Source organism: Pseudomonas sp. JH-2, from assembly GCF_036231725.1.
In the GTDB taxonomy this organism is placed as follows: Bacteria; Pseudomonadota; Gammaproteobacteria; order Pseudomonadales; family Pseudomonadaceae; genus Pseudomonas; species Pseudomonas delhiensis.
This window is the reverse complement of record NZ_JAZAQP010000020.1, coordinates 1-110,512: the sequence shown is the minus strand read 5'-3', so window position 1 is coordinate 110,512 and position 110,512 is coordinate 1. Positions and strand designations below refer to the sequence as shown.

Below are 110,512 nucleotides of genomic sequence, written 5' to 3'. Positions count from 1 at the left end.
GCCCAGGAATCGGCGCAGATCAGCCAGTCGCTGAACGACCTGGCCAACCACCAGCAGGGGTTGATGGGGCAGTTCCGCGTGTAACCGTGGAAGGCGCTTCCCTGTAGGAGCGAGCTTGCTCGCGAACGGGTTCCGCAGCGGGGCTGGTTCGCGAGCAAGCTCGCTCCTACGAAGAGCCCGATTCACAGTGGCCCGCGCCACCGGCGTGGCCGATGATAATCGCGGACGGAGTCCGCTCCTACGATCGTGCTTCCCTGGAGCTGTAGGAGCGGACTCTGTCCGCGATCAGCCCTTGCTCACACTGGCGGCGGTCTGCCCGAAGAGGATCTTCTTGCTTTCCTCGGTCACCGACGGCCGCGAGGAGAACGGCTGGCCTTTCTCATACGCGCGCAGGGTCGCCGGGCGGGCGGCTATGCCTTCGAACCAGCGCTTGAGGTGCGGGAACTCGTCCAGGTCCTGCTGCTGGCGCTGCCACGGCACCACCCAGGGGTAGCTGGCCATGTCGGCGATGCTGTATTCCTCGCCGCCCAGGTAGGGCACCTTCGCCAGGCGCTTGTCCATCACGCCGTACAGGCGGTTGGTCTCGTTGATGTAGCGCTGCATGGCGTAGGGCAGCTTTTCCGGCGCGTACTGCACGAAGTGGTGGTTCTGCCCGGCCATCGGGCCCAGGCCGCCGACCTGCCAGAACAGCCATTCCAGCACCGTCTTGCGCCCGCGCACGTCGCCGGGCATGAAGCGGCCGGTCTTCTCGGCGAGGTAGACGAGGATGGCCCCGGACTCGAACACGCTGATCGGCTCGCCGCCGTCCGCCGGGGCGGTGTCGATGATGGCGGGCATGCGGTTGTTCGGCGAGAAGGCGAGGAACTCCGGCTTGAACTGGTCGCCGGCGCTGATATCGACGGGGTGGATGCGGTAGTCGAGCCCCGTTTCTTCGAGGAACAGGGTGATCTTGTGGCCGTTGGGAGTGGGCCAGTAGTACAGCTCGATCATGGGACCTCCTGAAGTGGGACGCCCCGGCACGGTGCCGGGGCGTACAACGCCCGCGCCCAGGAGAGCGGCGCGGGCCAAAGGCCAAGACTATAGCTTTACTTGCGGTCGATCCAGACGGTCTGCGGGTTGAGGAACTCGCGCAGGCCGAAGTGCGACAGCTCACGGCCGAAACCGCTCTTCTTCACGCCGCCGATCGGCACGCGCGGGTCGGAGGCGGAGAAGCCGTTGATGAACACGCCGCCGCTGACCAGGCGCCGGGCCATCTGCTGGGCCTTGGCCTTGTCGGCGCTCCAGATGGCGCCGGACAGGCCGAACTCGCTGTCGTTGGCCAGTTCCAGGGCGTGCTCGGCATCGCGGGCGACTATCACCGAGGCCACCGGGCCGAAGATTTCCTTGACGAAGGCGGTGTTGCCCGGCTTCACGTCGGCCAGCACGGTGGGCGCGTAGTAGTTGCCTTCGCCTTCCAGCTTGTGGCCGCCCAGCAGCAGGGTGGCGCCGTCGGCGATGGCCTGCTGCACCTGGCCGTCCAGTTCGTCGCGCAGGTCGAAGCGGGCCATGGGGCCGACGAAGGTGTCGTCCGCCAGCGGGTCGCCGATCTTCAGCGCCTTGACCGCGGCCAGCAGCTTCTCGGTGAAGGCCGGGGCGACGGATTCCTCGACGATCATGCGCTTGGCGGCGATGCACACCTGGCCGCAGTTGCCGAAGCGGCTGGCCACGGCGGCCTTCACCGCGGCGTCCAGGTCGGCGTCGGCCAGCACGATGAAGGCGTCGGAACCGCCCAGCTCCAGCACGCACTTCTTCAGCGCGGCGCCGGCCTGGGAGGCGATGGCCGCGCCGGCGCCGACGCTGCCGGTCACGGCGATGGAGGCGATACGCTCGTCGGCGATGGCCTTGGAGACCAGCGGCGGCTCGACGTTCAGCACCTCGAACACGCCTTCCGGCAGGCCGGCGTCACGCCAGGCCTTCTGCAGCTGGTAGGCGCAGCCCATGACGTTCGGCGCGTGCTTGAGCACGTAGGTGTTGCCGCCGAGGATGATGCTCACCGCGCCACGCATGACCTGCCAAGTGGGGAAGTTCCACGGCATCACGGCCAGCACCGGGCCCAGCGGCAGGTAGGAGATGTACGCGCCCTCGATGCTGGTCTTCTCGTCTTCCAGCATGGCCGGGCCGTGTTCGGCGTACCAGTCGCAGAGGTTGGCGCACTTGTTGATCTCGCCGCGCGCCTGGGTGACCGGCATGCCCATTTCCTGGGCTTCCACGCGGGCCATGGGCTCCACGTTGGCGCGCAGCACCTCGGCCATCCTGCGCAGCACGGCGACGCGCTCGGCCACCGGAGTATCGCGCCACTGGCGGAAGGCGGCGTCGGTGCGGGCCAGCGCGGTTTCCAGCTGGGCGGCGTCCTCGAAGGGGTAGCGGGCCAGTTCCTGGCCGGTGGCGGGGCTGCGTGAGATGGCAGCGGGGATGGCAGCGATCTGGTTCATGGAAGGTCCTTGCACGGCAGGTGAGGCTTGCCGCCGTTGGTCGGCGGCGTGGGTCGTTGGGCCGGCGCCACTGGCGCCGGCATGGCGGAGAAATTAAGGTGGCGTACCTTTCATGACAAATGAATAATTCAGAAAGAACCATTCTTTCGGAGAGAAACATGGACCTGACCCAGCTGGAGTTCTTCCGCGCCGTCGCCCAGGACGGCAGCATCACCGCCGCCGCGGGCCGCCTGCACCGCGTGCCGTCGAACCTGACCACGCGCATCAAGCAGCTGGAAAGCGAGCTGGGCGCCGAACTGTTCATCCGCGAGAAGTCGCGCCTGCGCCTGTCGCCCACCGGGCGCAGCTTCCTCGACTACGCCGAGCGCATCCTCGACCTGGTGGAAGAAGCCCGCCAGGTGGCCAGCGGCGCCGAGCCCCACGGCAGCTTCTCCCTGGGCTCCATGGAAAGCACCGCGGCGGTGCGCATCCCCGAGCTGCTGGCGCGCTACCACCAGCGCTACCCCAAGGTGCAGCTGGACCTTTCCACCGGCCCTTCGGGGGAGATGATCGACGGCGTGCTGGCCGGCCGCTTCATCGCCGCCTTCGCCGACGGCCCGGCCAACCACCCGCAGCTGGACGGCCGCCCGGTGTTCCAGGAGGAGCTGGTGCTGATGAGCGCCCAGGGCCACCCGCCGGTGCGCGACGCCCGCGACGTGGCGGGGGAGACGGTGTTCGCCTTCCGCGACAGCTGCTCCTACCGCAAGCGCCTGGAAGGCTGGTTCGCCGAGCAGCGGGTGGTGCCGGGCAAGATCATGGAGATGGAGTCCTACCACGGCATGCTCGCCTGCATAGCCGCGGGGGGCGGGGTGGCGATCATCCCCTGGGCGATGTTCGACAGCCTGGCGGGTGGGCGCAACGTGACCATCCACCGCCTGGCCCCCGGCCACGCCGAAGCCACCACCTGGCTGTTCTGGCGCCGCGGCACCGACACCCCGGCACTGCGGGCCTTCATCGGCTTGCTGGAGCCGGAAAGGCGGGATGCGGCGTAGGGGTATAACCCAGAAAACAACGTAGGAGCAACTGTCTTACAGGCTCTACCGAAGTGCTCTTCGTAGGAGCGAGCTTGCTCGCGAACCGCATGGCACCGCGTTTGTTCGCGAGCAAGCTCGCTCCTACGAGAAGCCATGCTCGCCTGCAACGTAGGAGGACCTTGTCCGCGATAGCCGGAACCACCGGCGCGATTCGCGGATGAGATCCGCTCCTACGCCGCCCCACCCACGCCATTCCCCTGTAGGAGCGCGCCCTGCGCGCGAAATCGCATGCAGGGCCTGCTCCTACAGGAGGTTGCCGATGGGCACGGCATATATCCCGTAGGAGTGGATTTCATCCGCGATAGGCGTAAAACGCCAGCCCCCTAATGAAAACGGCCCCTCGCGGGGCCGTTCTGGCCGTCAGTGGGCCACAGCCTTCACGCTCCTTGGCGGCGCGTGCTCGGCGTGTTCGTTCTCCTCGTCGATCACCGGCACCTCGTTGCCGTCCTTGTCGAACAGCTTGCCGTCGAGGAAGTAGTCGCCCTCGTTCAGCGCCGCGATGTCGCGGTAGCGCAGGGTGCGTTCCTCGGCGGCGACGAACACCGACTGCTGGTCGGAGTTGCCGGTCTTGAAGTGGTTGAACAGCAGGTTCAGCGCGATGGCCATGATGGCCGAGGAGCTGATGCCGGAGTGGAAGATGGTTTCCACCCAGCCCGGGAAGTTGTGGTAGAAGTTCGGCGCCGCGATCGGCAGCATGCCGAAGCCCAGGGCGGTGGCGACTATCACCAGGTTCATGTTGTTGTGGTAGTCCACCTTCGACAGGGTGCGGATGCCGCTGGCCGCCACGGTGCCGAACAGCACCAGGCCGGCGCCGCCGAGCACCGCCGGGGGCACCGCGGCCACCACCCGGCCGACCACCGGCAGCAGGCCGAGGGTCACCAGGATCAGCCCGCCGGTGGCCACCACGTAGCGGCTCTTCACGCCGGTCACCGCCACCAGGCCGACGTTCTGGGCGAAGGCGCTCTGGGTGAAGGAGCCGAAGATCGGTGCCAGGATGCTCGACAGCATGTCGGCGCGCAGGCCGTTGCCCAGGCGCTTGGAGTCCACCCTGGTGCCGATGATCTCGCCCACGGCGAGGATGTCCGCCGAGGTTTCCACCAGGGTCACCAGGATCACGATGCACATGGAGATGATCGCCGCCACGTGGAAGGTCGGCATGCCGAAGTGGAAGATTTCCGGCATGGCCAGCATCGGGCCTTCGGCCACCTTGGAGAAGTCGGTCATGCCCGCGGCGTAGGCGATGCCGGTGCCGATCACCATGGCCAGCAGGATCGACAGGCGCGAGATGGCGGCGCTGCCCAGCTTGCTCAGCAGCAGCACTATCACCAGGGTCACGGCGGCCAGGCCGATGTTGGCGGTGCTGCCGAACTCGGCGGCCTTGGGGTTGCCGCCCATGGCCCAGCGCGCGGCCACCGGCATCAGCGTCAGGCCGATGGTGGTGATGACCACGCCGGTGACCAGCGGCGGGAAGAACTTGGTGATGCGCGAGAACACCGGGGTGATCAGCAGGCCGATGGCCGAGGCCGCCATCACCGCCCCCAGCACGGCCGGGATGCCGCCGCCCTCGTAGCCGGTGGTGAGGATGGCGAGCATGGTCGCCACCCCGGCGAAGGACACCCCCTGCACCAGCGGCAGCTGGCTGCCGAAGAAGGGCAGGCCGAGGGTCTGCAGCAAGGTGGCCAGGCCACCGGCGAACAGCGACGCGGCGATCAGGGTGCCGATCTCGGCGGGCGACAGGCCGGCGGCCTGGCCGAGGATCAGCGGCACGGCGACGATGCCGCCATACATGGTCAGAACGTGTTGCAGGCCGTACGCCAGGTTGGCGCCGACACCGAGGTTCTCGTCTTCCGGGCGGGTGCTGGAAGACGCTACAGCTGAACGGTCATTCATGGCTGGAGGACTCGCTTGTTTTTGTTGTGCCGAGCAATGTAGACACGGTTGTGTGTGTTTGGCTACTACCTTGTATACAAAATCTTGCTAGGCGCTCTTAACTATTTGATTCGAAAGAAAAAATAATCTTCCGTGAAATGCGCAGGCGGCTGCCTGCACGCCGCCCGGAGCGAAGCAAGAACCTGGCCAAGTCGTCAGGAATTTTGGATACAAGGGTGTCGCTGGTCGGCACGGCCCGCGTGGCGCGAGGGCCCGACCATCGGGGCGGCCATGGAGCGAGGTGGCCAGAGGGAAGAAGTGCACGGAAGTCGGGCGCCGCGGCCTCAAGATGGTGCTGTCCAGCGGGCGCCCGAATGAAAAACGCCGCGACGGGGAACCGTTCGCGGCGTTTTCGCAGTGGCCGGGGGAGGGGCTTCAGATCATGAAGCGCAGGATGTCCGCCCGGTTCATCTCGGTGCGGCCTTCCTCGTACCAGCGCGGGATGACGTCCTTCAGACCTTCCTTGGTGTCGTCCAGGTTGAACGGCGCCGGGTAGCGCTTCTTGCGGTAGGAATAGATGTAGTAGGTGCCGTCGCGGTAGAGGATGCGGTCGAAGGTGTAGAAGGCGATGTGCGAGCCGTTGCAGCGCGCGGTCAGCACCACGTCGCCTTCCTCGTAGGGCAGGGCGCCCTCGGCGCATTCGTAGGTGAAGAACTCGCGTACGTCGTCCCAGTCCACGCCGCTGCTGGCGCGCAGGAAGCCCTCGGCGGTGGTCTCGGAGTCCTCGGAGTGGTCGCTGTACCAGATGAACAGCGGGATGCTCTGGTTGGACTCCTCGCCCAGCCAGCTCTCGCCGTCCAGGTACTGCGCGGTGCGCGCCAGGCCCGCCTGCATACGGCGGTGGTTCCAGCGGTAGGTTTCCAGGGCCTCGTCGAAGGCCTCGCTGTCGCTGGCCGGCAGCACGCCCTCGGTGGCCTTCAGCGCCTCGACGCGGGCCAGGTGCCCGGCGTAGAGCGCGGCGTCCTGGATGACCACGGCATTGTCGCGGGACAGGCCGACGCCCAGTTCGGTGAAGTTGGCGCTGCCGAGGATGACGATGTCCGGCTCGACCAGGTAGAGCTTCCAGTGGATGCTCTTCTGGTAGCGGAAGTCGACGGACAGCGCCAGGTCGTCGCCGCCCTCGCCGATGCAGTACTCGATGAAGTCCGGGGAGGTGAAGGAGTTGATGGTCCCGACCACTATGTCCAGACGGTTGCCGTTGGCGCGCAGGCTTTCCACCAGGGGTTCGGTGCCGGCGGCGAAGGCGGTGACGACCGTGATCTTCTTGTCGCGCTGTTGGCCGAGGTAGCCCGCGAGGTCGTTCTGATTATCGAGGATCTGCATAGGTTCTCCAGCAGCATGGGTTCCGCAAATGTAGGCATTGTCGCACGCCGGTGGGGGAGGTTTCACGCTTGGCGCGAAAAGGCTTGCGGTAGAGCAGGGGGCTTGGTTTTTTGTAGGAGCGAGCTTGCTCGCGAACCGTGCTCGCCGGCGGCCATGGTGTTTCCGGTTGACTCCGAACCTTCTCCCCAGCCCTCGGCTGCGCGCCCCGCCCTGAAGGGAGAGGGGGCTTGTCCGTGCCGAGAGAAGGAATGGTTTCAGCCGGAAACCTGCGGCGTTGCCGGCTAACTCCAAAATACCCGAGCACGCCGAACGGTCCCCTCTCCCTTCAGGGAGAGGGTTAGGGAGAGGGTGCTCTCAACCTCAGCCCCGCAACTCCCAGTGAACTCTGTTCGCGAGCAAGCTCGCTCCTACGAAAAACCAACCAAAAAAAGCCCGCCATACGGCGGGCCGAAGCGGAACCAAAGGCGTCTTTCAGTCGCCCATGCCGTCGTCGATGGCGATGCCCTGCTTGCGCATCGCGGCGATCAGCTGGGCGCGGGTTCCCGGGAGGTTGAGCATGGTTTCGTGGCGAATCCCCGCTACTTCCTCCGCGGTGTACGGCTCGTAGTCCGCCGGCATGCTCTTGCCGGCCATGCCGTCCTCGCGCAGCAGCCAGTTGAGCATGTCCGCCAGTTGCGCATCGCTCAGCGCCGACATGGACATGCCCGGCACCCGCACCAGGAACTGGCGGCCGCCGTCCACCTTGAGGAAGTTGCCGACGAAGCCGAGCATCCTCGGCACGTCGTTGGACTTCGAGCCGGCGCCGTCGGACAGGTGGCAGCCGGCGCACTGCAACTGGTAGTTGGTGGCGTTGCTGTAGCCGGCCTGGGCGATCGGCGTCTGCTCCGCCTCGTTGCCCGGCGCGTGCTTCTGGTGCGGGTCGGGAATGCTGCGTGCCTGGGCCATGGGCATGGCCAGCAGGCACGACAGCCCGAGGGTCAGCAGCGAGCGTTTCATGGCTGACCCCGCGCCCTACACGGCCACGCCGCGGATGACCGAGACGGTGCAGTGGTAGATGTGCGACTTGGCCGCCAGGCACCAGTTCACGTCGTTGTTGTTGAACGGACGGTAGGCCGGCTCCTCGCTGTCGTTGCGGGTGCAGGCGCACTGGTTGCAGCTGTGCTTACCGCAGCAGTCGTTATAGGAAATGATGTAGTTCTTGCCGTCGGCCGGGTTGTGGCAGGTGCCGACCCAGGCCACCTGGGACACCTCGGTGCCCGGCGGGCAACTGGACACAGTGCCGCCGCAGCAGGAGCAGAGGAAGCCGTCGATGGAGCAGTAGCGCCAGTAGTCGCAGCTGTTGGGGTCGCCCGGGTCGCCGGCCATCGGCTTGTCGGCGGCCAGGGCCTTGCCGGTGCGGTCGATGGGCAGCAGCACCGGCAGCGCGGCGCCGGCCACCAGCAGCGAACCCATGCGCGAGAGCAGCTTGCGCCGCGAGGTGGTGTCGGCGATGCGGCGGGAGGAGCGCTCGAAGAGCTGGTCGAGGAATTTCATCGGTTATCCCTTTTTATTGTCAGTGGGCGCTGTGCGAGTGCGCGTGGCCAGGCTCGTGGCTGTGAACCTGAGGCTGCTGCGCCTGCAGGTACTGCTGCAGGGTGGCGCTGCCCAGGTGCTCGGCCTCGAACAGGCTGTCCAGGTGCTCGCGGGAGTTGACCAGGCCCTTGGCGCGCAGGATGCCGGCCTTGTCGATCAGCGCCGCGTAGGGCAGCTTGCCGATCTGGTAGGTCATGCCCACTTCCGGGCCGACCACGTAGGTGGCGCCTTCGAGCTTGTGCTCGGCGATCAGCGCCTGCTGCGCGGCGGGCTCGCCGTCGCTGACGAAGACCACGTCCAGGCGGTGCGCCTGTTCCTTGGCGATGGACTTGATCGCCGGCAGCAGCGACTTGCAGATCGGGCAGGTGGGCGAGAGGAAGAACAGCAGCTGGGCCTTCTCGCCGGCGTAGCCGAAGTTCACCGGGCGGCCGTGGCGGTCGGCGGCGGTGACCTGCGGGGCCGGTTCATTGACCGATACGCCCTTGTCGACCATCAGCGCTCCGGCCGGGGCGATGCGCCCGTGCAGCACGCCGATCTGGCGCACCAGGCCCATGACGACGAAGGCCAGTGCCAGCAGCAGGCACCAGAGCAGGATGTTGGAAACGATCATGGCTTCCATGGTTCACCTTCCAATGAGTTTGAGCAGACGGGGGCCGTTGGCCAGCAGGCCGTCGGCGGCGACGTAGAGGAGCAGGGCGACGGCGCTGGCGGCCAGCGTCACGAAGCCGTCGAACAGGCCCAGGTCGCGGGCCTGCGGGTGCAGGCTGGCGAGCAGGGCCAGGGCGATGAGCACGGCGTTGCGCGCCAGCAGCACCGGGCGCAGCGGCTGGGCCTGGTCGGGCCCGGCGCAGCCGCAGTCGATGTCGCGGCGGCCGCGCCACAGGTTGATGCCGATGGCCGCGGCGTACAGGGCCAGCAGCGTGGCGGCGGCCAGGGCCGCCAGCGAACGGCTGGCCGGCACCAGCAGGGCGAAGGCGACGCCGCCCTCGACCAGCGGCAGCACGCGGGCGGCCGGCTTGAGCAGGGCCTGCGGCAGCAGCTGGTAGTCCTCCAGCTGGCGCACGAAGCGCCCCGGCGCGCGCCACTTGTGGCTGGCGGCACTGGCCAGGATCACCGCCACCGAGACGGCGGCGGCGATCACGTAGATGGGATCGGGTTGCATGGTCATGCCTCTATATCAGTGGGTCAGGACCTGGGTGGCGGTCTTGGCGATCTTCTCCACGGTGCCGGTGTGCTTGCCGGCCTTCAGGTCGAAGATCTCCAGGCCGCCCTCGACGTTGGCGCCATACAGCAGCGGGGCGTCGTCGCTGGTGGCGGTCATGCTCCAGACCGGGGCGGGGGCGCTGAGGGTACCGATCTTCTTCTGCGTCTTCAGATCGTAGACCCAGATGTCGGTGCTCGGGTCTTCCCACTTCATCGGCTCGTGCTTGTCGTGCATCAGCACGTACAGGCGGTTCAGCTTCGGCGCCAGGGCCAGTTCCTGCCAGCCGCCGGGAGCCCAGCCGGCCTTGCGCTCGGCGTCGCTGACCAGCGACCAGGTCGGCAGCACCTTGGGCTGCTTGCCCGAGAAGTCGATGGCGTGGATCACGCCTTCGGTGGTGGTGAAGTAGTAGGTCTCGCCATCGTTGATGGCGCGCTCCACCAGCTTCTCCTTGTTCGGGTCGAAGAACGGGGTGCGGCTGCGCGCGGTTTCCTTGCCGTCCTCGCCGAGGGTCACCAGCTGCACGCTGCCGTCGCCGCACAGCGAGGCGAAGGCGCGCTTGCCCACCGGGTAGTTGAGCACGCAGCCGGGGATGGCGATCTCGGCGGTCACCGCCTTGGCCTGGGTGTCGACCACGGTCACCGAGGTGGACGGGGTGAAGTTGTAGACGTAGGCGAAGCGGTCGTCGCCGCTGACCGCCAGGCCGTAGCGCTGGGTCAGGGATTCGGAGCGCTTGCTGGGGATCACCACTTCCCAGGTGGGGGCCAGGGTGGAGGTGTCCCAGGCGGTCAGCACGTCGGTGCGGGTGCCGCGGGTGCCGCGCGAGTAGTACAGGTCGGCGGTGTACAGGGTGCGCTGGTCGTGGCTGAGGGTCGAAGGCGCGGCGAAGCCGGTGCTGACCATGCCGAGCATCTTCTTCTGCGCCGGGTCCACCACGGTCACGCGGCCGGTCACGAAGCTGTCGAATTCCACGTCGACGACGTAGGCGCGGTGCGGATCCGGCGGGAACGGCAGGGTCGTCTGGCCGACGGTCTCCGGCGGCAGGTCGGCGAATGCGCCGCCGACGGCGGCCAGCGAGACGCCTAGCGCCAGCGTGGTACGAGCAAGGATCCTGGTTATTCGCATGGGGGGTGGCTCCCTCGATTTTATTGGATGGTCGGCCCGCGGATCGGTGTGGGCAGAAGACTGCAGCCCTAGTCTGCCCCGCGTTGCCCGGTGCTGCCTTGTTCTGCGTGCCAAGCCCTTGTGTGTCCCTGACAGGGCTTGCGCCGGCGTGCCAGGGCAAGGATCGACGCGGCTCGGGCGCCGCGCCTCACCGTTGGTCGGCGGGCGCGGCCAGTGGCAGCGAGACGCAGAACATGGCCCCGCTGGGCTCGACGTTCTGCGCCCAGATGTCGCCGCGGTGGCGCGAGACGATGTTCCTGCACAGCGCCAGGCCAATGCCGTTGCCGCTGACCTTGGAACTGAAGAAACCGTCGAACAGCCGCTCCCGGGCGCCGGCGTCGATGCCGCGGCCGCGGTCCTCGACGCAGAGCAGGGCGCTGCCGCCCTGGCGCCGGGTGTGGATGCGCAGCACGCGGCGCTCGGCGGGCAGCTCGGCCATCTCCTCGATGGCGTTGAAGGCCAGGTTGAGGATCACCTGGCCGATCAGCACCTTCTCGCAGCTCACCGGCAGCGTCTCGGCGCAGGGCGCCAGTTCCAGGCGCACGCCGGCCGGCTGGCCCTTGAGGTCGATGAAGTAGCGGGCGTCGGCCAGCAGCTCGTTGAGGTCGACGCACTGCTCGGCCTGCTCCAGGCGCACCACGTACTCGCGCACGCTCTTGATGATCTCCGAGGCGTGCTCGATCTGCCGCACCGCGCTGTCCAGGCCCCAGGCCACGTTCGGCTCGACCTCGCCCCGCTGGCCCAGGCGGATCACCGAGCCCTCGATGAAGTTGCGCGTGGCGGCCAGCGGCTGGCTCAGCTCGTGGGCGATGGCCACGGCCATCTCGCCCATGGCGTTGTAGCGCGCCAGGTACTCCAGCTTCTGCTCGCTCTGCCGCCGGGCTTCCTCGGCGCGCACCTGTTCGGTGACGTCGCGGAACAGCAGCAGGTGGCCGCAGAGGTCGTCCTCGATCTCGATGTAGCGGCAGGTGGCGTGGTGCCAGCGCCAGTCGCCGTCGCCGCGGCGCAGGTGGTAGGCGACGCTGTAGGGCTCGCGGCTGGGCGGCGTGCGGCCCAGGTGCTGGAGCAGGCGCTGGCGGGACTTCTCGTCGCAGGCGTCGAGGAAGTTGCGCGCCAGGCTCCGGCGGTCCGCGGCGCCGAGCAGGGCCAGGGCGGAATCGCTGATGAAGCGGATGTCGCCGTCGGGGCCGAGCACCGCCACGCCTTCGGCCAGGTCCTGCATGAAGGCCTTGAGGCGGCTCTCGGTGCGCTTGAGGTCGCGCCTGACCTTCTCCTCCTTGGAGATGTCGCGGAACTGCACCATCAGCACGTCGCGCTCTGCCAGGTGGACCAGGGTGGCGGTCGCCTCGGAAAGGATGTCCACGCCCTGCTTGGAGCGGTAGCACCACTCGATGGCGCGCTGCCCGGTGCGCGCCGCGCCTTCCAGCCAGCGCAGGCCGATGGCGCGGCGGTACTTGGGCGCCGGGTTGGTCATGTCCGGGGCCTTCAGCGGCACCAGTTCCTCCAGGCTGAAGCCCAGGGCCTGCAGCGCGGCGCTGTTGGCCCAGAGGATCTCCTTGGTCTGGGCGTCGTGCAGCAGGATGCACAGCGGCATGGCCTCGATGAGGGCGTGGAAGTCGGTTTCGGCGGGCTGGAACATGGCGGCGGCTCTTCAGGGGCGCGTCCCCGAACGCGGGGTACGGCTTTTTATAGCGCGCAGCCTAGCGCGTCGGCGCTAGGAAACAACCCGGCGGGCACTAGGGGATTCCTTTAGTTCGCGGGCGGCACGCCCCAATAGAGGCCCGCTCGGCGCGCTCCCTACACTGGGCCCCATCGACGGCCGCCGGCTCCCACCGGACGGCCGGCCCACAAGAACACAGGGAGACGCCCATGCCGCGTTCAGCCGCCGCCGCCACAGATTCGCCCCTCGCCAGCCGTGCCGACCTGTTCGAGCAGGTGCTTGACGAGGTCCGCCAGCGCCGCGACGAGTTCGATGCCCGTTCCCACGTGCCGCGCGACATGATCGAGCGCTTCATCGAGGCCGGCATCTACCGCTCCGCCACCCCGCGCTGCTTCGGCGGCGATGCCCTGCCGCCGGCCGACTTCCTGCGCCTGATCGAACGCATCGCCGAGGCCGACGGCTCCGCCGGCTGGGTGGCCAGCTTCGGCAGCGCCAGCACCTATCTCACCGCCTTGCCCCGCGAGACCCTCGCCGAGCTGTACGCCGACGGCCCGGACCTGGTGTTCGCCGGCGGCCTGTTCCCCATCCAGCCGGCCGAGCAGGTGGCGGGCGGCTGGCGCGTCAGCGGCACCTGGAAGTTCGCCAGCGGCTGCAAGGGCGCCGACGTGCTCGGCGTCGGCATCGGCCTCGGCGGCCCCGGCGGCAAGCCGCGCACCGCGCTGCTGCGGGCCCGCGACGTGGAGATCGTGGAGAACTGGGAAGTCGTCGGCCTGAAGGGCACCGGTAGCCACGACCTGCGCCTGGACAAGGTCTTCGTGCCCGATGCCTGGACCTTCATCCGCGGCGGCCAGAGCAGCATCGACGAGCCGCTGTACCGCTACCCGACCATCGCCTACGCCGCCCAGGTGCTGGCAGTGGTCAACCTGGGCCTGGCCCGCGCCGCCCTCGACGAGATCGCCCGCATGGCCTCCGGCAGCGGCGTGACCGGCGCGCCGAAACTGGCCGACCGCGCCTACGTGCGCATCGAGCTGGGCAAGGCCGAGGCGCAGTTGCACGCCGCGCGGGGCTTCTTCTACGACGCCACCGGGCAGGTGTGGGAGTCCATCCTCGCCGGCAACCCGGTGACCCCGGAGCAGGTCAGCCTGCTGCGGCTGTCCGCCGTGCACGTCTCGCGGGCCGGCGCCGAGGTGGTGCAGCGCGCCTACGGCCTGGCCGGGACCACCGCCATCTACCTGCGCCACCCGCTGCAGCGCTACCTGCGCGACGCCATGGTGGTGACCCAGCACGCCTTCCTCAGCGACGGCATGTACGACGGCGCAGGTTCCGTGCTGCTCGATGTGCCGCCGTTCCCCGGCTACCTCTGATCGACCACAAGGACAAGAAACCATGACCCGACCCACCGCCGAACCCATGCGCGTGCTGTTCTGCATCGGCATCACGCAGAATTTCTTCGACCTGCCCACCGGCGAAGGCATCAGTGTCTGGAAGGGCTTCAGCCAGATGCTGGGCGAACTGGGCGCGCTGCCGGGGATGAACGTCCTCGGCGTGCTCGACGACGACCGCCTGATGGTCGGCGCCTCCAACACCGCGCCCTGGACCGTGTACATCATGGCCGACGTCGACTGCCACCAGACCGTGGTCGACGCCTGCAACCTGTTCCGCACCGTGCAGGTCGGCCAGTACAGCCTGTGGAAGTACGCCCGGATCGAGGCCCGCGTCGGCCGCCCGCTGACCATTCCCGAAGCGGCGCGGAGCTGAGCCATGGGCCAGGCCCTGGAGCAGTTGCAGGCGCGCCTGGCGCGCCTGGAGGGCGAGGCCGCGGTGCGTCGCCTGATGGCCCGCTACATGGACCTCTGCGACGTCCCGCGCGACAGCCTGGCGCTGCAGGCCGAGCTGGCCGGGCTGTTCGCCGAGGACGCCGTCTGGGAAGGCCTGGGCGCGCGCGCCGAGCAGAGCTTCGGCCGCCATGAGGGCCGCGCGGCGGTGGCGGCGTTCGTCGCCGGCTACCTGCCGCCGGCCGAGCACTTCGCGCTCAACCTGCACTTCCTCGGCAGCGAGTCGATCGAGGTCGGGGAGGGCGGCGAGACCGCGCGCGGCCAGTGGCTGATGCAGCAGCTGTCGACCTACGTCGACGGCCGCAGCGAGCTGTTCGGCACCCGCCTGAACCTGGACTTCCGCCGTGTCGGCGACACCTGGCAGATCACCCATTTCCGTACCCGGCGGCTGCTGGCCATGCCGCTGGGCGCGCTCGCGGAGGGCGAGGCATGAGCATCTTCGTCAGCGAATTCGTCATTGAATTAGAACTCGGCGGCGCCGGCAAGCGCGTCGCCATCAAGGACACCATCGACATCGCCGGCTACCCGACGCGTTGCGGCAGCCGGGCGCTGGCCGACAGCGCACCCGCGCAGCGCCACGCCGAAGTGGTGCAGCGGGTGCTGGACGCCGGCTGGCGCATCGTCGGCAAGACCAACCTGCACGAGCTGGCCTTCGGCGTCACCGGGATCAACGACTGGAGCGGCACGCCGCTCAACCCGCAGGCGCCGGACCGCGTGCCCGGCGGCTCGTCCAGTGGCTCGGCCGCCGCCGTCGGCGCGGGGCTGGCGGACATCGCCCTGGGTACCGACACCGGCGGCTCGGTGCGGGTGCCGGCGGCCTGCTGCGGCGTGGCCGGGCTCAAGCCCAGCTTCGGCCGCGTCAGCCGCGCGGGTGTACACCCGGAATACAGCAGCCTGGATTGCGTCGGCCCGTTCGCCGCGAACATGGCCGACCTGGTCGCCGCCATGCAGGTGATCTGCCCAGGCTTCGGCGCAGTGAACCCGCCGGGCGCCAACGCCCGCGTGGCCTTCCTCGAAGTGCCCGCCGACCCGCACATCCAGGCCTGCCTGGGCGCCGCCGCCGACCGCGCCGGCTGGCGCCGGGCGAGCCTGTACCTGGGCGAGTTCGAGGCGGCCTTCGAGGCAGGCCTTGCGGTCATCAACCACGAGAACTGGGCCGCTCTCGGCCAGCTCACCGGCAAGGGCCTGCTGGGCACCGACGTCGAGCAGCGCCTGCTCGCCGCCGGGCGCACCAGCGCCGCGCAACTGGCCGAGGCCGAAGGCGTGCGTACGAGTTTCACGCGCGCCATCGACGCCGCCCTGGACGACTACGAAGTCCTGCTGCTGCCGACCCTGGCCAGCCTGCCGCCGTTGCTCAGCGATGCGCGCAGCGGCAGGAGCGTGGCCGCGCTGACCGCCCTGGTCCGCCCGTTCAACCTCAGCGGCCACCCGGCGCTGAGCGTGCCGGTGGAGCTGGAGCACGGCGGGTTCAAGGTCGGCTTGCAGGTCATCGGCCGCAAGGGCGACGACGAACGCGTCTGCGCCTTCGGCGCGCAGCTGGAACAGGCATTGGCCGCCGAGCGGCCGACGAACAAGAAAATGGCATGAGGAGACACCCATGAGCGCCCCCGAATACCGGCTGATCGCCAAGACGGGCAGCCCCGAGCAACTGGTCCAGAGCGACCGCGTCGACGTATCGCTGTACCACGACCCGGCGCTGTTCGAGGCCGAGCTGGAAAAGATCTTCTACCGCACCTGGGTGTGGGTCGCCCACGTCAGCGAAGTGCGCAACCCCGGCGACTTCAAGACCACCATGATCGGCCGCCGGCCGGTGATCGTGGTGCGCGACAAGAAGGGCGCGATCAACGTCCTGGAGAACCGCTGCCGCCACCGCGGCGCCACTGTCTGCGAGAAGCACAAGGGCAACGCCACCGGCTTCACCTGCCCGTACCACAGCTGGTCCTACGGCCTGGACGGCAAGCTGCGTGCGCTGCCGTACCCGGATGGCTACGAGGACATTCTCGACAAGGCCGAGCTGCCGCTGACCAGCCTGCGGGTGGAAAGCTACGCCGGCATGATCTTCGCCAGCTACGACGCCGACATCGAGCCGCTGGAAGACTTCCTCGGCGGGGCGAAGCACTGGATGGACCTGTTCATGAAGCAGGGCGCGGGCTTCCCGATCAAGGTCCAGGGCGAACACAGGTTCACCTTCAAGGGCAACTGGAAGATCCAGCTGGAGAACACCACCGACGGCTACCACTTCCCCATCGTGCACAAGTCGTGGATGTCCTCGGTGGACGACGAGACCAGCGAGATGCTCTCGTTCATGACCGACCCGCAGGCGGTGACCCACGCACTGGGCAACGGCCACAGCGTGATGGTGATGGTGCCCGAGCACGTCGACCTCGACCACGACGACGGCACCGAGCAGCTGCAGGAACGCTTCGCCCACGTCACCGAGGAGCTGTCCAGGACCATGGAGCCTGCACAGGTGCGCCGCATCGTCCGCTCGCTGCACGGCGCCGGCTTCAACCTCAACCTGTTCCCCAACGTGGCCATGTCCATGTCGTTCTTCCGCGTGCTGCGCCCGGTCTCGGTCACCGAGACGGAAATCCGCCACGTCGCCCTGGGCATGGACGGCGGCCCGGAGATCGCCAACCGCGAGCGCCTGCGCATCCACGAGCACTTCCAGGGCCCGTTCGGCTTCGGCAGCCCGGACGACGCGGAAGCCTGGGACCGCGTGCAGCGCGGCTCCTACGCCGGCCCCGAGGCGCCGATCCTGGTCAACCGCGGGCTCAACCGCGAAGTCGTGGCCGAGAACGGCGACAAGGTTTCCCACGCCACCGACGAAGGCGGCATGCGCGAGGCCTACCAAATGTGGAAGAGGATGATGAGCCAATGAGCAACGACACCCTGAACGGCTTCTCCGGCCCGCTGGCCAAGGCCATCGAATTCATCTGGCGCGAGGCCGAGCTGCTAGACCGCAAGGACTACGCGCAGTGGAGCGCGCTGTGGAGCGAGGAGGGCATCTACGTGGTGCCCATCGACGCCGAGGGCGACGACTTCTCCGCCAGCCTCAACTACGCCTTCGACGACGCGCGCATGCGCGCCCTGCGCATCGAGCGCCTGAGCGCCGGCTTCTCGCCCTCGGCGGTGGATTCGGCCAAGACCGTGCGCACGGTGTCGCGCTTCCGCCTGGTGGAAGCGGCCGGCGACCTCGTCGAAGTGCATTCGGCGCAGATCCTCTACGCCTACAAGCGCGGCGTGCACACGCCCTTCGTCGCCGACCTGGAGCACCGCATCCGCTTCGCCGCCGAAGGCCCGCGCCTGGAGCGCAAGGTGGTGCGCCTGATCAACGCCCAGGACGCCCTGGGCGCCATTGGCTTCCTGCTCTGAGGGCCCGTCCATGACCCGTACCGCACTCGTCACCGGGGCCTCCCGCGGCCTCGGCGAATGCATCGCCCGGCGCCTGCACGGCGCCGGCTACCGCGTGGCCCTGGCCGACGTGCGCCTGGGCGACGCCCAGCGCCTGGCCGACCAGCTCGACCCCAGTGGCGCAAGCGCTCTGGCGGTGGAGCTGGACGTGCGCGAGAAGGCCGACTTCGAACGCGCCCGCGACCTGCTGCAGGCCCGGTGGGGCGGCTGCGACATCCTGGTGAACAACGCCGGGGTGTCCAGGGTCGCCGCGCTGATGGACATCACCCCGGAGGAGTTCGACGCCTCCCTGGCGGTGAACCTGCGCGGCACCTTCGTCGCCTGCCAGGTGTTCGGCGCGCACTTCGCCGGCCGCGGCTTCGGCCGCATCGTCAACATCGCCTCGCTGGCCGGGCAGAACGGCGGCACCGCCACCGGCGGCCACTACGCCGCGGCCAAGGGCGGGGTGGCGACCCTGACCAAGGTCTTCGCCCGCGAACTGGCGCCGGCCGGCGTCACCGTCAACAGCATCTCCCCGGGCCCGCTGGACCTGCCGGTGGTGCGCGAGACGGTGGCCCCGGAGCGCCTGGCGCAGATCCTCAAGACCATCCCGGTGGGCCGCCTGGGCGACCCGGGCTACGTGGCCGACAGCGTGCTGCTGCTGGTAGCCGACAACGCCGCCTCGGTGACCGGCGCCTGCTGGGACATCAACGGCGGCCTGTTCATGCGTTGAGAAAGACGGCGGATAACGCGGAGCGTTATTCGCCCTACGCAGGAGTTCCAACACACACCGTACAACCCCCTCTCCCTTCAGGGAGAGGGCTGGGGAGAGGGTTGCAGCGCTCGACCGGGCACCGTCGCCTATCCCTGAAAACCACGCCTTGCAGGTAACAACAATGATGAAGGTAAGAATCGAAAGGATCGTCGACGAAGCCCTGGACATCCGTTCCTTCCGCCTCGTGCGCAGCGACGGTCAGCCGTTCGATGCCTACGAGCCGGGCGCCCACGTCGACGTCACCGGCCCCACCGGGGTGACCCGCCAGTATTCCCTGTGCAGCCCGCCGGAAGACCGCGCCGCCTACCTGGTGGCGGTGAAGAGGGAAGCCGCCTCCCGCGGCGGCTCCGCGGCATTCCACGAGCAGGTGGAAGAGGGCATGGAGCTGGAGATGGGCGCCCCGCGCAACCTGTTCCGCCTGGCCCCCGAAGCCCGCGAGCACGTGATGTTCGCCGCCGGCATCGGCGTGACGCCGCTGCTGAGCATGGCCTACAAGCTCAACGCCAGGGGCGAACCCTACGTGCTGCACTATTTCGCCCGCTCGCCGGAGCATGCCGCCTTCGTCGAGCTGCTGTCCGGCCCGGTGTTCGCCGGCAAGGTGGCGTTTCACTACGGCGTGGAGCCGGCCGACCTCGAAGCCGAACTGGCCGCCTGCCTGGCACGCGCGCCGGCAGCGGCCCACGTCTACACCTGCGGCCCGGCGCCGTTCATGAACAAGGTGGTGGAGATCGCCAGGCGCGGCCGTAGCGAAGACGCCATCCATCTGGAGCACTTCCAGGCCGACCCGGCCGCCAACGCGGCCCCGGCCGGCAGCTTCGAGGTGGAGCTGGCCAGCAGCGGCGTGGTCCTGCAGGTGCCGGCCGACGCCAGCCTGGTGGACGTGCTCCAGGCCCACGGCTGCGACATCGACACCGAATGTCGCGAAGGTATCTGTGGCACCTGCATCGTGGAAGTGCTGGAAGGCGAACCGGAACACCGCGACAACTGCCTGTCGAGCAAGGAGAAGGCCTCGAACAGGCAGATTTGCGCCTGCGTCTCGCGGGCCAGGTCGGCGCGGTTGGTGCTGGACCTCTGACACCTGCTCTTCGTAGGAGCGAGCTTGTTCGCGAATGGAGCCTCAACCGGGCTATGGTGTTTGTCCCGAAGAGCGCCCTCTCCCTAACCCTCTCCCTGAAGGGAGAGGGGACCGTTGGGCAGGGTTTGATGTTATGGCGTTAGCCGGCGACCTCGGCGGTTTCCGGCGGAAACCATCACCTTTCTCGGCACGGACAAGCCCCCTCTCCCTTCAGGGAGAGGGCTGGGGAGAGGGGGCGGAGTCAATCCAAAGCACCAATGCCACCGGGAAACTCCATTCGCGAGCAAGCTCGCTCCTACGAAAAGCCCCCTACGGCACCCCCAGATCCAACACCTCCCGCACCAGCAGCGCAATGCTGGAAACCCCCATCTTCTCCTTGATCTTGGTGCGGTGCACATCCACCGTCTTCACGCTGATGTTCAGCTCGCGGGCGATCACCTTGCTGGCCTTGCCGTCGATCACCATGCCCAGCACCTCGCGCTCGCGACCGGTGAGCAGGTCCAGGCGCTGCTGCAGCTGGCGCTTCTGCTCGGCGCCGGCGTGCACCTGCACCGCGGCTTTCAGCGCGGCCTGGATGCGCTCCAGCATCTGCTGCGGGTTGTAGGGTTTCTCGACGAAGTCCAGGGCGCCGTTCTTCATGGCCTGCACCGACATGGGGATGTCGCCGTGGGCCGAAACGAAGATGATCGGCAAGGCCGCGCCGCGCTCGTTTAGCATGCTCTGCAGCTGGAAGCCGCTGGTTTCCGGCATGCGCACGTCGAGCACGAGGCAGGCGGGGGTGGTGGCGTCGTAGTGGGCGAGGAATTCCTCGGCGCCGGCGAAGCACTGCGCCTGGATGCTGACCGACTCCAGGAGCCAGGCCAGCGAGGTGCGCAGGTCCTTGTCGTCGTCGACGATGTACACAACGGGTTTGCGGGTATCCATCAGGGCACTGCCACGGTTCTTCTTATTAGGTCTGGCTCGCAGTCTTCGCTGCGGCACGCACGGGCGGGCGCGGGGGCGCCCAGGGGCCAGCATACCCAGGCGGGGCGGCGCTGGCGATAAAGAAACCCCCTAGTCGACTAAAGGCCAGCCACCGCCGCCATGGGATTCGCCTGGATACCGCGCCTGGCCGCGCGGCCGTAGATTGGCAAACATCGACAACCGGCCACAAGGGCGCGCCATGAACAACCTGAGCCAGACCCAGATCGACTTCCGCAACGCCATGGCGCGGCTGCCCGCCGCGGTGAACATCATCACCAGCGACGGCCCCGGCGGGCGCTGCGGCATCACCGCCAGCGCGGTCTGCTCGGTCACCGACTCGCCGCCCACGCTGCTGGTGTGCATCAACCGCGGCAGCGCCAGCCACGAACCCTTCCGCGCCAACGGCCACCTGTGCGTCAACGTGCTGCGCGGCGAGCAGGAAGAGCTGGCCCGGCACTTCGCCGGCATGACCCGGGTGCCCATGGAGGAACGCTTCGCCTCGGCCCTCTGGGAGGACGGCGTGGCCGGCGTGCCGGTGCTGCGCGACGCCCTGGTCACCCTGGAAGGGCGCATCAGCGAGTGCAAGGAAGTCGGCTCGCACTCGGTATTGTTCGTCGAGCTGGAACGCGCCGCGGTGCGCGAGCAGGGCGACAGCCTGGTGTACTTCAACCGCCTGTTCCACCGCCTGGACGGCGTCTCGGCGGCGGCCTGAGGGCCGGGGCGGGGCGCCCCCATCACTGCGCGGCATGAGTACTATCGACGCCGACGCGTGGTCATGCGCCGGGCATGCCGTTAGAGTCCGGCTCAAAGCCACGCCCGCACGGCAGCCGTGCGGGCCCAGACTGGAGCCTCCATGAAGTCCCTGTCCGAAACCGCCTTCTCCATGCTCGACCTGGTCCCCATCCGCGACCAGGGCACCGTCGCCGAGGCGCTGAACAACGCCGTCGAGGTGGCCCGCCACGTCGAGCGCCTCGGCTTCACCCGCTACTGGCTGGCCGAGCACCACAACATGGACGGCATCGCCAGCTCGGCCACCGCCGTGCTGATCGGCCACATCGCCGGCAAGACCGCGCGCATCCGCGTCGGCTCCGGCGGAGTGATGCTGCCCAACCACCCGCCGCTGGTGATCGCCGAGCAGTTCGGCACCCTCGCCAGCCTCTACCCGGGGCGCATCGACCTGGGCCTGGGCCGCGCCCCCGGCGCCGACCAGGCGACCCTGCGCGCCCTGCGCCGCGATCGCCTGCTGGGCGACGGCGAGGACTTCCCGGAACAGGTCGCCGAGCTGGAAATGCTCCTCGGCCCGCGCCGCCCGCAGCAGAACCTGCTGGCGATCCCGGGGGAGGGCACGCGGGTGCCGATCTGGCTGCTCGGCTCCAGCCTGTTCAGCGCCCGCCTGGCGGCGGAGAAGGGCCTGCCCTACGCCTTCGCCTCGCACTTCGCGCCGCGCTACCTGCACGACGCCCTGCGCATCTACCGGCAGAACTTCAGGCCCTCGGCCATCCTCGAGCAGCCCTACGCCATGATCGGCGTGCCGCTGATCGCCGCGCCCACCGACGAGGAAGCCGAATACCTGGCCACCACCGCCTTCCAGCGCGTGCTGGCGCTGATCCGCGGCGAAAGCCTGAAGCAGAAGCCGCCGGTGGAGCGCATGGCCGGCCTGTGGCTGCCCCACGAGCAGGAAGCGGTGGGCAACTTCTTCGGCCTGGCGGTGATCGGCGGCCCGGAGAAGGTGCGCAGCCGCCTGGAGATCCTTGTCGAGCAGACCGGCGCCGACGAGATCATCTTCACCAGCGATATCTACGACCACGCCCTGCGCCTGCGTTCGCTGGAGATCGTCGCCGGGTTGCGCTGAGCGCCACCAGCTCTTCGTAGGAGCGAGCTTGCTCGCTCCTACAGATTCCGCTTCCCCGCTCCTGCCGTTTGACCTTCGCCGCCGGCCGCTCGGAAACGAGCCTTGGGGCTCTGGCATGTTCCCGGGCTCGGCCATGGAGGTGTCGGGAAGCGAGGTGTATCGGCGTATAACCGCGAACGGTTATACGCCCTACGCGGCGGTCGGGCTCGGCGTAGGGCGAATAACGCTCCGCGTTATCCGCCGTTTGGCCGTGATCCCGGGCGACGCCGAGGTTGACCTTGGCGTTATCCGCCGTTTTGGCTGTCCAATCCGCTCAGCCAGAACGGTCCCTTTCGACATTGCCGCAGCAACCGGCCGGCGCGAACATCCCGGTACTCCCTACAAGAACAAGCCAGGAGTTCCGCGATGCGCCCTTATGCTGCCGCCGTTGCCGAGTTCGATTACGCGGCCACCGCCCGAGACACCCTTGCCGGTAGCCTCGATGCCCTCAACGCCTGTGTCGAATGCTGCGACCGCCACGCCCAGGCCGGTGGCGTCGCCCTGTACTGGGAGGGCCGCAACGGCGAACGCGCCGAGTACAGCTTCGCCCAGCTGCAGGCGCTGTCCGCGCGGTTCGCCAACCTGCTGCACGACCTGGGCGTGCGCCCCGGCGACCGGGTTTCCGGCATGCTGCCGCGCACCCCCGAGCTGCTGGTCACCATCCTCGGCACCTGGCGCCTGGGCGCGGTCTACCAGCCGCTGTTCACCGCCTTCGGGCCCAAGGCCATCGAGCACCGCCTGGGCATCGCCGGCAGCCGCGTGCTGGTCACCGACGCCGGCAACCGCGCCAAGCTGGACGAGGTGCCCAACGCCCCGCAGGTGATCACCGTCAGCGGCGGCCAGGCGATCCCGGCCGGCGACCTGGATTTCTGGGGCGCCCTGGAAGGCCGCTCCGAGCAGTTCGAACCGGTCATGCGCAGCGGCGAAGATCCGTTCATGCTGATGTTCACCTCCGGCACCACCGGCCTGGCCAAGCCCCTGGCGGTGCCGCTCAAGGCCATCCTGGCGTTCACCGGCTACCTGCGCCACGCGGTGGACCTGCGCCCCGAGGACCGCTTCTGGAACCTGGCCGACCCGGGCTGGGCCTACGGCCTCTACTACGCCGTCACCGGCCCGCTGGCCCTGGGCCACGCCACCACCTTCTACGAAGGCGCCTTCAGCGTCGAAAGCACCTGCCGGATCATCCGCCAGTTCGGCATCACCAACCTGGCCGGCTCGCCCACCGCCTACCGCATGCTCAAGGCCTCCGGCGAGGAAGTGGCACGCGAGATCAAGGGCTGCCTGCGCGCGGTGAGCAGCGCCGGCGAGGCGCTGACCCCGGAGGTGATCCGCTGGTTCGCCGAGGGCCTCGGGGTGACCATCCACGACCACTACGGGCAGACCGAACTGGGCATGGTCCTGGCCAACCATCACGCGCTGCAGCACCCGGTGCACCTGGGCGCGGCCGGCTACTCCATCCCCGGCCACCGGGTGGTGGTGCTGGGCGAGAACGGTGAGGAGCTGCCCGCCGGCCAGCCCGGCATCCTGGCCATGGACCGCACGCGCTCGCCGCTGATGTGGTTCGCCGGCTACCAGGGCATGGAGACCAAGGCCTTCGTCGGCGACTACTATCTCAGTGGCGACACCGTGGAGCTGAACGCCGACGGCAGCATCAGCTTCGTCGGCCGCTCGGACGATCTCATCACCACCTCCGGCTACCGCGTCGGCCCCTTCGACGTGGAAAGCGCGCTGATCGAGCACCCGGCGGTGATGGAGGCGGCGGTGATCGGCAAGCCCGACCCCGAGCGCACCGAGGTGGTCAAGGCCTACGTGGTGCTGTGCCCGCACCACCAGCCCAGCCCAGAACTGGCCGAGGAACTGCAGCAGTACGTGCGCAAGCGTCTTTCGGCCCACAGCTACCCGCGGGAGGTGGACTTCATCGCCGAACTGCCCAAGACCCCCAGCGGCAAGATCCAGCGCTTCCTCCTGCGCAACCAGGAGATCGCCCGGCAACGCGAGGCGGCCGAACGCGCGGCCGCGCAGAACTGATTCGGAGAGATTCCATGCACATCCAGGACAAGGTATTCCTCATCACCGGCGGCGGCTCCGGGCTCGGCGCGGCCACCGCGAAGACCCTGGTGGAGTCCGGCGGCCGCGTGCTGCTGGCCGACGTCAACGCCGATGCCGCGGCCGCGCGCGTCGAGGAGCTGGGCTCGGCCAACGCGCGCTTCATCCGCACCGACGTGACCAGCGAGGCCGACGGCCGCGCCGCCGTGGAGGCCGCCCTGGCCAACTTCGGCGCGCTGCACGGGCTGGCCAACTGCGCCGGCATCGCGCCCGCCGAGAAAGTCCTCGGGCGCAACGGCCCGCACGGCCTGGACAGCTTCGCCCGTGCCGTCAACATCAACCTGGTCGGCAGCTTCAACATGCTGCGCCTGGCCGCCGAGGCCATGGCCCGCAATGAACCTGATGCCGGCGGCGAGCGCGGCGTCATCATCAACACCGCCTCGGTGGCGGCCTTCGACGGGCAGATCGGCCAGGCCGCCTACGCGGCGTCCAAGGCCGGGGTGGTCGGCATGACCCTGCCGGTGGCCCGCGAACTGGCGCGCCACGGCATCCGCGTGATGACCATCGCCCCCGGCATCTTCGAGACGCCGATGATGGCCGGCATGCCCCAGGAAGTCCGCGATTCCCTCGGCGCCAGCGTGCCGTTCCCGCCACGCCTGGGCCGCCCCGACGAGTTCGCCGCGCTGGTGCGGCACATCGTCGAGAACAGCATGCTCAACGGCGAAGTGATCCGCCTCGACGGCGCCATCCGCATGGCCGCCAAGTGACAGGAGTACAGAAATGAACGATCCCATCGTCATCGTCAGCGCCGTCCGCACCCCCATGGGCGGCTTCCTCGGCGACTTCAAGGACACCAGCGCCGCCACCCTCGGCGCCGCCGCCGTGCGCGCCGCCATCGAGCGCGCGAAGCTGGGCGCCGACCAGGTCGACGAGGCCATCCTCGGCTGCGTGCTCTCCGCCGGCCAGGGCCAGGCCCCGGCGCGCCAGGCGGTGCTGGGCGCCGGCCTGGACCGCGGCACGCCGTGCACCACCATCAATAAAATGTGCGGCTCGGGCATGAAGGCCGTGATGCAGGGCCACGACGCGCTGCTGGCCGGCAGCGCCAGCGTGGTGCTGGCCGGCGGCATGGAAAGCATGTCCAACGCCCCCTACCTGCTGGAGCGTGCCCGCAGCGGCTACCGCATGGGCCACGGCAAGGTGCTCGACCACATGTTCCTCGACGGCCTCGAGGACGCCTACGACAAGGGCCGGCTGATGGGCACCTTCGCCGAGGACTGCGCGCAGAGCTACGGCTTCACCCGCGAGCAGCAGGACGAGTACGCCATCGCCTCGCTGACCCGCGCCCAGCAGGCCATGCGCGACGGGCGCTTCGCCGCCGAGATCGTCCCGCTGACGGTCAAGGCCGGCAAGGAAACCCGCGAGGTCAGCCAGGACGAACAGCCGCCGAAGGCCCGCCCGGACAAGATCCCGACGCTGAAGCCGGCGTTCCGCGAGGGCGGCACCGTCACCGCGGCCAACTCCAGCTCCATCTCCGACGGCGCCGCGGCACTGGTGCTGATGCGCCTGTCCGAGGCCGAGAAGCGTGGCCTGGCCCCGTTGGCGGCGATCCGCGGGCACTCGTCCTACGCCGCCGCGCCGAACCTGTTCCCCACCGCGCCGGTGGGCGCCATCCAGCGCCTGCTGCAGCGCAGCGGCTGGGGCCTGGGCGAGGTGGACCTGTTCGAGGTCAACGAAGCCTTCGCCGTGGTGGCCATGGCCGCCATGCGCGAGCTGGACATTCCCTACGCCAAGCTCAACGTCCACGGCGGCGCCTGCGCCCTGGGCCACCCCATCGGCGCCTCGGCGGCGCGCATTTTGGTGACGCTGCTCTCGGCGCTGCAGCAGTACGACCTGAAGCGCGGCATCGCCTCGGTGTGCATCGGCGGCGGCGAGGCCACCGCCATCGCGGTCGAGCGCCTGTAAGGAGCCCAGCATGATTCCCAGCGAAGAAGAACTGCAGATCCGCGACGTCGCCCGCCAGTTCGCCCAGGAGCGGCTGAAACCCTTCGCCGCCGAGTGGGACCGCGAGCACCGCTTCCCCGCCGAGGCGCTGAAGGAAATGGCCGACCTCGGCTTCCTCGGCATGCTGGTGGCGGAAGAATGGGGCGGCGCCCAGACCGGGCACCTGGCCTACGCCATGGCCCTGGAGGAAATCGCCGCCGGCGACGGCGCCTGCTCCACCATCATGAGCGTGCACAACTCGGTGGGCTGCATGCCCATCGCCAAGTTCGGCAGCGAGGAGCAGAAGCGCCAGTTCCTGATGCCCCTGGCCCGTGGCGAGATGATCGGCGCCTTCGCCCTCACCGAGCCCCAGGCCGGCTCCGACGCCAGCTTCCTGAAGACCCGCGCGCGCCGCGACGGCGACCACTACGTGCTGAACGGCAGCAAGCAGTTCATCACCTCCGGCAGCCACGCCGGGCTGGTGATCGTCTTTGCGGTGACCGACGCGGCGGCGGGCAAGAAGGGCATCAGCGCCTTCATCGTGCCCACCGACACCCCCGGCTACCGCGTGGTGCGGGTGGAGGACAAGCTCGGCCAGCATGCCTCGGACACCTGCCAGATCGCCTTCGACGACCTGCGCATCCCGGCCGCCTACCGGCTGGGCGAGGAAGGGCAGGGCTACGCCATCGCCCTGGCCAACCTGGAGGGCGGGCGCATCGGCATCGCCAGCCAGGCGGTGGGCATGGCCCGCGCCGCCTTCGAGTGCGCCCGTGACTACGCCCACGAGCGGCAGACCTTCGGCAAGCCGATCATCGAGCACCAGGCGGTGGCCTTCCGCTTGAGCGACATGGCCACCGAGATAGCCGTGGCGCGGCAGATGGTCCACCACGCCGCCAGCCTGCGCGAAGCCGGCCTGCCGTGCCTGACCGAGGCCTCCATGGCCAAGCTGTTCGCCTCGGAAATGGCCGAGCGGGTGTGCTCGGCGGCGATCCAGACCCTCGGCGGCTACGGCTACCTGCAGGACTTCCCGGTGGAGCGCATTTACCGGGATGTGCGGGTTTGCCAGATCTACGAGGGCACCAGTGATGTGCAGCGGTTGGTGATTGCCCGGAGTTTGTAAAGAGCGCTTGTAGGAGCGAGCTTGCTCGCGAATGGTGATAGCCCCGAAGAGCGCCCTCTCCCTAACCCTCTCCCTGAAGGGAGAGGGGACCGTTGGGCAGGGTCGGATGTCATGGCGTTAGCCGGCAACCGCGGTGATATCAGGCTGAAACCATCACTTCTCTCGGCACGGACAAGCCCCCTCTCCCTTCAGGGAGAGGGCTGGGGAGAGGGAAAGGAGCCAAGCCAAGGCACCCACACTACCGGCGAGCACCCATCGCAAAACACCCCCTACACCCGAAACCGCCCCCGATACTCCGTCGGCGTCACCCCCAGCTTCTGCACGAACACCAGCCGCATCCGCGCCGCGCTGCCGAAGCCGCAGCGCCAGGCCACCACCTTCAGCGGCAACCCGCTGCCTTCCAGCAGCCCCCGCGCCGCATCCAACCGAGCGCGCTGGACGAACTCCGCCGGGGTGATGCCGGCCTCGCGGACGAACGCCCGGGCGAAGGTGCGCTCACTCATGGTCGCCACCGCCGCCAGCTCCGCTACCGACAGCGCGTCCGTGAGGTGGGCCTGCACGTGGCGCTGCACGCGGGCGATGGGCGAGTCGTCGGCGGCCGGCGCCTGCAGGTAGGGGCTGAACTGCGACTGCCCGCCCTGGCGCTGGGCCACCACCAGCAGGCGCTTGGCCACGCTCAGCGCCACCGCCGGGCCGTGGTCCTCGGCCACCAGCGCCAGGGCCAGGTCGATGCCCGCGGTGACGCCGGCGGAGGTCACCAGCGCGCCGTCGCGCACGTGGATGCTGTCGGGCTCCACCCGTGCCCGGGGGAACAGCCGGGCAAGGCGCGCCGCATCGCTCCAGTGGGTGGTGGCGCGCTTGCCGTCCAGCAGGCCGGCGTGGCCGAGCAGGAAGGCGCCGGTGCAGATCGAACCGTAGCGCGGCGTCTCGGCGCAGGCCCGGCGCAGCCAGGCGAGGAGGGCGGTGGACGGTTCTTCCTCGGGCAATTGCGGGCCGCCGGGTACCAGCAGGATGTCGAAGCCGCCGACGGCGCTGTCCAGCTCGTGCTGCGCGCCCAGCAACTGGCCGTTGGAGGCGGGGATGGGAAAGGCGTGCTCGGCCAGTGTCAGCACCTGGTAGCCGCTGCCCGGCACCACGTAGGCGTTGGTTTCGGCGAAGACATCCAGCGGGCCGGCGACGTCCAGCGCCTGCACGCCGGGGAACAGCAGCATGGCCACGCGCTTCATGGGGCACTCCTGGCGACGAACGGACTTGCCATTGTGGCCGCGTGGCGGATTGGCTGCAAAGCGCCAATGCGAGCGAATCCTGCCATTGGTGCCGCGCTTTATGCCCATCCGGTGGCCCGATACGCGGCCAGCGCGACTTGGCAAGCCCCTATTGTTACGGGTTGCGCACTAATCCCTTGTCGGATTGCCTCTGTGTCCGGAACGGCCGTTCAACTAAATTTGTATACACGGCAAGGCCAAATGGCCAGCACGCCGGAAACCGGAGAATCCCACCATGAAACGCACCCTGTTCAGCCTGTTCGCCATCCCCCTGATGGGCGCCGCCCTGGCCGCCAACGCCGCCGACGCCGCGCCCGTGGTCTACCAGTACGGCATGAAGCTCGACGTGGCCAAGGTGATCAGCATCGAGCAAGCCAACGACCGTTGCGAAGTCGCCCCGGCGAAGATGACCTACGCCGACTCCAAGGGCCAGGTCCACGTGCTCGAGTACCTGCGCCAGACCGAGATGTGCAGCGACATCTGACGATGCCAGCGCAACGGGCGGTGTCCCTGCGCCGCCCGCGCCGCGCGCCCCTTGCTCAATCCGCTTTCCCTTCCCCGTACCCTTCCTGCTGCAACCTCGGCCAGTCGGCTATCTGCAAGAGCACGTCGCTCAGCGCCTGGGCGGCGCTGGAAAGCTTGTGCTCGGCCAGGCTGAACAGGCCCACGCGCCTTTCCACCGTGGGCTCGTAGAGGTCCACGCAGCGCGCCCCCAGTTCCTCCATCTGCTGCACGCACAGGCGCGGCACCGCGCTCACCCCCAGGCCCTGGGCGACCATGCGCCCCACCGTGACCAGCTGGTGGCTCTCGAAGGCCACCGCCAGCCTGCCGTGGCTGGCCGCCACGCTGTCTTCCAGCAACAGGCGCACCGCCGAGGGCCGCTGCAGGGTGATGAACGGCTGCTGCAGCAACTGCGTCCAGGTCAGCCGGCGTAGCCCGGCCAGCGGCGAGCCGGCCGGCAGCACGGCGACGAAGCGGTCGCTGTAGAAGGCCTGGAAGCTCAGGCCGTCGAGGCTGTCCGGTTCGAAGGCGATGCCCAGCTCGACGCGGCGGTTGCGCACCATCTCCAGCACCTGTTCGTTGATCACGTCGTGCACCGCCACGTTGACCTTCGGGTAGCGCTGGCGGAAGGCCATGAGCGCCCCCGGCAGCAGGTTGCCGGCGAAGGAGGGCATGGCGGCGATGGAGACCTTGCCCAGCTGCAGGGTGAAGTGCTGGCGCAGCAGTTCCTCGGCGTTGTCCCAGTCGGCCAGCAGGCGCCGGGCGATGGGCAGCAGGGTCTCGCCCTCGGGGGTGAGGGCGACGCTGCGGGTGGTGCGCACCAGCAACTGCCCGCCGAGGGATTCCTCCAGGTTCTTGATCGCCAGGCTCAGCGCCGGTTGCGACAGGTGCAGGCGCTCGCCGGCCTGGGCAAAGCTCAGGCTCTGCGCCACGGCGAGGAAGGCGCGCAGTTGCTTGACGGTCATTGATAAGCAAAGCCGAATAATCGATTGGAAAAACAAACTTAACAAATCAGTTCCCAGCGGTGAAGCTGCAGACGCTCTCCGACCGGCCGGTCGGAAACCCTAACTACAAGAGAGGCAGCAGCGACATGGCAGGACTCGACAAGCGGGTTGGCAGTTACGCGGAGGCCCTGGCCGGGCTCACCGACGGCATGACGGTACTGGCGGGCGGCTTCGGCCTGTGCGGCATTCCCGAGAACCTCATCGCGCAGATCCGCCGCCTGGGCGTGAAGGGCCTGACGGTGGTGTCGAACAACTGCGGCGTCGACGGCTTCGGCCTCGGCGTGCTGCTGGAAGACCGGCAGATCCGCAAGATGATCGCCTCCTACGTGGGCGAGAACGAACTCTTCGAGCGCCAGCTGCTGTCCGGCGAGCTGGAAGTGGAACTCACCCCGCAAGGCACCCTGGCCGAGAAACTGCGCGCCGGCGGCGCCGGCATCCCGGCCTTCTTCACCGCCACCGGCTACGGCACCCCGGTCGCCGAGGGCAAGGAAGTCCGCGAGTTCAACGGCCGGCCGCACATCCTGGAACAGGCCATCACCGGCGACTTCGCCATCGTCAAGGGCTGGAAGGCCGACCACTACGGCAACGTCATCTACCGCCACACCGCGCAGAACTTCAACCCGGTGGTGGCCACCGCGGGGCGCATCACCGTGGTCGAGGTGGAGGAGATCGTCGAACCGGGCGAACTGGACCCGAGCCAGATCCACACCCCCGGCATCTACGTCGACCGCATCATCCAGGGAACCTTCGAGAAGCGCATCGAGAAGCGCACCGTGCGTTCCTGAGCCCACCGGACAAGAGAGACAAGACCATGGCACTGACCCGCGAACAGATGGCCCAGCGCGTCGCGCGCGAACTCAAGGACGGCTACTACGTCAACCTCGGCATCGGCATCCCGACCCTGGTGGCCAACTACGTGCCCGAGGGCATGGAAGTGATGCTGCAGTCGGAGAACGGCCTGCTCGGCATGGGCGCCTTCCCCACCGAGGAAACCCTCGACGCCGACATGATCAACGCCGGCAAGCAGACCGTGACCGCCGTGAAGGGCGCGTCGATCTTCTCCTCCGCCGAGTCCTTCGCGATGATCCGCGGCGGCCACGTCGACCTCACCGTGCTCGGCGCCTTCGAGGTGGACGTGCAGGGCAACATCGCCTCCTGGATGATCCCCGGCAAGCTGGTGAAGGGCATGGGCGGGGCCATGGACCTAGTGGCCGGCGCCGACAACATCATCGTCACCATGACCCACGCCTCCAAGGACGGCGAGTCCAAGCTGCTGGACCGCTGCAGCCTGCCGCTGACCGGCGCCGGCTGCATCCGCAAGGTGCTCACCGACCTGGCCTACCTGGAGATCGAGGACGGCGCCTTCGTCCTGCGCGAGACCGCGCCGGGGGTGAGCGTCGAGGAGATCGCCGAGAAGACCGCCGGGCGCCTGATCGTGCCGGACGACGTGAAAGAGATGACCTTCTGATCCAACGCTTCAAGAGCACCCTCTCCCTAACCCTCTCCCGCAAGCGGGAGAGGGGACTGGTTCGGAGTCGGGATGAGCACATGAGTCATCCTGGCACGGACAGCTCCCTCTCCCTTCAGGGAGAGGGCGGGGGGAGAGGGCAGCCCAAGCCACCGGAGTGAGCCAATCATGCAAGACGTAGTGATAGTCGCCGCCACCCGTACCGCCATCGGCAGCTTCCAGGGCAGCCTGGCGAACATCCCCGCCCACGAGCTGGGCGCCATCGTCATCCGCGAGCTGCTGCAGCGCAGCGGCGTCAAGCCCGAGCAGGTGGACGAGGTCATCCTCGGCCAGGTGCTCACCGCCGGCGCCGGGCAGAACCCGGCGCGCCAGGCCGCCATCGCCGCCGGGCTGCCCCACGAGGTGCCCGCGCTGACGCTGAACAAGGTCTGCGGCTCCGGCCTCAAGGCCCTGCACCTGGCGGCCCAGGCCATCCGCTGCGGCGACGCCGAGGTGGTCATCGCCGGCGGCCAGGAGAACATGAGCCTGTCGCCCTACGTGCTGCCCAAGGCCCGCACCGGCCTGCGCATGGGCCATGCGCAACTGGTCGACAGCATGATCGTCGACGGCCTGTGGGACGCCTTCAACGACTACCACATGGGTATCACCGCCGAGAACCTGGCGGACAAGTACGGCATCGGCCGCGAGGCGCAGGACGCCTTCGCCGCCGCCTCGCAGCAGAAGGCCGTGGCCGCCATCGAGGCCGGGCGCTTCCGTGACGAGATCGTCCCGGTGAGCATCCCGCAGCGCAAGGGCGAGGCGCTGACCTTCGACACCGACGAGCAGCCGCGCGCCGGCACCACCGCCGAGGCCCTGGCCAAGCTCAAGCCGGCGTTCAGGAAGGACGGCAGCGTCACCGCCGGCAACGCCTCCAGCCTCAACGACGGCGCCGCCGCCGTGCTGCTGATGAGCGCCGCCAAGGCCAAGGCGCTGGGCCTGCCGGTGCTGGCGCGCATCGCTGCCTACGCCAGCGCCGGCGTCGACCCGGCGATCATGGGCATCGGCCCGGTCTCCGCCACCCGCCGTTGCCTGGACAAGGCCGGCTGGCAGTTGGGCGAGCTGGACCTGATCGAGGCCAACGAGGCCTTCGCCGCCCAGGCCCTGGCGGTGGGCCAGGAGCTGGGCTGGGACGCCGCCAAGGTCAACGTCAATGGCGGCGCCATCGCCCTGGGCCACCCCATCGGTGCCTCGGGCTGCCGCGTGCTGGTCAGCCTGCTGCACGAAATGCTCCGCCGCGATGCGAAGAAGGGCCTCGCCACCCTCTGCATCGGCGGTGGCCAGGGCGTGGCCCTGGCCCTGGTCCGCGACTGACCGAGCCCCGCGTGCCTGCGTGACGGACGCCCCGGACGAACTCCGGGGCGTTCGGCGTTACAAAGAAAAATAACTCCAATAAATCGAGGTAGGAAAAAATGAACGCGAAACTGCAACTGCAGGAAAGCCGTTCCGCGCGCTTCGCCATGGCCTGCTCGGCCTGGGCCGAGCGCTGGTTCCCCGACTCCTGGGTGTTCGCCACCCTGGCGGTGCTGATCGTGGCCGTGGCCACCCTGGCCATGGGCGCGGCCCCCGGCGAGACCGCCAAGGCCTTCGGCGACGGCTTCTGGAGCCTGATCCCCTTCACCATGCAGATGGCCTTCGTGGTCATCGGCGGCTACGTGGTGGCCAGCTCCGGCCCGGCCTCGCGGCTGATCGCGCTGCTGGCGCGGGTGCCGAAGAACGGCCGCTCGGCGGTGGCCTGGGTGGCCGTGGTGTCGATGCTCGCCTCGCTGCTCAACTGGGGCCTGAGCCTGGTCTTCGGCGGCCTGCTGGTGCGCGCCCTGGCCCGCCGCACGGACCTGAAGATGGACTACCGCGCCGCCGGCGCCGCCGCCTACCTGGGCCTGGGCGCCGTCTGGGCGCTGGGCCTGTCGTCTTCCGCCGCGCAGCTGCAGGCCAACCCCGGCAGCCTGCCGCCGTCGATCCTCGCCATCACCGGGGTGATCCCCTTCACCGAGACCATCTTCCTCTGGCAGTCCGGCCTGATGCTGCTGGCGCTGGTGGTGGTGTCCGTGGTGATCGCCTACATGACCGCGCCGAGCGAGTCCAACGCCCGTGACGCCCAGGACTGCGGCGTCGACGTCAGCTTCACCCCGCCGCAGATGAGCAAGCCCAGCCGCCCCGGCGAATGGCTGGAGCACAGCCCGCTGCTGATCCTGCTGCTGGTGGCCCTGGCGGCCGGCTGGCTGTTCCACGAGTTCGCCACCAAGCCGGCGATCCTCGCCATTTCCGGACTGAACACCTACAACCTGCTGTTCCTGATGGTCGGCGCGCTGCTGCACTGGCGTCCGCGCAACTTCCTCGACGCCGTGGCCCGCGCGGTGCCGACCACCACCGGGGTGCTGATCCAGTTCCCGCTGTACGGCTCCATCGCCGCCATCATGACCACGGTGAAAGGCGCCGACGGCGCCACGGTGGCGCACCACATCTCGACCTTCTTCGTGCAGATCGCCTCCCACGACACCTACGCGCTGCTGATGGGCGTGTACTCCGCGGTGCTGGGCTTCTTCATCCCCTCCGGCGGCGGCAAGTGGATCATCGAGGCGCCCTACGTGATGCAGGTGGCCACCGAGCTGAACTACCACCTGGGCTGGGCGGTGCAGATCTACAACGCCGCCGAGGCGCTGCCGAACCTGATCAACCCCTTCTACATGCTGCCGCTGCTCGGCGTGCTGGGCCTGAAGGCCCGCGACCTGATCGGCTTCTCCTTCGTCCAGCTGCTGGTGCACATCCCCCTGGTGCTGTTCCTGCTCTGGGCGCTGGGGACCACCCTGCAGTACCTGCCGCCGGTCATGCCGTAACCACGCAGACAGCCGCCGCTGGCAGAGGCCCGGGCACCTTGCGGTGCCCGGGCCTTTTTCATGGGTGCGGTTTACGAGACGCCCCGATGGAGTGGCGTGGTGGTCCCGGCAATCGCGGACAGAGTCCGCTCCTACAAGGTGGAGGAGGAACACCGTCGTAGGATGGGTTGAGCGATACCCATCACCATGGCCGCATGGGTTTCGCCAAGGCTCAACCCATCCTACGAAGAGCCCTCGGCGCAGCCTGCGAGACAGTTGCGCCCGAGCGTAGGGCGAATAACCGTTCGCGGTTATCCGCCGTTGGCCCGGGCACCGTTGCGACGGCCAACCTGTAGGAGCGGGCCCTGCCCGCGATTCGCGCGCAGGGCGCGCTCCTACAGGGAATGGTGTGGGGGGGGGCGGCGTAGGAGCGGATCTCATCCGCGAATCGCGCCGGAACCTCCCGCTATCGCGGACAAGGTCCTACGCTGTTTTCTGGGTTCCCGTAGGATGGGTGGAGCGAAGCGATACCCATCGCCATGGCCGGAAGCGCAGTCCAGGCCCGACCATGGCGTCGGTGAATGGCATGGGTGTAGCGGCGTATAACCGCGAACGGTCATACGCCCTACGCCACCACCACCCGTTGCGGGTCGGCGGCTTCCAGGGCGGCCTTGCGGCTGGGCTGGGGCGGGTAGATCCATTCGGTGTTGATCCGGCGCTTGAGGGCCTTGGCCTCGGCGCCCTGCAGCTTGACCTGGCGTTCCCAGCCCTCGGTGTAGACCGCGCCCCAGGGACCCAGGTCGAGGCAGGTGACGTAGACCGGCTGGCTGTAGGCCTGGGTGGGCAGGCCGAGCAGGTCGGCGGCGACGTTGTGGCCGGCGCTGCGGCCCATGTTCATCGCGTGCTGGCAGGACATCAGGGCGTGGTTGCCCTGGTCGTCGACCTGGGCCAGGGCCACGTCGCCGGCGGCGAACACGCCGTCCGCGCCCTTGACCCGCAGGTCGCGCTCCACGTGCAGGCGGCCCAGGGCGTCGCGTTCGCCGGGGACCTGCTCGGTCAGCGGGCTGGCGCGCATGCCGGCGGTCCAGATCACCGTCCTGGCCTCGATGCGCTCGCCGGTGGCGGTGGTCAGGCCGTTGGCATCGATGGCCTCGACCGCGGCGCCGAGGAAGCGCACCACGCCCAGTTCGTCCAGGGCCTGCTCGATCACCGGGCGCGGGCCGGGGCCCAGATCGGGGCCGACCACGTGGCTGCGCTCGACCATCACCACGCGCACCTCGGCGTCGTCGCCGAGCACGCGGCGTACCCGCGCGGGCAGCTCGCAGGCGATCTCGATGCCGGTGAAGCCGCCGCCGGCCACCACCACGGTGTTGCGCGCGTCGCTCGGCGGCAGGTCGGCCAGGCGCGCCAGGTGCACGTCCAGGGCGCTGGCCTCGTCGGTCTGGTCGATGCTGAAGGCGTGCTCGGCCAGGCCCGCAATGGCCGGGCGGAACAGGCGGCTGCCGGTGGTCAGCACCAGGCGGTCGTAGGCGAGGGTGAAGCGTTCGCCGTGGGCGTCGACGGCCTCGACGCTGCGGTCGCCGGTGTGGATGCGCTCGACGCTGCCCTGCAGGTAGCGCACCCCGGCGGCCTCGAACAGCGGCAGCAGCGGCGTGGTCATGCCGGCCGGCGCCGCCTCGTGCAGGCGCGGGCGCAGGTGCAGCACGGGCTCGGGGGAAATCAGCGCGATTTCCACTTCGGCGCTGCGGCCGTGCTGGTCGAGGACGCGGGCGGCGGCCAGCGCGGCCCACATGCCGGCGAAGCCGGAACCGATGACGAGGATGCGTTGTTGCATGGCGGGACTCCAGGGAAGGGAAAGGATTTCGTGAAGCGGATACTAGGCGGCGGCCAGGCAGGGGATAACGGACAATCCGCGGTAAAACCGGCAGTCCAATCCGCCCCGTCGCTTGGACGCGGCCGCCGGTTGCGCCTAGGCTGCTGGGTCCGGTCCTTTCCTCCGTCTCGAGAATCCGTTCGGGAGCAGCACCATGAACTTCAACCTGCAAGACAAGCTCGCCCTGGTCAGCGGCTCCACCCGCGGCATCGGTTTCGCCATCGTCCAGGGCCTGGCCCGCGAGGGCGCGCGGGTCATCCTCAACGGCCGCACCCAGGCCTCCGTGGACGACGCCCTGGCCAGGCTGCGCGAGCGGCAGCCCGACGCCCGCGTCGAAGGCTTCGCCGGCGACCTGTCGCAACCTGCCGCCATCGCCGAACTGGTGGGCCGCTATCCGCAGGTGGACGTGCTGGTGAACAACCTGGGCATCTTCGATCCCAAGCCCTTCGCGGAAATCCCCGACGCGGACTGGGAGCGCTTCCTGCAGGTCAACCTGCTGTCCGGCGTGCGCCTGAGCCGCGCCTACCTGCCGGGCATGAAGCAGCGCAACTGGGGGCGGGTGGTGTTCATCAGCAGCGAGAGCGGCGTGCAGATCCCGGTGGAGATGATCCACTACGGCGTCACCAAGACCGCCCAGCTCGGCCTGTCCCGCGGCCTGGCCGAGGACTGCGCGGGCACCGGGGTGACGGTCAACGCGGTGCTGCCGGGGCCGACCCATTCCGAGGGTGTCGACGAGTTCGTCGGCAAGCTGTCCGGTGGCAAGCCCTTCGCCGAGTTCGAGGCGGAGTTCTTCCGCAGCGCGCGGCCCAGTTCGCTGCTCAAACGCTTCACCACGCCCGAGGAGGTGGCCAACCTGGTGGTCTACGTCTGCTCCGAGGCGTCCTCGGCCACCAACGGCGCGGCCCTGCGCGCCGACGGCGGGGTGGTGCGCTCGGCCTTCTGAGGCGCGCGGCTGCGTGGCTTCAGGCGATCTGCCGGAGCAGGTCGCGCAGCTTGTCCAGCGCCGGGTCGATGTCCAGCGTCTCGATGGCGCCGAAGCCCATCAGCAGGCCTTGGCGCACTTCCTCCCGGTGGTAGAAGCCGTCCAGCGGGTAGATGCCCACTTCCAGCTTGCGCGCCAGCTCCACCAGCAGCGGCAGCTTCACCGGCACCCGGAACAGCAGCGCCAGGTGGAAGCCGGCGTTGGACGGCACCGCCTGCAGCCAGGGCGCCAGGTCGCCCTCGACCCGCGCCAGGATGCGTTCGCGGCGGCTGGCGTAGATGCCGTGGCAGCGGCGGATGTGCTTGAGCAAGCAGCCGTCGCCGATGAACTTCGCCAGCGCCCACTGCGCCAGGGTCGAGCTGTGCCAGTCGTTCAGCTGGCGGGCGCGCAGCAGCGCCGGGCGCAGGCCCGGCGGCACCACCAGGTAGCCCAGGCGCAGCTCCGGCAGCAGCGTCTTGGAGAAGGTCCCGACGTAGGCCACCAGGCCCTGGCGGTCGAGGCTGTGCAGCGTCTCGTGGGGGCGGCCCGCGTAGCGGAACTCGCTGTCGTAGTCGTCCTCGATTATCACCGCGCCCAGCTCGGCGGCGCGCGCCAGCAGGGCCTGGCGGCGCGCCTCGCCCATGGGCATGCCCAGCGGGAACTGGTGCGCCGGGGTGCAGTAGATCAGCTGGGTGCCGTCGGGAATGCGCTCCACGCACAGGCCCTCGGCGTCCACCGGCACGCTGGCGATCTCCGCGCCCTGCATGGCGAACTGCAGGCGCGCCGGCGGGTAGCCGGGGTCCTCCATGGCCACCCGGGTGCCGGGGCGCACCAGCACCCGGGCCAGCAGGTCGAGGGCCTGCTGGGCGCCGTTGCAGACGATGATGTCCTCGTCGCGGCACTGCACGCCACGGCTGTAGGCGATGTGCCGGGCGATGGCGTCGCGCAGGCTGGGCAGGCCCTCGGGTTGCGAGTAGACCGCCCGCGGGCCCTGCATCTGGCGCAGGGCGAAGTGCACGCAGCGGCGCCAGTCCTCGTGGGGGAAGCTGGCGAGGCTGCTGGCTCCGCCGAGGAAATCGGCGCGCAGGGTGGCGCCGGCGTGGGGATGGACGATGCGCGTCTGCAGCGCCTGCCAGGTGTCGATGGCGTCCTGGGCGGCGTAGCGGATGGCCTGCGGGCGCCGCTCGTGGCGCGGCGCCCGGGCGTTGACGAAGGTGCCGCTGCCGACGCGGCCGACCAGCAGGCCCTCGTAGGTGAGCTGGGCGTAGATGTCCGACACCGTCTTGCGCGACAGGCCCAACTGCTCGGCCAGCAGGCGGCTGGGCGGCAGCCGCGCGCCGGCGGCCAGGCGCCCGCTGTCGATGGCCTCGCGCAGCTGCGCGTAGAGTTGCCCGCCAAGGTCCTTCTGGCCCTGGATGACGATGTGCAACTCCATGAATGCCTCTCCGCGCCCGCTCTGTATTGGCGCAAGAGTAGCCAGCGGCTGGCGTGGGTGCGAAGTTGCGTAGGTGTTTTTCGTCCGATTGGCCACCCTGGCGCAGCCACGCGCCCGGCAGAATGGCCTTCATCCACTTCCGAGGAATCCGCCATGGAACCACGCCTGGACTACTACACGGCCTCGCCGGAGGCGCTCAAGGCGATCCTGGCGCTGGAGGCGGCGACCTTTGACCTGTCCATCGAGAAGCCCTTGCTGGAGCTGGTCAAGGTGCGCGTCTCGCAGGTCAACAACTGCGCGTTCTGCGCCGACATGCACGCCCTGGAGGCGCGGCGCAGCGGCGAGTCGGAGCGGCGCCTGTACGCGGTGGCGGTGTGGCGCGACTCGCCCTTCTTCACTGAGCGCGAGCGGGCCGCGCTGGCCTGGTGCGAGTCGGTGACGCTGCTGTCGCAGTCCAACGTGCCCGACGAGGTCTACCAGCAACTGCGCAGCCAGTTCGACGAGCGCGAGGCGGTGGACCTGACCGTGGCCATTTCCGCCATCAACTGCTGGAACCGCCTGGCGGTGAGCTTCCGCCAGTTGCCGGCGCTCTAGCGCCGCCGGGGTTGCCGCGGCAGGCTGCCGGGCAGGGCGTAGTAGCGGGCCCGCGCGGCCGGGCTGGCGCGCCAGCGGCGTTCGGCGGCGAGGTCGTCGGCCCAGCGGTCCAGGTCCTTTTCGGCGGGGTGCGGGAAGAGCCGGTGCAGCAGTCGGGCGAACATGGCGGGTTACCTCTGTAACTCTCTAAGCGTGTTTATACGGTTACTAAAGGTTGTATTCTGTGCTCACCTTGTAACCTGTCAATAACTACTTAAGGAGTTACACGGCCGTTCGTCCGGACAGGCGCAGCCCGGCATCCGGGATAGGCCTTGGCAGGGAAGGGGGAAGGGCGGCTGCGGCGGGCGCCGCAGCCGGGGCGGGGCTCAGTCGAGGATGGTCAGGGTGACGTCGATGTTGCCGCGGGTGGCGTTGGAGTAGGGGCAGACGATGTGCGCGCGGTCCACCAGGGTCTGCGCCTGGTCGCGCGGCAGGCCGGGCAGGGAGATGCGCAGTTCCACCTCGATGGCGAAGCCGGTGGGCACCGGGCCGATGCCGACCACGCCTTCGATGGACGGGTCCTTGGGTATCGCCAGCTTGTCGCGGGCGGCGACGAACTTCATGGCGCCGAGGAAGCACGCCGAGTAGCCGGCGGCGAACAGCTGCTCCGGGTTGGTGCCGCGCTCGCCGTTGCCGCCCAGTTCCTTGGGCGTGGTCAGCTCCACGTCGAGCACGCCGTCGGAGGAAATGGCGCGGCCCTCGCGGCCACCGGTGGCTTCGGCGTAGGCGCGGTACAGCACGTTGTCGATGGACATGGCAGGGCTCCTGATCAGGGAAGGGGACTGAACAGTCTTGGCCAGGCTGGCGCGGCCCGCCAGTCGCCCGATGCTGTAACTTGAAAACGCCTGGACGAGGGTTACCATGGGCTTCGACACCCGACCCCGGAGCGAGCATGCGCGAAACCACCCCCCAACCGCCCTACATCCTCGCCGACCACCCGGTGCTGGACCTGCTCAACAGCCTGAGCCGCGCCGATGCCGCGGCCCTGTCGGTCTCCGACGCCTGGCACAGCGACGCCGATGTGCAGCACTGGCTGCGCCTGGTGGGCCTGCCGGCGGAGGGCGCGGAATTCGCCGAGGGTGAGCTGCTGGCCGCCGCCATCGAGCTGCGCGAGACCCTGCGCGAGCTGGTGGGCAAGCGCAAGCGTGGCGAGCCGGCCGACCCGGCGCGCTTCAATGCCTTCCTGTGCAAGGTCGCCAGCTATCCGCAGTTGGATTGGGACGGGCAGGGCGCGCACCTGCGCCACCAGGCCGTGAAGCCCGGCGCCGAATGGCTGCTGGCGCCGCTGGCGGAGCAGGGCGCGCAGTTGCTTGCCGAAGGGGATTTCGAGCTGGTCCGCGTGTGCGAGCACCCGGACTGCACCCTGTGGTTCTATGACCGCACCAAGTCGCACCGCCGGCGCTGGTGCAGCATGGCCCTGTGCGGCAACCGCCACAAGGTCGCCGAGCACCGCAAGCGCCAGCGCCAGGGCGACGCCTGAGGCTCAGCGCGGGCAGCTTGCGGCGGCCCGCGCCGGCTGCCAGGTGCAGGCCGCCCCCAGCAGCAGGGCGGCGCCGGCCGCCAGCAGCGCCGGGCTGAAGCTGCCGTCCAGGTGGTAGAGCGCGCTGGAGGCCAGCGGCCCGACGATCTGCCCCACGCCGTATACCGCGGTCATGGCCGCCAGCATGTTGAAGCGCACCTTCGCCGCCGCCAGGCGCGCGGCGGGCAGGGCGATGGTCGGCGTGCCCATGAAGGTGCCGCCCACCAGCAGGGCGCTGGCCAGGTAGGCCGGGGCGCTGTGCTGCAGCACCGGCAGGATCACCCCCAGCGCCTGGACCAGCAGGTTCGCCGCCAGCGCCCGGCGCGTGCCCAGGCGCAGGTGCAGCCAGTGCCAGAAGAAGCACGACGGCGCCGCCGCCAGGCCGAACACCGCCCAGGCCTGTAGCGGCGACAGCGCGCCGCCGCGCATCAGCAGCGGCAGGTAGGTGGCGGTGATGATGTAGCCGAAGCCGGCCAGGCCGTAGATCAGCAGCAGGCTCGCCGCCGGCATGGGCGCGAACGCCGGTGCCTGCGCCGGGGCGTGGAGCGTGCCGGCGGCCGCCGGGCGGCCCAGCGCCGGCCAGGCCAGCAGGGCGAGGACGGCCCCGGCGCCGGCCAGCAGCAGCCAGATCGCCGGGCTGCCCAGGCCCGCGCCATGGCCGCCGGCGATCAGCTCGGCGGACAGCAGGATGCCCACGCCCACGCCGGAGAACATCAGCGGCGCGCCGCGGTGCTGCTGCATCACGTGCAGCAGCCACACCGAGGCGCCCACCAGGGCCACGGCGCTGAGCACCCCGGCCAGCAGGCGCACGCCGATGGCGAACCAGGCCGGCGCCGGCACGGCCATGGCCGCCAGCCCCAGCAGGGTGCCCAGCAGCGCGACCCGGCACAGTAGCGGCGCCAGGCGTTCCGGGCTGCGCGCCAGGGCCAGCGCGCCGAGCAGGTAGCCGGCGTAGTTGGCCGAGGCCGCCAGGGAGCCGCCGTTCACGCTCAGCACGCCTTCGCCGACCATCAGCGGGTAGAGCCCGGTGAAGGCGAAGCGGCCGAAGCCCATGCCGATGGCCAGGATGAGCGCGGCGCTCAGCGCCAGCGCGAGTTCCCTGCGCGAGTTCATGAGGCGGCCTCCAGGCTTTCGCGGAAGCGTGCGAAGGCGCCGGTGGCGTAGCCTTCGCGCCAGACCAGCAGGGTGTCCACGGTCATCAGCGGCAGCAGTTGCACCGCCGGGGGCTCGCGCTGCAGGTCGAGCAGCGAGCGCGGCAGGATGCCGACGCAGGAACCGGCGGCGACGCAGGCGAGGATGGCATGGTAGGAGCCCACCTCCTGCACCTGCACGCGCGGCCCCTCGGCGTTCAGCCAGTCCTCGGCGATCTGCCGGTAGGTGCAGCCGCGGGCGAAGCCGGCCAGGCTGCGCACCTTCACATCGCCGGGCCCGCGCACCGGCGGGTGGCAGCCGGGCAGGGCCAGCAGCAGTTCCTCGCGGAACACCGCCTCGCCCTGCAGGCCGCGCTCCAGGGCCGCCGCGAAGCCGGGTTCGGCGCGCAGGGCATCGGGGTGGGCGATGAGCGCGCAATCCAGGCGCCGCGACAGCACGCCGTCCACCAGCGCCTGGCTGGTGCCGGTGCCGACTTCCAGCTGCACCTGCGGGCAGGCCTTGTGGAAGCTCGCCAGCGGCCCGGGCAGGCGGCTGGCGGCGGTGCTTTCCATGCTGCCCAGGCGCAGGCTGCCGCTGGCCTCCCGCGGGTGCAGCGACTGCCGCGCCTCGGCGGCCAGGGCCAGGAGCTGCCCGGCATAGGCGAGGAAGTCGCGGCCCTGGTCGGTCAGCGCCATGCGCTTGCCGTCGCGCAGGAACAGCGCCACGCCCAGGTCTTCCTCCAGCTGGCGGATGCGCGTGGTGACGTTCGATTGCACCCGCTGCAGGCGCGCGGCGGCGCGGGTCACGCTCTGCTCCTCGGCGACGCAGCGGAAGATTTCCAGGCTGGAAAGGTCCATCGGTGATCTCTGCTTGAGAATGTATTGCGCAGAATATTCTCTGTATGAGATTTTAAGTCAACCATCGATCACCCCAAGAGATCATCGCCATGTCCCTTCGCGAACTGCTCGGCGTCGACCACCCCATCATCCAGGCGCCCATGGTCGGCGTTTCCACCCCGGCGCTGGCCGCCGCGGTGTCCAACGCCGGCGCCCTGGGCTCCATCGGCCTGGGCGCCAGCACCCCGGCCCAGGCCCGCGAGCTGATCGCCCAGGTCCGCGCGCTGAGCAGCAAGCCGGTGAACTACAACTTCTTCTGCCATCGCCCGGGCCGCGCCGATGCCGCCCGCGAGGCGGCCTGGCTGGAACACCTGCGGCCGCTGTTCGAGGAGCTGGGCGGCGAGCCGCCGGCGGCGCTGCGGGAGATCTACCGCAGCTTCGTCGACGACCCGCAGATGCTGGAGGTGCTGCTGGAAGAGCGCCCGGCGGTGGTCAGCTTCCACTTCGGCCTGCCCGGACAGGGCTGGATCGACCGGCTGAAGGCCGCCGGCATCGTCCTGCTGGGCTGCGCCACCCACCTGGCGGAGGCCCGCGCCATCGAGGCCGCAGGGCTACATGCGGTGGTCGCCCAGGGCTACGAGGCGGGTGGCCACCGCGGCATCTTCGACCGCGAGCACGATGACCGCATCGGCTCCCTGGCGCTGGTCGGCAGCCTGGTGCCGGCGCTGGAGATCCCGGTGATCGCCGCCGGCGGCATCATGGACGGCCGCGGCATCCGCGCCGCCTTCGAACTGGGGGCCCAGGCGGTGCAGATGGGCACGGCCTTCGTCGCCTGCCCGGAGTCCTCGGCCAACGCCGCCTACCGTGCGGCGCTGCGCAGCGAGCGGGCCTGGCGCACCGAAGTCACGGCAGCGATTTCCGGGCGCCCGGCGCGCGGCCTGCCCAACCGCCTGTTCAGCGACCTGCAGCGCGCCGATGCCCCGGCGCTGCCGGACTACCCCATGGTCTACGACGCCACCAAGGCGCTGGTCGCCGCGGCCCAGGCCGCGGGCAACGGCGACTTCGCCGTGCAATGGGCCGGCCAGGGCGCGCCCCTGGCCCGCGAGCTGCCGGCGGCGGAACTGGTGGCCACGTTGGTGTCGGAGGCCGACCTGTAGGAGCGAGCTTGCTCGCGAACAGATTCCGCAGCGGGGCTGGTTCGCGAGCAAGCTCGCTCCTACGAAGAGCACCCCGCGCAAGATAGTTGTCCCTACTCCGAACCCTCGTGTAGGAGCGCGCCCTGCGCGCGAAATCGCGGGCAGGGCCCGCTCCTACAGGTTTCCGGGAGGCACCTGTAGGAGCGGATTCATCCGCGATAGGCCTCAGTCGGCAGCCAGACCCGCCGCCGGCCGAGGCCGCCAACGTTCGGCAAGAAGCACCCCGGCCAGGGTCAGGGCGCCGCCGTACAGGTGGTGCACGCCCAGGCGCTCGTCGAGGATCACCGCGGCGATGGCCGCGGTCACCAGCGGCAGCAGGTTGAAGAACAGCGCCATGCGGTTCGGCCCCATCTCCTGCACGCCGCGCATCCACGCCAGGGGCGCGACTATGGAGGCCAGCAGGCCGGCGTAGGCCACCAGCGGCAGGTTGCCGGCGTCCAGGCCGTGGTGCGGCGAGAGCAGGTACATCGGCAGCATCGCCAGCACCGCCACCAGCACCTGCAGGTACAGCAGCTGCAGCCCCGGCAGGCGCACCTGCCATTTCTTCAGCAGCACGCCGTACAGGCCGTAGGCGAGGGTGGCCACCAGCATCATGCCGTCGCCCAGGCCGATGCCCTGGTGCAGCAGGCTGCCCAGTTCGCCATGGGCGATCACCAGCAGCACGCCCAGCAGCGACAGCAGCGAGCCGAGCACGCCGCCGGCATTGAGCCGCTGGCCGAGCAGGGCGCTGGCCAGGCCCATGGACATCAGCGGCATCAGCGCGAGGATGATGCCCATGTTGGTGGCGCTGGTCAGCGCCGCGGCGTAGTAGGCCAGGCTCTGGTACACGGCCATGCCCAGCAGGCCCAGCGCGACGATCTTCGGCAGCAGCGGCGCTATCTCGGCGCGCCGCGCCAGCAGCGGGCGCAGCACGAAGGGCGTGAGCAGCACGGCCACCACCAGCCAGCGGAAGAAGCCGATCTCGGCCGGGGCGATGCGGCCCACGGCGAGCTTGTTGACCACGGTGTTGCCGGCCCATACGAGCACGGCGAAGAGCGGGAAGAAATAAGTCATTGCAGCGGACATCTCTGAAGGACGGGCGCCATTGTCCCGCCGTCCGGATTGGCGCTTATACTTCGTTCCGGACAACTCGCCGCGCCATCCGGACATGCCCACGAAGAAATACATCCCCCTGCCGCTGCCGGACCACCAGGCCCTGCCGGCGCCCTTGTACTTCCGCTACGACGAGTTCGGCGCCGACACCCATTCGGCGCCCCACAGCCACCCCTGGGGCCAGCTCAACTACGCCTCCCACGGGGTGATGCAGCTGGACGTCGGCGGCCAGCGCTTCCTCTCGCCGCCGCAGTACGCGGTGTGGGTGCCGCCGGGCGTGGAGCACGGCTGCTACAACCGCGAGGCCATCGTCTACCGCTCGCTGTACGTCAGCGCCGAGCTGGCCCGCCAACTGCCGGCCTCGCCCTGCACGCTGCAGATCGGCGACATCCTCAAGGCCATCCTCAACGACTTCGCCGCGCGCGGGGTGAACATCCCCGAGAGCGCGGCCGACCGGCGCCTGGCCCAGGTGGTGCTGGACCAGCTGAAGGCCTCGCCCTGCCGCGAGGACTACCTGCCGTTCGCCCAGAGCGCACAACTGGGCGAGCTGCTCGCCGCGCTGCAGGCCGAGCCCGGCGACAACCGCGCCCTGGCCGACTGGGCCAGGCAGGTGCACAGCACCGAGCGCACCCTGGCGCGCATGTGCCAGCGCGAGCTGGGCATGAGCTTCGGCGAATGGCGCCAGCGCCTGCGCTTCCTCGCCGCTATCGAGGCGCTGGAAGCCGGGCGCGGGGTGCAGGAGATCGCCTTCGACCTGGGCTACAGCAGCGCCTCGGCGTTCATCGCCATGTTCCGCCGCCAGGCCGGCACCACGCCGGAGCAGTACCGCCTGGCGAGCCGGGGGTGAAGGCGCCAGATCGCGGACGGAGTCCTCCTACGGCTCCAGGAGGCACGGTCGTAGGAGCGGACTCCGGCCGCGATTGGATTCACCGGCCACGCCGGACGCCCCGGTGGCACGGCCGACGGCGGATAACCGCGAACGGTTATTCGCCCTACGAGTTTGCCGGCTGATGAGGGGACCGTCCGGTGCGATGCGAAACCACGAAGCTCCCGGGCTCCCCGTAGGGCGCATAACGCCTACGGCGTTATCCGCCGAATCGCGGACGGAGTCCGCTCCTACGGTTCCAGGATGCACGGATGCAGGAGCGGACTCCGTCCGCGATGCCCCCCGGCCGCGCCGATCCTCAGGCATCGCGACAGGGCTCCCGCCGCGGCTCAGCGCGCCGCGGTGACGGCCGGCGCGCCCGGCACCGCGGCCTGCACTGCCTTTTCCTCGCGCGGCGTGCCTTCGGGCACCCAGCTGTAGTCCACCGGCAAGGCGCGGTACACCCAGTTGCTGATGGCGTCGCCCAGCGGCGCCTTGCCGAAGTAGGGGCTGACGTATTCCCAGACGATCTCGCCCGCCGAGGTGACCTGGAAGAAGCGGCCGTTCTGCCCCTCGTCGATCAGCGTGTTGCCGTTGGGCAGGCGCCGGGCGCTGCTGATGAACGAGCTGAAGAAGGCCCAGCCCGGCTGCTTCGAGCTTTCCGCGGTGTACTGCCAGACGATCTGGTTCTTCAGCGGGTCGATCTCCAGCACCCGCGAGCCGGAGATCACCCCGCGCTGCACCGAGGGGTAGCCGGCGTCGCCCTGGTTGTCGAACACCAGCAGGTTGCCGGCGCCCGGCAGGCCCTCGGGGATGAGGTGGGCGTCGTGCTGGCCGCTGATCTGGTCCACCGGGCGCGGCAGCTTCTGCGCGTTGCGCGGGTCGATCGGCGGCAGGTTCGGGCCCAGGCGCCAGGCCACCTTGCCGCTGGCCTTGTCGATGATGGCGATGAAGTTGGCGTTGCGCGAATCGAACAGCAGGTTGTCCGGGGCGAAGCGCTTGTCGCCGGCGGCGTACCAGCGGTTCGGGCCCAGCGGCGCGAGGTTGTTGATGTGCAGGTAGTCGGGGTTCTTGGTGCCGTGCACCAGCTTGAGCTGCTCGGCGCTGAAGCCGAACTCGTGCAGGTGCTCGGAGGCGGTCCAGCTCCAGGCCACCTTGCCTTGCGGGGTGACCTCGTAGATCACGTCGTCGATCACCTCCGGCACCTCGAAGCCCTTCACCGCGTGCACGCGGTTGGCCAGCACCAGGGTGTTGCCGTTGGCCAGCCGGCGCAGGTCGTGGTGCTGGCGGGCGGCGCCGCCGGGGGCCTGGTCGCCCCATTGCCAGACGGTCTTGCCGGCCCAGTCCAGCTCGCCCACGGCCTGGTTGCGCAGGCCGTTGCCGGCCGAGGAGAGCTTGCCCGGGTCGGCCAGGTCGGCGGTCTGCAGCAGCACGTGGCCGCGTTCGCCATTGGCGAGTTTCGGGTCGAGGATGGCCGAGGGGAAGCCGGGGCGGTCCCAGCGCTTCACCTCGTTGCCGTTCATGTCGATCAGGTGCGTCCGGTTGTCGGCGCCGCTGAAGATCACGTACTGGTTGAAGGCTTTCTGCGGGTCGTAGCGCGTCACCCCGGTGGGGAACACGCTGGGGGCGGCGCTGACGGCGGTGGCCAGCAGCGAGGCGGAGAAGGCGAGCAGGGCGGTGGCGCGGGTGTGCTTCATGGCAGTGCTCCTAGCGGGGGTCAGAAGTCATAGCGGGCGGTTACGCCCAGGGTGCGCGGGGTGCCCAGCACGCCGGCGTAGCCGCCGTTGGCCGAGTTCCACAGGCTGGTGTAGTAGGTCTTGTCGAAGGCGTTCTTCAGCCACAGCGACAGGTCCCAGCGGCCGTCGCCGTAGTCGCCGCGCAGGCCCAGTGCGGTGTTGACGATGGCGTAGCTGGGGATCTGCCCGTAGTCGGAGTCGTCGATGGTGCCCACCGCCTTGGAGCGGAAGGCGTAGCTGGCGGTGACGTAGGGCTCCAGGTTGTCTTCCAGGCGCCACTTGTATTCGCCGTTGGCGTTGAAGATGTACTTGGAGGCGCCCACCACCTGGTGGCCGCTGAGGTCGCAGGAGGCCGGCGCGCCGGCCTGGAAGCCGACTTCCGGCGGGCAGGGGGCGTTCTTGTACGACAGGTAGCGCACGTCGTTGTAGGAGCCGTTGAGGTTCAGCGTCAGCCCGCGGACGGGCAGGGCGGTGGCCTCGAACTCCACCCCGCGCGAGCGCACGTCGCCGGCGTTGGTCAGGTAGGAGGTGCGGGTGGCCTCGTCGTAGGCGTTGGCCTGGTAGCCGTGGACCACGGTGGCGAACAGGTTGGCGTTGAGGATCAGGCGATGGTCGAACAGCGTGCTCTTGATCCCCAGCTCGGCGTCGTTGGCCCGCTCGCTGCCCACCAGCAGGGAGTCGGCGCCGGCGGTGGGGGCGCTGGCCACGGTCAGGTTCACCCCGCCGGACTTCTCGCCGTGGGACAGCGAGGCGTAGCCCATCAGGTTGTCCGTGAAGTGGTAGTTCAGGCTGAGCAGGCCCGAGGGCGAGAAGCTGTACACCGAAAGGTCGCCGGAATCGTAGGCGCCGGCCCGGCCATTGCGCGCAGCCAGGGCGGCGCCGCTGACGGTGGCCCCGCCGAGTGGCGCATCGCGGCCGACCGAGGCGGATTTCTCCTCGTAGGTGCCGCGCAGGCCGGCGGTGAAGTCCAGGCGGTCGGTCAGGTGCCAGGTACCCTGGGCGAACAGCGCGTAGCTGTCGGTGTCGATGTGCCCGTCGCCCAGGCTGGTGACGTTGGCCAGCGCGCCCGTGGCGGTGCCGTTCCAGATGTCCGCCTGCGGGCCGTAGAGGTTGAAGGAGTGGTTGTCCAGGTCCTGGCCGAAGTAGTAGGCGCCCAGCACGTAGTCGAAGAAGCCGCCGGTGGGCGAGGCCAGGCGCAGCTCCTGCGACCACTGCTTGTCGCGCACCGAGACGCCGGCGTTGTAGGCCGCGGCCACGTTCAGGCCGTCGTCGTTGCGCGGGGTGAAGTCCCACCAGCGGTAGGCGCTGATGGAGGTCAGGGTGAAGTCGTTGGCCAGCTTCCAGTTGGCCTCAAGCGAAGTGCCGCCCTGGAACACGGTGACGCGCTGGGCGGCGTCGAAGTTGACCTTGCGGTCGTCGCCGTATACCAGGCTGGCGCCGGCGGCGCGGGCGCGCTGCTCGTAGCGGTTGACGCCATTGATGGTCGGCCCGGTGCTGAACAGGGTGAGGATGCCGTTGCTGGAGTTCTCCTCGTTGTAGTCGCCGATCCAGCGCAGGCTGAAGTCCTCGTCGGGCTTGTACAGCAGCTGGCCGCGGAAGCCCTGGCGGGCGCCACCGTTGAGGGTGTTGCCGTCGAAGACGTTCTTCACGTAGCCGTCGTCGCGGGTGCGGTAGGCCGAGAAGCGCCCGGCCAGCTCGTCGGTGAGCGGCCCGGAAACCGTGGCCTTGCCCTGGAAGTAGCCGTCCTCGCCGCCGGACACCTCGACGCTGCGCTCGGGGGTGAAGCTGGGCAGGCGGGTGGAGATGTTGATCACCCCGGCGGTGGTGTTCTTGCCGAACAGCGTGCCCTGGGGCCCGCGCAGCACCTCCAGCTGCTCGATGTCCAGCAGGTCGAAGGAGGCCATGCCGGGGCGGCCCAGGTAGACGTTGTCCAGGTACAGGCCGACGCTGCCTTCCAGGCCGTCGCTGGCCGGGTTGTTGCCCAGGCCGCGGATGGACACGCTGGACTGCCGCGCGTGGACGTAGGCGACGTTGGTGCTGGGCACCAGCTGCTGCAGGTCCTGCACGCGGTAGATGCGCTGGCTTTCCAGTGTCTCGCCGCCGAGCACGCTCATGGCGGTGGGCACGTCCTGGGAGTTCTCTTCGCGGCGCCGCGAGGTCACGGTGACGGTGCCCAGGGTGCTGGCTTCGCCCTGGGCCTGGGCTTGGGTGGCGGCGTCCTGCGGGGTGGCTTCCTCGGCGTGCAAGGCGCCCATGGCCAGGCCGCCGGAGGCCAGCAGGATGGACAGCGGCAACAGCCGGCGGCGGAAGCGGGGCGCGGAATCTCGGTGGTGCATGGGATGGTCCTGGAGAAGAGGTCGTGTCGCGCAGGACCGGCTCGTCGGCCTGCAATCTTTTTTATTCCGTATCGATCTTTATTTATGTATTTCGATTTATTTACGGAATAAGAGATTGCCTTTATAAGAAGGCCGTCCACCTTCGGACAATTGCATTTGCCCAATATTTTTTATGTAGAAAATGCATATAGACCTTCGCCAGCTCCGCCACTTCATCGCCCTTGCCGAGCACCGCAGCTTCGTCGCCGCGGCCGACGCCGTGTGCCTGTCGCAATCGGCCTTCAGTCGCAGCATCCAGGCCCTGGAGCACAGCGCCGGCTGCCGCCTGGTGGACCGCGCGAGCAAGGAACTCAACCCCACCAAGCAGGGCCTGATCGTGCTGGAGCACGCGCGCCGGCTGGTCAGCGGCGCGCACAAGCTGGCCAACGAGATCGCCCTGTTCAACGGCCTGGAGGCGGGCGAGCTGCGCTTCGGCGCGGGGCCGGCACCGGCGACCTGGCTGGTGCCACGGGCCATAGCCGCGTTCAACGGCCGCTACCCCAAGGCGCGGGTGGTCTTCCAGGTGGAGCACTGGCAGGTGCTGGGCAAGCGCCTGCAGGGCGAGGACTTCGAGTTCTTCGTCGCCGACACCCGCCACTTCGAGGCCAACCCCGAGTACCGCACCCTGCGCCTGAAGCCGCGCAAGTGGCACTTCTGCTGCCGCCCCGGCCACCCGCTGGCCGGCCGCGGCACGGTGAGCGCGGCGGAACTGCTCAGCTATCCCATCGCCACCAACCTCAGCCCGCCGAACCTGCGCAAGGTACTGGTGGACCTCAGCGGCCGCCCGGACTTCCGCCCGGACATCGAGTGCGAGAACGGCCATGGCCTGAACGCCGTGGTGCTGGCCTCCAACGCCATCGGCATCGCCAGCGGCCTGGGCCAGGGCGCCGGGGAGCCGCTGGTGGCGCTGACGGTGGCGGAGCTGCCGGAGGACCTGGAGGAGCTGCATACGCGCTACGGCATCGTGTACCGCGCGGGCTACAGCCTGTCGCCGCTGGCCGAGGCGATGATCGGGGAGCTGCAGCGGATCGACGAGGAGACGGTGTAGGAGCAACTGTCTTGCTGCTCTTCGTAGGAGCGAGCTTGCTCGTGAATGGAGTTCACCGGCGGTTATGGCGTAGTGGGTTTACTCCGCTCCCTCTCCCCAGCCCTCTCCCTGAAGGGAGAGGGGGCAGTCCGTGCCGAGAGGAGGAATGGCTTCAGTCGGAAACCTTCGGTGCTGCCGGATGACTCCAGAACATCCAAGCACACCGAACGGTCCCCTCTCCCTTCAGGGAGAGGGTTAGGGAGAGGGCGCTCTCAAACCCAACACCAGTTCAACCGGGAAACTCCATTCGCGAGCAAGCTCGCTCCCACACCACGACCCCATTGCATTCCCTGCATGCAAATCTTGCTGCAAATGCGTTTGTCACCCGGCCCGGCAGCCGGCGAAATGGCGGCTCCATCCGTCATGCCGAACGCCCCATGAGCCAGCCCCAGCCCATCCGCAACGTCCTCTACATCATGTGCGACCAACTGCGTCGCGATTACCTGTCCTGCTACGGCCACCCGCACCTGCACACGCCGAACATCGACCGCCTGGCCGCCGAGGGCGTGCGCTTCGCCCGGGCCTACACCCAGGGCACCATCTGCGGGCCTTCGCGGATGTCGTCCTACACCGGGCGCTACGTCAGCAGCCACCAGGTGAGCTGGAACGCCGTGCCGCTGCCGCTGGAGGAGCTGACCCTGGGCGACTACCTGCGCCCGGCCGGCATCCGCACCGCGCTGGTGGGCAAGACCCACGCCACCGCCAACCTCGAAGGCATGCAGGCGCTGGGCGTGGACCCGCAGAGCGAGCGTGGCCTGCAACTGGCCGAGGCCGGCTTCGAGCCCTACGACCGCAACGACGGCATCTACCCCGACGGCGAACTGTTCGCCGACAAGCGTGAAAGCGCGCCCTACACCCACTACCTGCGCAGCCTCGGCTATACCGGCGACAATCCCTGGCACGACTGGGCCAACGCCGCCGAGGGCGCCAACGGCGAACTGCTCAGCGGCTGGCAGATGCGCAACTCCGGGCTGCCCACGCGCCTGCCGGAGCAGCACAGCGAGACCGTCTATACCACCGGCCGCGCCATCGACTTCATGCGCGAGCAGGGTGAGCGGCCCTGGTGCCTGCACCTGTCGTACATCAAGCCGCACTGGCCCTATATCGCGCCCGCCCCCTACCACGCGCTGTACGGCCCCGAGCATGTGCAGCCGGTACTGCGCGCGGCGCCGGGCGAGGAGAGCCGGCACCCGGTGTACCAGGCCTTCCAGCAGCACCAGGAGAGCCTGAACTTCTCCCGCGAGGACGTGCGCAACACCGTGATCCCCACCTACATGGGGCTCATCAGGCAGATCGACGACCAGCTCGGCCGGCTGTTCGACCACATGCAGGGCAGCGGCCGCTGGGACGACACCCTGATCGTATTCACCAGCGACCACGGCGACTACCTGGGCGACCACGGCCTGGGCGAGAAGGAGTTCCTGCTGGAGCCGGCGGTGGGCGTGCCGCTGCTGGTTCGCGACCCGCGCGCCGCCGCCGATACCACGCGGGGCACGGTGGAGCAGGCGCTGGTGCAGTCCATCGATGTGCTGCCGACCCTGCTCGACGCCTTCGCCGTGCCGGGCGCGGCGCACCGCGTCGAGGGCCGCTCGCTGCTGCCGCTGCTGCATGGCCACAGGCCGGCGGACTGGCGCGAATACGCCATCGCCGAATACGACTACGCCTTCCAGGCCCCGGCCCGCGAGCGCCTGGGCCGGCCCATCGACGCCTGCCGCATGTACATGGTGCGCAGCGAGCGCTGGAAGTACCTGGCCTACGACGGCTTCCGCCCGCAGTTGTTCGACCTGCAGGCGGACCCGGGCGAACTGCGCGACCTGGGCGCCGATCCGGCCCATGCGGACGTCCGCGAGCAGCACCAGGCCTACCTGTTCCAGTGGCTGCGCGGCCTGAAGCGGCGCACCACCATCAGCAACGAGGAGATCGACCTGCGCGGCCAGGCCTTCCGCTACGGCGAGCCGGAAGGCGGCAAGCTGGTGCGCATCGGCGAGTGGTAGCGGTTCAGCCCAGCTGGCGCAGGTAGCTCCAGGGGTAGATGCCGCGCTCGTGGCCGTCGTCGAACACCAGCTGCACGCCGTAGCCCTGCGGGTTGACGGCGCTCAGCCCGACCTCGGCGCCGACCAGCGCGATGCGCCCCTGCAGGCGCGCCGCGCGGCACTGCGAGCAGGGGCAGGCGCCGCGCAGGCGGGCGAAGGCGATGTGCTGCACCTCGCCGTCGTCCCAGTCGATGCGCAGCTCGCGCCCGGCGCTGGAGCGGTGCAGGGCACGGGGCGCGTTCATGCCGGCGCGCCCAACTGGGTGAGGGCGATGCGCACGGCCTTGCGCACTTCCGGGTCGCCATCGGCCTGGGCCGCTTGCAGGGCGGGCAGGGCGCGGATGTCGCCGAGTTCGCCGAGGGCCAGCGCGGCTTCCTTGCGCAGGTTGCTGATGGCGTGGCCGAGCAGTGCCTGCAGCGCCTCGCGGGCGGCCTGGTAGCGCAGGTTGCCGAGGGCGCGGGCGGCGCGCAGGCGCACCTGCCAGAAGTCGTCCTGCAGCGCCTGCAGCAAGGCTTCGCCGGCTTCCTGCAGGCCAAGCTTGCCGAGGGTGCCGGCGGCTTCCTCGCGGACCTTCCAGGCCTTGTCGTTCAGCGCGGCGCGCAGGGCCGGCAGCACGCTGGCGTCGCTGGCCAGGCCGAGGGCGCCGGCGGCGGCGCGGCGCACTTCGCTGTCGGCATCGTCGCTGGCCAGGGCGGCCAGGCGCGGCAGGGCCTCGATGCGCTTGAGCCAGCCGAGGATGCCCACCGCCTCGCGGCGCACGCCGGCATCGGCATCGTCCAGCGCGGCCAGGGCCGGCGCCACGCTTTCGTCCAGGCGCAGTTCGCGCAGGGCGCGCAGGGCACTGCGGCGGACGAAGGTGTCGGCGTGCTGCGCCCAGGGCAGCAGCAAGCGCCCGGCCTCGGCGGTCTTGAGTTCGCTGAGGCTTTGCGCGGCGGCTTCGCGCACGCTTTCGTCGCTGTCGGCCAGGGCCTGGCACAGGGCCTGGACCACTTCGGGTTCCTCCCAGGCCTCCAGCAGCCGCGCGGCTTCGGCGCGCACGGCGGCGGCCGGATCAATGGCCAGGGCCTGGGCCAGCCAGGGCAGGGCCTCGGGTTCTTCCAGGTCGGCCAGGTCGATGAGCGCGATGCGGCGCACGCCGGGGTCGGCGTGCTGCAGGCGCGGTTGCAGGTCGAGGATGTCGGGGTTGTCTGTGCTGAGCTCGGTCATATGGCGAATCGCGGTCGGTTGTGTTCGTTGTTCGGCAGGCCCAGGGGCGTCAGGCGCGGCAGCTGGCGGCCGTCCTCGTGGCGCAGCAGTTCCAGGCAGTGGCGTTTCAGGCGGGCGAACCCGGCGCTGGTCAGCAGGTCGGCGTGGCGCGGGCGCGGGAAGTCCAGGCGGATTTCCTCGAGGATGCGCCCCGGGCGCGGGCTCATGACCAGGATGCGGTCGGCGAGGAACAGCGCCTCGTCGATGTCGTGGGTGATGAACAGCACGCTGGTGCGCAGGCGCGTCCAGATGTCCAGCAGCAGCTCCTGCATCATCATCCGCGTCTGCGCGTCGAGGGCGCCGAAGGGTTCGTCCATCAGCAGCAGGCGCGGCTGGTTGATCAGCACCCGGGCGATCTCCACCCGCTGCTGCATGCCGCCGGAAAGCTGCGACGGCCAGCGCTGGGCGAAGCCTTCCAGGCCGACCAGCTGGAGCATTTCCTCGGCCCGCGCGTGGCGTTCGGCGCGGGGCACGCCGCGCATCTTCAGGCCGAAGGCGACGTTGTCGCGCACCCGTCGCCAGGGCAGCAGGGTGTGGTGCTGGAACACCATGCCGCGCTGCGGCGAGGGGCCGTTCACCGGCTGGCCGTCGACTTCCAGGCTGCCGCCGCTGGGGCGCAGGTGCCCGGCCAGCGCGCCGAGCAGGGTGGACTTGCCGCAGCCGGAGGGGCCGAGCACGCAGACGAATTCGCCGGGCTCGATGCTGAAACCGAGGGAGTGCACCGCCTCGAAGGCATCGCGGCCGTTGCCCAGGTGGATCGACAGGTTGTCGACGCGCACGTGCCCGGCGGGGAGGTTCTCCGGCAGGCTCATGGCTTGCCTCCGGCCTGGCGCTGCCAGGGCGTGGCCAGGGCGCCGAGCTGGCGCACCAGCAGGCTGCTGGCCATGCCGAGCACGCCGATGAGCAGCATGCCGACGACGATGTCGGGGTAGTTCTGCAAGGTGTAGGACTCCCAGGTGTAGTAGCCGATGCCCCATTGCCCGGAGATCATCTCGGCGGTCACCAGGCAGAACCAGGAGGTGCCCATGCCGATGACAAGGCCCGTGACTATGCTCGGCAGGGCGCCGGGCAGCACCACCTCGCGCAGCAGCGCCAGGCGCCCGGCGCCGAGGCTGCGGGCCGAGGCGAGCAGGCGCGGGTCCACCGCCTCGACACCGTGGATGGTGTTGAGCAGGATCGGGAACAGCGCGCCGGTGAAGGTGATGAATATCATCGACAGCTCGGAGCTGGGGAACATCAGGATCGCCAGCGGGATCCACGCCACCGCCGGGATCGGCCGCAGCACTTCCAGCGGCGGCAGCAGGCTGTCGCGGGCCCAGCGGCCGCGGCCGATGGCCAGGCCGAGGAGCACGCCGACGACGGCCGCCAGCAGGTAGCCGGCCAGCACCCGCGCCAGGCTGCTGCCCAGGTGCCGGCCGAGCTTGCTGGACTGCGCCAGTTGCCAGGCCGCGTCGAGCACCTCGCGCGGGCCGGGGACGTTGGCGAAGGTGACGATGCCGAGGTTCAGGTGGCGCGCGCTGGCCAGTTGCCAGAGCGCCACGCAGAGCAGCAGCGAGGCCAGGCGCAGGCTCCAGCGGGTCAGGTTGTTCAGGTTCATCTTCGAGGCTCCGCAAGGGCCCGGCGCGCGCAGCGCCGGGCGGGGACGTCAGCGGCTGGCCAGCGCTTGCTGGCTGGCGCCGGCGAAGTCGCGCACCTCGCCGCCGTTGCTCTGCGCGTAGCGTTCGGCCTGTTCCTTGAGCAGGAAGGCGTTCAACGCGCCGTCCTTGCCCTGGACGAACCAGGCCTGGCTGGCCAGCAGCTTGATGCCGCTGTCGCTGGCCTGGGCGTACACCGCGCGGACTTCCTTGCCCTGCTGCTTGAGCTTGGCCAGCTCACCCAGGGCTTCCTGCGCCGAGGCATAGCTGCGCACCCTGGGCTCGCCGCGCACCCAGATCTGCGCGACGTGGCGCGCATCGTCGATGGCCTTGCCGGTCAGCGCGTCCTTCGCGGTCAGCGGCTGCTGGGCGTAGTTCTTCAGCGCGGCGTCGTAGTCGGCGCCGGCGGCCTTGAAGGCGGCGCGGATGTAGCGGTCGTCGACGAACTGCTCGACGTTCAGCCCGCGGTCGGCCTTCTTCAGCAGCTTCAGGGTGTCGATGGCGGTGGCCACGGCCTGGCGGTATTCCGGCTTCCAGGTCAGGTCGCGGGTCTGCAGGCCGAGCGGGCCGTGGAACAGGTAGTTCACCTCGGCGGGGATGCCGGCGACCTTCTCGATCAGCTCGCTGTACTTCTCCGGTTCCGCGGCCAGCAGCTGGTTGGCCTCGTAGGTGGCGCGCAGGTAGGCCTCGACGATCTCCGGGTACTGCTGGGCGTAGTCGGCTGCCACCAGCGCGCCGTGGAAGGTCGGCGCCTTGGCCTGGGAGCCGTCGTAGATCTTGCGGGCGATGCCGCGGCTCTCGAACAGCTCGGCGAAGGGCACGAAGTCGGCGTGGGCGGCGATCTTCCCGGCCTGCAGGGCGGAGCCGGCGACTTCCGGCGGTTGCGCGATGATGGTCACGTCCTTGTCCGGGTCCCAGCCTTGCGCGGCGATGGCGCGCAGCAGCAGGCCGTGGGCGGTGGAGGCGAAGGGCACGGAAATGGTCTGGCCCTTGAGTTCGGCCAGCGACTGCACCTTGGACGAGGCCGGCACCACGATGCCGTTGCCGCTGCCCTCGATGCTGCCGGAGAGCACGCTGATGAACAGGCTGCGCTTGCCGGCGGCTTCAAAGGCCACGCCGTTGAGCGAGCCGGGGAAGTCGGCCATGGCGCCGAAGTCCAGCTTGCCGGCGACCATCTCGTTGGTCAGCGGCGCGCCGCTGGTGAAGTTCTTCCACTGGATGTCGTACTGCGCGTCCTTGTACTTGCCGTCGTGGGGCAGGTACTTGGGCAGCAGGTTCAGCTCGCGGACCAGCAGGCCGCCGGCGGCGCAGTTGATGGTGGTGTCCTGGGTGCCGATGGCGACGCGAATGGTCTCGGCATGTGCCGAAAGGCTGGCGATGGCCAGCGCGAGGCCGGCCAGGGTAGTGCGCAAGGTCATGGGTGTTCCCCTCGAATCATCAGTGTTGGAATCGTCTCCGCCGCCGGTGTGCGGTGGGAAACGAGGGGCGGTGCATCAGGCGTCCGGTGGCGTGTCCGGTTGTCGTTGTGGGTGTAGGAGCGCGCCCTGCGCGCGAATCGCGGGCAGGGCCCGCTCCTACAGGGAAGCGTCGCTCAACGCAGCAGGTAGGGGATTTCCACCTTCACCGCGCCGGTCGGGCAGTCCTTCTCGCAGGGCATGCAGTACCAGCATTCGTCGAAGGCCATGTAGGCCTTCTGGGTGGCGGGGTTGATCGCCAGCAGGTCCATCGGGCAGACCTCGACGCAGACGGTGCAGCCCTTGTCGGCGATGCACTTGTCCTCGTCCACGGTCACCGGGGCGCTGGAGCGGAAGAAGATTTCCTGGGGCTGGTGGGGCATGGCACGGTTCCTCGTGGTGTTGCTGGCCGGTCTTGGTGCCGGTGGTCTGGTGGTTCAGGGAAGGTTCGGCGCTTGGCTCGCCACCCTCTCCCTAACCCTCGGCTGCGCGCCCCGCCCTGAAGGGAGAGGGGACTGTCCTGAGCGATGGATATTTCCGCGCTCGCCGGCTGACTCCGTCAGTGCCGCTCGCGCCGAACAGCGCCCTCTCCCGCTTGCGGGAGAGGGCGGGGGGAGAGGGGCTCCTAGGGCTCCTAGGCCGCCTCGTTCTTCACCCGCAACCGCCCGTAGGCCTTCTGCTCCTCATCGTCCAAGGCGATCAGGTACGGCTCCACCGGCTTCTTGAAGCTGGTCATGGCACCGCTCTCGTCCTTCTTCAGGTGCGCATGGCAGAACCACTCGGCGTCGTTGCGCTGCGGGTAGTCCACGCGGTGGTGGTACAGGCCCCAGCGGCTCTCGGTGCGGAACAGCGAGGCGCGCGCGGCCATCTCGGCGCAGTCGCGGATCACGCTGACTTCCATGGCGCGCATCAACTCGTGGGCGTTGTTCGCCTTCAGCTGCTGCAGGTCGTGGCCGATCTCGGCGAAACGCTGCAGGCCGATCTCCATTTTCCTGGTCACCTTCGGCGGCTGCAGGTAGTCGTTGACCATGCGCCGCAGCTTGTACTCCACCTGCGCCGGCGGCAGGCCGTGCTCGCGCCCGAGCGGGGCGAAGACGCGTTCGCGCTCGCGTTCCACCTGGGCCCGGTCGACTTCGCTGAAGTCCCGTTCGGCCACGTACTGCGCGGCGTTCCGCCCGGCGAACCAGCCGTAGGTGAAGGCGCCGAGCATGTAGTTGTGCGGCACCGCGGCCATGTCGCCGGCGGCGTACAGGCCCTGGACGCTGGTCTCGGCCTTCTCGTTGACCCACACCCCCGAGGCCGAGTGGCCGGAACAGAAGCCGATCTCGGAGATGTGCATCTCGACCATCTGGCTGCGGTAGTCGGTGCCGCGGTTGGCGTGGAACTGGCCGCGGCTGGGGCGCTCGTTGCCGTGGAGGATGTCCTCGATGGTCTGGATGGTTTCCTCGGCCAGGTGGTCCAGCTTGAGGAACACCGGGCCGTTGCCGCCTTCCAGCTCCTGGTGGAACTCCCACATCATCTGCCCGCTCCAGTAGTCGCACTCGATGAAGCGCTCGCCCTTGGAGTTGGCGGTGTAGCCGCCCAGCGGGCCGGTGACGTAGGCGCAGGCCGGGCCGTTGTAGTCCTTGATCAGCGGGTTGATCTGGAAGCATTCCAGGTTCGCCAGCTCCGCCCCGGCGTGGTAGGCCATGGCGTAGCCATCGCCGGCGTTGGTCGGGTTCTCGTAGGTGCCCATCAGGTAGCCGGAGGCGGGCAGGCCCAGGCGCCCGGCGGCGCCGCAGGCGAGGATCACCGCCTTGGCGCGGATCACCTGGAACTGCGCCGTGCGGCAGTCGAAGCCGAGCAGGCCGTTGACCGCGCCCTCGGCGTCGGTGAGCAGGCGCGTGGCCACCAGGCGGTTGGTGATCTCCACCCGCGCGCGCTTGAGCTGGCGGTACAGCACCTTCTTGATGTCGTGGCCCTCGGGCATCGGCAGCACGTAGGCGCCCATGTGGTGGACCTTCTTCACCGCGTAGTCGCCGACCTCGTCCTTCTCGAACTTCACGCCCCAGCGGTCGAGTTGCTCGATGGTCTCGAAGCTGTGGGTGGCATAGGCGTAGACGGCGGCCTGGTTGACGATGCCGTCGTTGGCCACGGTGATTTCCTTGGTGTACTGCTCGGGCGTGGCGTGGCCGGGGATGACGGCGTTGTTCAGGCCGTCCATGCCCATGCTGATGGCGCCGCTGCGCTTGACGTTGGCCTTGTCCACCAGCAGCACGCGCAGCTCGCGGTTGGCTTCCTTGGCCTTGATCGCCGCCATCGGGCCGGCGGTGCCGCCGCCGATGACGACGATGTCGTAGGCGCTTTCCTTGTCTTCGGGGAGGTCGATGTGGCTCATGTTTGCGGGCCCTTGTGGCGGTCGATGCGCAGGCGGTACTGGAAGGCGTCGCCGCGGTAGTAGAGATGTTCGTAGTCCAGCGGCTGGCCGTCGGCGGTGTGGGTGAGGCGCTCGATGCGCATCACCGGCGAGCCTTCCTCCACCTCCAGGGCGGCGGCCAGCTCGGCGTCGGCGAGGATGGCGTCGATGGCCAGGTCGGCGTGGCCCAGGGGCTGCGCGCAGTCGTTCTCGAGGATCAGGAAGATGTCGCGGGTCACCAGGTCGGCCTTCTCCAGGCGCCGGCCGATGGCCTCGGGCAGGTAGGTGACCTCCAGCGACACCAGCTCGCGGTTGACCAGGCGCGCACGCTTGATCTGCGCGACCGTGTCGCCCTCGGCCACCTGCAGGCGCGCGGCCACCTGGGCGTCGGCCGGCACGAAGCGGAAGCTGCGCAGGCGGTTGATCACCTCGTAGCCGCGCTGGCCCATGGACTCGGCCAGGCCCTGCAGGGTGCTGACGTTCTGGAACGCCTTGGGCTTGGCTACGAAGGTGCCCTTGCCGTGGATCTTGAAGATCAGCCCTTCCTTCTGCAGGTCGCCCAGGGCCTGGCGCACGGTGATGCGGCTGACGGCGTACGCCTTGCCCAGCTCGGCCTCGGAGGGCATGCGGCTGAGGGGCGGGTAGCTGCCGTCGAGGATGCGCGTGCGCAGCAGTTCCTTGAGCTGGCTGTACAGGGGGATGGGGGAGAGGGGGAGCAGTTCGGTCATGGCTATGACTTGTTATGACGAGTTGTGGGGCGACTATAGGGGAATAAGAATCCGGGTGGGAAAGATCGGATTTGCATATGGATATGCGCGGGCATGGGGGGAGTCCGCTCCTACGAGGGGAGAATGCCATGCCTTCCTGCCGCCTGTAGGAGCCAGTGTCTATTGGGTTCCCGCGTTCGCGGGAACCCTATTGGCTTGGGGCTTGGTGTAGCGCGCCGCTCCGAGTGTTCGGATATCTCTTGTTTCGCCCCCTCGGGCGAGTCACTTTTGTCAGTCGCCACAAAAGTAACCAAAAAGGCTTGCCCCGCATACGGGCCCGATGGAGCCGGGCTACCCTCGCGAATTCCCCCGCCACGGAGGCCCGCCCCGACAGCACGTCCCTGTGCTGATCGGGGCTCTAGCGACATCCATGTCGCATGACCTCCTGAGCGCCGGTTTCGCTCGGCCTTCTGAAGGGGCGTTCCGGTGCGCTCGGTTGTTTCGCTGGAAATCCAAAAACCAGAGCAAGAGCCGCTCTTGCTCTTCGTAGGAGCGAGCTTGCTCGCGAACCCCGCAGTCACTGGGTTATTCCCCTTCGGGCCAGCGCAAGCGCTGTTCGCGATGGAGCCGCGTCCCGCGTTCGCGGGAATGACGGGGTGGGGTTAGGTGTTTTCAGGATGACTCAGGATTCTCTCCCCGCTCAGGACAGCCCCCTCTCCCGCTTGCGGGAGAGGGTTGGGGAGAGGGCGCTTTTGAACCCAACGCCTACGTCACCTGGAAACACGATTGTAGGAGCGGACTCCGTCCGCGATCATCCATCCCACGATTCCCATGCCCAACCATTCGCCAGGCGAATACGAATGACGCCATGCGCCACCCTTGCTAGCGTCCCGACAAAAGCCCGGAGACTCGCCATGCAGCCCCTCGAACGACGCACCCTGCCGGTCAACGGCATCCACCTGTGCGTGCACATCGCCGGCCCGGAGGCGGGCCGCCCGGTCTGGCTGCTGCACGGCTTCCCCGAGTGCTGGCACTCCTGGCGCGCCCAGATACCGGCCCTGGTGCGGGCCGGCTATCGCGTACATGTGCCGGAGATGCGCGGCTACGGCCGCAGCGATGCGCCCGAGCCCGTCGAGGCCTATGACCTGCAGAGCCTCTGCGGCGACATCCTCGGCGCCATGGACGCCCTCGGCCAGGCCCGCGCGGCGGTGGTCGGCCACGACTGGGGCGCCTTGGTGGCCTGGCACCTGGCCCTGCTCGCGCCGCAGCGGGTGGAGGCCCTGGCCACGCTTTCTGTGCCCTATGCCGGGCGGCCGAAGCGGCCGGCCACGCAGATCCTGCGCGAGGTCTTCGCCGGGCGTTTCAACTACATCCTCTACTTCCAGCAGCCGGGCCTGGCCGAGGCCGAGCTGGACGCCGATATCGAGCGCAGCCTGCGCCTGTTCTTCCGCGATGCCGGCGAGGGCGACCCCTTCCTCCAGGACAAGCCCGCCGACGCGCGGCTGTTCGACGGCCTGCCGACGCCGCGGGAGCTGCCGGCCTGGTGCAGCGAGGCGGACCTGGCGTACTACATCGAGACCTTCGCCGGCCGCGGTTTCCGCGGGGCGCTCAACTGGTACCGCAACTTCGAGCGCAACTGGCGCTTCAGCGAGCCCCTGGCCGGCCAACTGGTCAAGCCGCCGACGCTGTTCCTGGTGGGCGACCGTGACCCGGTGGCGAGCCTGGAGGCCTACACCCTGAAGCGCATGCCCGAGGTGGTGCCGGCCCTGGAGCAGCACCGCCTGCAAGGCTGCGGCCACTGGATCCAGAACGAGCGCCCGGCCGAGGTGAATGCCTTGCTGCTGGACTTCCTCGGCCGTCACCACCCGGCCTGATCAGGCCGCCGCGGCGGGCGCCCGCGCGCCTTCCGGCCAGGCCGCCACCAGCACCAGCAGGGCGCCGACCAGCAGGTACGGCAGGCGCGGCTCCAGGCCGTAGAGCAGGCTGCCGGCCAGCGGGCCGAGCACCACGCCCAGGCCCTGGGCGGCACCCATGGAGCCGGCGGTGGAGCCTTGCTCGTCGGCATTCACCGCATTGGCCGCCAGCGCCGAGAAGGCCGGGAACACCCAGCCCATGCCCGCCGCGGCGACGAAGAAGGCCAGCCACAGCTGCCAGGCCTGCAGCGCCAGGCAGGTGCCGGCGAAGCCGATGCCGGCCACCAGCGCGCCGACGCGGATCAACCGCTGCGGCGCCCAGTCCAGGCGGCGCACCAGCAACTGCGCGAGGATCAGCGCCACGCCCACGGTGGTCAGCGCCACCCCGGCGGCCTGGGCCGCTTCGCCCGGCGCCAGGCCCAGGCGGTCGAGGGCGAAGAAGCCCACGGTGATCTGCGCCACCGCCACGCAGAACATGGCGACGAAGGCCACCAGCATCGGCCGGCGCAGGCGCGCATCGCCCAGGCGGATGCTCTGCGCCACGCGCTGCAGGTGGTGCTCCTGGCGTTGCAGGCGGGCGTAGAGCACGCCAAAGCCCAGCAACGGCAGCACGCTCATGGCGTACAGCGGCAGGCTCAGGCTGTGCCGGGCGAGCAGGGCGGCGATGGCCGGGCCTAGCACCATGCCCACGGCATTGGCTGCGCCCAGGCTGGCCAGGGCGGCGGCGCGCTGCCGTGGCGGGTAGTTGTCGGCCACCAGCGCCTGCCCGGCGGCCGGCAGCGCAGCATAGAAGGCGCCCACCGCGCCACGTCCGAGCAGCAGGCCGAGGAACGACAGCGCGGCGATGGGCTGCAGGCGCAGGGCGGTGTCGACGAAGACCGCCAGCAGCACGTAGGACAAGGTCACCCCGGCGCTGCCCAGCAGCAGGATGCGCCGCCGCCCCAGGCGGTCGCTGGCGTTGCCCCAGGGCCGCGCCAGCAGCAGCCAGAGCACGCCGGACACGGTGACCGCGGCGCCGGCCTGCCAGGCCTGCAGGCCGAGCACCCGGGCGATGGGCCCGACCAGCGAGACGAAGGCCATCATCGCCATGGTCCCGGCCATGGTGGAGAACAATAGCGGGCGAAGGTCGAAGGACGCCTCGGCGGTGGCGGGGACGGCGTCGGGGGTTTCGGACATGGGGGGCTCCTGGGTAGTGGGAAGAGGGTTCAAGGGCGCAGGCGCCCCTCGACCAGCAGCAGGCCGCGGTCGCGCACCCGCTCGACGCTGCCGCGTACGCCGTACACCTCGCGCAGCAGGCGTGCGTCTATCACCTCGGCGGGCGCTCCGGCGGCGGCCAGCCCGCCCTGGTGCAGGACCAGCACCCGGTCGGCGCAGGCCAGGGCCAGGTTGATGTCGTGCACCACCATCAGGCTGATCAGCCCGCGCGCCCGGGTGGCCTCGACTATCGCTTCGGCCACCTGGCATTGATGGTACAGGTCCAGGGCGCTGGTGGGCTCGTCCAGCAACAGCACCCGCGGGCGCCGCACCAGGGCCTGGGCCAGGCCGACCAGTTGGCGCTGGCCGCCGGACAGGGCGTCGATGGGGCGGTCGGCGAGCGTCGTCAGGTCCAGCGCCGCCAGCGCCTGCTCGATGCCGCGCAGGGTTTCCGCGTCGGGGTGCCCGCCGCCCAGCAGCGACAGGCTGCGCCCGGCCATGGCCGCCGCCAGCACCGCTTCGAAGGCGCACAGGCGGGTGCGCTCCGGCAGGCTCTGCGGCAGGTAGACCACCTGCCGCGCGCGCTCGGCCAGGGGCAGGCGGCCGAGGTCGACATTGTCCAGCAGTACCCGCCCGGCGATTGGCTGCAGGCCGGCGATGCCGCGCAGCAGCGTGGACTTGCCGGCGCCGTTGGGGCCGATGAGGGCGGTCAGGCTGCCCGGCTGCAACGCCGGCAGGTCCAGGTCGCGAAGGATGCGCCGGGCGCCGTAGCCCATGCTCAGCCGTTCGATGTGCAGGCCGTTCACCGGATACCTCCACGCTGGCGCAGGACGATGGCCATGAAGAAGGGAATGCCCACCAGGGCCGTGACTATGCCCACCGGCACCAGCACGCCCGGCACCAGGGTCTTGCTGGCCAGCGACGACAGCGACAGGATCAGCGCGCCGGCCAGGGCGCTGGCGGGGATGAACAGGCGGTGGTCCTCGCCCACCAGCAGCCGCGCGATGTGCGGCGCCACCAGGCCGATGAAACCGATGGTGCCGACGAAGGACACCGCCAGCGCCGCCAGCAGGCTGATGCGCAGCAGGCTGAACAGGCGCAGGCGGCCGACGTCCACGCCGAAGCTGCGGGCGCGTTCCTCGCCCAGGCTCAGGGCCGTTAGCGCCCAGCTCTGGCGCAGGGCGAAGGGCAGGCACAGCAGCAGCGCCAGGGCCATGGCCGCGAGCTTCGCCCAACTGGCCCGGGCCAGGCTACCGAGGCTCCAGAACACCAGTTGCTGCAGGCTGTCCTGGCTGGCGACGAACTGCAGCAGCGCCACCAGGGCATTGAAGGCGAACACCAGGGCGATGCCGAACAGCACCAGGCTCTCCACGCCGAACCCGCGCCAGCGCGCCAGGGCATAGAGCAGCGCCACCGAGGCGAGGGCGAAGACGAAGGCGTTGGCCGAGATCAGGTACTGCGCCGGTACGCCCGGAATGCCCAGTTGCAGCACGATGGCCAGGGCCGCGCCGAACGAGGCCGCCGCCGACACGCCGAGGGTGAAGGGACTGGCCAGCGGGTTGTCGAGCACCGTCTGCATCTCCGCGCCGGCCAGCGCCAGGCCGGCGCCGACCAGTACCGCCATGAGCGCATAGGGCAGGCGCACCGACCAGACGATCACCGCTTCCACCCTGGGCACCGCGTCGGGGTCCCAGAGAATCAGCAGCAGGCGCGACAACTCCAGCGCCGAGGGGCCGCTGGCGACGTCCAGGGCCAGGCTGGCGAGCAGCGCCAGGCCCAGGCCCAGCAGCGCCAGGCGGCGGCGGGCGAAGCGCCGCCGGTAGCCGGCCGCGGCGCCTTCGTGGGAAAGCGACAGGCTCATGGCTGCAGGCTGACGGTGAACACGCCGCCGGGCGGGATCGGCATGAAGCGCCGGTACAGCTCCTCGCGGGTGCGCTCGGGGTCGAGGTCGGCGAACAGCGCCGGGTGCAGCCACTTGGCCAGGGCCTGGGCGGCGACCAGGTGTTCCGGCGAGTCGTAGAAGATGTGCCACATGGCGTGCACGTGGCCCTCGCGCACCGCGCGCAACTCGTTCAGCGGCGGGCGCCTGGCGATCTGCGCCAGGCTGTCGCGGGCCTGCTCGGGGGTGGCGGTATAGCCGAGGGTGACGCCGCCGCGGCCGGCGCCGAATACCCCGGTGGCCACGTACTGCTCGGGGTCGCTGGCGAGGATGTATTCCGGGTTGAGGGTGCCGATGGCGCCGGGGATACGCCCGGCGCCGATGTTCTGCCCGCCGGCCAGCTCGATCAGTTCGCCGAAGTTGCCGCGTCCGGGCGAGCCGCAGCAGTCCTGCAGGCCGGCGAGCATGTCGATGAACAGCTTCGGGCGCTCGAGCTCGCCGCGCGCCTCGGCCGCGGCCAGGGGCTGGCGCACGGCGTCGATGGCCTGCTGGTAGAAGGCGATGAACGCCTCGGCGCGCTGCTGCCGGCCCAGGGCTTCGCCGAGCAGGCGGATGCTCGGCACGGTGTTGAGCAGCGGATGCTCGCTGAAGTCGACGAACAGCACCGCCACCCCGGCCGCCTCCAGCTGGCCCACGGCCTCGCTGCCGGGGCCCGGGCCGTGGCCGCCGCTGAGCGCCAGCAGCACCAGGTCCGGGTGCACGGCCAGGGCCTTCTCGACGCTGAAGGTATCGGCCGAGGTGCCGCCCACCAGCGGCACCTGGTCCGCCTGCGGGAAGCGCGCGCGGTAGGCCGCGTAGCCCTGCACGTCGAGGCCGCGGAAGTCGCCCTGCCAGCCGGCTATGCGGGCGAAGGGGTCCGCACCCTCGAGTAGCGACAGCGAGTAGATCATGCGGCCTTCGCCAAGCAGCACGCGCTTGACCTGGGCCGGCACCTCGACCTTGCGTCCGGCGAGGTCGGTGAGGGTGGCCGCCAGGGCCGGCGTGCACAGGAGCAACAGCAGCAGGCCACGGCAGGCCTGTTTCAGGAGGCTAATCATGGGATGGGTTTCCTTGCGTGGAGGGAAGGGCCTGGCGCGCCGGGCGGCGGCGCCACCACAGCAGCAGGCCGGTGAGGTACAGCACGGGCAGGGCGAGCCCGGCGAGGAAGGCGATGGCCATGCCCGCGGTGCCGAGGCCCAGTCGCCCGTGCAGGGCCGAGAGCAGGGGCTTCGGTGTCGTGGTGGTGAAGCCCGGCGGCAGGGCCAGCCAGGCACCGGTAAGGGCGATCAGCAGCAGCGGCAGGTACAGCCAGGCGGCGCAGAGGTTGTGCCATTCCCGCAGCCGCCGCGTACCCCGGCTGCCACGCCGCAGGTTGGCAGCCGCCCACCAGTTGCGCCGCCCCGGCCACCACAGGTACAGGCCGCTGAGCAGCGACAGGCAGAGCACGCCGCCACACAGCGCCAGCAGCGGCGAGCCGACCGCTGGCGGCAGCAGCAGGCTGCGGTGCAGCGCGACCCCCTTGGCCAGCCACAGGTCGTCGAAGACGAAGAAGGCCCGCGGCTCGCCGTCGTAAGGGTCGAGCATGGCCACAGCGGTGCCCGGGCGGTCGACCAGGGTGCCGAAGACCAGGGCGTTGTCGCTGGTCAGGAAGCCCTGGCGCGGCGCGGCGCTGCCGAGGATACGGGCGAAGCGCGGGTAGGCTTGCCGGGCGCGCTCGCGCAGTGCAGCGTCACCAAGGGCTATGGCGCTGGCGGCATGGGGCTTGGCGCTGAGCGCGGCCGCGCCCAGCTCCCAGCGCAGGATGGGCCCGCGCAGCTCCAGCAGCGCACCGCTGGCGCCCAGCAGCGCCAGCGGCAGGCCGAACAGCAGCGCCAGCCAGCGGTGCAGGGCCAGCCAGGCACGATGCCGGCCGGCCCTGGTCGATACCCGCGGATCTGCCATCGGCGGCCTACCAGCGGTAGCTCAGGCTGGCGATCAGGCTGCGGTCCTCGCCGACGGTGCAACTGCTCGTGCTGCAGCCGTTGTAGTAGTGCTTGTCGGTGAGGTTGCTGGCATTGAGCGACAGGCGCAACCCATCGGCCTCGCGGAACAGCCGACCCAGTTCGTAGTGCACCGCGGCGTCGAGCAACGTGTAGGAGGGCACCGTGATGGTATTGGCCGCGTCCGCCTCGGTGCGCCCGAGGTAGCGCACCCCGGCGCCGAAGCCCAGGCCCGCCAGGGGGCCGTCGGGTTGGGTGTAGTCCAGCCACAGCGAGGCCATCTTGCGTGGCGTGTTGGTCGGCCGGTGGCCCTTTTCCACGGGGTTGTTGCTTCTGGTCACCTCGGCGTCGTTGTAGGTGGCGCTGCCGACCAGGTCCAGGCCGCGGGCCAGGCTGGCCTTGCCTTCCAGTTCCAGGCCACGCACCCGCACCTCGCCGGTCTGCACCTGGTTGAGGTTGTTGTCGGGGTCGGTGGTCAGCACGTTCTCCTGGGTCAGTTCGTAGGCCGCCAGGGTGATGAAGCTGTCGTAGCCCTTGGGCTGGTACTTCACGCCCACTTCCGACTGCTTGGCGGTCAGCGGCTTGTAGGCGTTGCCGTAGAAGTCGGTCCCCAGGTAGGGGTTGAACGAGGTGGAGTAGCTGACGTAGGGCGCCAGGCCGTTATCGGCCAGGTAGACCAGGCCGGCGCGGTAGGTGAACTTCTCGTCGCGCTGCTTGCTGCCGCTGTCCGCCAGGCGGTTGTCGGTGCGCGCGCTGGAGCTGTCCTGGCGGCCGCCGAGGCTGAGCACCCAGCGGTCGTCGAAGGTGAACTGCTGCTGGGCGTAGACGCCGACCTGGTCGGCGCGTTGCTGGGTCTGCGCCATGGGCTGGTCGGCGGGGCCGAAACCCTGGCCGTACACCGGGTTGAAGATGTCGATGGACGCAGCCTTGCCGGCGCGCAGGTAGTAGTCCTCGCGGGTGCGCCGGTAGTCCAGGCCCAGCAGCGAGGTCATCTGGGTGTCGCCGATGTTCCAGCGTGCCTGGGCGTTGTTGTCCAGGGCGTAGACGTCGCCGATGATGCGGAAGCGGTAGGCGCTGCGCATCAGGGTGCGCTGGTCGGCGGCCAGGCCCATGCCGCTGGCGGTGTTGGTGAGCAGGTTGACGTGGCTGTAGCGGGCGCTGGAGTGCAGGCTCCAGACGTCGTTCAGGCGGTGGTCCAGCAGGTAGCCGAGGGCGTACTGGGTGCGGTGGTTGTCCAGCCCCGGCTCGTCGAGGAACTGGTTGTGCTTGATCTTGCCGTTGGGGTTGGGCAGCAGGCTGCCGCGTAGCGGCACGAACACCCGCGGGGCGCCGAACTCGTCCTCGGCGTACTCGGCCAGCACGGTCAGGTCGGTGTCCTCGTCGGGGCGCCAGGTGAAGGCCGGGGCGACGAAGGTCTTGCGGTCGACGATGTGGTCGGTCTGGGTGTCGCTGTCGCGGCCCAGCCCGGTGAGGCGGTAGAGGAACTTGCCCTCGTCGTCCAGCGGGCCGCTGAAATCGAACTGGCCCTGGCGCCGGTCGTGGTTGCCGCCGATCACCTCCACCTCATGGAAAGGCTGGTCCAGCGGGCGCTTGCTCACCTGGTTGACCACCCCGCCCGGGGCGTTCTGCCCGTAGAGCACCGAGGCCGGGCCCTTGAGCACCTCGACGCGCTCCAGGCCGTAGGGCTCGACCTTCGGCCAGGCCTGGCTGGTGGTGCCGCGCAGGCCGTCGCGCAGCATGCCGGTGCTGGAAACGTCGAAGCCGCGGATCTTGATCGAGTCGAAGCGCTGCGAGGCGGCGCCGGTGGTGTCCTGCACGCCGGCGGTGTAGCGCAGCGCCTCGGCCACCGACTGCGCCTTCTGTTCGTCCATCTCCTTGCGCGTGACCACCGACAGCGCCTGCGGCACCTCGCGGATCGGCGTATCGGTCTTGGTGCCGCTGAGGCTGCGCCGGGCCACCACGCCGGGCACCGGGCCCACGGGGTTCTCGCCGCTGCCGAGGACGGTGCTGCTGTCCAGCGAGAGCACGTCCTGTTCCGGGCGCTCGTCGCCCTCGGCCAGGGCCTGGCCCGGCAGGCTCGCCAGGCCGACGCCCAGGGCCAGGGCGTGGATCGCCCCGGCCAGGCGCAGGCCGCGGGGGAGGAGGTGGGAGGGTAGGTTTCGGGGGCCGAACTGCCGGGGGCCGGTTGCCATGATTCGCTCCATGCTGAGAGGGGTTCAAAAATGCGAATGCGAACTTATCTCAACAAGCATTCGTGGCGCCGGGGGAAAACATTGGATTGCGCGACCATTTCTTTCGATTGGGAAAAAACGGCGGAACCCCTGCCGCCTGGAGCGCTCAGCGCAGCTCGCGGGGCGATACCCCGAAGCGCTTGCGGAAGGCGATGGAGAAATGCGCCGGGCTGTAGCCGACGCGGTAGGCGGCGCTGGACACGTTGCTCTCGCCGCTGGCCAGCAGGCGATAGGCCTCGCTCAGGCGGACCTCCTGCAGGTAGGCGTAGACGCTGCTGCCGAACAACTGGCGGAAGCCCTCGGTGAGCTTGCGTGCGTTGAGCCCCACCTGGCGCGCCAGTGCGGCCAGCGACGGGGAATGCTGCAGGTCGCGGCACAGCAGTTCGCGGGCGGCCTGCACCCGCTCCAGGTCGGCGGAGTTCAGGCGCATCCCGGCGTTGGCCGGCCCCTGGTCGGCCAGCAGGTCCTCCAGGCCCAGGGCGGTCAGTTCCAGCGCCTTGCCGCCCAGGTAGAAGGCCCGCGACGGCCCGTGCAGCGGGCAGGTGACGATCTGCCGCGCCAGGGCCAGCAGCGAGCGCGAGGCAGGCCGGCAGAACAGCACCGGGCCGCCGTCGTGGCGCTGCCGGAACAGGCGGTCGGGCTCCAGGCCGACACTGCGGATCGCCGGGAAGTCCAGTTGCACCGTGGCATAGCGTACCGGCACGCCGCTGGCGAACAGGTGGTCGCCGCAGAACTCGCCCTGGTTGGCCACCGCGCACAGGGTGGGGCCGCGGATCTCCACCGGGGGCTGGCCCTCGACGCGGCAGTCGAGGCGGCCGCTGAGCACCAGGATCAGCTTCAGGCCCTTCCATAGCGGCTCCTGCATCCAGGCCTGGCTCTGCATCACCACGGTGCCGGCGGACAGGGTGATGTCCGCCGCCCCGCCCGCCAGGGCAGCGCCGCAACCGGGCACGCTGAGGGTGAAGTCGTTGGGCACGCTGCGCAGCGTAGCCTTGCTGCTGGACATCCTTCTCTCCTTGCTTGGCGGATGGAGCCCCAGGCTAGCATGGGAAAATCCTCCCGTTAATGAGAATTATTATTGTTTGTGCCGGTACCAGGCGCCATGCCGCGGCCCATCGGGCGCGAAGGCGCCGCGCCGGCCGGCAGCGGTTCCACGATCCAAAGAAAAAGGCGCGGGATCGAAGGCGACCGTCCTTGCCGCTGTCGGATTAGCGGGATATTGATAATGACTCGCAACAACAGGGAGAGGGAACTCCACTGCGTACCGCCCACGCCCGGGCACTTCAGAGGCGGCAGCCTTGCCGCCGTCCAGACCCCACCGACGTCCTGCACGGCCTTCCCGGCAAGGCCCCAGGCCCGCTCATGCCCGCAAAAAGCGAGGAAGCAAGATGACCATTGGCGACGACCGCACCGATTGCCCCGACTGGCCCGAGGCATTCGCCCGGCGCTACCAGGACGCCGGCTACTGGCGCGAGGAAACCTTCTCCGGCCTGCTGCACCAAGCCGCCCGGCGCTTCGCCGAGCGCGAGGCACTGGTGGAAGGGGAGCGGCGCCTGAGCTACCGCGAGCTGGACGCGCGGGTCGAGCGCCTGGCCGCCGGCCTGCACGGCCTGGGCCTGCGCGCTGGCGACAACGTGCTGCTGCAATTGCCCAACGGCATCGCCTTCGTCGAGGCCTGCTTCGCCCTGTACCGCCTTGGCGCGCGGCCGATCTTCGCTCTGCCGGCGCACCGCGAGTTGGAGCTTTCCAGCTTCTGCCGCTTCGCCGAGGCCCGCGCCTATATCTGCACCGATCGTGCCGGCGACTTCGACTTCCGCGCCCTGGCGCGGCGGCTCCAGGCGGAGCAGAAGCAACTGCGCCACGTGCTGGTGGCCGGTGAGGCGCAGGAGTTCGTCGCCCTGGCCGACCTCTACCAGGCCGAGCCCCTGGCGTTGCCCGGGCCGACGCCGGACGCGGTGGCCTGCTTCCAGCTCTCCGGCGGCTCCACCGGGGTGCCCAAGCTGATTCCGCGGCGGCACCGGGAGTACCTCTACAACCTGCGTGCCAGCGCCGAGCTGTGCGGCCTGGGGCCGGACAGCACCTACCTGGCGGCGCTGCCCATGGCGCACAACTTCCCCATGTGCTGCCCGGGTTTCATGGGCACCCTGTACAGCGGCGGGCGGGTGGTGACCGCGGCGCAGCCGACGCCGGAATGCTGCTTCCCGCTGGTCGAGGCCGAGGGCGTGACCCATACCGCCCTGGTGCCGCCGCTGGCCCTGGTCTGGATGGAGGCGGCCGAGGTCCGCGGGCGCGGCCTGCCCGGCCTGCTGCTGCAGGTGGGCGGTGCGCGGCTGAGCGAGGCGGCGGCGCGGCGCGTCGAGCCGACACTGGGCTGCCGCTTGCAGCAGGTGTTCGGCATGGCCGAGGGGCTGATCTGCTACACCCGCCCGGACGACGACGCCGAGCACCTGCTGCGCACCCAGGGCCGGCCGTTGTCGCCGGCGGACGAAGTGCGGGTGGTGGACGAGCAGGGCAACGACCTGCCGCCCGGGCAGGTGGGCCTGCTGCTGACCCGCGGGCCCTACACCATCCGCGGCTACTACCGGAACCCCGGGCAGGACGCCGAGTGCTTCACGGCCGACGGCTTCTACCGCTCCGGCGACCGGGTGGCGCTGACTGCCGACGGCTACCTGGTGGTGGAAGGGCGCGACAAGGACCTGATCAACCGCGGCGGCGAGAAGATCGCCGCGGAGGAGGTGGAGAACCTGCTGCTGGCGCACCCCGCGGTGCTGGACGCGGCGCTGGTGGCGATGCCCGACGGTTTCCTCGGCGAACGCAGCTGCGCCTTCGTGATCCGCCGTTCGGCGGCGGCCGCCGGTGAACTCAAGGCCTACCTGCGCGGCTGCGGGCTGGCGGCGTTCAAGCTGCCGGACCGCTTCGAGTTCATCGAGGCCTTCCCGCAGACCGGTGTCGGCAAGGTCAGCCGGCGGCACCTGCGCGAGGCCCTCCAGCAACAGTACTTCACCCCGCGGGAGGCGTGCGCGCGTGGCTGAGGCGGGCTTCCCTCTGGCGGTACTGCTGCGCCCGGTGCGCGGCCGCCTGCTGCTGGCGGTGACGTTGCAGGCGTTGTCGGCTCTGGCCGGCATCCTGCCTTTCGTCGCCCTGGCCGAACTGGCGCCGGCGCTGCTGGCCGGCAGCCTCGACGACGCCCGGGCGCCGCTCCTGGCCCTGGCCGGCGCCGCCGCGCTGCTGCTGCGCCTGCTGGGCCTGAGTTGCGCACTGCACATGACCCACCTGGCCGACAGCGACCTGCAGCTGCACCTGCGCCGCCGCCTGGCCGTCCACCTCGGGCGCCTGCCCCTGGGCTGGTATGCCGGGCGCAACCTGGCGCGGCTGAACCGGGTGCTGGTGGACGACGTCGGCGCCCTGCATCACCTGGTGGCGCACCTGCCCAACAACCTCGCCGCGGCGCTGGTGGCGCCGGCTGCCTGCCTGGCCTACCTGGTGCTGAAGGACTGGCGCATGACCCTGGTGGTGTTGCTGCCGCCGCTGCTGGCGCTGTGGCGCCTCGCCGCGCTGCGCTCGGCTGTCTACCGCGCCGACCGCCAGGCCCTGGGGGCCGCCATCGGCGGCCTGTCCCAGGCGACCCTGGGGTTCGTCCAGGGCATCGTAATGGTCAAGTCCTTCGGCCGTTCCGGGCAGGTGCAGGGCGCCTTCTTCGTCGCTGTGGAGGACTTCGCCCGCTTCTTCGCCGCCTGGGTCGGGCGCTGGGCCGGGCTGGGCGCTAGCGTCGAGGTGCTGCTCTCGCCGCTGCTGATGATCGCCCTGGTGCTGCTGGCCGGCAGCGGCCTGGTGCTCGCAGGTGAGCTGCAGCCGGTGCAACTGCTGCCCTTCGCCTTGCTCGGCCCGGCCCTGGCTGCGCCCGTAGCGGCGCTGGGGCACGGCGGCGACGCCATCGTCCAGGGCCGCGAGGCCGCGCGGCGCATCGGCGAGCTGCTGGCCACCGCGCCGCTGCCGCAGCCGGCGTCGCCGCGCCAGCCGCAGGGTGCCGAAGTGCGCTTCGAAGCGGTGAGCCTCAGGCACGCCGATGGTGGCCTGGCCCTGGACGGCATCGACCTGGTGCTGGCGCCGGGCACCCTGACCGCCCTGGTGGGCGAATCCGGCGCCGGTAAGTCGACCCTGGCGAGCCTGTTGCCGCGCTTCGCCGACGTCAGCAGCGGCGCCATCCGCATCGGCGGCGTGGACCTGCGCGAGATGGACAACGCCACCCTGTACCGGCAGGTCGCCTTCGTCTTCCAGGAGGTCCGCCTGCTGCGCGCCAGCGTGCTGGACAACCTGCGCCTGGCGAGGCCCGAGGCCACGCTCGACGAAGTCAGGGCCGCGGCGCGGGCCGCGCAGATCGACACGCGTATCGAGCAGTTGCCCCAGGGCTACGCCACCGTGCTGGACGGCACCCAGGCGCTGTCCGGCGGCGAGCGGCAGCGCCTGGCCATCGCCCGCGCGCTGCTGGCCGATGCCCCCGTCCTGGTACTGGACGAGGCCACCGCGGCGGCCGACCCGCAATCCGAGGCGGCGATCCAGCAGGCCCTGTCGGTGCTCGCCGCCGGGCGTACGGTACTGGTGATCGCGCACCGACTGGCCAGCCTGCGCGATGCCGATCGGATCGTCGTGCTCGACGGCGGCCGGGTGCTGGAAGTGGGGCGCCACGAAGCGCTGTTGCAGCAGGGCGGCGCCTACGCCCGGCTGTGGGCGGCGGAGCAGGGGGGCGGCGCATGATCGTCGAACTGCTGCGTTGCCTGGAGCCGGCCCAGGCCCGCCGCCTGCGCCTGGCGGTGCTGGCCATGGCCGCCGCGGCCAGCGCCCAGGGGGTTGCCCTGGGCCTGCTGCCGCTGGCCTTCGCCGAACTGTTCGGCGGCGCACCGGCATGGCACTGGCCGCTGGCCTTCGCCGTGCTGGCCATGGCTTGCCTGTGGCTGCGCCGCCATGCCCAGCTGCTTGGCTATCGCGCTGGCGCGCAAGCCGCCCGCGGGCTGAACCGGCGTCTTGGCCAGCACCTGGCGCGGATACCCCTGGAGTGGTTCGTCGAGCGCCGCGGCGCCGAGCTCAACCGCCTGGTGACCTACAACGTGCTGCAGGTGATGAGCGTGCCGGCGCACCTGTTGCAGCCGCTGCTCAATGCGCTGCTGACACCGCTCGCGCTGCTGGCCGTGCTGGCTTTGCAGATGCCGCAACTGGCCCTGGCGGGGCTGGCGGCGGCACTGCCGCTGTGGCTGTTCTACCGCTGGGGCGTGCGCTGGGGCGGCGAGGCCGAGGAGGGCAGCGAGCGGGCGAGCACCGAGGCCGCGGCGCGGGTCCTGGAGTTCGTCCGCCAGCAGGCGCTGCTGCGGGTCAGCGGGCGTACCGAGGCCGGCTTCGAACTGCTCGAAAGGGCCCTCGACGAACAGCGCCGCGCCCAGCGCCGAGCCCACTGGCGCACCTTCCCGGCGGCGCTGGGCCTGGCCGGCGCGCTGCAGGCGCTGTACACGCTGTTGCTGCTGGGCGGGCTGCATGCGGTGCTCGGCGGGCACCTGGCGGCCACGGAGTTCCTCGCCCTGGGGCTGCTGGCGACCTGCCTGGTGGAACCCATGGGCACCCTGGTCAACCTGGGCGCCACCTTGCGCCAGACCCGCCATGGCCTGCGCCAGCTACGCCAGGTACTGCAGGTGGCGCCGCTGCCCGAGCCCGCCCGGCCGCGGCTTCCGGCCGACCACCGCCTGCAGGCGCGCGGCCTGGGCCTGGTGCGCCAGGGTCGCCGGGTGCTCTGCGGCATCGAGTTCGACCTGGCGCCCGGCTCGCTCAACCTGCTGGTGGGCGCCTCGGGGGCCGGCAAGTCGAGCCTGCTGCGTCTGCTGGCGCGCTGTGCCGACCCGGACGAAGGCCAGGTGCTGCTGGGGGGCGTCGACCTGCGCGAGATCGCTGCCGCCGAGCGCGACCGCAGCCTGGCGTTGCTGCCCCAGGACTGCGCCCCGTTGCCCGGCAGCCTGCTGGACAACCTGCGCCTGGGCGACCCCGCGGCCAGCGACGCGACGCTGCTGTCGATGGCCCGCGCCTGCGGCCTGGAAAGCCTCGCCAGGCGCCTGGCCGAAGGCTGGCGCAGCCCCCTGGGCGAGGCCGGGAACGGCCTGTCCGGTGGCGAACGGCAACGCCTGGCCCTGGCCCGCCTGCTGCTCAAGGGCGCCCCCGTGCTGCTGCTGGACGAACCCACCGCAGCCCTGGACCCGGCCAGCGAGGCGCGCATCAACCGCCTGCTGCTCGGCCTCGCCGGCCGCCACACGCTGCTGCTGGCCACCCACCGGCCGAGCCTGGCCGAACAGGCCGCACAGATCCTCGTGCTCGACCAGGGCCGCCTGGTGCAGCGCGGCACCCACCGTCAGCTTCTGGCCCAGCCGGGCCGCTACCGGGAACTGTTCCACGAGCGCGAGGCGGTCAACCGCTGGCGTCTGCGTGGCCCCATCCACCCCGCTTCCGCAAGGACTGCCCAGCATGAACGATAACCCAGCACTGGCATGCGCTCATTCACCCCGGGCGCACCCCGGCGACGACCTCGCCGGCACCGATCCACACAGCCTGCGCGACTGGCTCGCGCCGGCCCTGGGCTGCGACGCCGCGGCCATCGACGCGCAACTGTCGCTGATCGACCAGGGCCTGGATTCCATCAACCTCATGCGCCTGCCCACGCTACTGGCCCGCCATGGCGTGCGGGTCGGCTTCGCCGAGCTGATGGAGCGACCGACCCTGCAGGCCTGGCTGCGCCTGTTCGCCGAGCGCGCCGGCGTGGTGGCCGCGGCGGAGCCGGCCACGCCCGCGGTCGGCGATGGCTTCGAACTGACGCCCCTGCAGCAGGCCTACTGGCTGGGCCGCGACGAGCAGCGCAGCCTCGGCGGGGTGGCCTGTCAGCTGTACCAGGAACTGGACGGCGGCGAACTCGACCCGCCGCGCCTGGAAAGCGCCGTGCGCGCGCTCTGCCAGCGGCACGCCATGCTGCGCGCGCAGTTCCTGGCCGACGGCCGCCAGCGCATCCGCAGCGAGCCGGCCTGGGCCGGCCTGCGCGTGCACGACCTGCGCCGCCTTGCCGGGGCCGAACGCGAGGCGCGCCTGGCGCAACTGCGCGAGGCACTGTCGCAGCGCTGCCTGGACGTCGCCGCCGGGCAGGTCTTCGACCTGCAACTGAGCCTGCTGCCCGATGGCCGCAGCCGGCTGCATCTGAACCTGGACCTGCTGGTAGCCGACGTGCTCAGCTTCGCCATCCTGCTGCGCGACCTGGCAGCCTTCTATCGTGGCGAGGGCGGAACGCTGCCGGCGTTGGGCATGGATTTCCCGACCTACCTGGCCGCCCAGCGCGAATTGCGCCTGCCGCAACTGGCGAGCGCCCGCGACTACTGGCGCACCCGCCTGGACAGCCTGCCCGGCCCGCCGCAGCTCCCCCTGGCCGAGGCCCCGGAGCGTCTCGGCCGGCCGCGTTTCCGCCGCCTCCAGCTGCTGCTCGAGAGGCCGCGCCTGGCGCGCCTGGAAGCCCGCGCCCGGGCACATGGCCTGACACTCGCCAGCGTGCTGGCCTGCGCCTACGCCCAGGTCCTGGCGCGCTGGAGCGCCAGCCAGCGCTTCGTCCTCAACCTGCCGTTGTTCGATCGCCAGCCGCTGGACAGCGGCGTGGCGCACATGGTCGCGGACTTCTCCAACCTGGTGCTGCTGGAGGTGGACCTTTCCCGCGCGGGCAGCTTCGCCGAGCAGGCCGCCGCCCTACAGGCGCAACTGCACCGGGACCTGGGCCACGCGGCCTGGTCGGGCATGGAGGTGCTGCGCGAGCTGGCCCAGCGCCAGGACGGCGAAGGCCTGGGCGCCCCCGTGGTGTTCGCCTGCAACCTCGGCGAGCCGCTGGTGGACGCGCGTTGCCGCGAAACCCTCGGCCGTCCCGGCTGGGCGCTGTCGCAGACGCCCCAGGTCTGGCTCGACCACCAGACCTACCCGCTGGAGGAGGGCCTGCTGCTGAACTGGGACGCGGTCGACGGGCTGTTTCCCGACGGCCTGCTGGAAGCCATGTTCGCCGCCTATGAGCGCCTGATAGAGGGCTTGCCCGAGCAGGACTGGGGCCAACCCGTATCGCTGGAACTGCCTGCGGCGCAAGCGCAGGTGCGCTACCAGGTCAACGACACCCGCGCGGACCTGGAGCCCGGCGTGCTGCACCAGGGCTTCTTCGCCCAGGCGCGGAACAACCCCCATGACTTGGCCCTGGTGGCCCACGACGAGCAGGAACGCCAGTACAGCTACGCCGAACTGGCCGAAGCTGCCCTGCGCCTGGCCGCAGCGCTGCGCGAATGGGGCGTGGCGGCCGGCGACGGCGTGGCCATCACGCTGCCCAAGGGGGCGGGCCAGGTGATCGCCGTGCTGGGCGTGCTTGCCGCCGGTGCGTGCTACGTCCCGGTGGGGATCGAGCAGCCGCCGGCGCGGCGCGCGGCCATCCTGCGCCAGGCCGGGGCGCGCCTGGTGCTGACCGACGCCGAGCGGGCCGGGCAGGGCACCTGGCCGGCCGCCACGGTGGTGCGCGAGCTGGCCGACAGCCAGGTCTTCGAACCCCTGGCCAAGCCCTTGCCGCTGGAGCCGTCGGCCACCGCCTACGTGATCTTCACTTCCGGCAGCAGCGGCGAGCCCAAGGGCGTCGAGGTCGCCCACGGCGCCGCGCTGAACACCCTGGATGCCCTGCGCCGGCGCTACCGGCTGACGGCCGGCGACCGCCTGCTCGGCGTCTCGGCCCTGGACTTCGACCTCTCGGTGTTCGACCTCTTCGCCGTGCTCGGCGTCGGCGGCACCCTGGTGCTTCCGGACGAGGCCCTGCGCAAGGAGCCCACGCACTGGCTGCAACTGCTGCGCCGGCACGGCGTCACCCTGTGGAACTCGGTGCCGGCATTGCTCGACATGCTGCTGCTGCGCAACCGTGGCGGCCTCGGGCTGGGCGGCCTGCGCCTGGCCCTGGTCTCCGGCGACTGGATCGGCCTGGACCTGCCGCCGCGCCTGCGCCAGGTCGCCCCCGGCTGCCGCTTCGTGGCCCTGGGCGGGGCTACCGAGGCGGCGGTCTGGTCGAATTTCCAGGAAGTCGGGGAGGTGCAGCCGCAGTGGCGTTCGATCCCTTATGGGCGGCCACTGGACAACCAGCGCTACCGGGTGGTCGACGGCCTCGGCCGGGATTGCCCGGACTGGGTCGCCGGCGAGCTGTGGATCGGCGGCGCCGGCGTCGCCCTGGGCTATCGCGGGCAACCGGCGCTGACCCTCCAGCGCTTCGTCGAGCACGACGGTGAACGCTGGTACCGCACCGGCGACCTGGGCCGCTACTGGCCCGACGGCACCCTGGAGTTCCTCGGCCGCGTCGACCAGCAGGTGAAGCTGCGCGGCCACCGCGTCGAACTCGCCGAGGTCGAGGCCGCCCTCGAGCGCCATCCGGCGCTGGCGCGTGCCGTGGCCCTGGTGTTGCCCGGCGCACGGGCCAGCCTGGTCGCAGCGGTGGTGCCCGCTGGCGGCCGCGAGACGCCGCAGCAAGCGCAGCTGCGTGACTGGGCCGGCGACTGGTTGCCTGCGCACATGCTGCCCGAGCGCATCCTCGCGCTGCCGCGGCTGCCCCTGAGCGGCAACGGCAAGGTGGACCGCAAGGCCCTGGCCTGGCTGCTGCAGGAGCAGTTGCAGGGCAGCGCCCCGGCGGCGGAAGAGGAGCCGCTCGGCGAACTGGAGGCCGAGGTCGCCCGCCACTGGCGCGCGCTCCTGGAGGTGCCGTGGGTCGGCCGCCACCAGGGCTTCTTCGCCCTCGGCGGCAACAGCCTGCTGGCCACCCGGCTGATCGAGCGCCTGGCCAGCGGATTCGGCGTGGAACTGACGCTCAAGGACTTCTTCGGCGCCGCCAGCGTCGCCACCCAGGCCGCCCTGGTGGCGGCCCGGCAGGCGCAGCGGCAGGCGTCCGCCAACCCGTTGCAGGAGGGGGCACTATGAACATCCATGAACTGCGCAATGAACTGGACGAGCTGGGCGTCGAGCTGTGGGAAGAGAACGGCCTGCTGCGCTACCGGGCGCCGGCCGGGGCCCTGGACGAGGCTCTGCTGCAACGCCTGCGCGAGGCCCGCGACGAACTGCTGGGCAAGTTGGCGACGGAGCGCGAGCAGGCCCTGCAGGGCGACCCGGCGGAGCAGGGGGAGCCCTTCCCGCTGACCGACGTGCAGGCCGCCTATCTGCTCGGCCGCAGCACCGCCTTCGCCCATGGCGGGGTCGCCTGCCACGGCTACCTGGAGTTCTCCTTCCCCGGCCTGGAGGTGGCGCGCCTGGAGCGGGCCTGGAACCAGCTGATCGAGCGCCATCCCATGCTCCGCGCGGTGGTCAGCACCGAGGGCCACCAGCGCATCCTGGCCGAGGTGCCGTACTACCGGCTGCAGGAGCACCTGCGGGATGCCGAGGGCCAGCGGTTGGCCGAGCTGCGCGAGCGCATGGAGCTGCGCCGCGCCGGCCCCGAGTGCTGGCCGCTGGTGGAACTGTGCGTCAGCCGCGGCGCCGACGGCGACCGCCTGCACCTGTCGGTGGACCTGCTGGTGTGCGACTACCAGAGCGTGCGCATGCTGCTCGGCGAGCTGCACCGGCTGTACCACGGCCAGCCCCTGGCGGAGCCGCCGCGGATCAGCTTCCGCGACTACGTGCTGGCCGAGCGTCGGCTGCGCGAGGGGCCGCGCTACGGTCGCGACCGCGGCTACTGGCTGGCCCGCATCGACGGCCTGCCCGGCGCGCCCGAGCTGCCACTGGCCGACGCGCAGCCGGGGGCGCGCTTCCGCCGCCTGGCTTTGCAGGTGGACGAGCGCGATTACCGGGCCCTCGGCCTCAACGCCGCCGGCGCCGGCATCGGCGTCTCCGCCGCGGTGCTCGCCGCCTATGCGGAAACCCTGGGGCGCTGGAGCCGGCGCGGCGACTTCTGCCTGAGCCTGACGCTGCTCAACCGCCTGGCGCTGCACCCGCAGGTGGAACGCCTGGTGGGGGACTTCAGCTCGGTGGAGGTGCTGCAGGTGGACACCCGCCAGGGCGGCAGCTTCGCCGAGCGCGCCGCGCAACTGCAGGCGCGCCTGTGGGAGGACATGGACCACCGGCTGTTCTCCGGCATCGAGGTACTGCGCGAACTGGCGCGTCGCCGGGGCCGCGATGCCGCGCTGCTGCCCTACGCCTTCACCAGCACCCTGGGCGCCGGCGGCGAGGCCGGCCGAGGCCCCTTCATGCCCGGCGCCGAGCTGGTCCATGGCATCAGCCAGACGCCCCAGGTGCTGATCGACTGCCAGGTCTCCGAGCGCGACGGCGGCCTCTGGGTGAACTGGGACTACCGCGAAGGCGCCTTTGCCGAACCCGTGCTGCGCGCCATGTTCGATGCCTTCTGCGCCCTGTTGCTGCGCCTGGCGCGCGAACCCTCGGCCTGGGCGCTGGACGACTGCCTGGAGCTGCCCGCCACCCAGCGCCTGGCCCGCGAGCTGGCCAACCAGACCGATGCGCCGCTGCCCGAGGGCCTGTTGCACGAGCCGGTGTTCGCCCGGGCGCGCCTGGCGCCCCGACACCCGGCGCTGGTGCAGGGCGATCGGCGGCTGGACTTCGCCGAGCTGGTCGCGCGCGCCGAGGCGGTGGCCGCCGCCTTGCTCGACGCCGGCTGCCAGCCCGGCGAGCGGGTCGCGGTGTGCATGGACAAGGGCATCGAGCAGGTGGTCGCCGTGCTCGGCATCCTGCGCGCCGGCGCCGCCTACCTGCCGCTGGACACCAGCCAGCCCGAAGCGCGCCGCGAGCTGATCCTGGAGAACGCCGGGGTGTGGCGGGTGGCCACCCACTCGGCGCTGGAAGGGCACCTGGCCTGGCCGGCGCGGATCGTCCAGACGCTCGCCGTGGACCGCCTGCAGCCGTATGCCGGTGCGCCATTGCCGGCCGCTGCGGCGGGGCCGGACGAACTGGCGTACGTGATCTACACCTCCGGCTCCACCGGCACGCCCAAGGGGGTGATGATCAGCCACCGGGCGGCGCTGAACACCCTGGCGGACATCAACGAGCGCTTCCAGGTCGATGCCGACGACCGCATCCTCGGCCTGGCCAGCCTGGGCTTCGACCTGTCGGTCTACGACATCTTCGGCGCGCTGGCCGCCGGCGCCACGCTGGTGCTGCCGGATGCCCGGCGGCGCAACGACCCCTCCCACTGGGCGGCCTGCGCCCGCGAGCAGGGCGTGACCCTGTGGAACTCGGTGCCGGCGCAACTGCAGATGCTCCTGCACTACCTGCGCTCGGAACCCGGGGCGGCCCCGCAGCGCTTGCGCCTGGCGCTGCTCTCCGGCGACTGGATTCCGCTCAACCTGGCGGCGGAGAGCGCCGCGTCGCTGCCGCGCCTGCGCCTGGTGGGCCTGGGCGGCGCCACCGAGGCGGCGATCTGGTCGATCATCCAGCCACTGGACGAGGTGCCGCCGCACTGGCGCAGCGTTCCCTACGGCCGGCCGCTGGCCAACCAGCGCTTCCATGTGCTCGACGAGCGCCTGCGCGACCGCCCGGACGGCGTGGCCGGCGAACTCTACATCGCCGGCGACGGCCTGGCCCTGGGCTACCTGGGCGATGCGCAGAAGACCGCGGAGCGCTTCATCCGCCACCCCGTCAGCGGCGAGCGGCTATACCGCACCGGCGACCTGGGGCGCTACCTGGCGGACGGCAGCATCGAGTTCCTCGGTCGCGAGGACTTCCAGGTGAAGGTGCGCGGCCACCGCATCGAACTGGCCGAGGTGGAGAGCGCACTGCTCGAGCACCCGGGCGTGCAATCCGCGGTGGTCGTGGCCCAGGGCGAGGATGCCCTGGAGCGGCGCCTGGTGGCCTTCCTCCGTGCGGAGCCCGCGGCGCCCGCGCCCTGGCCCGAGGGCCTGGCCGAGCAGGCGCGGGCGGCGGGGCAGGGCGTCAGCGGCGGCCTGGACCCGTGCGAGATCCGCGAGATGTCGGAGCAGGTCGAACGCGCCGCGCTGCTGGCCATGGCCGCCGCGCTGAAACGGCCGGGGCTGTTCGACGAGAGCGTACGGGGGCATTCGCTGGACGACATCTACCGGGCCTGTGAAGTGGCGCCGCGCAACCAGCGGCTGATCCGGCGTTGGTTGCGAGCCCTGGTGGAGGAGGGGTTGCTGGCCTTCGACGAGGCGCGTGGCGGCTACCACGGGCTGCAGGCGCCGGACGCCGGGTTGCGCCAGGCCTGGGCGCGCATCGGCGAACTGGAGCCCCGGGTGGGCTGGGGCGCCGAGGTGCTGCGCTACCTGCGCGAGAGCCAGGAGCGCTTGCCCGAGCTGATGAGCGACCGTCTCGACCCGCTGCACCTGCTGTTCCCCGAAGGGCGCACCGAGGTGGCCGACGGCGCCTACCGGCGCAATCTCATCAGCCAGTACCTGAACCGAGCGGTGTGCGCCGCGCTGCGCCGCATCGCCGCCGACTTCGACGCCGAACGGCCGCTGCGCCTTCTGGAGATAGGCGCCGGCGTCGGCGGCACCAGCTGCGACCTGATCCCGGCGCTGGCGGGGCTGCCGGTGGACTACCAGTTCACCGACCTCTCGCAGTATTTCCTCAACGAGGCCCGCGAACGCTTCGCCGACTACCCCTGGGTGCGCTACGGCCTGTTCGACCTCAACCAGGAGCCCTGGCGCCAGGGCGTCGCCGACAACTCGCTGGACGTGATCCTCTGCGCCAACGTGCTGCACAACGCCCGCGATGCCGGCCGGGTGCTGGCGCGCCTGCGGCGGATGCTGGCGCCCGGTGGCTGGCTGGTGTTCATCGAGGCCACCCGCGACACCTACCAGATCATGGCGTCCATGGAGTTCAAGGAAGGCCTCACCGAATTCGAGGACCTGCGCCGCGAGCTGGACACCACCTTCCTGCGCCGCGAGCAATGGCAGGCCCTGCTGGCCGAGGCCGGGGCCGAAGCGCCGCTATGCCTGCCGGAGGCCGGGGAGGCCATGTCCTGCATCGGCCAGCACCTGTTCATCGCCCGCTTCAAGGCCGACCGCCAGAGCCTGGAGCCAGCCGCCCTGCGCACCCACCTGGCGAGGCGCCTGCCGGAGTACATGCTGCCGGCGGAAATGCTGGTGCTCGACGAGCTGCCCCTGACCGCCAACGGCAAGGTCGACCGGCAGGCCCTGGCCACGCTGCGCGCCCAGGGCGCCGAACGCTCGACCGCCACCGGCGAGCCGCCGCGGGACGAACTGGAGCGGGCCATCGCCGAGGTCTGGCGGGAAACCCTGCGGGTGCCGGCGGTGGGGCGCGAGCAGGGCTTCTTCGAACTGGGCGGCGACTCGCTGCTGGTGGCCCAGGTGGTCGGCCGCCTGCGCGAGCGCCTGCCGCAGCTGCGCAGCGTGCAGTGGGACCAGTTGCTGCGCCAATTGATCAACCAGCCGACGGTGGCGGCGCTGGCCGACTTCGTCCGCGCCAGCGATGCGGCGCGGCCGGGTTCGCCCCTGGTGTCGATCCGCGAACAGGGGGAAGGCCACAAGCGCATCTTCGTCCACGATGGCAGCGGCACCCTGGCGCCCTACCGTGCGCTGTTCGCTGCCCTGGAAGGCGGCGCCGACGGCCTGGTGCTGGCCGACGTGGCCGCCTACCTGGCGCTGGCGCCGGAGCAGGCCATCCGCCGCCTGGCCGAAAGCTACGCCGCCACCCTGGAAGCCGCCGGATACCGTAGCCTGAGCATTGTCGGCTATTGCCTGGGCGGCCTGCTGGCCAGCGAGCTGGCGGCCTGCCTGAAGGCGCGGGGCGTGGCGGTCGAGGCGCTGACGGTGATCAGCAGTTACCGCGTGCCTTTCCTGATCGAAGACGACCTGTTGGCCGAATACGTGTTCGCCCGGGTCATGCAGGCCGACCCCCGCGAGCTGGGCTACCCGATGGACGAGGTCGGCCTGGAGCAGGCCATCGCCGAGGCCCTGCAGCGCACCCCGGGGCGGGTGACGCGGGGCGTATGGCAGGAACTGGAGGAGCGCCCGCAGACCCGCGACGCCCTGGCGGCTATGCGCCGGCTGGCCGCGCGCTCGCCCGGGCAGCGCCTGCAGGCCATCGCCCAGGCCATGCGCCATGCCGGCTCGCAATTCAGCGACCTGGACTGGCTCGGCGAGCAACTGCGCGTGTTGCGCCACAGCCTGGCGGCGGTGGCGCTGCACCAGGCCACGCCCTACGACGGCGACATGCTGTTCGTCCGCCAGACCGGCGAAGTGCAGGTGCTGCCGGGCATGCACCGCGACATGAGCGCCTACTGGCGCGGGCTGTGCCTGGGCCGCCTGCAGGTGGTCGACGTGCCCGGCGACCACTTCAGCTGCATGCAGGCGCCCCACGTCCAGGCGGTGGCGCGGGCCTGCGGCCAACGGCAGGAGGCACTGGCATGAATGGCGACCCCATAGGCCTGCTGGGCGCCAGCGGCAGCGTCGGCCGTGAAGTCGTCCGCCTGCTGCGGTCGCGGCACCCGTTGCGCATCGGCGGGCGCGACCTGCGGGTGTTGCAGCGCCTGGCCGCCGAACAGGGCGATGTGCAGGCGCATGCCCTGAACCTGAACGACGAGGGCGCGCTGCGTGGCTTCGTCGACGGCTGCCGCCTGGTGCTCAACTGCGCGGGCCCGAGTTACCGGGTGCTCGACCGGGTGGCGCAGGTGGCCCTGGCGGCAGGCGCCGACTACCTGGACGTCGGGGGTGACGACCCGCTCTGGCAGCGCCTCGCTGGCCGGGTTCCCGAAGGCCGCCGGGCGCTGCTCTCGGCCGGCATGCTGCCGGGGCTGTCCGGGTTGCTGCCGCGCTACCTGGCCGCCGGCCTGCAGCGGATCGACGAGATGCGCTGCTATGCCGGTGGCCTGGGGGTGTTTTCCGCCAGCGCTGCCGAAGACTTCCTGCTCAGCCTCGACCCCGCCCATGGCTTCGGCCGGGCCCGGCAGGCCTGGCGCGATGGCCGCGCGATCGCCTGGAACGGCGCGCCCGCCGAGGCGCTGCGGCGACCCTGGCTCGGCAACCGGGAGTTGCTGGCCATGCCCTACCTGGGCGCGGAGGGCCGGCGGCTGTTCGCCGCGCTGGGCGTGGCCAGCGGCTGCGCCTTCAACCTGTTCGAGGACGGCCAGCTGCTGGCCTGCCTGCGGCGTATCCAGGGCCGCGGCGGGCCGGGGGAGGACAGGGCCGGAGCGATCGCCGGGCTGGTCGCCGCCAGCCGCCTGGATGCCGCCGGACGCACGCCCTACCAGGTGCTGGCCGTGGAGCTGCGAGGGCGCAGTGGCGAGGGTGACGTGCAGCGCAGCGCCTGGTTGCGCGGTGGTGACGGCTCGCGCCTGACGGCCGCGACGGCGGCCTTTGCCGTGGAGTGCCTGGAGCGCTTGCCGACGGGGCTGCACTTCGCCGCCGAGGTGCTGCCGCCGGGCGAGTGCCTGGAACGGCTGCGGGCCTGGCTGCCCGAACTGCGGCTGGGCCAGGGCGAGGCCGCCGCGGGGGCCTGCCCGGTGGAGGAGGGCGCGCTATGAGACAGGTAACGGAAAGTCCCTGGCTGCGCCGTTTCCCCGGGCTGCCGAACCCCGGCTTCCGCCTGCTGTGCCTGCCCCATGCCGGCGGCGGCGCGAGCTTCTTCCGCGATTGGCGCAGGCACCTGGAGCCGGATGTGGAGCTGCTGGCCGCCCGGTACCCGGGGCGCGAGGAACGCCACGGCGAGGCGATGGCAACCAGCCTGGAGGCCATGGCCGCATGCATAGCCGATGCCTGCGCCGGCCTCGACGAGCGCCCGCTGGCCCTGTTCGGCCACAGCATGGGCGCGGCCCTGGCGTACGAGGTCGCCCTGGCCCTGCAGGCGCGCGGCCGGGCGCCCCTGCACCTGTTCGTCTCCGCCCACCCGCCGCCCCATCGCCAGCGCGGCGGCAGCCTGCACCTGCAGACGGACGCGGCGTTGCTGGCGGACGTGTGCCGACAGTCCGATGGCGCGCCCTCGGCGCTGGACGATCCGGCCGTGCGCGAGCTGTTCCTGCCGGCGCTGCGGGCCGACTACCGGCTGATCGAGCGCTACCGGCGCGAGCGTGTCGAGCCACTGGACTGCCCGGTCTCGCTGTTGCTGGGCGAGGACGACGGGGAAGTGAACGACGACGAGGCCCTGGCCTGGGCCGCCGCCAGCCGTTGCGGGCTGGACGTGCGGCGTTTCGCCGGTGGCCATTCCTACCTGCGCGCGCAGCGCCGCGCCGTGCTCGAACACATAGGCGGCTGGCTTGCCAGCTACCGCGAGCCGGCCTGGCAACTGTGGCCCTGAACCCATCGCAAGGAGCGAACGCAATGAAGACCCCGGAACAATGCGCCAGCCTCGACGACGTGCGCCTGGGTATCGACAGCCTGGACCGCGAGATCATCGCCGCCCTCGGCCGGCGCCTGGCCTACGTCAAGGCGGCGGCCCGCTTCAAGCCGGACGAGGCGAGCATCACCGCGCCGCAGCGGGTCGCCGCGATGCTGCCCGAACGCCGCGCCTGGGCCCGCGCCGCCGGGCTGGACCCGGCGTTCGTCGGCCCGCTGTATGCCCAGATCATCCAGTGGAACATCGACCAGCAGGTACGCCACTGGCGCCGTCGGAACGGCCTGGAGGAGGACGGGCAGGCATGAACGCGGATACCTTCGACGAACTGCGAGCGGCCTTCGCGGCGGCCGCGCGCCAGGCCCGCGAGCAGGGGCGGCCGGTACTGGCGGTCGGCACCACGGCCTGTGCGGAACTCGACGCCATGCGGCTGTTCGCCGCCAACCGCCAGGTATTCGGCCAGAGCCTGCTGTGGCGGGCGGAAGAGGGCACCGAAGCCATGGCCGGCTTCGGTTGTACCCAGGAAGTCAGCCCGCCGGCGGCCGGGCGCTTCGCCGCCAGCGCCGACATCTGGCGCGAGCTGTTGGCCCGCATGGCCTGGCGCGGGCCGTGCCCGCCGCGCCTGTGCGGTGGCTTCGCCTTCGACGCCCAGGCGCCGACGGCGCCACACTGGCGCGCCTTCGCCGCCACCTCGCTGGTGTTGCCGCGCATCCTCTACCTGCGCCGGGCAGGGCGCTCCTTCCTGTCCTTCAGCCGCTGGCTGGAGCCGGATGCCGACGTCGATGCCGCGGTCCGTGAGCTACGCGCCGAATGGAGCACCTTGCTCGCCCGCTACCTCCACCGGCCGCGCTGTCCCGCCCTGGCGCAAGCCCCGGTGGCGCGCGAGACGCTGGACGCCCGTGACTGGCAGGCGCGGGTGGCGGCGGCAGTGGCGCATATCGCCCAGGGTGGGCTGCGCAAGGTGGTGCTGGCTCGCGAAGTATGCCTGCAGGCGGTGGGCGGCTTCCCCTGTGGCCAGGTGCTGGAGCGCCTGGCCCAGGCCGGCCCCACGGCCTGCCTGTTCGCCTTCGACCGTGGCGGCGCCTGCTTCCTCGGGGCGACCCCGGAGCGCCTGCTGCGGGTCGCCGGGGGCGAACTGGACACCGTGGCGCTGGCCGGCACCCTGGCGCGCGGGGCAACGCCCCAGGAAGACGCGCGCCTGGGCACCGCGCTGCTGAACAGCGCCAAGGACCGCCACGAGCATGCACTGGTCGTCGAGTGCCTGCGCGAAGCCCTGGCGCCCTACTGCGAACGGCTGGACATCGAGGCGTTGCCGCGCCTGCATCGCCTGGCGCGGGTGCAACACCTGCTGACCCCCGTGCGTGGGCGGCTGCGTGCGGGGGTGGATATCCTCGACCTGGTGGCGGCGCTGCACCCCACCCCGGCGGTGGGCGGCCTGCCGCGCGAGGCGGCGCTGGACTACATCCGCCGCCACGAGGGCATGGACCGTGGCTGGTACGCCGCGCCGGTGGGCTGGCTGGATGCCGCGGGCGACGCCGAGTTCTGCGTGGCGCTGCGCTCGGCCCTGCTGCGGGGCGACAGGGCGCACCTGTTCGCGGGCTGCGGGATAGTCGCCGCCTCGGAGCCGCAGGCCGAGTACCGGGAAACCTGCCTGAAACTGCGTACCATGCGGGACGCCCTGGCCCCGCCAGTGGCGGCCCCTCAGCGGCGGCTGCCCTGATCGCGGCTGCGCCGGTACGCCCCCGGCTGCTGCCCGGTGCTCTTGTGGAAGGCGCGGGTGAAGGCCGCCACCGACTGGTAGCCGACCGCCGCGGCCACCTCGGCCACGCTCTGGTCGGCCTTGAGCAGGCGGCAGGCCTGGCCCATGCGCAGGGCCAGCAGCACCTGGCCGGGGGACTGCCCGCAGGTTTCGTTGAAGCGCTTGAAGAAGGCCGAGCGCGACAGCCCGGCGCAGGCTGCCATGTCCTCCAGTGTCCAGGGCAACTGCGGCTGCTCGATCATCCTTTCCAGCAGGCCGGCGAACTGCGGCTGCCGGGCCAGGGCCACCAGGCCGCCGAGGCCGGGGTTGTCCAGCACCTGCTGGCGCAGCACGTAGAGGAACAGCAGGTGGCTCAGGCGCTCCAGCAGCTGCTGCGAGGGCGCCGGCTGGCGCGCGCATTCCTCCAGGATGAGCTCGAACAGGCTGCGCGCGGCGCGTTGCGAGGGCTCGTCGGCGCGCAGCACCAGGTAGGCGGGCAGGGCGTCGATGATCAGCGCGGAGAGCCCCGAGTGGAAATGGAAGAAGCCGCAGACCAGCCCGACGCCGTCCTCGGCCTGCAGCTCCAGGGCGGTCATGGCCTGGCGCGGCTGGCAGGCGGCGGCCTCGGCGCTGGCGGCGTCGGACAGCCGGTAGGCCAGGTCGCGCAGCAGGAAGACGGCATCTCCGCCGTCCAGGCGCACCGGCGCCTCGCCCTCCAGGTGCAGCCAGCAGTGGCCCTGCACCACCAGGTGGAAGCTGGCCCTGGCCAGGCCCTGGGTGGACGCGTGCCAGCCGCCGCAGTAGCGGCCCACGTGGAACAGGCTGGCGTCCAGTTCCAGGCTGTCTAATAACCAATCGACAAGGGGGCTCGACGAAATCATCTAACGAAAAGACTCTGGAGCAAGTGATAGCGACTTTAGAATATTGAACGGTTTTCTTATTACCAACAGACTTTTTCGACACCTACCGTACACGGAGTCGAACCATGTCCCGCCTGCCCATCCAGACCCTCGACAGCGCCCCGGAAGCGGCCCGGCCGTTCCTCGAGAACGCGCTGAAGAACTCCGGCTTCATTCCCAACCTGCTCGGCGTGCTGGCCAACGCCCCGGCGGCGCTGGAGACCTACGTGACCGTCTCCGGCCTCAACGCCAAGGCCGAGCTGGGCCTGGCCGAGCGCGAGGTGGTCCAGCTGATCGCCGCCACCACCCACGGCTGCGATTTCTGCGTGGCCGGGCATACCGCGGTGGCGGCCAACAAGGCCAGGCTCCCCGAGGAAGTGATAGCCGCCCTGCGCGAACAACGCGAGTTGCCGGACGCGCGCCTGGAGGCCCTGGCCGCCTTCGCCCGCGAGGCCATCGCCACGCGCGGCGCGGTCAGCGACGCCGGCCTTGCGGCCTTCCGCGCCGCCGGCTTCAGCGACGGCAACGCCCTGGAGGTGCTGCTGGGCATCAGCCTGGCGACCCTGTGCAACTTCGCCAACGTGCTGGCGCAGACGCCGCTCAACCCCGAACTGGGCAAGTACCGCTGGGAAAAGGCCTGAGTTTCCCATGACCGGGCGGCTGTCGTGCCGCCCGCCGATAGGAGAGCGACCATGCTCGATCCGACCCTGAGCCGCTGGCTCGATGCCCAGGCCGAGGCCCTCGACCTCGGCCAGGCCGACCCGCAGTCGGTGCTGCCGCAACTGGCCGGCGCCGGGCTGTTCGGCATAGGCGTGCCCGAGGCGCTCGGCGGCGCCGGCGGCAGCCTGCTCGACGCGGTGGAGGCCATCGCCGCGGTGGCCGGCCATTCGCTGACCGCCGCCTTCGTCTTCTGGGGGCAGCGCGCCTTCATCGAATACCTGCTGCAGAGCCCCAACCGCGAGCTGGGCGAGCGCCTGCTCGGCGAGCTGCTGGACGGCCGCCTGGCCGGGGCCACCGGGCTGTCCAACGCGATGAAGTTCCTTTCCGGCATCGAGAGCCTGCAGGTGAAGGCCAGCCCCGCCGCCGACGATGGCTGGAGCCTGGATGGCCGCCTGCCCTGGGTGACCAACCTGCGCAAGGGCCACTTCGTGGTGGCCGCGGCCATCGAGCGCGAGGGCGCGGCGCCGCTGGTGGCGGCCATTCCCTCGGGCAGCGCCGGCCTGAGCCGCTCCGACGACCTGCGGCTGCTCGGCCTGCAGTCGAGCAACACCGCCGCCCTGGACTTCAGCGCGGTGCAGCTGCCCCGCGAGTGGCTGCTGCACGACGACGCCCGGCGCTACCTGCCGCAGGTGCGCCCGGCCTTCCTCGGCCTGCAGTGCGCCATGACCATCGGCCTCACGCGCCGGGCGCTGGAGGCGGTGCGCGAGCACCTGGGCGGCAGCCGTTCGGTGCTGCGCGAGGAGGAGGAACGCCTGCGCGGCGAGCTGGAAGCCCTGGTCGAGCGCCTGCGCGCCGGCCTTGCCAGCGGCGAGTTCGGCAGCGAGCCGGCGCGCCTGTTCCGCATCCGCATCGGCCTGGCCGAAGGCGCCGCGGCGGCGGTGCAGCTGGAGCTGCAGGCCAGCGGCGGCAAGGCCTACCTCAGCCAGCACGGCGCGGCCTTCGCCCGCCGCTGGCGCGAATCGGCCTTCGTGCCCATCGTCACGCCCAGCCTGGTGCAACTGCGCGCCGAGCTGCAGCGCCAGGAGGCGCGGGCATGAGCGAGGTGTTGCTGCAGGCCGCCGGCGTCGCCCTCGGCTACCCCGAGGGCAAGGCCTGGCGCAGCGTGCTGGAAGGCTTCGAGCTGAGCCTGGCGCCGGGGGAGGTGGTGTCCATCCTCGGCCCCAGCGGCGTCGGCAAGTCCAGCCTGCTGCGGGTGCTGGCCGGGCTGCAGAAGCCGGCGGCGGGCAGCGTGCATCTGCTCGGCGAGGCCATCGACGGCCCGCACCCGCGGGTCGCCGTGGCCTTCCAGGACCCGAGCCTGCTGCCCTGGCTGAGCCTGGAGAAGAACGTCGCCTTCGGCCTCGACTTCGCCCGCCAGCCGAAGCTGGACAAGGCCAGCCTGCACCAGCGCGTCGACCAGGCGATCGCCGACGTCGGCCTGCAGCACGCGCGGCACCTGGCGCCGGCGCAGCTTTCCGGCGGCATGGCGCAGCGCACCGCGCTGGCCCGCTGCCTGGCGCGGCAGCCCCAGGTGCTGCTGCTGGACGAACCCTTCGGCGCGCTGGACGAAGTGACCCGCGCCGACATGCAGCAACTGCTGCTGCGGGTGATTGGCGAGCGGCGCACCGCCGCGGTGCTGATCACCCACGACATCGACGAGGCCCTGCTGCTCTCCGAACGCATCCTGCTACTGGGCGACACCCCGGCGCGGACGTTGGGCGAATGGCGCATCGACCTGCCGCACCCGCGTGCGGAGCTGGTCGAGGAACTGGGCGCGCTGCGGGTCGAGATCCTCAGAACCCTACGGCGGGCGAGCCGACCCCACGCGAACCCCACGACTGCGCCGGAGGCTGCCCATGTGCCTGGACGATCCCACTCATTCTCGACGTGACATTCTGAAACTCGGTGCGCTGCTCACCGCGGCCGGCGCACTGCCGCTGCTGACCAGCCTGCGCGCCCGTGCCGCCAGCGAACCGGACGCCCCGGTGCGCATCGGCTACCTGCCGATCACCGACGCCACGCCGCTGCTGGTGGCCCACGCCAACGGCCTGTTCGAGGCCGAGGGCATCAAGGCCGAGCGCCCGGTGCTGCTGCGCAGCTGGGCGCAGGTGATCGAGGCGTTCATCTCCGGGCAGGTCAACGTCATCCACCTGCTCTCGCCGATGACCGTCTGGGCCCGCTACGGCAGCAAGGTGCCGGCCAGGGTGGTGGCCTGGAACCACGTCGGCGGCTCCGGCCTGACCGTGGCGCCGGACATCAGCGAGGTGAAGCAGCTGGGCGGGCGCAGCCTGGCCATCCCGTTCTGGTACTCGATCCACAACGTGGTGCTGCAGCAACTGCTGCGCGACAACGGCCTGGTGGCGGTGAGCAAGCCGGCCAACGCCCCGCTCGCCGCCAACGAGGTCAACCTGGTGGTGCTGCCGCCCTCGGACATGCCGCCGGCCCTGGCCAGCAAGCGCATCGCCGGCTACATAGTCGCCGAGCCGTTCAACGCCCTGGCGGAGAACCTCAAGGTCGGGCGCATCCAGCGCTTCACCGGCGACGTCTGGCGCAACCACGCCTGCTGCGTGGTGTTCATGCACGAGCACGACCTGAACGGCCGCCCGGAGTGGTCGCAGAAGGTGGTCAACGCCATCGTCAAGGCCCAACTGTGGACCCGCGACAACCGCGCCGAGGCGGCCAAGCTGCTGTCCAGGGACGGCGCCAACCGCTACACCCCGCACGCGCCGGAAGTGCTCGGGCGGGTCCTGGCCCCGGCTCCGAGCGAACGTGAGAAATACCTGGCCGACGGCGCCATCCGCCATGCCGACTGGCACGAGGAGCGCATCGACTTCCAGCCATATCCCTTCCCCAGCTACACCGAGGAACTGGTGAAGCGCCTGAAGGACACCCTGATCCAGGGCGACAAGGGCTTCCTCGCCGCGCTGGACCCGGCGCAGACCGCCAGGGACCTGGTGGACGACCGCTTCGTGCGCAACGCCCTGGCCCAGGTCGGCGGCCTGGCCGCCTTCGGCATTCCCGACAGCTTCGAGCGCAGCGAGGAGATCACCACGTGAGCCCTGCCGTACTGTCCGGCCGCCGCCACTGGCTGCTGGGCCTGGCCGGGCTGCTGGCGCTGCTCGGCCTGTGGTGGACCGGCGTGCGCCTGTTCGGCGGCGACGGCCTGGGGCAGTTGTTCGCGCCCGGGGCCACCTTCGCCAGCCTGGGCGAGCTGCTGGGCCGCGCGGAACTGTACGAGCACGTGCTGGTGAGCCTCAGGCGTGTGCTGCTGGGGCTGCTCCTGGCGCTGGCGGTGGGCGTGCCCCTGGGCCTGCTGGTGGGCGCCTCGCGGCACCTGGAGGCGGCGACCACGCCGGCCTTCCAGTTCCTGCGGATGATCTCGCCGCTGTCGTGGATGCCCATCGCAGTGATGCTGATGGGCGTGGGCGACCAGCCGATCTACTTCCTGCTGGCCTTCGCCGCGGTCTGGCCGATCCTGCTCAACACCGCCGCCGGCGTGCGCCAGCTCGACCCGCGCTGGCTGCAGCTGTCGCGCAGCCTCAGCGCCACGCCCTGGGAGACCCTGCGCAAGGTGATCCTGCCCGGCGTGCTGGGCCACGTGCTGACCGGCGTGCGCCTGGCCATCGGCATCCTCTGGATCGTCCTGGTGCCCTGCGAGATGCTCGGCGTCAGCGCCGGGCTGGGCTACTACATCCTCGACACCCGCGACCGCCTGGCCTACTCGGAGCTGATGGCCATGGTCCTGCTGATCGGCGCCCTGGGCTTCGCCCTCGACGCCCTGGCGCGCAGCCTGTACCGCCGGCGCCTGGGCTAGCCAGTGCATTTTGCCGGCGCTGCGTCTATATACAGGCAATGGGCCGGCGCCAGTGCGCCGGGCAGCCGAGGAGGGCGGGCCATGCGTATTCTGGTAGTCGGGGCGGGTTCCACGGGCGGTTTCTTCGGGGCGTGCCTGGCCCGGGCCGGGCGCGACGTGACCTTCCTGGTGCGCGCCGGGCGGGCGCACCAGCTGCAGCAGGAAGGCCTGCAGGTGCTCAGCCCCCACGGTGACTTCGCGCTGACGCCGCAACTGGTCGGCGCCGAGCAGCTGGACGGGCCCTACGACCTCATCCTGCTGACGGTGAAGGCCTACGCCCTGGAAGCGGCGTTGCGCGACATCGCCCCGGCGGTGGGGCCGGGCAGCATGATCCTGCCGGTGCTCAACGGCATGCACCAGGTCGACGCCATCGTCGAGCACTTCGGCCGCGGGCCGCTGCTGGGCGGCGTCTGCAAGATCGCCAGCACCCTGGACGAGCGCGGCCGCATCGTCCAGTACGGCACCCTCAACGAACTGTCCTACGGCGAGATGGACGGCACCCGCAGCGAGCGCATCCTGCGCCTGGACGCGCTGCTGCAGGACGCCGGCTTCGACGCCCGCCTGAGCGCCGACATCCACCGCGAGATGTGGGAGAAATGGGTGCTGCTGGCGTCCCTGGGCGGCATCACCTGCCTGATACGCGGCAACATCGGCTCGGTGGTCGCCGCGCCCCAGGGCGAGGCCTTCGTCAACCGCCTGCTGGACGAGGTGGTGGCGGTGGTCCGCGCGGTGGGCCTGGAACCGCGCGAAGCCTTCCTTGCCGAGGCGCGCCGGCAACTCACCCTGCATGGCTCGCCACAGACTTCGTCCATGTACCGCGACCTGGTCGGCGGCCGCCCGGTGGAGGCCGAGCAGATCATCGGCGACCTGCTGGGCCGCGGCCAGGCGGCCGGGCTGGACCTGCCGCTGCTGCAGGCGGCCTTCGTGCACCTGGCGGTGTACGAGCAGGGGATGGGCTGAGTGCGCCCTGCGGATAGGTGTCGCCCGAACCCGCGGCACCCGGCACGGCTTGCCGGCGCCGTGGCGCATCCATAGAATGGGAATTATTAACATTTGGCAATGATTCCCCCACATGCCCGCCAGCCCCTCTGCCGACAGCTTCCACGGTCTGTACCTCGCCCATCACGGCTGGCTTAGCGGCTGGCTGCGCCGCCGCCTGGGCTGCTCGCAGCAGGCCGCGGACATGGCCCAGGACACTTTCTTGCGGTTGCTGTGCGCGGCGCGCCCGCAGCCCATGGAACAACTGCGTGAGCCGCGCCACTACCTGGTGACCGTGGCCAAGCGGGTGATGGTCGACCACTTCCGCCGGCAGAGCCTGGAGCGCGCCTTCCTCGAAGGCCTGGCGCAGCGCCCGGAGGCTGGGGAGCTGTCGCCCGAGGAACGGCAGATCATGCTGGAAACCCTGCTGGCGCTGGACGCCATGCTCGATGGCCTGGGCCAGTGGGCCAAGCAGGCGTTCCTGCTGTCGCAGCTGCAGGGCCTGAAGTACGTCGAGATCGCCGAGCGCCTGGGCGTCTCGGTCAGCTCGGTGACCAAGTACGTGGCCAGCGCCACCGAAGCCTGCCTGCTGTTCGCCCTGGACGCCGGCCTGTGATGCCCGCCGACCCGCGGCAACAGCGCGCGCTGCTCGGCGAGGCGGCGCGCTGGCATGCCCGGCTGTGCGCCGAGGATGCCGGCGACAGCCAGCACCAGGCCTGGCAGCGCTGGTGCGCGCAGAGCCCCGGGCACCGCTGGGCCTGGCAGCGCGTCGAGGCGCTGCAGGCGCAGTTGCGCGGGGTTTCCGGCAACCTTGCCTACGACACCCTCAGCCAGCCGCGCGGACTGCCGCGGCGCAGCCTGCTCAAGGGCGCGCTGCTGCTCGCCGGCAGCGCGGCGCTGGCCGGCGGAGGCTATCGCTACGGCAGCCAGGCCGCCTGGCTTGCCGACTACCGCACCGGCATCGGCGAGCGGCGCAAGGTCCGCCTGGCCGATGGCAGCCGCCTGACCCTCGACACCGCCAGCGCCGTCGACCTGCGCTTCGATGCCGGTCAACGGCTGGTGTTGCTGCGCAAGGGCGCGGTGCTGATCGAAACCGCCCACGACAGCCGGCCGTTCCTGCTGGACAGCGCCGAGGGCCGCCTGCATGCCCTGGGGACGCGCTTCTGCGTGCGCCAGGAGGCGGGCTGCACGCGCCTGACGGTGCTGCAGGATGCGGTGGCGGTGCAGCCGTTCGCCTTGCCGGGGCAGCAGCGCATCGTCCAGGCCGGCCAGCAACTGCGCTTCGGCGCCGCGCACCTGGGGCAGACGGAAAGGGCCGTGGCGGGCGCCGCCAGTTGGGCCGACGGCTGGCTGGTGGCGGACGCCTGGCGCCTGGATGCCTTGCTCGCCGAGCTCGGTCGCTACCGCCCCGGGGTGCTCGGCTGCGACCCGGCAGTGGCCGGCCTGCGCCTGTCCGGGGCTTACCCGCTGGACGAGCCGGAGCAGGCGCTGCAGGCGGTGGCGCAGGCGCTGCCGGTGCGCCTGCGGCGCTTCACCGACTACTGGGTGCGGGTGCTGCCGGCCTGAGGCGACGCCCGGTGAAAAAATTCGGCGAGCATTGTCGATTCTCATTCGCTCATCCGACTCCTACCCGAATTCGCGGCATTTGCCGCTCACCATCGGGGGAGTCCAGAGATGAACAAGCGGATCAACGAACAGGCCCGGGCAGGGCGGGGCAAGGCACTGGGCGGCGGCCTGAGCGCCCTGGCGCTGGCCCTGGGCATGAGCCTGGGCGCGCTGCCGGCGCTGGCCGCGCCGGCAGGGCAGGCGGCCCTGCACGAGTACGCCCTGGGCGGCGGGCCGCTGGGCGAGGTGCTGGCGCGCTTCGCCGCCGAGTCCGGCGTGGTGCTGTCGTTCGACGCCGCGCGCACGGCCGGCAAGCGCAGCGCCGGGTTGCGCGGCCGCTACGCGGTCGACCAGGGCTTCGCCGCGCTGCTCGCCGGCAGCGGACTCAAGGCCAGCGAGGTGTCGCCCGGGCACTACGCGCTGGTGAACGACGACGTCTATTCGCTGGACGCCACCACCGTCACCGGCAACAGCCTGAGCCCGGACACCGAGGACCGCGACTCCTACACCACGCCGCTGCTGACCATCGGCAAGGGCCAGCTGAGCCAGAAGGACATCCCGCAGTCGGTCAGCGTGGTCACCCGCAAGCGCATGGACGACCAGAACATGCTCACGGTGGCCGATGCCCTGCGCGACACCACCGGCATCACCGCCATCGACTACGGCGACGGCACCGCCTACTTCCAGTCGCGCGGCTTCCCGGCGGCGGTCATGTACGACGGCGTGCCCTCGGACAGCAGCCTGCAGTACCAGCAGCAGTTCGACCTGGCGATGTACGACCGGGTGGAGGTGATGCGTGGCCCCAGCGGCCTGCTGCAGGGCTCCGGCGAACCGGGCGGCAGCGTCGACCTGCTGCGCAAGCGCCCGCGCGACGCGTTCGCCCTGACCGGCCACCTGCGCGCCGGCACCTGGGACAACTACCACGGCGACATCGACGTCACCGGGCCGCTGGACGAGCAGAAGCACGTGCGCGGCCGCCTGGTGGTGGCCGCCCAGGACCGCGACTACTTCTACGACCAGGGCCACTCCGGGCTGGGCATGGTCTATGGCGCACTCGACCTCGACCTGGACCCGGACACCTTGCTGAGCCTGTCGGCCAGCTACCAGAAGACCGACATCGGGCCCTTCGACTACGGCCAGTCGGTGTACTACGACGGCAGCTTCCTCAAGGCGCCGCGCTCGCAGTTCTATGGCGCCAGGTGGAACCAGAGCTACCTGTACATGAAGGAGTGCCACGCCGAGCTGAGCCACGCCTTCGCCAACGCCTGGACCTCGAAGACCACCTTCAACTACCGCGGCCTGGACAGCAGCTCGCTGTACGCCTACCTCGGCGGCGGCGTCGACCCGGCGACCAACCAGGGCGACTTCACCAACCAGCGCCAACACGACGACTACGACTGGTACAGCCTGGACAGCAACCTCAACGGCGATTTCGACGCCTTCGGCCGCACCCACCAGTTGCTGCTGGGCGCCAACTACGCGCTGTTCAAGGACCGCTCGCTGTCGGCCTGGGAAGACGTCGGCAACCAGGACGTGTTCGCCCCGGTGCTGCCCAGGCCGGACCTGGCCTTCGACTCGGGCCACGACACCCGCCAGACCCAGGGCGGCGTCTACGGCCAGATGCGGCTGAAGCTGCTCGACCCGCTGACCCTGGTGCTCGGCTCGCGGCTGAGCTGGTACGGCACCGAGCAGAGCGACGTGCTGCCGGAATCCGGCCCCTGGGTGCGCTCGCCCAGCGTCAACCACAAGTACACGCCCTATGCCGGGTTGATCTACGAGCTGACTCCGGAGCTGTCCAGCTATGTCAGCTACAGCAGCGGCTTCACCCCGCAGACGCAGAACAGCGCCAGCGGCAAGCTGCTCGACCCGCGCAAGAGCAAGCAGTACGAGGTGGGGCTGAAGGGCAGCTACCTGAACGGCGCGCTGAACGCCAACCTGGCGGCCTTCCTGCTGCGCGACGAGAACCGCGCGGTGGCCGACCCGGACAACGCCGGCTTCTACGTCAACGCCGGGAAGATCGAGAGCCGCGGCTGGGAAGCCGAGATCAGCGGCAGCCCGCTGCCGGGTTGGGACCTCTACGCCGGCTACAGCTTCCTGCTCAACCGCTACCTGTCCGACCCGGACAACGAAGGCAAGGTCTACGACAGCGAGGAACCCAAGCACAGCCTCAAGCTGTGGAACACCTATCGCTTCCAGGGCGGCACCCTGGCCGACTGGCGCGTCGGCGGCGGCCTGCGGGCGTACAGCCCGACCGACCGCGGCGCCGAGGCGCAAGGCGGCTATGCGGTCTACGACGCGCTGCTGGGCTACCAGGTGAACAGCCACCTGGACACCAGCCTGGCGCTGAACAATGCCTTCGACCGTCACTACTTCGCCCGCGTGCCCTCGTCCTACTACGGTATCTACGGCGAACCGCGCAACCTGATGCTGACGCTGACCTACAGCTACTGAGCAAGGCCCGCCGCCGCGCATCCCCCGGCGGCGGGATAGTTCAGGAATTCCTGAACTGATTATTTGCCGCCGGCTATTTTTCCCCCGCCGCCTACCTGCGACAACTGCACCGGCGCCAGGCCACACCAGCCCTGGCGTCGGCGCAGCGGAGCCCTCACAACATCCGCGCGCCACGCTGTTCCTTACTGCCCAAGCACGCCCGGCGCCACGCCCGGCGCAAAACAACAATCGGCGGGTACCAGCCCGTCAATGCTGCCGGTCTGTCAGAGGAATACCACCGTGTCCATGCTTGCGCTCATCCCCCGTTTCCCCTCGTCCCCGCCCAGCCGCGGCCGGACGCCCGCCGCCATTCCGCCGATTCCCGCCATGCCGCGCTGAGCCGCGCCGTGACTTTCGCCGTGCCCGACGGCGCGGCTCATCCTGCCCGGAGTTCGTCCATGCGACTCGAGATCTTCCGCACCCTGTGGGGCTACGCCCATGGCTGGCCGCAGGCCATCGCCGAACTGCGCGAGGCCGGTTTCGACGGCCTGGAGGCACGGTTGCCCCTGGACCCCGCCACCCGCGCCGACTACGCGCGGCTGCTGGTGGAGGAGGGCGTGCCCTACATCTGCACCCTGTTCACCGCCCACGACGTGCTGCCCGACCAGGCCGCCAGCCCGCAGGTCCACCTCGACGACCTGCAGCGCAAGCTGGGCCTGGCCGCCGAGCTGGCGCCACGCTTCGTCAACGTGCTCGGCGGCAACGACCGCTGGCCGCTGGCGGCGCAGGTGGACTTTTTCGGCCGCGCCCTGGAACTGGCCGCTACCCAGGACCTGACCTGCTGCTTCGAGACCCACCGTGCCCGCTCGCTGTACAGCCCCTGGGTGACCCTGGAGCTGATCCGCCAGCTGCCCGAACTGCGTTTCACCAGCGACATCAGCCACTGGGTGGTGGTCTGCGAGCGCCTGCTGGACGACGCCGCCGACGACCTGGGCCCCTTCGTCGAGCGCGTGCACCACATCCAGGCACGCGTGGGCTACGACCAGGGCCCGCAGGCGCCGCACCCGGGCGCGCCGGAATACGCCGCCGCGCTGGCCTTCCACCAGCGCCACTGGGAGGCCGTGTGGCGCGCCCAGCAGGCGCGTGGCCAGGCCGTGACCACCCTGACCCCGGAGTTCGGCCCGGACGGGTATTTGCATCGGCTTCCCTTCACCGGCGCGCCGGTCGCCGACCTGTGGGACCTCAACCGCTGGATGGCCACGGAAGAACGCCGGCATTTCCAGACCTTCCTCGAAACCTGAGCCGGAGCACGACCCATGCAGGAGCATGCAAGCAAGGCCTTCACTTCCATCCCCGTGGTCGACATCGGCGGGCTGTTCAGCGCGCGCCTGGAAGACCGCCTGGCGGTCGCCGCCGAGCTGGGCAAGGCGGCCCGCGAGGTGGGCTTCCTGTACATCCGCAACCACGGCCTCGACCCGGCGCTGGTCGAGGGCCTGCAGGCGGCGGCGCGGGACTACTTCGCCCAGCCGCTGGCGGCCAAGATGCGCCACTACATCGGCGCCTCGGAAAGCCACAAGGGCTTCGTCCCGGAAGGCGAGGAGGTGTATTCCAAGGGCAAGCCCGACCACAAGGAAGCCTTCGACGTCGGCTACGAGGTGCCTGCCGACGACCCCCTGGTGCTGGCCGGCACGCCGCTGCTGGGGCCCAACCGCTGGCCCGAGGTACCCGGTTTCGAGGCCCGGGTGCGCGCCTACTACCAGGCGGTGTTCGCCCTGGGCCGCAAGCTGTTCGACGGCTTCGCCCTGGCCCTGGGCCTGGAGGAGGGCTACTTCGACCCGCTGGTGAGCCGCCCGCCGTCCAAGCTGCGGCTGATCCACTACCCGTTCGACGGCGAGGCCCAGGACGCCCCGGGCATAGGCGCGCACACCGACTACGAGTGCTTCACCATCCTCCACGCCACCGAACCGGGCCTGGAGGTGCTGAACGAGGACGGCGAGTGGATCGACGCGCCGCCGGTGCCGGGCGCCTTCGTGGTGAACATCGGCGACATGCTGGAGGTGATGACCAACGGCGCCTTCGTCGCCACCGCCCACCGCGTGCGTACCGTGCGCGAGGAGCGCTACTCCTTCCCGCTGTTCTACGCCTGCGACTACCACACGCAGATCCGCCCGCTGCCGCAGTTCGACGACGGCGGCCAGGCCTACGAGACCATCGCCATCGGCGAGCACATGTGGAGCCAGGCGCTGCAGACCTACAGCTACCTGCGGCGCAAGGTCGCCGACGGCGAACTGAAACTGCCGGAGCGGGCGCGCAAGCCGTCCAGCTTCGGCCACCTGAAAAAACAGACGCAGCCTTCCTGAACTGCGCGTTCACTCTCGACCTGGAGCAATCACGATGCACAAGACCACCCGCACTCTCCTGGCCGCCGGCGTGCTCGGCGCGGCCCTGCTGGGCGGCGCGCAGAACGCCGCCGCCGTCACCGCCACCCCGGGCCAGTTGAAGATTGGCATGGAAATCACCTACCCGCCGTTCGAGTCCTACGACGGCGACAAGGTGGTGGGTTCCGACCCCGAGCTGGCCGCGGCCCTGGCGCGGCACATGGACCTGCAGCCCAGCTACCTGAACACCAAGTTCTCCGGGCTGATCCTCGGCCTCAACGCCGGGCACTTCGACGCGGTGATCTCGGGCATGTACATCACCCCCGAGCGCACCGCCCAGGCCTTGGCCATCCCTTACGCGCAGACCGGCGCGGCGATCATGGTGCCGGCCGGCAGCGAGCTGAAGCCGGAGAAACCCGAGGACCTCTGCGGGCTGAAGGTCGGCCTGGAGCAGGGCACCACCTGGGTGGCCAAGTTCGCCGAACTGTCCAAGTCCTACTGCGAGCCCAACGGCAAGGGCGCCATCAGCGTCAGCGAGTACCCGTCCGCGCCGGAAGTGACCCAGGCCCTGCTGTCCAGGCACGTGCAGGCCCAGGTGGAGATTTCCGGGGCCGCGCACATGATCGCCGAGCGCTCCAAGGGCCGCGTGGTGGTCACCTCCAAGGAGCTGATCTACAAGCAGACCCTGGGCATGTACGTGAAGAAGGGCAACCAGGAACTGTACGACGCGCTGAAGGTGGCCTTCCAGAAGACCAAGGCCAGCGGCGAGTTCGCCGCCATCCTGAAGAAGTACGCCCTGGAAGAAGCCGCGGCCGAGTAACCGTTTCAACGCAACATGAGAGACGGGCCTGGCGCCAGGCCCGTCCGCCGAGGTGCCCATGCAGTTCGACTGGTCCTATTTCTTCTCGCTGTTCTCCCTGCCGGATTTCTGGAAGGCCTGCGTCACTGTGGTCGAGCTGAGCGCCCTGGCCTGGCTGATCGGCATGTTCCTGGGCTTCCTCCTGGCCAGCGCCAAGCTCTCCGAATCGCGCTGGCTGCGGGTGCCGGCGGGGCTGTACATCTGGTTCTTCCGCAGTGTGCCGCTGCTGGTGCTGGTGGTGTTCGTCTACAACCTGCCGCAGCTGTTCCCGGCCAGCGGCGCGCTGCTGTCCAACCCGTTCATCTCCGGCCTGCTGGCCCTGGTGCTGACCGAGGCCGCGTACATGGCCGAGATCCACCGCGGCGGCCTGCTCTCGGTGAGCAAGGGGCAGAAGGAGGCCGGCCGCGCCCTGGCCGTCGGCGCCTTCGGCATCCAGCGGCTGATAGTCATTCCCCAGGCCTTCCGCATCGCCTTGCCGACGCTGATCAACGAGTACGTCACCGTGGTCAAGCTGACCTCGCTGGTCTCGGTGATCTCCCTCACCGAACTGCTGATGGTCGGGCAGAAGCTCTACGCGCAGAACTTCCTGGTGATGGAAACCCTCTCGGCGGTGGCCATCTACTACGTGCTGATCGTCACCCTGTTCGGCTGGCTGCTGCAGTACCTGGAGCACCGCCTGGACCTCAACGCGCGCAAGCCGGAAACCCTCGGCGAGGCCAGCGTCGACGGGCTGCGCCGCAGCCTGCCCGCGCCCGTGGCGGCGCGCCGCGAGGCCCCCGCACCGGGTACCCCGCCGGCGCTGCACCTGCGCGACATCCGCAAGAGCTACGGCAGCCACCAGGTGCTCAAGGGCGTGTTCCTCCAGGTGGCCGGCGGCGAAGTGGTGTCGATCATCGGCCCCTCGGGCTCCGGCAAGACCTCGCTGATCCGCACCGTGAACGGCCTGGAGGGCATCGACGGCGGCGAGATCGTGCTGTTCGGCGAGTCCTACATCAAGGCCGGCCAGCCCGACCCGCTGCGCCTGCGCCGCGGCGTGCGGCACATCGGCATGGTGTTCCAGGGCTTCAACCTGTTCCCGCACCGGACCATCCTCGACAACGTCACCCTGGCGCCGCGCTTCCATGGCCTGGACGGCCGCGAGCTGTGCGAGCAGCGGGCCCTGGCGCTGCTCGACAAGGTCGGCCTGCTGGCCCACGCGCACAAGTACCCGCACCAGCTCTCCGGCGGCCAGCAGCAGCGCGTGGCCATCGCCCGCGCGCTGGCCATGGAGCCGGACATCATGCTGTTCGACGAACCGACTTCGGCGCTGGACCCGGAGCTGGTGGGCGACGTGCTCAACGTCATCCGCGACCTGGCGAAGGAGGGCATGACCATGGTTATCGTCACCCACGAGATGGATTTCGCCCTGTCGATCTCCGACCGGGTGATCTTCATGGAGAACGGCCAGGTGCAGGTGGACGCGGCGCCGGCGGCCATCCGCAACGGCGAATGCGGCGAGCGGGTGATGCGCTTCATCGGCCTGGAGCGCCCGGCAACCGCAGCCCAGGGCCAACCCCAGGCGACCGCCGCCGGCTGAGCCTGGCACTTCCCGCTCGGCAGGCGGGTGCGCATCGGGTAAGGTGCGCGCTTGCCTTGTCGTCCGGGAGGGACCATGTCATCAGACCTGGCGCAGCCACGCCTGCGCCGCGCCGATAACGCTTCCCGCCGCGCCGCGCAGGTCCTGGGCCTGTGCCTGCCCGGCGACGTGGTGCTCTACCTGCTGCTGCCGATGTACGCCGCCGACTTCGGCGTCAGCCTGGCCCAGGCGGGCATCCTGCTGGCGGCCAACCGCCTGGTGCGCATCGTCGGCTACGGCTGGGTGGTGCGCTTCTACGCCCGCCACGGCGACCGCGCCACCTGCAGCCTGGCGGCCTGCGCCTCGGCGCTCTGCGCGCTGGGTTATGCAACGCTCTCCGGGGTCGCCGCGCTGCTGGTGCTGCGCCTGATGTGGGGCCTGAGCTACGCCAGCTTCAACCTCAGCACCCAGACCCTGGCCACCGCCGAGGCCCAGGGCGCCGCGCGCCGTGCCGGGCGCTCGCGGGCGACCATCTCCATCGGGCCGATGCTGGCCTTGCCGCTGGCGGCGCTGATGGCCCAGGCCTGGGGGCCGCGCAGCGTGTTCTTCGTGCTCTTCGCCAGCGCGCTGCTGGGCCTGTGGCGCGCCCGCTCGCTGCCGAACCAGGGCCACGACCTGCCGACCCCGACCGGGCGCCGCCTGCGCCTGCCGGACAGCATCGCCACCTGGTCCTTCATCGAGGGCGTGACCCTCGACGGCCTGTTCATCTTCGGCCTGTCGCTCTACGCGGAAAGCCACCTGGGCGGCACCGGCGTGCTGGTGGCGGGCATCCTGATGGCGGTGCGCTACCTCAGCGAGATGCTCTTCAGCCCCTTCGGCGGGCGCCTGGCCGACCACTTCGGCGCGCTGCGCATGCTGGTGACGCTGTCCCTGGCGACCTCGGTGGCGCTGCTGATCTTCGGCAGCCACTGGCTGTTCGTCGGCGCCTTCCTGGTCCTGCTGCTGCGCGCCCTGCAGCTGCCACTGGTGATGACCCTGGTGGCCCAGCGCAACCCGCAGAACCGCATCCAGGCCCTGGCCGGCAACGCCGTCTGGCGCGACATAGGCGCGGGCCTGGGGCCCATGCTGGCCGGCGTGCTGCTGCCGGTGGTGCCGGCGTTCTGGGCCTACGCCGGGGCCGCGGCGGTGCTGGCGCTGAGCGCGCTGGGGTGTGCCTGGCGGCGCTGACCGGTCCCTACGGGGAGCCCGGGAGCTTGGCGGTTTCGCATCACGCCGAACGGTTCCCTCTCCCGCTTGCGGGGGAGGGTTAGGGAGGGGGAGCGGAGTCAGGGTTTGGCAGAGGTGTCAGAGCGAAGTCCGTCCCCTCTCCCCAGCCCTCTCCCTGAAGGGAGAGGGGGCCGTTCGGCGTGCACGGATAACGCAGCGTCAGCCGGCAAATTCGTAGGGCGCATAACCGTTCGCGGTTATCCGCCGTCGACCGTGCCACCGGGGTGTCCGGCGTGGCCGGTGAATCCAATCGCGGACGGAGTCCGCTCCTACGGCCGTGCTGCCTGGAACCGTAGGAGCGGACTCTGTCCGCGATTCGGCGGATAACGCCGTAGGCGTTATGCGCCCTACGGGGAGCCCGGGAGCTTGGCGGTTTCGCATCACGCCGAACGGTTCCCTCTCCCGCTTGCGGGGGAGGGTTAGGGAGGGGGAGCGGAGTCAGGGTTTGGCAGAGGTGTCAGAGCGACGTCCGCCCCCTCTCCCCAGCCCTCTCCCTGAAGGGAGAGGGAGCCGTTCGGCGTGCACGGATAACGCAGCGTCAGCCGGCAAACTCGTAGGGCGGATAACCGTTCGCGGTTATCCGCCGTCGACCGTGCCACCGGGGTGTCCGGCGTGGCCGGTGCCCTACGGGGAGCCCGGGAGCTTCGCGGTTTCGCATCACGCCGAACGGTTCCCTCTCCCGCTTGCGGGGGAGGGTTAGGGAGGGGGGCGGCGTCAGGGTTGGCAGAGGTGCGTGAGCGAAGTCCGTCCCCTCTCCCCAGCCCTCTCCCTGAAGGGAGAGGGAGTCGTTCGGCGTGCACGGATAACGCAGCGTCAGCCGGCAAATTCGTAGGGCGCATAACCGTTCGCGGTTATCCGCCGTTGACCGTGCCATCGGGGCGTCCGGCGTGGCCGGTGAATCCAATCGGGGAACCCGGGAGCTTCGCGGTTCCGCACCACACCAACTGGATAGAGGTCCGCGAGTTAAGCCAACGCATCGCCCTCCAGCATCCGCTCGCTGATCCTCGCCGCCGTGCGTCGCAATGCCGGCAGATACCGCTCGGCCGCCTGCTCGATGCTCATCGCCTTGGCCACGTAGACCAGGTTCAGGCAGCCGATCAGGCGTTCGCCGGCATGCAGCGGAATGGCGATGGAGGCGATCTTCTCCTCCTGGTTCCAGGCCATGAAGTTCTCGCCATAGCCGCGGTGGCGGACCTTGCGCAGCAGGTTGTCCAGCGCCAGCGGATCGCGCGCCAGGCGGTACTCCGGCTCTTCGCGGCGGGCCAGCAGGGCGAGGATCTGCTCGCGCTCGGCGTCTTCGCAGAAGGCCAGGTAGGCCAGGCCGGTGGCGGTCTGCAGCAGCGGCAGGCGGCGGCCGACCATGGAGCGGTGGAAGGACAGGCGGCTGAAGCGGTGGGTGGTCTCGCGCACCACCATGGCGTCCACGTCCAGGGTGCAGATGTCGGTCGGCCACACCACCTCCTGCAGCAGGTCCGCCAGTAGCGGCGCGGCGAGGGCGGAGATCCACTGCTCGTCGCGGAAGCCCTCGCTCAGCTCGCGCACCTTCATGCTCAGGCGGAAGCTGTCGTCGGACTCGCTGCGGCGCACGTAGCCCTCGTCCTGCAGGGTTTCCAGCAGGCGCCGCACGGTGGTGCGGTGCAGGCCGGTGAGTTCGGCCAGGCGCGTCGGGCTGGCGCCGCCGTCGAGGCGGTTCAGGGCATTGAGCAGGGCCAGGCCGCGGCTCAGGCCGCGCACCGTCTTGTAGTCCGAATCCCGGTCTTTATTCATTAAAATTCTTTTAAAACAATGATGTGCACCAGGTGCACAGGGAGGCTGTTTTTCATTGTAGGACAGAATTGGCCGTTCCTATACTCGCCGCAACAACGATAAACGCCCTTCCAGGGGATAGAGCCATGAGCCATGCGTACCTGCCTGCATCCGCTTCCGAGCGGCCGCGCCTGACGGCCGCCTTCCGGACCTCGCCGAGCCTCCCGCCGGTGGCGTCCTTCCCGTCCGCCCCCGCGCCTTCGTCCAGAAGCGTGGCGAGCATCCGCTAGAACCGAACCACCCGAACAGCCCCAGCGACCACCTTGCGCCCCGTGCGCGGGGACGGCCCCGGCTTGCCCGAGATTCTTCCGGGGCCGGTCGCCGGGCAGTGCCGAGGACACGACAATGACCACCAATAGTCCCGTTCACAGCCCCGACTACACCGCCGACGTGGTGGTGCTCGGCGCCGGCCCCGTGGGCCTGGCCATCGCCAACTACCTAGGCCAGGTCGGGGTACAGGTGCTGCAGCTCGAGAAGCTCGACCAGCTGATCGACTACCCACGCGCCATCGGCATCGACGACGAATCGCTGCGCACCGTGCAGGCCATCGGCCTGGTCGACGAGGTGCTGCCGCACACCACGCCCTGGCACGCGATGCGCTTCCTGACCCCCGGGGGCCGCTGCTTCGCCGACATCCAGCCGATGACCGACGAGTTCGGCTGGTCGCGGCGCAACGCCTTCATCCAGCCGCAGGTGGACGCCGTGCTCCATCGCGGCCTGGCGCGCTTCGCCAACGTGAAGACGCTGTTCTCCCGCGATCTGGTGGAGTTCCAGCAGGACGAGGAGGGCGTCAGCCTGCGCCTGAACGCCCCGGAGGGCCGCGTGGAAACCGTGCGCGCCCGCTACCTGGTAGCCTGCGACGGCGGCAACAGCCTGGTGCGGCGCGCCCTGGGCGTGTCCTTCGAAGGCAAGACCGCACCCAACCAGTGGATCGTCATCGACGTCGCCAACGACCCACTGGGCACCCCCAACGTCTACCTCTGCTGCGACCCGGTGCGGCCCTACGTCTCCGCCGCGCTGCCCCACGGCGTGCGCCGCTTCGAGTTCATGGTGATGCCCGGCGAGACTGAGGCGGAACTGGGCAAGCCGGAAAACCTGCGCCAGCTGCTGGCCAAGGTGCTGCCCGACCCGGACCGCGTCGAGCTGATCCGCAAGCGCGTCTACACCCACAACGCACGCCTGGCCGGGCAGTTCCGCGTCAAGCGCGTGCTGCTCGCCGGCGACGCCGCGCACATCATGCCGGTGTGGCAGGGCCAGGGTTACAACAGCGGCATGCGCGACGCCAGCAACCTGGCCTGGAAGCTGGCCCTGGTGGTCAAGGGCCTGGCCGGCGAGGCGCTGCTGGACACCTACGAACAGGAGCGCCGCGACCACGCCAAGGCGATGATCGACCTCTCGGTGCTGGCCGGCCACGTGCTGGCGCCGCCCAGGCGCTGGCAGGGTGCGCTGCGTGACGGTATCTCCTGGCTGCTCAACTACCTGCCGCCGGTGAAGCGCTACTTCCTGGAGATGCGCTTCAAGCCGATGCCGCGGTACGCCAAGGGCGCGCTGGTGGCGGAGCAGGGCGGCAAGGCCTCGCCGGTGGGGCGCATGTTCATCCAGCCGAAGGTGCGTACCGAGGCCGGCGACACTGTGCTGCTGGACGATGTGATCGGCAGCAACTTCGCCGTCATCGCCTGGGGCAGCGACCCGCTCTGGGGGCTCTCCAGCGCCCAGGTCGAGGCCTGGCGCGCGCTGGGCACGCGCTTCATCCAGGTACTGCCGGACGTACAGCTCAAGGCCGGGTGCAAGGTGCCCGAAGGCGTGATCCGCGTCGGCGACGGCAGTGGCCGCCTGAAGGAGTGGTTCGGCCGCTACCCGGCCTCCATCGTGCTGCTGCGCCCGGACCGCTTCGTCGCCGGGGTGGCCATCCCGCAGACCCTCGGCCAGGTCGGCGACCAGCTGCTGCGCGCGCTGGCCGCCGTCCCCCAGGCCCGGCAGCAGGCGCCGCTGGCGTCCAGGGTGGCCTGAGATGAGCGCCTACCTGCACTGCCTGTCGCACACCCCGCTGGTGGGCTACGTCGACCCGGCCACCGAGGTGCTGGCCGAGGTGGACGAGGTGGTCGCCGCCGCTCGTGCGCGCATCGCCGCCTTCGACCCGCAACTGGTGTTCCTGTTCGCCCCGGACCACTACAACGGCTTCTTCTATGACGTGATGCCGTCCTTCTGCATCGGCATGGCCGCCCACGCCATCGGTGACTTCCACAGCCTGGCCGGGCCGCTGGACGTGCCCCGCGCAACCGCCGAGGCCTGCGCCGCGGCAGTGCTGGAGGCGGGGGTGGATGCCGCGGTGTCCTACCGCATGCAGGTCGACCACGGCTTCGCCCAGCCGCTGGAGCTGTTGCTCGGCGGCCTCGCCGAAAAGCCGGTGATCCCGGTGTTCATCAACGGCGTGGCGGTACCGCTGCCAGGCTTCCAGCGCGCCCGGCTGCTGGGCGAGGCCATCGGCCGTTTCGCCCGCTCCACCGGCAAGCGCGTGCTGTTCCTCGGTTCCGGCGGGCTGTCGCACCAGCCGCCGGTGCCGGAGCTGGCCAAGGTCGACGCGCGCATGGCCGACCGCCTGATGGGCAGCGGCCGCGACCTGCCGGCGGACGAGCGCCAGGCCCGCCAGCAGCGGGTGGTCAGCGCCGCCGAAGGCTTCGTCGCCGACCCGAATTCGCTGCACCCACTGAACCCCGAGTGGGACAACCACTTCCTCGACCTGCTGGAGCAGCGGCGCTTCGCCGAGCTGGACGGCCTGGGCAACGCCGAGCTGTCGGCCCTGGCCGGCAAGTCCACCCACGAGGTGAAGACCTGGGTGGCCGCCTTCGCCGCCCTGTCCGCCTTCGGCCCCTACCAGGCCCGCGAGCGCTACTACCGGCCGATCCCCGAATGGATCGCCGGCTTCGGCTCGCTGTCCGCCCACTCCCTTACCTGACCCGGAGGACCTGCCCATGACCATCGACATCAGCGAAGCCGCCAGCAGCCGCTTCGCCCGCATCCGCGAAGGCGACCTGGACCTGCAACTGCACTACAACGACCTGGGCGAGGGCGCCGAGACCGTGGTGATGCTCCACGGCTCCGGCCCCGGCGCCAGCGGCTG

General features: G+C 70.4%; 93 protein-coding genes and 1 pseudogene. 55 read left to right on the top strand and 39 right to left on the bottom strand.

All coding sequences use genetic code 11. The features are described from left to right. A partial coding sequence (locus VV867_RS31190) for a hypothetical protein (RefSeq protein ID WP_442965033.1) occupies positions 1 to 84 on the top strand: 84 nt, incomplete at its 5' end. A gap of 201 nt (positions 85 to 285) precedes the next feature. On the opposite strand, the gene VV867_RS15885 is transcribed toward VV867_RS31190, so the two are convergent. Together VV867_RS15885 and VV867_RS15880 are read right to left on the bottom strand one after the other, a co-directional pair. Next, positions 286 to 990: a glutathione binding-like protein gene (locus VV867_RS15885; RefSeq protein WP_109936446.1), complete on the bottom strand. Its 705-nt coding sequence runs from the start codon at positions 988 to 990 to the stop codon at positions 286 to 288. Positions 991 to 1,085: 95 nt separating this feature from the next. Beyond that, positions 1,086 to 2,471, bottom strand: coding sequence for an NAD-dependent succinate-semialdehyde dehydrogenase (locus VV867_RS15880; RefSeq protein ID WP_328566948.1), 1,386 nt, complete (start codon positions 2,469 to 2,471; stop codon positions 1,086 to 1,088). A gap of 158 nt (positions 2,472 to 2,629) precedes the next feature. On the opposite strand from VV867_RS15880, the gene ptrR reads away from it, so the two are divergent. Then, positions 2,630 to 3,502, top strand: a complete 873-nt coding sequence (gene ptrR / locus VV867_RS15875) for a putrescine utilization regulator PtrR (protein WP_328566947.1) — start codon at positions 2,630 to 2,632, stop codon at positions 3,500 to 3,502. 402 nt (positions 3,503 to 3,904) lie between these two features. Here ptrR and VV867_RS15870 read toward each other — a convergent pair whose 3' ends face one another. The 8 genes from VV867_RS15870 to VV867_RS15835 form a co-directional block, all read right to left on the bottom strand. Continuing rightward, a complete protein-coding gene (locus tag VV867_RS15870) occupies positions 3,905 to 5,434 on the bottom strand; it encodes a nucleobase:cation symporter-2 family protein (RefSeq protein WP_328566946.1) in 1,530 nt (509 codons plus the stop codon). Between the two features lie 414 nt (positions 5,435 to 5,848). Beyond that, the gene (locus VV867_RS15865) at positions 5,849 to 6,796 is read right to left on the bottom strand and encodes a phospholipase D family protein (protein WP_109934784.1); all 948 of its coding nucleotides are present in this window, start codon (positions 6,794 to 6,796) and stop codon (positions 5,849 to 5,851) included. A 471-nt stretch (positions 6,797 to 7,267) separates the two neighbouring features. Further along, a complete protein-coding gene (locus VV867_RS15860) occupies positions 7,268 to 7,792 on the bottom strand; it encodes a cytochrome C (RefSeq protein ID WP_328566945.1) in 525 nt (174 codons plus the stop codon). A 15-nt stretch (positions 7,793 to 7,807) separates the two neighbouring features. Further along, positions 7,808 to 8,329 (bottom strand): methylamine dehydrogenase light chain, encoded by a 522-nt coding sequence (locus VV867_RS15855; protein ID WP_328566944.1) that lies wholly within the window; start codon positions 8,327 to 8,329, stop codon positions 7,808 to 7,810. 19 nt (positions 8,330 to 8,348) lie between these two features. Next, positions 8,349 to 8,987, bottom strand: a complete 639-nt coding sequence (gene mauD / locus VV867_RS15850; protein ID WP_328566943.1) for a methylamine dehydrogenase accessory protein MauD — start codon at positions 8,985 to 8,987, stop codon at positions 8,349 to 8,351. 3 nt (positions 8,988 to 8,990) lie between these two features. Then, positions 8,991 to 9,530: a MauE/DoxX family redox-associated membrane protein gene (locus VV867_RS15845; RefSeq protein WP_328566942.1), complete on the bottom strand. Its 540-nt coding sequence runs from the start codon at positions 9,528 to 9,530 to the stop codon at positions 8,991 to 8,993. Positions 9,531 to 9,545: 15 nt separating this feature from the next. Then, positions 9,546 to 10,694 (bottom strand): amine dehydrogenase large subunit, encoded by a 1,149-nt coding sequence (locus VV867_RS15840; protein ID WP_328566941.1) that lies wholly within the window; start codon positions 10,692 to 10,694, stop codon positions 9,546 to 9,548. A 187-nt stretch (positions 10,695 to 10,881) separates the two neighbouring features. After that, the gene (locus VV867_RS15835) at positions 10,882 to 12,372 is read right to left on the bottom strand and encodes an ATP-binding protein (RefSeq protein WP_328566940.1); all 1,491 of its coding nucleotides are present in this window, start codon (positions 12,370 to 12,372) and stop codon (positions 10,882 to 10,884) included. Between the two features lie 230 nt (positions 12,373 to 12,602). Between VV867_RS15835 and VV867_RS15830 the strand changes: the two genes are divergently transcribed. The 8 genes from VV867_RS15830 (at position 12,603) to VV867_RS15795 (ending at position 19,471) form a co-directional block, all read left to right on the top strand. Beyond that, positions 12,603 to 13,757 carry an acyl-CoA dehydrogenase family protein gene (locus VV867_RS15830; protein WP_328566939.1) on the top strand — a complete coding sequence of 385 codons (1,155 nt, stop codon included), beginning with the start codon at positions 12,603 to 12,605 and terminating at the stop codon, positions 13,755 to 13,757. Positions 13,758 to 13,779: 22 nt separating this feature from the next. Next, positions 13,780 to 14,151, top strand: a complete 372-nt coding sequence (locus VV867_RS15825; RefSeq protein ID WP_109934790.1) for a hypothetical protein — start codon at positions 13,780 to 13,782, stop codon at positions 14,149 to 14,151. A 3-nt stretch (positions 14,152 to 14,154) separates the two neighbouring features. Then, on the top strand, positions 14,155 to 14,661 hold the full coding sequence (locus tag VV867_RS15820) for a nuclear transport factor 2 family protein (protein ID WP_328566938.1): 507 nt from the start codon (positions 14,155 to 14,157) through the stop codon (positions 14,659 to 14,661). Continuing rightward, a complete protein-coding gene (locus VV867_RS15815; protein WP_328566937.1) occupies positions 14,658 to 15,815 on the top strand; it encodes an amidase in 1,158 nt (385 codons plus the stop codon). The genes VV867_RS15820 and VV867_RS15815 overlap by 4 nt, the downstream gene beginning before the upstream one ends. Positions 15,816 to 15,825: 10 nt before the next feature. Beyond that, the gene (locus VV867_RS15810) at positions 15,826 to 17,109 is read left to right on the top strand and encodes an aromatic ring-hydroxylating oxygenase subunit alpha (RefSeq protein WP_328566936.1); all 1,284 of its coding nucleotides are present in this window, start codon (positions 15,826 to 15,828) and stop codon (positions 17,107 to 17,109) included. Continuing rightward, on the top strand, positions 17,106 to 17,603 hold the full coding sequence (locus VV867_RS15805; protein ID WP_328566935.1) for an aromatic-ring-hydroxylating dioxygenase subunit beta: 498 nt from the start codon (positions 17,106 to 17,108) through the stop codon (positions 17,601 to 17,603). The genes VV867_RS15810 and VV867_RS15805 overlap by 4 nt, the downstream gene beginning before the upstream one ends. Before the next feature lie 10 nt (positions 17,604 to 17,613). After that, a complete protein-coding gene (locus VV867_RS15800) occupies positions 17,614 to 18,354 on the top strand; it encodes an SDR family NAD(P)-dependent oxidoreductase (protein ID WP_328566934.1) in 741 nt (246 codons plus the stop codon). Positions 18,355 to 18,517: 163 nt separating this feature from the next. Continuing rightward, positions 18,518 to 19,471: a PDR/VanB family oxidoreductase gene (locus tag VV867_RS15795; RefSeq protein ID WP_328566933.1), complete on the top strand. Its 954-nt coding sequence runs from the start codon at positions 18,518 to 18,520 to the stop codon at positions 19,469 to 19,471. Between the two features lie 309 nt (positions 19,472 to 19,780). On the opposite strand, the gene VV867_RS15790 is transcribed toward VV867_RS15795, so the two are convergent. After that, positions 19,781 to 20,395, bottom strand: a complete 615-nt coding sequence (locus tag VV867_RS15790) for a response regulator transcription factor (RefSeq protein WP_089393729.1) — start codon at positions 20,393 to 20,395, stop codon at positions 19,781 to 19,783. A 238-nt stretch (positions 20,396 to 20,633) separates the two neighbouring features. Here VV867_RS15790 and hpaC point away from each other — a divergent pair, with 238 nt between their 5' ends. The 6 genes from hpaC (at position 20,634) to VV867_RS15760 (ending at position 27,471) form a co-directional block, all read left to right on the top strand. Beyond that, the gene (gene hpaC, locus VV867_RS15785; RefSeq protein ID WP_089393728.1) at positions 20,634 to 21,146 is read left to right on the top strand and encodes a 4-hydroxyphenylacetate 3-monooxygenase, reductase component; all 513 of its coding nucleotides are present in this window, start codon (positions 20,634 to 20,636) and stop codon (positions 21,144 to 21,146) included. A gap of 141 nt (positions 21,147 to 21,287) precedes the next feature. Beyond that, the gene (locus tag VV867_RS15780) at positions 21,288 to 22,286 is read left to right on the top strand and encodes an LLM class flavin-dependent oxidoreductase (protein ID WP_328566932.1); all 999 of its coding nucleotides are present in this window, start codon (positions 21,288 to 21,290) and stop codon (positions 22,284 to 22,286) included. Between the two features lie 405 nt (positions 22,287 to 22,691). Further along, on the top strand, positions 22,692 to 24,353 hold the full coding sequence (locus tag VV867_RS15775) for an acyl-CoA synthetase (RefSeq protein ID WP_328566931.1): 1,662 nt from the start codon (positions 22,692 to 22,694) through the stop codon (positions 24,351 to 24,353). Positions 24,354 to 24,367: 14 nt separating this feature from the next. After that, the gene (locus VV867_RS15770; RefSeq protein WP_328566930.1) at positions 24,368 to 25,138 is read left to right on the top strand and encodes a 3-hydroxyacyl-CoA dehydrogenase; all 771 of its coding nucleotides are present in this window, start codon (positions 24,368 to 24,370) and stop codon (positions 25,136 to 25,138) included. 13 nt (positions 25,139 to 25,151) lie between these two features. Beyond that, positions 25,152 to 26,333, top strand: a complete 1,182-nt coding sequence (locus VV867_RS15765; RefSeq protein ID WP_328566929.1) for an acetyl-CoA C-acyltransferase — start codon at positions 25,152 to 25,154, stop codon at positions 26,331 to 26,333. 10 nt (positions 26,334 to 26,343) lie between these two features. Next, entirely contained in the window at positions 26,344 to 27,471 is a 1,128-nt protein-coding gene (locus VV867_RS15760; protein WP_328566928.1) for an acyl-CoA dehydrogenase family protein, read from the top strand. A gap of 269 nt (positions 27,472 to 27,740) precedes the next feature. On the opposite strand, the gene VV867_RS15755 is transcribed toward VV867_RS15760, so the two are convergent. Beyond that, a complete protein-coding gene (locus VV867_RS15755; protein ID WP_328566927.1) occupies positions 27,741 to 28,697 on the bottom strand; it encodes a GlxA family transcriptional regulator in 957 nt (318 codons plus the stop codon). 274 nt (positions 28,698 to 28,971) lie between these two features. Between VV867_RS15755 and VV867_RS15750 the strand changes: the two genes are divergently transcribed. Continuing rightward, positions 28,972 to 29,220 (top strand): DUF2790 domain-containing protein, encoded by a 249-nt coding sequence (locus VV867_RS15750; RefSeq protein ID WP_089393721.1) that lies wholly within the window; start codon positions 28,972 to 28,974, stop codon positions 29,218 to 29,220. 55 nt (positions 29,221 to 29,275) lie between these two features. On the opposite strand, the gene VV867_RS15745 is transcribed toward VV867_RS15750, so the two are convergent. Further along, positions 29,276 to 30,202, bottom strand: a complete 927-nt coding sequence (locus VV867_RS15745) for a LysR family transcriptional regulator (protein ID WP_109936738.1) — start codon at positions 30,200 to 30,202, stop codon at positions 29,276 to 29,278. Between the two features lie 125 nt (positions 30,203 to 30,327). Here VV867_RS15745 and VV867_RS15740 point away from each other — a divergent pair, with 125 nt between their 5' ends. The 4 genes from VV867_RS15740 to VV867_RS15725 all read left to right on the top strand — a co-directional run bounded on the left by VV867_RS15740 (position 30,328) and on the right by VV867_RS15725 (position 34,582). Next, positions 30,328 to 31,026: a CoA transferase subunit A gene (locus tag VV867_RS15740; RefSeq protein ID WP_089393719.1), complete on the top strand. Its 699-nt coding sequence runs from the start codon at positions 30,328 to 30,330 to the stop codon at positions 31,024 to 31,026. Positions 31,027 to 31,052: 26 nt separating this feature from the next. Beyond that, positions 31,053 to 31,709: a CoA transferase subunit B gene (locus tag VV867_RS15735; protein WP_109936737.1), complete on the top strand. Its 657-nt coding sequence runs from the start codon at positions 31,053 to 31,055 to the stop codon at positions 31,707 to 31,709. 168 nt (positions 31,710 to 31,877) lie between these two features. Further along, positions 31,878 to 33,059, top strand: coding sequence for an acetyl-CoA C-acetyltransferase (locus tag VV867_RS15730; protein ID WP_328566926.1), 1,182 nt, complete (start codon positions 31,878 to 31,880; stop codon positions 33,057 to 33,059). A gap of 98 nt (positions 33,060 to 33,157) precedes the next feature. Further along, the gene (locus VV867_RS15725) at positions 33,158 to 34,582 is read left to right on the top strand and encodes a short-chain fatty acid transporter (RefSeq protein WP_109936735.1); all 1,425 of its coding nucleotides are present in this window, start codon (positions 33,158 to 33,160) and stop codon (positions 34,580 to 34,582) included. Between the two features lie 604 nt (positions 34,583 to 35,186). Here VV867_RS15725 and VV867_RS15720 read toward each other — a convergent pair. Then, the gene (locus tag VV867_RS15720; RefSeq protein WP_275630315.1) at positions 35,187 to 36,395 is read right to left on the bottom strand and encodes an NAD(P)/FAD-dependent oxidoreductase; all 1,209 of its coding nucleotides are present in this window, start codon (positions 36,393 to 36,395) and stop codon (positions 35,187 to 35,189) included. 193 nt (positions 36,396 to 36,588) lie between these two features. Here VV867_RS15720 and VV867_RS15715 point away from each other — a divergent pair, with 193 nt between their 5' ends. Then, a complete protein-coding gene (locus tag VV867_RS15715) occupies positions 36,589 to 37,377 on the top strand; it encodes an SDR family NAD(P)-dependent oxidoreductase (protein ID WP_109934842.1) in 789 nt (262 codons plus the stop codon). 19 nt (positions 37,378 to 37,396) lie between these two features. On the opposite strand, the gene pdxR is transcribed toward VV867_RS15715, so the two are convergent. Continuing rightward, positions 37,397 to 38,830, bottom strand: a complete 1,434-nt coding sequence (pdxR, locus tag VV867_RS15710) for a MocR-like pyridoxine biosynthesis transcription factor PdxR (RefSeq protein WP_109934841.1) — start codon at positions 38,828 to 38,830, stop codon at positions 37,397 to 37,399. A 153-nt stretch (positions 38,831 to 38,983) separates the two neighbouring features. Between pdxR and VV867_RS15705 the strand changes: the two genes are divergently transcribed. Continuing rightward, positions 38,984 to 39,424, top strand: coding sequence for a carboxymuconolactone decarboxylase family protein (locus tag VV867_RS15705; RefSeq protein ID WP_043314895.1), 441 nt, complete (start codon positions 38,984 to 38,986; stop codon positions 39,422 to 39,424). Here VV867_RS15705 and VV867_RS15700 read toward each other — a convergent pair. Both VV867_RS15700 and VV867_RS15695 read right to left on the bottom strand, forming a co-directional pair. Next, a complete protein-coding gene (locus VV867_RS15700) occupies positions 39,421 to 39,588 on the bottom strand; it encodes a hypothetical protein (protein WP_275630314.1) in 168 nt (55 codons plus the stop codon). The two genes, VV867_RS15705 and VV867_RS15700, sit on opposite strands and share 4 nt — an antisense overlap. A 201-nt stretch (positions 39,589 to 39,789) precedes the next feature. Then, complete coding sequence (locus VV867_RS15695; RefSeq protein ID WP_089393710.1) at positions 39,790 to 40,218, bottom strand: organic hydroperoxide resistance protein; 429 nt, start codon at positions 40,216 to 40,218, stop codon at positions 39,790 to 39,792. 137 nt (positions 40,219 to 40,355) lie between these two features. On the opposite strand from VV867_RS15695, the gene VV867_RS15690 reads away from it, so the two are divergent. Then, entirely contained in the window at positions 40,356 to 40,943 is a 588-nt protein-coding gene (locus VV867_RS15690; RefSeq protein ID WP_328566925.1) for a CGNR zinc finger domain-containing protein, read from the top strand. 3 nt (positions 40,944 to 40,946) lie between these two features. On the opposite strand, the gene VV867_RS15685 is transcribed toward VV867_RS15690, so the two are convergent. Beyond that, entirely contained in the window at positions 40,947 to 42,095 is a 1,149-nt protein-coding gene (locus VV867_RS15685; protein ID WP_328566924.1) for a YbfB/YjiJ family MFS transporter, read from the bottom strand. Continuing rightward, on the bottom strand, positions 42,092 to 42,970 hold the full coding sequence (locus VV867_RS15680) for a LysR family transcriptional regulator (RefSeq protein ID WP_328566923.1): 879 nt from the start codon (positions 42,968 to 42,970) through the stop codon (positions 42,092 to 42,094). Before VV867_RS15680 ends, VV867_RS15685 begins: the two co-directional genes overlap by 4 nt. Before the next feature lie 89 nt (positions 42,971 to 43,059). Between VV867_RS15680 and VV867_RS15675 the strand changes: the two genes are divergently transcribed. Continuing rightward, complete coding sequence (locus VV867_RS15675) at positions 43,060 to 44,106, top strand: NAD(P)H-dependent flavin oxidoreductase (protein WP_328566922.1); 1,047 nt, start codon at positions 43,060 to 43,062, stop codon at positions 44,104 to 44,106. Between the two features lie 204 nt (positions 44,107 to 44,310). On the opposite strand, the gene VV867_RS15670 is transcribed toward VV867_RS15675, so the two are convergent. Next, entirely contained in the window at positions 44,311 to 45,198 is an 888-nt protein-coding gene (locus tag VV867_RS15670) for a DMT family transporter (protein WP_328566921.1), read from the bottom strand. Between the two features lie 94 nt (positions 45,199 to 45,292). On the opposite strand from VV867_RS15670, the gene VV867_RS15665 reads away from it, so the two are divergent. After that, positions 45,293 to 46,084, top strand: a complete 792-nt coding sequence (locus VV867_RS15665) for an AraC family transcriptional regulator (protein WP_109934835.1) — start codon at positions 45,293 to 45,295, stop codon at positions 46,082 to 46,084. A 368-nt stretch (positions 46,085 to 46,452) separates the two neighbouring features. Here VV867_RS15665 and VV867_RS15660 read toward each other — a convergent pair whose 3' ends face one another. Then, on the bottom strand, positions 46,453 to 47,799 hold the full coding sequence (locus tag VV867_RS15660) for an aryl-sulfate sulfotransferase (RefSeq protein ID WP_109934834.1): 1,347 nt from the start codon (positions 47,797 to 47,799) through the stop codon (positions 46,453 to 46,455). 20 nt (positions 47,800 to 47,819) lie between these two features. Then, positions 47,820 to 50,174 carry a TonB-dependent receptor gene (locus VV867_RS15655; protein WP_109934833.1) on the bottom strand — a complete coding sequence of 785 codons (2,355 nt, stop codon included), beginning with the start codon at positions 50,172 to 50,174 and terminating at the stop codon, positions 47,820 to 47,822. Between the two features lie 181 nt (positions 50,175 to 50,355). Between VV867_RS15655 and VV867_RS15650 the strand changes: the two genes are divergently transcribed. Both VV867_RS15650 and VV867_RS15645 read left to right on the top strand, forming a co-directional pair. Continuing rightward, positions 50,356 to 51,261, top strand: a complete 906-nt coding sequence (locus VV867_RS15650) for a LysR family transcriptional regulator (RefSeq protein WP_328566920.1) — start codon at positions 50,356 to 50,358, stop codon at positions 51,259 to 51,261. A gap of 416 nt (positions 51,262 to 51,677) precedes the next feature. Further along, entirely contained in the window at positions 51,678 to 53,294 is a 1,617-nt protein-coding gene (locus VV867_RS15645; protein ID WP_328566919.1) for an alkaline phosphatase family protein, read from the top strand. A 4-nt stretch (positions 53,295 to 53,298) separates the two neighbouring features. Here VV867_RS15645 and VV867_RS15640 read toward each other — a convergent pair whose 3' ends face one another. From VV867_RS15640 to VV867_RS15605, 8 genes are all read right to left on the bottom strand, one after another. Then, the gene (locus VV867_RS15640) at positions 53,299 to 53,577 is read right to left on the bottom strand and encodes a gamma-butyrobetaine hydroxylase-like domain-containing protein (protein WP_328566918.1); all 279 of its coding nucleotides are present in this window, start codon (positions 53,575 to 53,577) and stop codon (positions 53,299 to 53,301) included. Next, entirely contained in the window at positions 53,574 to 54,539 is a 966-nt protein-coding gene (locus VV867_RS15635) for a HEAT repeat domain-containing protein (protein WP_328566917.1), read from the bottom strand. Before VV867_RS15635 ends, VV867_RS15640 begins: the two co-directional genes overlap by 4 nt. Next, on the bottom strand, positions 54,536 to 55,390 hold the full coding sequence (locus VV867_RS15630) for an ABC transporter ATP-binding protein (protein WP_328566916.1): 855 nt from the start codon (positions 55,388 to 55,390) through the stop codon (positions 54,536 to 54,538). The genes VV867_RS15635 and VV867_RS15630 overlap by 4 nt, the downstream gene beginning before the upstream one ends. Beyond that, the gene (locus VV867_RS15625) at positions 55,387 to 56,175 is read right to left on the bottom strand and encodes an ABC transporter permease (RefSeq protein WP_328566915.1); all 789 of its coding nucleotides are present in this window, start codon (positions 56,173 to 56,175) and stop codon (positions 55,387 to 55,389) included. Before VV867_RS15625 ends, VV867_RS15630 begins: the two co-directional genes overlap by 4 nt. A gap of 48 nt (positions 56,176 to 56,223) precedes the next feature. After that, on the bottom strand, positions 56,224 to 57,630 hold the full coding sequence (locus VV867_RS15620) for an ABC transporter substrate-binding protein (RefSeq protein WP_328566914.1): 1,407 nt from the start codon (positions 57,628 to 57,630) through the stop codon (positions 56,224 to 56,226). Positions 57,631 to 57,803: 173 nt separating this feature from the next. Next, a complete protein-coding gene (locus VV867_RS15615) occupies positions 57,804 to 58,049 on the bottom strand; it encodes a 4Fe-4S dicluster domain-containing protein (RefSeq protein WP_009622146.1) in 246 nt (81 codons plus the stop codon). 251 nt (positions 58,050 to 58,300) lie between these two features. Beyond that, complete coding sequence (locus tag VV867_RS15610) at positions 58,301 to 60,043, bottom strand: fumarate reductase/succinate dehydrogenase flavoprotein subunit (protein ID WP_328566913.1); 1,743 nt, start codon at positions 60,041 to 60,043, stop codon at positions 58,301 to 58,303. Continuing rightward, positions 60,040 to 60,789, bottom strand: a complete 750-nt coding sequence (locus VV867_RS15605; RefSeq protein WP_328566912.1) for a GntR family transcriptional regulator — start codon at positions 60,787 to 60,789, stop codon at positions 60,040 to 60,042. Before VV867_RS15605 ends, VV867_RS15610 begins: the two co-directional genes overlap by 4 nt. An 893-nt stretch (positions 60,790 to 61,682) precedes the next feature. On the opposite strand from VV867_RS15605, the gene VV867_RS15600 reads away from it, so the two are divergent. Beyond that, the gene (locus VV867_RS15600; RefSeq protein ID WP_328566911.1) at positions 61,683 to 62,642 is read left to right on the top strand and encodes an alpha/beta fold hydrolase; all 960 of its coding nucleotides are present in this window, start codon (positions 61,683 to 61,685) and stop codon (positions 62,640 to 62,642) included. On the opposite strand, the gene VV867_RS15595 is transcribed toward VV867_RS15600, so the two are convergent. The 7 genes from VV867_RS15595 to VV867_RS15565 form a co-directional block, all read right to left on the bottom strand. Further along, positions 62,643 to 63,857, bottom strand: coding sequence for an MFS transporter (locus tag VV867_RS15595; RefSeq protein WP_328566910.1), 1,215 nt, complete (start codon positions 63,855 to 63,857; stop codon positions 62,643 to 62,645). It lies immediately after the preceding gene. A gap of 29 nt (positions 63,858 to 63,886) precedes the next feature. Next, positions 63,887 to 64,651, bottom strand: coding sequence for an ABC transporter ATP-binding protein (locus VV867_RS15590; protein ID WP_109937361.1), 765 nt, complete (start codon positions 64,649 to 64,651; stop codon positions 63,887 to 63,889). Positions 64,652 to 64,677: 26 nt separating this feature from the next. Continuing rightward, complete coding sequence (locus tag VV867_RS15585; protein ID WP_109936891.1) at positions 64,678 to 65,736, bottom strand: FecCD family ABC transporter permease; 1,059 nt, start codon at positions 65,734 to 65,736, stop codon at positions 64,678 to 64,680. Beyond that, positions 65,733 to 66,851 carry an ABC transporter substrate-binding protein gene (locus VV867_RS15580; RefSeq protein WP_109936892.1) on the bottom strand — a complete coding sequence of 373 codons (1,119 nt, stop codon included), beginning with the start codon at positions 66,849 to 66,851 and terminating at the stop codon, positions 65,733 to 65,735. The genes VV867_RS15585 and VV867_RS15580 overlap by 4 nt, the downstream gene beginning before the upstream one ends. After that, complete coding sequence (locus tag VV867_RS15575; RefSeq protein ID WP_109936893.1) at positions 66,844 to 67,734, bottom strand: PepSY-associated TM helix domain-containing protein; 891 nt, start codon at positions 67,732 to 67,734, stop codon at positions 66,844 to 66,846. The genes VV867_RS15580 and VV867_RS15575 overlap by 8 nt, the downstream gene beginning before the upstream one ends. Before the next feature lie 7 nt (positions 67,735 to 67,741). Then, positions 67,742 to 69,964: a TonB-dependent siderophore receptor gene (locus VV867_RS15570; protein ID WP_275630297.1), complete on the bottom strand. Its 2,223-nt coding sequence runs from the start codon at positions 69,962 to 69,964 to the stop codon at positions 67,742 to 67,744. A gap of 145 nt (positions 69,965 to 70,109) precedes the next feature. Beyond that, positions 70,110 to 71,009: a helix-turn-helix domain-containing protein gene (locus VV867_RS15565; RefSeq protein WP_109937025.1), complete on the bottom strand. Its 900-nt coding sequence runs from the start codon at positions 71,007 to 71,009 to the stop codon at positions 70,110 to 70,112. 382 nt (positions 71,010 to 71,391) lie between these two features. Between VV867_RS15565 and VV867_RS15560 the strand changes: the two genes are divergently transcribed. From VV867_RS15560 to VV867_RS15520, 9 genes are read left to right on the top strand one after another with little or no spacing between them, the layout of a single operon-like run. Continuing rightward, complete coding sequence (locus VV867_RS15560; protein ID WP_328566909.1) at positions 71,392 to 73,035, top strand: (2,3-dihydroxybenzoyl)adenylate synthase; 1,644 nt, start codon at positions 71,392 to 71,394, stop codon at positions 73,033 to 73,035. Then, complete coding sequence (locus VV867_RS15555) at positions 73,028 to 74,758, top strand: ABC transporter ATP-binding protein (RefSeq protein ID WP_328566908.1); 1,731 nt, start codon at positions 73,028 to 73,030, stop codon at positions 74,756 to 74,758. The genes VV867_RS15560 and VV867_RS15555 overlap by 8 nt, the downstream gene beginning before the upstream one ends. Continuing rightward, positions 74,755 to 76,515, top strand: a complete 1,761-nt coding sequence (locus tag VV867_RS15550) for an ATP-binding cassette domain-containing protein (RefSeq protein WP_275630294.1) — start codon at positions 74,755 to 74,757, stop codon at positions 76,513 to 76,515. Before VV867_RS15555 ends, VV867_RS15550 begins: the two co-directional genes overlap by 4 nt. Next, complete coding sequence (locus VV867_RS15545; RefSeq protein WP_328566907.1) at positions 76,505 to 79,996, top strand: amino acid adenylation domain-containing protein; 3,492 nt, start codon at positions 76,505 to 76,507, stop codon at positions 79,994 to 79,996. Before VV867_RS15550 ends, VV867_RS15545 begins: the two co-directional genes overlap by 11 nt. Continuing rightward, on the top strand, positions 79,993 to 85,407 hold the full coding sequence (locus VV867_RS15540) for a non-ribosomal peptide synthetase (RefSeq protein WP_328566906.1): 5,415 nt from the start codon (positions 79,993 to 79,995) through the stop codon (positions 85,405 to 85,407). The genes VV867_RS15545 and VV867_RS15540 overlap by 4 nt, the downstream gene beginning before the upstream one ends. Then, complete coding sequence (locus VV867_RS15535; RefSeq protein ID WP_328566905.1) at positions 85,404 to 86,519, top strand: saccharopine dehydrogenase NADP-binding domain-containing protein; 1,116 nt, start codon at positions 85,404 to 85,406, stop codon at positions 86,517 to 86,519. The genes VV867_RS15540 and VV867_RS15535 overlap by 4 nt, the downstream gene beginning before the upstream one ends. After that, on the top strand, positions 86,516 to 87,289 hold the full coding sequence (locus tag VV867_RS15530; protein ID WP_328566904.1) for a thioesterase II family protein: 774 nt from the start codon (positions 86,516 to 86,518) through the stop codon (positions 87,287 to 87,289). The genes VV867_RS15535 and VV867_RS15530 overlap by 4 nt, the downstream gene beginning before the upstream one ends. Positions 87,290 to 87,312: 23 nt before the next feature. Continuing rightward, positions 87,313 to 87,633 carry an isochorismate lyase gene (locus VV867_RS15525; protein WP_328566903.1) on the top strand — a complete coding sequence of 107 codons (321 nt, stop codon included), beginning with the start codon at positions 87,313 to 87,315 and terminating at the stop codon, positions 87,631 to 87,633. Further along, positions 87,630 to 89,045, top strand: coding sequence for an isochorismate synthase (locus tag VV867_RS15520; RefSeq protein ID WP_328566902.1), 1,416 nt, complete (start codon positions 87,630 to 87,632; stop codon positions 89,043 to 89,045). Before VV867_RS15525 ends, VV867_RS15520 begins: the two co-directional genes overlap by 4 nt. Here VV867_RS15520 and VV867_RS15515 read toward each other — a convergent pair. Beyond that, a complete protein-coding gene (locus VV867_RS15515; RefSeq protein WP_109937016.1) occupies positions 89,027 to 89,944 on the bottom strand; it encodes an AraC family transcriptional regulator in 918 nt (305 codons plus the stop codon). The two genes, VV867_RS15520 and VV867_RS15515, sit on opposite strands and share 19 nt — an antisense overlap. Positions 89,945 to 90,048: 104 nt before the next feature. On the opposite strand from VV867_RS15515, the gene VV867_RS15510 reads away from it, so the two are divergent. From VV867_RS15510 to VV867_RS15445, 14 genes are all read left to right on the top strand, one after another. Next, a complete protein-coding gene (locus tag VV867_RS15510) occupies positions 90,049 to 90,603 on the top strand; it encodes a carboxymuconolactone decarboxylase family protein (protein ID WP_275630289.1) in 555 nt (184 codons plus the stop codon). A 51-nt stretch (positions 90,604 to 90,654) separates the two neighbouring features. After that, positions 90,655 to 91,719 (top strand): acyl-CoA dehydrogenase family protein, encoded by a 1,065-nt coding sequence (locus VV867_RS15505; protein ID WP_328566901.1) that lies wholly within the window; start codon positions 90,655 to 90,657, stop codon positions 91,717 to 91,719. Beyond that, positions 91,716 to 92,552 (top strand): ABC transporter ATP-binding protein, encoded by an 837-nt coding sequence (locus VV867_RS15500; protein ID WP_089393673.1) that lies wholly within the window; start codon positions 91,716 to 91,718, stop codon positions 92,550 to 92,552. Before VV867_RS15505 ends, VV867_RS15500 begins: the two co-directional genes overlap by 4 nt. Next, positions 92,518 to 93,717: an ABC transporter substrate-binding protein gene (locus VV867_RS15495; protein WP_328566900.1), complete on the top strand. Its 1,200-nt coding sequence runs from the start codon at positions 92,518 to 92,520 to the stop codon at positions 93,715 to 93,717. Before VV867_RS15500 ends, VV867_RS15495 begins: the two co-directional genes overlap by 35 nt. 11 nt (positions 93,718 to 93,728) lie before the next feature. Continuing rightward, on the top strand, positions 93,729 to 94,475 hold the full coding sequence (locus VV867_RS15490) for an ABC transporter permease (protein ID WP_328566949.1): 747 nt from the start codon (positions 93,729 to 93,731) through the stop codon (positions 94,473 to 94,475). A gap of 81 nt (positions 94,476 to 94,556) precedes the next feature. After that, positions 94,557 to 95,474 carry a ketopantoate reductase family protein gene (locus tag VV867_RS15485; protein WP_328566899.1) on the top strand — a complete coding sequence of 306 codons (918 nt, stop codon included), beginning with the start codon at positions 94,557 to 94,559 and terminating at the stop codon, positions 95,472 to 95,474. Positions 95,475 to 95,586: 112 nt separating this feature from the next. Further along, complete coding sequence (locus VV867_RS15480) at positions 95,587 to 96,108, top strand: sigma-70 family RNA polymerase sigma factor (protein WP_328566898.1); 522 nt, start codon at positions 95,587 to 95,589, stop codon at positions 96,106 to 96,108. After that, positions 96,108 to 97,058: a FecR domain-containing protein gene (locus tag VV867_RS15475; RefSeq protein WP_328566897.1), complete on the top strand. Its 951-nt coding sequence runs from the start codon at positions 96,108 to 96,110 to the stop codon at positions 97,056 to 97,058. The genes VV867_RS15480 and VV867_RS15475 overlap by 1 nt, the downstream gene beginning before the upstream one ends. Positions 97,059 to 97,166: 108 nt before the next feature. Next, the gene (locus VV867_RS15470) at positions 97,167 to 99,548 is read left to right on the top strand and encodes a TonB-dependent siderophore receptor (protein WP_328566896.1); all 2,382 of its coding nucleotides are present in this window, start codon (positions 97,167 to 97,169) and stop codon (positions 99,546 to 99,548) included. A 437-nt stretch (positions 99,549 to 99,985) separates the two neighbouring features. Then, on the top strand, positions 99,986 to 100,828 hold the full coding sequence (locus VV867_RS15465) for a sugar phosphate isomerase/epimerase family protein (protein WP_328566895.1): 843 nt from the start codon (positions 99,986 to 99,988) through the stop codon (positions 100,826 to 100,828). Positions 100,829 to 100,843: 15 nt separating this feature from the next. Further along, positions 100,844 to 101,887, top strand: coding sequence for an isopenicillin N synthase family dioxygenase (locus VV867_RS15460; protein ID WP_328566894.1), 1,044 nt, complete (start codon positions 100,844 to 100,846; stop codon positions 101,885 to 101,887). 34 nt (positions 101,888 to 101,921) lie between these two features. Beyond that, positions 101,922 to 102,725 carry an ABC transporter substrate-binding protein gene (locus VV867_RS15455; RefSeq protein ID WP_328566893.1) on the top strand — a complete coding sequence of 268 codons (804 nt, stop codon included), beginning with the start codon at positions 101,922 to 101,924 and terminating at the stop codon, positions 102,723 to 102,725. A 58-nt stretch (positions 102,726 to 102,783) separates the two neighbouring features. Further along, positions 102,784 to 104,340, top strand: a complete 1,557-nt coding sequence (locus tag VV867_RS15450) for an amino acid ABC transporter permease/ATP-binding protein (RefSeq protein WP_328566892.1) — start codon at positions 102,784 to 102,786, stop codon at positions 104,338 to 104,340. 75 nt (positions 104,341 to 104,415) lie between these two features. Beyond that, positions 104,416 to 105,546 (top strand): MFS transporter, encoded by a 1,131-nt coding sequence (locus VV867_RS15445; protein ID WP_328566891.1) that lies wholly within the window; start codon positions 104,416 to 104,418, stop codon positions 105,544 to 105,546. Between the two features lie 1,002 nt (positions 105,547 to 106,548). Here the strand turns inward: VV867_RS15445 and VV867_RS15440 are convergent. Further along, positions 106,549 to 107,352, bottom strand: coding sequence for a DNA-binding transcriptional regulator (locus VV867_RS15440; protein WP_109937005.1), 804 nt, complete (start codon positions 107,350 to 107,352; stop codon positions 106,549 to 106,551). A 384-nt stretch (positions 107,353 to 107,736) separates the two neighbouring features. Here VV867_RS15440 and VV867_RS15435 point away from each other — a divergent pair, with 384 nt between their 5' ends. The 3 genes and pseudogenes from VV867_RS15435 to VV867_RS15425 form a co-directional block, all read left to right on the top strand. Continuing rightward, positions 107,737 to 109,401 carry a bifunctional 3-(3-hydroxy-phenyl)propionate/3-hydroxycinnamic acid hydroxylase gene (locus tag VV867_RS15435; RefSeq protein ID WP_328566890.1) on the top strand — a complete coding sequence of 555 codons (1,665 nt, stop codon included), beginning with the start codon at positions 107,737 to 107,739 and terminating at the stop codon, positions 109,399 to 109,401. A gap of 1 nt (position 109,402) precedes the next feature. Then, positions 109,403 to 110,347, top strand: coding sequence for a 3-carboxyethylcatechol 2,3-dioxygenase (gene mhpB / locus VV867_RS15430; protein WP_328566889.1), 945 nt, complete (start codon positions 109,403 to 109,405; stop codon positions 110,345 to 110,347). Between the two features lie 16 nt (positions 110,348 to 110,363). Continuing rightward, positions 110,364 to 110,512 (top strand): annotated as a pseudogene (locus VV867_RS15425) (2-hydroxy-6-oxo-6-phenylhexa-2,4-dienoate hydrolase); the annotation flags it as partial.

Coding starts and splice junctions, on each gene's coding strand:
- VV867_RS15885 (WP_109936446.1), bottom strand. CDS start 990: ATGATCGAGCTGTACTACTGGCCCACTCCCAACGGCCACAAGATCACC.
- VV867_RS15615 (WP_009622146.1), bottom strand. CDS start 58,049: ATGCCCCACCAGCCCCAGGAAATCTTCTTCCGCTCCAGCGCCCCGGTG.
- VV867_RS15795 (WP_328566933.1), top strand. CDS start 18,518: ATGATGAAGGTAAGAATCGAAAGGATCGTCGACGAAGCCCTGGACATC.
- VV867_RS15650 (WP_328566920.1), top strand. CDS start 50,356: ATGCATATAGACCTTCGCCAGCTCCGCCACTTCATCGCCCTTGCCGAG.
- VV867_RS15755 (WP_328566927.1), bottom strand. CDS start 28,697: ATGAAGCGCGTGGCCATGCTGCTGTTCCCCGGCGTGCAGGCGCTGGAC.
- VV867_RS15685 (WP_328566924.1), bottom strand. CDS start 42,095: ATGAACTCGCGCAGGGAACTCGCGCTGGCGCTGAGCGCCGCGCTCATC.
- VV867_RS15505 (WP_328566901.1), top strand. CDS start 90,655: ATGCTCGATCCGACCCTGAGCCGCTGGCTCGATGCCCAGGCCGAGGCC.
- VV867_RS15865 (WP_109934784.1), bottom strand. CDS start 6,796: ATGCAGATCCTCGATAATCAGAACGACCTCGCGGGCTACCTCGGCCAA.
- VV867_RS15560 (WP_328566909.1), top strand. CDS start 71,392: ATGACCATTGGCGACGACCGCACCGATTGCCCCGACTGGCCCGAGGCA.
- VV867_RS15675 (WP_328566922.1), top strand. CDS start 43,060: ATGTCCCTTCGCGAACTGCTCGGCGTCGACCACCCCATCATCCAGGCG.
- VV867_RS15660 (WP_109934834.1), bottom strand. CDS start 47,799: ATGAAGCACACCCGCGCCACCGCCCTGCTCGCCTTCTCCGCCTCGCTG.
- VV867_RS15550 (WP_275630294.1), top strand. CDS start 74,755: ATGATCGTCGAACTGCTGCGTTGCCTGGAGCCGGCCCAGGCCCGCCGC.
- VV867_RS15810 (WP_328566936.1), top strand. CDS start 15,826: ATGAGCGCCCCCGAATACCGGCTGATCGCCAAGACGGGCAGCCCCGAG.
- VV867_RS15880 (WP_328566948.1), bottom strand. CDS start 2,471: ATGAACCAGATCGCTGCCATCCCCGCTGCCATCTCACGCAGCCCCGCC.
- hpaC (WP_089393728.1), top strand. CDS start 20,634: ATGAACAACCTGAGCCAGACCCAGATCGACTTCCGCAACGCCATGGCG.
- VV867_RS15460 (WP_328566894.1), top strand. CDS start 100,844: ATGCAGGAGCATGCAAGCAAGGCCTTCACTTCCATCCCCGTGGTCGAC.
- VV867_RS15530 (WP_328566904.1), top strand. CDS start 86,516: ATGAGACAGGTAACGGAAAGTCCCTGGCTGCGCCGTTTCCCCGGGCTG.
- VV867_RS15725 (WP_109936735.1), top strand. CDS start 33,158: ATGAACGCGAAACTGCAACTGCAGGAAAGCCGTTCCGCGCGCTTCGCC.
- VV867_RS15585 (WP_109936891.1), bottom strand. CDS start 65,736: ATGAGCCTGTCGCTTTCCCACGAAGGCGCCGCGGCCGGCTACCGGCGG.
- VV867_RS15620 (WP_328566914.1), bottom strand. CDS start 57,630: ATGACCTTGCGCACTACCCTGGCCGGCCTCGCGCTGGCCATCGCCAGC.
- VV867_RS15695 (WP_089393710.1), bottom strand. CDS start 40,218: ATGTCCATCGACAACGTGCTGTACCGCGCCTACGCCGAAGCCACCGGT.
- VV867_RS15535 (WP_328566905.1), top strand. CDS start 85,404: ATGAATGGCGACCCCATAGGCCTGCTGGGCGCCAGCGGCAGCGTCGGC.
- VV867_RS15715 (WP_109934842.1), top strand. CDS start 36,589: ATGAACTTCAACCTGCAAGACAAGCTCGCCCTGGTCAGCGGCTCCACC.
- VV867_RS15475 (WP_328566897.1), top strand. CDS start 96,108: ATGCCCGCCGACCCGCGGCAACAGCGCGCGCTGCTCGGCGAGGCGGCG.
- VV867_RS15655 (WP_109934833.1), bottom strand. CDS start 50,174: ATGCACCACCGAGATTCCGCGCCCCGCTTCCGCCGCCGGCTGTTGCCG.
- VV867_RS15565 (WP_109937025.1), bottom strand. CDS start 71,009: ATGTCCAGCAGCAAGGCTACGCTGCGCAGCGTGCCCAACGACTTCACC.
- VV867_RS15790 (WP_089393729.1), bottom strand. CDS start 20,395: ATGGATACCCGCAAACCCGTTGTGTACATCGTCGACGACGACAAGGAC.
- VV867_RS15815 (WP_328566937.1), top strand. CDS start 14,658: ATGAGCATCTTCGTCAGCGAATTCGTCATTGAATTAGAACTCGGCGGC.
- VV867_RS15735 (WP_109936737.1), top strand. CDS start 31,053: ATGGCACTGACCCGCGAACAGATGGCCCAGCGCGTCGCGCGCGAACTC.
- VV867_RS15450 (WP_328566892.1), top strand. CDS start 102,784: ATGCAGTTCGACTGGTCCTATTTCTTCTCGCTGTTCTCCCTGCCGGAT.
- VV867_RS15680 (WP_328566923.1), bottom strand. CDS start 42,970: ATGGACCTTTCCAGCCTGGAAATCTTCCGCTGCGTCGCCGAGGAGCAG.
- VV867_RS15760 (WP_328566928.1), top strand. CDS start 26,344: ATGATTCCCAGCGAAGAAGAACTGCAGATCCGCGACGTCGCCCGCCAG.
- VV867_RS15800 (WP_328566934.1), top strand. CDS start 17,614: ATGACCCGTACCGCACTCGTCACCGGGGCCTCCCGCGGCCTCGGCGAA.
- mhpB (WP_328566889.1), top strand. CDS start 109,403: ATGAGCGCCTACCTGCACTGCCTGTCGCACACCCCGCTGGTGGGCTAC.
- VV867_RS15830 (WP_328566939.1), top strand. CDS start 12,603: ATGCCGCGTTCAGCCGCCGCCGCCACAGATTCGCCCCTCGCCAGCCGT.
- VV867_RS15720 (WP_275630315.1), bottom strand. CDS start 36,395: ATGCAACAACGCATCCTCGTCATCGGTTCCGGCTTCGCCGGCATGTGG.
- VV867_RS15600 (WP_328566911.1), top strand. CDS start 61,683: ATGCAGCCCCTCGAACGACGCACCCTGCCGGTCAACGGCATCCACCTG.
- VV867_RS15645 (WP_328566919.1), top strand. CDS start 51,678: ATGAGCCAGCCCCAGCCCATCCGCAACGTCCTCTACATCATGTGCGAC.
- VV867_RS15665 (WP_109934835.1), top strand. CDS start 45,293: ATGCCCACGAAGAAATACATCCCCCTGCCGCTGCCGGACCACCAGGCC.
- VV867_RS15590 (WP_109937361.1), bottom strand. CDS start 64,651: ATGGGCTACGGCGCCCGGCGCATCCTTCGCGACCTGGACCTGCCGGCG.
- VV867_RS15455 (WP_328566893.1), top strand. CDS start 101,922: ATGCACAAGACCACCCGCACTCTCCTGGCCGCCGGCGTGCTCGGCGCG.
- VV867_RS15775 (WP_328566931.1), top strand. CDS start 22,692: ATGCGCCCTTATGCTGCCGCCGTTGCCGAGTTCGATTACGCGGCCACC.
- VV867_RS15700 (WP_275630314.1), bottom strand. CDS start 39,588: ATGTTCGCCCGACTGCTGCACCGGCTCTTCCCGCACCCCGCCGAAAAG.
- VV867_RS15625 (WP_328566915.1), bottom strand. CDS start 56,175: ATGAACCTGAACAACCTGACCCGCTGGAGCCTGCGCCTGGCCTCGCTG.
- VV867_RS15630 (WP_328566916.1), bottom strand. CDS start 55,390: ATGAGCCTGCCGGAGAACCTCCCCGCCGGGCACGTGCGCGTCGACAAC.
- VV867_RS15570 (WP_275630297.1), bottom strand. CDS start 69,964: ATGGCAACCGGCCCCCGGCAGTTCGGCCCCCGAAACCTACCCTCCCAC.
- VV867_RS15820 (WP_328566938.1), top strand. CDS start 14,155: ATGGGCCAGGCCCTGGAGCAGTTGCAGGCGCGCCTGGCGCGCCTGGAG.
- VV867_RS15525 (WP_328566903.1), top strand. CDS start 87,313: ATGAAGACCCCGGAACAATGCGCCAGCCTCGACGACGTGCGCCTGGGT.
- VV867_RS15540 (WP_328566906.1), top strand. CDS start 79,993: ATGAACATCCATGAACTGCGCAATGAACTGGACGAGCTGGGCGTCGAG.
- VV867_RS15640 (WP_328566918.1), bottom strand. CDS start 53,577: ATGAACGCGCCCCGTGCCCTGCACCGCTCCAGCGCCGGGCGCGAGCTG.
- VV867_RS15825 (WP_109934790.1), top strand. CDS start 13,780: ATGACCCGACCCACCGCCGAACCCATGCGCGTGCTGTTCTGCATCGGC.
- VV867_RS15870 (WP_328566946.1), bottom strand. CDS start 5,434: ATGAATGACCGTTCAGCTGTAGCGTCTTCCAGCACCCGCCCGGAAGAC.
- VV867_RS15465 (WP_328566895.1), top strand. CDS start 99,986: ATGCGACTCGAGATCTTCCGCACCCTGTGGGGCTACGCCCATGGCTGG.
- VV867_RS15835 (WP_328566940.1), bottom strand. CDS start 12,372: ATGTTCCAGCCCGCCGAAACCGACTTCCACGCCCTCATCGAGGCCATG.
- VV867_RS15860 (WP_328566945.1), bottom strand. CDS start 7,792: ATGAAACGCTCGCTGCTGACCCTCGGGCTGTCGTGCCTGCTGGCCATG.
- VV867_RS15575 (WP_109936893.1), bottom strand. CDS start 67,734: ATGGCAGATCCGCGGGTATCGACCAGGGCCGGCCGGCATCGTGCCTGG.
- VV867_RS15580 (WP_109936892.1), bottom strand. CDS start 66,851: ATGATTAGCCTCCTGAAACAGGCCTGCCGTGGCCTGCTGCTGTTGCTC.
- VV867_RS15510 (WP_275630289.1), top strand. CDS start 90,049: ATGTCCCGCCTGCCCATCCAGACCCTCGACAGCGCCCCGGAAGCGGCC.
- VV867_RS15515 (WP_109937016.1), bottom strand. CDS start 89,944: ATGATTTCGTCGAGCCCCCTTGTCGATTGGTTATTAGACAGCCTGGAA.
- VV867_RS15520 (WP_328566902.1), top strand. CDS start 87,630: ATGAACGCGGATACCTTCGACGAACTGCGAGCGGCCTTCGCGGCGGCC.
- VV867_RS15635 (WP_328566917.1), bottom strand. CDS start 54,539: ATGACCGAGCTCAGCACAGACAACCCCGACATCCTCGACCTGCAACCG.
- VV867_RS15770 (WP_328566930.1), top strand. CDS start 24,368: ATGCACATCCAGGACAAGGTATTCCTCATCACCGGCGGCGGCTCCGGG.
- pdxR (WP_109934841.1), bottom strand. CDS start 38,830: ATGGAGTTGCACATCGTCATCCAGGGCCAGAAGGACCTTGGCGGGCAA.
- VV867_RS15470 (WP_328566896.1), top strand. CDS start 97,167: ATGAACAAGCGGATCAACGAACAGGCCCGGGCAGGGCGGGGCAAGGCA.
- VV867_RS15495 (WP_328566900.1), top strand. CDS start 92,518: ATGTGCCTGGACGATCCCACTCATTCTCGACGTGACATTCTGAAACTC.
- mauD (WP_328566943.1), bottom strand. CDS start 8,987: ATGGAAGCCATGATCGTTTCCAACATCCTGCTCTGGTGCCTGCTGCTG.
- VV867_RS15435 (WP_328566890.1), top strand. CDS start 107,737: ATGACCACCAATAGTCCCGTTCACAGCCCCGACTACACCGCCGACGTG.
- VV867_RS15440 (WP_109937005.1), bottom strand. CDS start 107,352: ATGAATAAAGACCGGGATTCGGACTACAAGACGGTGCGCGGCCTGAGC.
- VV867_RS15855 (WP_328566944.1), bottom strand. CDS start 8,329: ATGAAATTCCTCGACCAGCTCTTCGAGCGCTCCTCCCGCCGCATCGCC.
- VV867_RS15805 (WP_328566935.1), top strand. CDS start 17,106: ATGAGCAACGACACCCTGAACGGCTTCTCCGGCCCGCTGGCCAAGGCC.
- VV867_RS15690 (WP_328566925.1), top strand. CDS start 40,356: ATGCGCGAAACCACCCCCCAACCGCCCTACATCCTCGCCGACCACCCG.
- VV867_RS15485 (WP_328566899.1), top strand. CDS start 94,557: ATGCGTATTCTGGTAGTCGGGGCGGGTTCCACGGGCGGTTTCTTCGGG.
- VV867_RS15445 (WP_328566891.1), top strand. CDS start 104,416: ATGTCATCAGACCTGGCGCAGCCACGCCTGCGCCGCGCCGATAACGCT.
- VV867_RS15780 (WP_328566932.1), top strand. CDS start 21,288: ATGAAGTCCCTGTCCGAAACCGCCTTCTCCATGCTCGACCTGGTCCCC.
- VV867_RS15480 (WP_328566898.1), top strand. CDS start 95,587: ATGCCCGCCAGCCCCTCTGCCGACAGCTTCCACGGTCTGTACCTCGCC.
- VV867_RS15745 (WP_109936738.1), bottom strand. CDS start 30,202: ATGACCGTCAAGCAACTGCGCGCCTTCCTCGCCGTGGCGCAGAGCCTG.
- VV867_RS15500 (WP_089393673.1), top strand. CDS start 91,716: ATGAGCGAGGTGTTGCTGCAGGCCGCCGGCGTCGCCCTCGGCTACCCC.
- VV867_RS15545 (WP_328566907.1), top strand. CDS start 76,505: ATGAACGATAACCCAGCACTGGCATGCGCTCATTCACCCCGGGCGCAC.
- VV867_RS15840 (WP_328566941.1), bottom strand. CDS start 10,694: ATGCGAATAACCAGGATCCTTGCTCGTACCACGCTGGCGCTAGGCGTC.
- VV867_RS15670 (WP_328566921.1), bottom strand. CDS start 45,198: ATGACTTATTTCTTCCCGCTCTTCGCCGTGCTCGTATGGGCCGGCAAC.
- VV867_RS15595 (WP_328566910.1), bottom strand. CDS start 63,857: ATGTCCGAAACCCCCGACGCCGTCCCCGCCACCGCCGAGGCGTCCTTC.
- VV867_RS15740 (WP_089393719.1), top strand. CDS start 30,328: ATGGCAGGACTCGACAAGCGGGTTGGCAGTTACGCGGAGGCCCTGGCC.
- VV867_RS15765 (WP_328566929.1), top strand. CDS start 25,152: ATGAACGATCCCATCGTCATCGTCAGCGCCGTCCGCACCCCCATGGGC.
- ptrR (WP_328566947.1), top strand. CDS start 2,630: ATGGACCTGACCCAGCTGGAGTTCTTCCGCGCCGTCGCCCAGGACGGC.
- VV867_RS15730 (WP_328566926.1), top strand. CDS start 31,878: ATGCAAGACGTAGTGATAGTCGCCGCCACCCGTACCGCCATCGGCAGC.
- VV867_RS15605 (WP_328566912.1), bottom strand. CDS start 60,789: ATGACCGAACTGCTCCCCCTCTCCCCCATCCCCCTGTACAGCCAGCTC.
- VV867_RS15750 (WP_089393721.1), top strand. CDS start 28,972: ATGAAACGCACCCTGTTCAGCCTGTTCGCCATCCCCCTGATGGGCGCC.
- VV867_RS15610 (WP_328566913.1), bottom strand. CDS start 60,043: ATGAGCCACATCGACCTCCCCGAAGACAAGGAAAGCGCCTACGACATC.
- VV867_RS15705 (WP_043314895.1), top strand. CDS start 38,984: ATGGAACCACGCCTGGACTACTACACGGCCTCGCCGGAGGCGCTCAAG.
- VV867_RS15845 (WP_328566942.1), bottom strand. CDS start 9,530: ATGCAACCCGATCCCATCTACGTGATCGCCGCCGCCGTCTCGGTGGCG.